The organism is Pseudomonas sp. (genome assembly GCF_051660785.1).
GTDB lineage: Bacteria > Pseudomonadota > Gammaproteobacteria > Pseudomonadales > Pseudomonadaceae > Aquipseudomonas.
Genome location: NZ_JBOFQE010000020.1, coordinates 1 through 115343 on the forward strand (window position 1 = coordinate 1; position 115343 = coordinate 115343).

Sequence of the window (115343 nt, forward strand, 5' to 3'; positions counted from 1 at the left end):
AGCGCATGCACCACCGACAGGCCGGCGACCATCGGCAAACCGACCATCAAAATCGACACACCGACCCGGCGCGCCACGGTAAACGCGATCGGCACCAGCAACACAAAACCGACCTCGAAGAACAGCGGCAGCCCGACCAGAAACGCGATGCACACCATCGCCCAGTGCGCGTTTTTCTCGCCGAAGCGGTCGATCAAGGTCCGCGCCACCTGCTCGGCACCGCCGGACTCGGCCATCATCTTGCCGAGCATCGTGCCCAGCGCCACCACCAGCGCGATGTGCCCCAGGGTTTTGCCCACGCCCGCCTCATACGCCCCGACCACGCCGGACGGCGGCATGCCCGCCAACAGCGCCAGGCCGATGGAAACGAGGGTGATGACAATGAACGGATTGAGTCGGTAACGGGCGATCAGAACGATCAGGGCAATGATGGCAATGGCGGCATACACCAGCAGCCAATAGCCGAAGGACAGGGTCATGCGGTACTCCTCGAAAGGGTCACGTCGAAAGTTTTGTGAAACTCTTAAAACATTTCGAGGCGTGATTTTCAAACGAGGCGAAACTAATTTTCGTAGAGGGATAAGGCTTGTCGCACAGAGGCATGAGTCGTCGGTGTTTTTGAAATTGGGTCAGGCGGATTTTCATCCCGCCTGACCCGAGACGTCAGGCTTTGGCGGCCATCGCGGTGACTTCCACGCGCATGCCTTCGACCGCCAACGCGGCCACGCCAACGGCGGCGCGAACCGGCCATGGCTTGGCGAAAAAGCGTTTGTAAACCTCGTTGAATGCGGCACGGTCGGCCATGTCGGTGAGGTAAATGGTCAGGTGCAGCACCCGGTCCATGGAACTGCCGGCGCGCTCCAGCGCCACCTTCAGCGCCTGCAACGTGCATTCGCTTTGCAGGGTGATGTCGCCCAGCTCCAGGCTGCCGTCGGCGCGGGTGGGAATCTGGGTGGAGACCAGAATGCCGCCGAAACCGGCAACGTCGGAGGAGATGGAATCCGCGTCGGGATCGGGGGTGAACGCGATGTCTTGGTTGGCCATGGGGATCTCTTTCTTGAAGGAGTGACGAGGCAGTCGATGCCTTTTGCGCCGACAGTTTACAGCCCAAGGCCTGAATTGCATGTGCGCCTGAACCCCGGGAAAAAATCTCGAACTCCACCCCTGCCGCTGCATCCAATGTGTAGGCCAACGGAGGTACGCACGATGAACAACGATGACAGTGTCAGTGACATCGAACGGGACCGCAAAGACAGGGAAGCTGAAGAGATCGATCCAGCAACGCTTCCCGAAGAGCAAGAAGCCGACGCGCTGCAACGGAAAATAGACGAGATAGAACGCAAAGTAGCGGACGGAAACTAACGTGAAGGCCATCCCCGCGTGTGTTCATCGGGGATGGCCGCACGCTCTGCACTTAGTTCGGGTCCAGTAATCCGCCGCTCCAGTTGCGCGAAATTCGGCTCCCGGTGAATTTCGCCACGACCATGCCCTGCGACACCAGACGGTCCCGGTAGCGGGTAACCATCCGACCTGCTTGCTCGGCCACCAGCACCACTTCGGAAGACGGATCACCGGGACGCCGAAGAATCCGCGCAAAGCGCTGCCCTTCCTCGACGAAATCGCCCAGTTCCTTTTCAAAGATCAACACTCCGGCTTGCGGTGCGAGGAGGGTTTCCATCTGGCCCATTTCTATCGCCTCGACGGGCCAGTCACCGGGTGACAGCGCTTCGTCGATGACCCCGTAACTGCACAGCCAGGCGTACAGTCCGGCGGCATCCTGCTCGGCCAACCGATCGCTGACATCGCCCTGCCCGCGCAACTCCAGGGTCGCAGCCATGCGCTGGTCGGTGACGCCATCGCGCAGCCACGGCGCAATGATGGTTTCTTCGAAGGAACCGTCGCCGCCGTCATCCCAGATGATCGCCACGTCCATCTTCATCGCCGCCGCGAGTTCGCGACCCCGGGGCCAGAAACGGCGGTGCACGTAGAGGTACGGCAAGGCCTCGTCATCGGTGTGAAGGTCGAGCATCACATCCGCCGTGGCCGCCAGTTGCACCAGTTTTTTTTGCCATTCCTGGACGTTGGTCGAAGGTCGCTCCATTGCGGCGGACTGGTCGAACGAGCGGTTGAAGTTATGCCCGGTGGCATCGTGAAAGCGACCAAGGATTCGCCCTTGGCGAAACTGCCCGATGCCCAGCGGATTGGCTTGCGGCACCACCGTCACACTGCCCTTGAGCCGGCCCTCGGCCTCGGCGACCTGAAGCCGTTGCATCAGCAGGTGCAGCACCAGCATCCCGGCAATTTCATCGGCATGCACCCCCGCCTGCAAATGCACCTTCGGTCCGCTTCCGTCACCCTCGAAACGCCACGCGCCAACCGGCACCGCGTCGCCGTTATTGTTGCGAACACCGAACGAAATATCCTGCGCCATCTGCTTGTCCTCCCCCGTCATCAACGTTAAAAACCGATGCATCGCTGCCGACACTGGAGATTGAACGCACGTTCAACTAAGCTCGCCAACTGGCACCGCACCCAAGGATTCCCTTGTGACAACCCCCTCACCAAAAAACCGCCGCGCCGAACCCGACGAGCGCCGGGAAATGCTGGTTGCCGCCGCCTTGCGTTGCCTGGTTCGTGACGGTCATGCCGGCATTTCCGTGCGCCGCATTGCCACCGAAGCGGGCGTGTCCGTCGGACTGCTCAATCACCATTTCGGCAGCATCGACGCCCTGATCGCCGACACCTACCAGAAGATCGCCAGCGAACTGACCACCGCCCTGCTCCAGGAAATCCAGCAGGCCGGCACACCCGCCGAAAAAATGGACGCGTTCCTCAGCGGCTCTTTTTCGCCTCGGGTGATGGACCCGCAACTGCTCGGCGCCTGGGTGGTGTTCTGGAGCCTGATCCGTCACTCCGAACATGTCAGTCAGTCCCATGAGAAAAGCTACCGCGCCTACCTCGACCTGCTGCGCCAATTGCTCGATGACATGGCCGCCAGTGAAGGTTTCGTGATCCACGACACACGCCTGGCCGCCATCGGGTTATCGGCGATGCTCGACGGACTCTGGATCGAGTGGTGCCTCAACCCCGAAACCTTCAGCCCCGCCAACGGCCTCCATATCTGTCGTTGCTGGATAAAGGGGCTGCGTCACGGAGCATTCAGCGCCGACGACGTCTTGTGATGGGTGACGCCCGAAGATCATCGCCAGGGTGCCGCTGACCGCGATCAGGCCGGCACCGATCATCAGCGACACGTCCATCAACGTGCCCCAGATCAGACTCGACAGCAGGAACGCCCAGATCAGTCCGGTGTATTCGAACGGCGCGAGCAAGGTGGCGGTGGCCCGCCGAAAACTGGCGAACAGCAGGAACTGGCCGATACCGCCCACCAGACCGGCCGCCAGCATGCCCAACCAGGCCGGCGTCGGCGCCGGGGTGTACGTCCAGGGCAACGCGACGGTCATGCACAGCACAAACACCACATTGGTGATCAGCATCTGTTCCAGCACTGACGTCTGGTCATCCACCTGGCGCAACTGGATGTAGGTGAACGCCCAGCACATCGCCGCCAGCAGCGTCAGCACAATCGGCCACGGATCGGCGATGTGGCTCGGGCGGCAAGCGATGATCACCCCGACAAACCCGAGGATCAGGGAAAACCACTGCCAGCCGCTGGCCCGCTCCTTGAGAATCATCGCCGCCAGCACCGTGACCATGATCGGCGCGGAAAAATACAGGGTGGTCATTTCCGCCAGCGACAGGTCCCGGGCGGCCGTGTAATACAGCAGCCAGGCGACAATCGACAGTAAACCGCGCACCACCAGCAAGCGTCGGCTCGGTGAACGCCAGGCCCGCTGGACCAGGCGCAAGCGCCCGGCCAACAGGCACGCGACGACCACCACCAGGCTGCGCCAGAACAGAATGGTCACCACCGAATAATCGGCCACCAGCCACTTGATGACCGCGTCCTGCAACGCCAGGAACGCGTACCCCAGCGTGCACAGGCCAATGCCCTGCAGCGAGCGATCGACGACCCCTGACGTGCTCATTACACCGACCTGCGCACGGGCGTCCCGCGCCGCTCGGCAAAGGCAAACAGCGCCTCGATCAGGAACGTCAGGCAGACATAAACCCCGGCCACCAGCAACAATGGCTCGTAAACCTGCAGGGTTTGCGCCCGCACCACGTTGGCGGCGCCCAGCAGATCGACGATCGCAATCGTCGAGGCCAGGGCCGTGGATTTGAGCAGCATCACGGTCTCCCCGGCCAGTGTCGGCAACAGCAACCGCAGCGCCCGAGGCAAGCGTACCCGCAGCAGCGATTGACGCGGTGTCATGCCGAACGCCGAGGCCGCTTCCATCTCACCTTTGGGCACCGCCAGCAGACCGCCGCGAATCACCTCGCCAACGTAAGCGCCTACCGACAACACCAGGGCAAACACGATGTACCAATAACCGTCGCGCAAATACGGCCAGAGAAAACTGCCGCGTATCAGCGGGAATTGCGCAAACAGGCTGCCGAGGCCGTAGTAGAAAATGTAGATCTGGATCAGCAACGGCGTACCGCGGGTTACGCTGGTGTAGAACAGACTGACCTTGGCGATCACCTTGTTTTTCGAGATCCGCGCCAGTGCCACCAGCACCGCCAACGCGAAACCGAACACGCTGGAAATCAACAGGATGGTGATGGTCGTTTGCAGTCCCCGGCCCAACAGCGCCGCGTATTCAACTATCCATGCTGGAATCATTTCATTCACTCAGCCAAAGGCATCCAGCGACGAATACGCCGCTCGAGCCGTCCAGACAGGTAGTTGGACACCAACGTCACCGCGTAATACATCGCCGCGGCCGTGAGGTAGAACAACAAGTAATGACGCGTCGAACCCGCCCCTTGCTTGGCGGTGTACAACAGCTCGTTGGTGCCGACCACGCTGATCAATGCGCTGTCCTTGATCAGGTTGATCCACAGGTTGGCCATCCCGGCCATCGCATACGGCGCCATGATCGGCAGTGTGACGCGGCGGAACAGGCCGAAACCGCTGAGGCCGAAGGCCTTCGCCGCTTCGATCTGGCCGAAGGGAATCGCCTGGATCGCCGCCCGGAAAATCTCCGAGGCATAGGCGCCCTGCACCAGGCCCAGCACCACGATGGCGGCCAACGGGCCGCTGACATTCATGACGCCGTAGCCCATCCAGGCCATCAGCGAATTGAGCAGCATGGAGCCGACGTAGTACAGCAACAGAATCAGCAGCAACTCCGGAATCGCCCGGAACAAAGTGGTGTAACCGCGCATCAGCGCCGCAATTGGTTTTGGCGCGCCGAGTTTCAGGCAGGCCACCACCAGACCGATGAACAGCCCGAGCACAAAGGCCCCGGCGGATATTTGCAGGGTCATCCAAAGACCCTTCAACAGCGCACTGCCCCATCCTGTTTCGCTGAAGTTGATCAATTCGAACATGGCTGGCATTTCAGTCTCCGGTTAACACACATTCCCTGTGGGAGCGAGCCTGCTCGCGATAGCTATCTACCATTCAACTAACAAGTCGACTGATCCGCCGCCATCGCGAGCAGGCTCGCTCCCACAGGTTCCGGGTCAGGTCAGAAGGCGGGTTTCACGCTGGTACCGAAGTAGCTTTGGGACAGGTCGTCGTAGTCTTTGCTGGCCAGCAAACTTGCGATCGCCTTGTCGAGTCTGGCCTTGAGTTCAGTGTCATCCTTGCGCAGACCGGCACCCACGCCTTTGCCGAAGATCGGGTCGTAAGGCACGGCGCCGAGGTACTCCAGGTTGCTGGCGTCCGGGGTTTTGACGAAAGACGCCATGGCCGTGCCGTCCGCCATCATCAGGTCGATGCGACCGGCAATCAGGTCGGCGTTGGCCGAGTCCTGGGTGTCGTAATACTTCACGTCAGCGATTTTTTCGTAGTACTGCTTGAGGTAGCTGGCGCTCACGGTCGAGTTCTGCACACCGATGATCTTGCCCTTGAGGTCATCCGGATACTTTTTCACCGACGTGCCTTTCGGCCCGACAATCGCGATCACGGAGTCGTAATACGCCTTGCTGAACGCGATCTGTTTTTCGCGTTCTTCGGTCACCGACATGGAGGAGAAAATCACGTCGATCTTCTTCGACAGCAACGATGGAATGATCCCGTCCCACGCCACTTCCTTGATCTCGCACTCGGCTTTCATTTCGCTGCAGAGCTTGTGGATCAGGTCGACTTCAAAGCCTTTCCATTCACCGTTGGCCTGCTTCTCGGTGTACGGCGGATACGGTTCGGCCGCGACCGCGAACCTGATCGGCTGCGCTTGCGCCGCGCTCATCCCGGCCAGCAGCACGCAGGCCACGCCCGTCATCCAGTTTGCCAAACGTCGATTTCCCATGATTTTGCCCCGTCTTTTTATGATGTTATTAGCGAGTCTGATGAGCGTTGACGAATTGTCGGCAACGCTCGCTGCGTGGGTGTACGAACACTTCGTCCGGCGTACCGGCTTCCTCGATCAGCCCTTGGTGCAGGTAGGCGACTTTGGAAGAGACATCGCGGGCGAACGCCATTTCATGAGTCACCAGGATCATGGTCCGGCCTTCTTCCGCGAGGGAGCGGATCACCCGCAGCACTTCTCCGACCAGTTCCGGGTCGAGTGCCGAGGTGGGTTCATCGAACAGCATGACCTTGGGCCGCATGGCCAGGGCCCGGGCGATGGCCACCCGTTGCTGCTGTCCTCCGGAGAGAAACGCCGGGTACTCGTTGCGCTTGGCCGCAAGCCCGACGCGTTCAAGCAAGGCTTCGGCCCGCTCAGTGGCCTCCGCACGGCTTTCACGCAGGACCTGGGTCGGCGCTTCGATGAGGTTTTCCAGCACCGTGCGATGGGGCCAGAGGTTGAAGTTCTGGAACACCATGCCCAGGCTCGACCGGATGCGCACCAGTTGCTTGGCATCCTTTACCAGTGGCGCGCCGGGACGGTCGAAGTTCAGGTGAATGCTTTCGCCGTCCACCAGAATGCGCCCCTGGTCCGGCACTTCGAGCATGTTGATGCAGCGCAACAAGGTACTTTTGCCCGAGCCGCTGGCACCGATCAGCGAGATAACGTCACCTTCGCGGGCGGTCAGGGAAACGCCTTTGAGCACCTCGATATTGCCGAAGCGTTTGTGCAAGCCATCGACCTCGATCATGGTCTTGGTCTTGACCGGTTCAGCAATCGCTTCGCAGGTGACACGGCAGATTACCGGCCGTGGCGCTTCGCCTTTGAGCACCAGGACAAAGTCGCGAATACGCTGGCAGGCCTGGGCCAGGCGCTCTTCATCGAGGGTGAACGAGAGCCGCACAAACCCTTGGGCCGGCTCACCGAATGCCGCCGCATCCAGCACCGATACGCGTGCCTCGCGCAGCAGCCGCCAGGCGAATTCCAGAGAGGTCAGGCCGGTGTCACGAACGTCCATCAACACGAACATCCCGGCATCGGGGTTGAGCACCGAAATCCCCGGGCAATCCGACAGGCTGCTCACCACCAGATCGCGACGCCGACGATAGATATCGCGCATGCCGTGGGTCACGTCCTCATGGGCTTGCACGGCTTTGAGCGCCGCTTCCATGACAAAGCCCGGCAATCCGTAAAGCATGCTCAACACCATGGTTTCGGCGTGCGCGACGAGGGCTTCATCGGCGACGATCCAGCCGGTTCGCCAGCCGGTCATGGCATGGGATTTCGACAGACTGCCGATTACCACACAGCGCTCGGCCATGCCCGGCAACGCCGCCAGGCTGAGGTGCTCGCGCTCGAAAGTCAGGCTCTCATAGACCTCGTCCACCACGACCCACAAGTCATGCTGGATGGCGAGATCGGCGATGGCTTGCAGCTCTTCGCGGTTGAGTACTACGCCGGTGGGGTTATTCGGATTGGAGAAAAACATCGCCCGGGTACGCGGGGTGATGGCCTTGGCCAGCACGGCGGCATCGAGGCGGAAACCTGAATCCGCGGAGCACGGCACACGAACCAGCGTGGCGCCGGACGCCTTGAGCGTCGCCTCGTAAGTCACGTACATCGGGTCCAGGGCGATCACTTCGTCGCCGGTCGTGAGCAGGCACATCGAAGTGATGAACAGCGCGTTCTGCGCCCCCGCCGAAATGATGACGTTTGGCGCTGTCACCTCGCGGGCCAAGAGCTGGCTGTACCGGGCGGCGATGGCTTCGCGCAAGGCATGGCGACCAGCGATTTCGGTGTAGTGGGTGTCACCTTCGCGCAGCGCATGAATCGCGGCATCGGTGATGAAATCGGGGGTGGGGAAATCCGGGTCGCCGACGCTGAGAATGATCACATCCTCACCACGACGCTGGGCTTCAAAGGCCGCATTGTGAATATCCCAGGCGGCGACGCCGTCGCCTGAAATCCGCTCAACAAAGGGTGAAAACCGCATGCCAGTGCCTCGTTCGAATAGAAGAAACGCAAGCCCGCGCAACCAGCCGGGGAGGTGGAACGAACATAGTCGAAGCTGAACACTCGTTCAACAGAAAAATGACCAAGGTTCGCGTTCAGCGTAAAGAGGTCGTTTTTACGACAGTCGTGCCGCTTTTCAGCAGGGAGATCGTCCTGTGCTCGAGCGTGCGACTGATCGCAACGGCTGTTGTTCTGAAGATAAAAACCGACGCAAAGATAGTTGAACCCGCGTCCGGTCATTGATCAAAAAAATCGAGCAAGTGCGCACTTGTAACGCAAGTAAGACAGTCCAAAAACACAACTATCAAAAACGCTGATGTATATTTTCCATCTTCGCGACACGCTAGCTTGCTTTTCGAACTTGAGCGCCTCAAGCCCAGGCTTTCCGGGTACACAACCACAACTAACAACACTAAAATCTGCAACCATCGTCGATTAAAAACCACTAATTAATTCCAATTAATGATTAAAAATCACGGACAAATTCCAGCCACCTAATATGCTCAACACACAGTAAGCAACTCCAGCAACCGTCACTCTAAGTTCGGCTGTTCTGAATTTGACGTCAGCCAGTTCGACATGACTGTAGGGAAATGGAAATGAAGATCAAGATTCTGTGCGTACACGGGATTGGCCACGAAGAGGCGGACGAAAGCTTCGAGCAATCCTGGCAACGGTCGATTACCAACGCGGTGTTACGTGTGGCACCGAATGCCGTCATCGAACTGGATTACTTTGAATTTGATGCGCGCTTTGCTGCCAGTGGGCTGGGTGCGCCGCAAATTGCCGAGGCCACCCTGCGTCTTCTGACCAGCTCGGTGATCCATTCGGTTGGCGATCTGTTCCGGCGCAATCGCGGCATCGGGCAGTTTCCCGACCGTCTGCGCTGGACGGCTGGCATGGTTGCCCAGTGGACCGCCGACGAAGCGCTACGGACCACGTTGCGCAAAGACCTCACCCGCCACATCAGCGACTCGCAACCCGACATCGTCTGCGCGCACAGCCTGGGAACGCTGGTCGCCTACGATACGTTTCGTAGAGACCCCTCACTCATGAACAAGCGAGTGTTGATCACCTTCGGCTCGCAGATTGCCAACCCCGCCGTGCGCGAGACGTTCGGCGGGCGCATCGAAGGCATCGAGAGTGCGAACAAGTGGTACCACCTTTATAACGAACACGATCACGTATTTACCGCCCCTCTGTTTCTACGCGACCCAAACTTCACCCAGGTCATGACGCCGTTCGATAAACCGGGCGATGCACTCAATCATGACGCGACGTTCTACCTCGGCCACCCCGAAACCGCGGCCAATGTCTGGGGACCGCTGTTGCAGGCCGGCCTGACGAAGGGCTTCGACAAGCGCCTCGCCGCCGTCGACAAGTCGCTGGGCATTGCGGTCCCCAAGGCGAGCACGGTGCGTCGCTCGCGAGACAAGGCCTTGCTGATCGGTATCAACAACTACCCCAATCTCGAGGATCGGCTCGAAGGCTGCGTCAACGACGTTTTCCTGATGAGTTCACTGTTGCAAGAGTCGAAGTTCTCACCCGACGACATCCGCGTCGTGCTCGATGAGCGCGCGACGGCGGCGGGCATTCGTGATCGTCTGCACTGGCTGCTCGACGACGCCCAGGACGGTGATCGCCGGGTGCTCTTCTATTCCGGGCACGGCGCGCAGATTCCCAACACCAATGCCGCGGGCGAAGCCGACCGCATCGATGAATGCCTGTGCCCCTGGGATTTCGACTGGACGCCGGAACATGCCATCGTCGACAACGACTTCCGCGATCTCTATATCCAGCTACCGTACAACACGCAGTTCATTACCATCTTCGATTGCTGCCATTCGGGCGGCATGACACGTGAAGGCGCACGTCGGGCCCGAGGGCTGACACCGCCGGATGACATCCGCCATCGTGCCCTGCGTTGGGAGCCTCAGTTGCAGATGTGGGTCGAGCGTGACTGGGTGAAACGAGCACGCAAAAGTGCGCAGAAGGCCGAAGCGGCGAACACCGTGAGCAATCGCGACGGAATCCGGCGGGTCGGCCAGGCCATCGCAGTGCGCGGTTATGACGACAAGCTCTACGACAGACGACGCACCGCTTATAAACACAAAGGCCCGTTCCTGCCGATCCTCATGTACGCCTGCGGCGAATCCCAGCTGTCGTTTGAATACCGTCACGGTGTGATTTCGTACGGAGCGTTCACCTACGCCCTCGCCCAGATCCTGCGCTCATCGAAACAGCGTCCGACGTTCAACGCCCTGGTTCGCGCGACGGGCAAGCTTCTGGCCGAGCTGGGTTATGACCAGAAGCCCGCGATCGTCGGGCCATCTAAACTGCTCGGCAAAGTCGTTCCCTGAGTGTTCAACCTCTGGAAATAGAGGAGTAGCAAAGGGCAGTTCTCATGCCCACCCTTCCAGCCGCAACGTGGCACGGACCAGGCGCTGCTCCTCGCTTTCGATTTCCCTGAGGTTCGCGCAGATGCTCTGGATGTGCGCGATGGCGGCCTTGCGCGCCTGCTCCGGCATGCGCCCGGTGACGGCGTTGTAGAGCCGGGCGTGATGACGGTCGATCTGACGTTTTTGTGGCGCGCGGTGGTAAAGGTTATTGACAGAGGCGAACACCGTGCTGAGCAGCAAGTCCGTCAGCGAACGCAAGGTCTGCACCAGCACCGGGTTGTGCGAAGCCTCGCAGATCGCCAGGTGAAACGCATGATCGAGCCGGGCGTGTTCGCTCGCTTCCATCGACCGCGTGTGGGCATCGAGCAACGCTTCATAGCTTCGGGTGATGAGGACAAAATCCGCTTCGGTCCCGCGCAGTGCAGCCAGGCGAGCGGACTCGCCCTCCAGCAGGCTGCGGACCTCGAACAAGTCGTAAAGCGTGCGCGGTTGTGAACTGAACAGGTGCATCAGCGGCGACGTGGCACCGTGGCCGGAAAGATCGGCGACAAAGGATCCCTTGCCCTGCTCCGTCTTGATAATTCCCCGGGCGCGCAACAGTTTCAGCCCCTCGCGCAGTGCTGTGCGCGACACACCGAGTTTTTCGGTCAGGCGCCGTTCCGAGGGCAACAACTGCCCGGTCTTGAGCACCCCGTCCACGATCAGGCGTTCGATGCGTTCACACACCACGTCTGCGACTTGCGGATTACGGGTCACCTGCGCACTGTCCATCGATCCTCCCACTGGTATGACCAGCCTCGCCGGCTGAGCCCCACATGTTTGAATAAAACCCTAACTGCCTGTTTGGAAAGTTATTTTTTCCATGAATACGGAAATAGTTGCCCAGGAACTGGTTCGACCACTCAAACAACCCATGGACAGTAGGACGCGCCGGGCCAATGATGCAAGTGAGCTGTCCGGAAACAGACCTCTAATAAAAACAACGGAGGGTCGAGAACCGCCTATGAACATCCTCTACGACGAACGCGTCGACGGCGTTCTGCCAGATGTCGACAGAGCGGCCCTGCTCCAGGCTTTGCGCGCTCGCTTGCCAGACCTGGAAGTCCTGCATCAGCAGGAAGAACTTAAACCGTACGAATGCGACGGACTGTCCGCTTACCGCACCACGCCGATGCTGGTGGTGCTGCCGCGCCATATCGACGAAGTCCAGGGCGTGCTCAAACTCTGCCATGAGTTTCACGTCCCGGTGGTCGCTCGCGGCGCCGGCACCGGGTTGTCCGGCGGTGCGTTGCCGCTGGAAAAAGGTGTGCTGCTGGTGATGGCGCGCTTCAACAATATCCTGCACATCGACCCCGCCGCGCGCACGGCGCGGGTTCAGCCGGGCGTGCGCAACCTGGCGATTTCCCAGGCCGCCGCGCCGTTCGGCTTGTACTACGCGCCGGACCCCTCCTCGCAGATTGCCTGTTCCATCGGCGGCAACGTCGCCGAAAACGCCGGTGGCGTGCACTGCCTGAAATACGGCCTGACGGTGCACAACCTGCTCAAGGTCGACATCCTCACCGTCGATGGCGAACACCTGACCCTGGGCTCCGAAGCGCTCGACTCGCCGGGCTTTGATCTGCTGGCGTTGTTCACCGGTTCCGAAGGCATGCTTGGCGTCATCACCGAAGTCACAGTCAAACTGCTGCCCAAACCGCAGACCGCCAAGGTGCTGCTGGCAGCGTTCGATTCCGTGGAAAAAGCCGGTCGCGCGGTGGGCGACATTATTGCCGCCGGCATCATTCCCGGCGGCCTGGAGATGATGGACAACCTGGCCATTCGCGCCGCCGAAGACTTTATCCACGCGGGGTATCCGGTCGACGCCGAAGCCATTTTGCTGTGCGAACTCGATGGCGTTGAAGCCGATGTTCACGATGACTGCGACCGCGTGCGCCAGGTGCTGGAACAGGCCGGCGCCACCGAAGTGCGCCAGGCTAAAGATGAGGCCGAACGCGTGCGCTTCTGGGCCGGACGCAAGAATGCGTTCCCGGCGGTGGGCCGCCTCTCGCCGGATTATTACTGCATGGACGGGACGATTCCGCGCCGCGAACTGCCCGGCGTGCTGCAGGCGATTGCCGCGCTGTCCGCCGAATACGACCTGCGCGTGGCCAACGTTTTCCACGCCGGCGACGGCAACATGCACCCGCTGATTCTGTTCGATGCCAACCAGCCTGGCGAACTCGATCGCGCCGAAGCCCTGGGCGGCAAGATCCTCGAATTGTGCGTGAAAGTCGGCGGCAGCATCACCGGTGAACACGGTGTCGGCCGCGAAAAAATCAATCAGATGTGTGCGCAATTCAACAGTGATGAGCTGACGCTGTTTCATGCAGTCAAAGCCGCGTTCGATCCGGGCGGCCTGCTCAATCCGGGCAAGAACATTCCGACGCTGCACCGCTGCGCCGAGTTCGGCGCGATGCACGTTCATATGGGTCAGTTGCCCTTCCCAGAGCTGGAGCGTTTCTGATGCGCAGCGAACACGATATCGACGACAGCGCCAGCCTGCTGGAACAGGTCAACCAGGCGCTGCAAAACGCAACGCCGCTGCGCATTCAAGGCTCCAACAGCAAAGCATTCCTGGGCCGCATCGCGGCGGGCGAGGTACTCGACACGCGCAGCCATCGCGGCATCGTCAGCTACGACCCGACCGAACTGGTGATCACCGCACGCTGCGGCACGCTGTTGGCAGAACTGGCCGAGGTGTTGGACGCGGCGCAGCAGATGTTGCCGTGCGAACCGCCCTCCTTCGGTGACGGTGCCACGGTGGGCGGCATGATCGCCTGCGGATTATCAGGACCACGGCGACCCTGGTCAGGATCGGTCAGAGACTTCGTCCTCGGAACACGGGTCATCACCGGCCACGGCAAGCATCTGCGCTTTGGCGGCGAAGTCATGAAAAACGTCGCCGGCTACGACCTGTCGCGCCTGATGGCGGGCAGTTATGGCTCGCTGGGGGTGATCACCGAAGTCTCGCTCAAGGTCCTGCCAAAACCGCGTCAAACCTTGAGCATCAGCCTGGAAATGGACAGCGACCGCGCTCTGCTGCGCCTCGCGGAATGGGGACAGCAACCGTTGCCGATCAGCGCCGCGTGCCACGATGGTCAGCGCCTGCACCTTCGGCTTGAGGGTGGCGAAGGGTCGGTGAAGGCTGCGCATGAGCGCTTGGGCGGCGAGTTGCTGGAGGCCTCGTATTGGGCGGATCTCAATGAACACCGATTGAGTTTTTTTGATGAAGACCAGCCGCTGTGGCGCCTGTCCGTCCCGCACAACACGCCTCGGCTTTCCCTGCCCGGCCTGCAAATGATTGACTGGGGCGGCGCCCAGCGCTGGCTCAAATCCGACGCTGAAGCGGCGTTCATTCGCAAGGTCGTCGATGAGGTCGGCGGGCATGTGACTTGCTACAGCCACGGCCTGATCGACAGCCCGTTCCAACCGCTACCCGCCGCACTGATGCGCTACCACCGCAATTTGAAGGACCAACTCGATCCACGGGGCATCTTCAACCCCGGTCGCCTGTACGCGGAGCTTTGACCCATGCAGACCACCTTGAGCGAACAGGCCCGCCAACTGCCCCGGGCCGAAGAAGCCGAAAGCATCCTGCGCACGTGCGTGCACTGCGGTTTCTGCAATGCCACCTGCCCGACCTATCAATTGCTCGGCGATGAACTGGACGGGCCGCGTGGGCGCATTTACCTGATCAAGCAAGTGCTGGAAGGCAACGAGGTCACCCAGAAAACCCAGCAGCACCTGGATCGCTGCCTGTCTTGCCGTAATTGCGAGACCACCTGCCCTTCGGGCGTCGACTATCACAACTTGCTGGATATCGGCCGCGCAGTGGTCGATGCGGCCGTGCCGCGCTCACTCGACCAGCGCTTGTTGCGCGAAGGCTTGCGCAGCGTGGTGCCCAACCCGGGGCTGTTCAAAGCGCTGGTCAGCAGCGGTCAGGTGTTCCGCGCGCTACTGCCCACTACGCTGCAAGCCAAGTTGCCGCGCTACCTATATCCGGCCAAACAACGCCCGACCGCCCGCCACGCCCGGCAGGTGCTGATGCTCGAAGGCTGCGTGCAGCCGAGTCTGTCGCCCAATACCAATGCGGCCACCGCGCGCGTCCTCGATCGACTGGGGATCAGCGTCACACCGGCTCGCGAGGCCGGGTGCTGCGGCGCGGTCGATTATCACCTGGACGCGCAGGCGGCCGGCCTTGATCGCGCTCGTCACAATATCGACGCGTGGTGGCCGAGCATTGAGCAAGGCGCCGAGGCCATCGTGCAAACCGCCAGCGGTTGTGGCGCTTTCATCAAAGACTACGGCCACCTGCTCAGCACCGACCCGGCGTATGCCGAGAAGGCCAGGAAGGTCAGTGCGCTGGCCAGGGATCTGGTGGAAGTGCTGCGCGACGAGCCACTGGAAACGCTCGGCATCCACAGCGATCAGCGCCTGGCGTTTCATTGTCCCTGCACCTTGCAGCACGCACAGAAACTTGGCGGTGCGGTTGAAGCGCTGCTGACGCGACTGGGATTCAACCTGACGTTCGTACCCGACGGTCATCTGTGCTGCGGCTCGGCGGGCACCTATTCGCTGACTCAACCCGAGCTGTCCCGACAACTGCGCGACAACAAACTCAATGCGCTGGAAAGCGGTCATCCCGAAGTCATTGTCACGGCCAATATCGGCTGTCAGTCCCACCTCGACGGTGCGGGCCGGACACCGGTCCGCCACTGGATCGAGCTGGTCGAAGCCGCGTTGCCCTCATCGAGCCCTGGAGTTTCCCCATGAAAAGCAAAGCCGTACTGAGCCAGACCGAAGTCAGCCGGATTCTCGACGCCGCCCGCAGCGAAGCGCAGAACAATCAATGGGCCGTGACCATCGTGGTTGTCGATGACGGCGGCCATCCCCTGGCCCTCGAACGCCTCGATGGTTGCGCGCCGATCGGCGCCTACATCGCCACCGAAAAGGCTCGCACTTCGGCCCTTGGCCGGCGTGAATCGAAAGGTTATGAAGAGATGGTCAACGGAGGGCGGTCCGCGTTTTTGTCGGCGCCGTTGTTGACGTCCCTTGAAGGTGGCGTACCGATTATTGTCGATGGGCAGGTGGTTGGCGCGGTGGGTGTGTCCGGCGTCAAGGCCGAACAGGATGCGCAAGTGGCCAAGGCCGGGGCGCAGTGCCTGAACTGATCTGTAACCGCAGAACTTAAGCCTGGTGAAATCCTGTGGCGAGGGGGCTTGCCCCCGTTCGGCTGCGAAGCAGTCGTAAAAACAGGCAACTCTTTGTAACTGACAGATCGGAGGGGGCTGCTTCGCAACCCAACGGGGGCAAGCCCCCCTCGCCACAGGTCTTGTGTTCACCGTGCCTTTTCTTGAATGACCGACATCAGGTTTTCACTTGCGCGCCAACTTGTACCGCACGCACTCCTCATAAAAACTTTGTCGGACTTGCGCCGGCTTGAACCGTGATTTGCTGTCGTAGGTCTGCTCGGTGATGCCCATCGCCAGCATGCGCATCCACGCCTTGCTGAATTTGTAAGCCTGTAACTTTTGCCGGGCGGCATACAGGGAAACCCCGGCCAGCTTGAGTTCCTGGGCCCTCGCCGCTGTCCCCGCCCCCCAGCTGCACATATACCGGTCATTGGACGCCAGCTCCTTGGCCTGGGCAGCGGCTGCAAGACTCGCCAGGGCGAACAAAATCATGGTTACAAATACACTGCGCAATTGCATTCCGCCTAACCACCTGAAAATGAAGTGATTTTGGCGACAACTTCGACGCTTCGGGGCCAGCAAAATGCCTCTTTTGCACGTTAGTGATTGATCCCTTCACACCCGTCATCGGCCTCAGCTACCCGAGACCAGCCTGAGTCCGATCACGCCGGCAAGAATCAGCACGATGCACGCGATGCGCAGCGCCGTCGTGGCGTCGCCCAGCACCGCCATGCCCAGAATCGCGGTGCCCGCCGCGCCGATGCCGGTCCAGACCGCGTAGGCCGTGCCCACAGGCAGTGATTTCAGTGAAAGCGAAAGCAGAAAGACACTCGACAAACCGGTCCCCGCTGCCATCAGTCCGGGGATCAGTCGCGTAAAACCTTCAGACCCTTTCATGTAGAACGCAAATGCGATTTCGAGAATGCCGGCGATACCCAGTAATGCCCATGCCATGATCTTGACTCCTTGGGTGAACCCGCCAGGCGCCGAGGCCTGGCGAGATCGGTTGAACGATGGGGTTCAAGCCTTGTTGGCAGCCGCCGGTTTCGAACGGAACGTCACGCCGAATCGGTTGAAGGCGTTCATCAAACCGATGGCATACGTCAGGTCCGCCAGCTCCTTGTCGCCGAACTCGGCAGCCGCGGCCTCGTAGTCGGCATCGGGTACACCGGTTTCAGCGACGCGAGTGACGGTTTCCGCCCAACTCAATGCAATGCGTTCGCGGTGACTGAACACATCACCCGCGTCGTGCCATACCGGTACGAGGACCAGTTTGTCGACGCTGACGCCGAGTTTGAGCAGGTCACGGGAATGCATGTCGATGCAGAAGGCGCAGCCGTTGATTTGCGATACCCGCAGGTAAACCAGATCAATCAGTTCGTGAGAAAGACCGCTGTTTTGCAGGCAGACGTACACGCCGCCGAATGCCTTGTAACCTTCAGGAGACGCTTTGGCGTAGTCGATGCGATTAGTCATGATGAGTCCTTGTGTTGGCTGGATGAGGACGCCATCGTGCTGCCGCTTGGTCTATTTGATAAGGTCCATGAATGGTGTTGTGTTCTGGGCCATGCTCTCAGCATTCAAAAACAGACATGGCCCAGACTGAAAGCCGTTTCATGGATCTTCGGCATAGGTCATGGACTTCCTAGAATGATTCCCTTCAACCAGCCTTTTTCCAAAACGGGTGAATCATGAAAATCCTCCACGTCATTTGCAGTCCTCGCGGCCAGCACTCCGAGAGCGCCAGACTTTCCAGCCATATCATTGGTCTTTTGTTGAAGAACGATCCAACGGCAACGGTCGTCAACCGGGTGGTGGCGGGTGATGCCATTGCGCAGGTGGATGCGCTCTATGCGCAGTCCCAGCAGTCACTGGCGGATGTCACCCAGGAAGGTTCCATCGCCCGCTCGGATGAGCTGATTGAAGAACTGGACAGTGCCGATGTCGTGGTCATTGCAACGCCCATGCACAACTTCACCGTACCGGCAGCCCTGAAAGTCTGGATCGATCATATCGCCCGCGTTCGTCGCACCTTCAATGTCGGCGCGCAAGGCAAAACCAGCCTGCTGCGTGATCGTCCGGTCTTTGTCGCGGTGTCTTCGGGCGGCCGCTTTTCCGGGGTCAACCCGCGCCAGCCGGACTTCCTGACGCCGTATCTGAAAGCCGTTCTGGGCATGATCGGACTGCATGCACTAACGTTCTTCTCTGTTGAGGGAACAGCCCTGGGTCCGGACGTCGTCGCCGAGGCCAGAAGCAAGGCCGATCAAGCACTGCACGCGCATTTTTCATTACTGTGATGACTTGTCATCATGCTGAATTTCCGGAATCAAAAACAAACAGGATGCCGGCGAGGCCATGGCCAATCAGATCAACAGCTTTTCACCGCTCGACCCCGCCTCCAGCGAGCCGATCTATCGGCAGATCTACTGGCGGTTCCGGGGTGCGATTGCTGATGGTTTGCTCGCACCCGGAGACCGCATTCCCGCGGCCCGGGCACTGGCCAAGGAACTTGGACTGGCGCGGGGCACCGTCGATACTGCGTATTCACTCCTGACCGCCGAGGGTTACATCCAGGCGCGCGGTCAGGCGGGCACGGTCGTGGCGCCGGGCATCAACGCCAGGGCGTCCTCTTCCTGCTCGCAACCAACCTCCCATTCAGCCGCCGGCCATTCCATCCGGCAAAAGACGCCAGTATTGCCGTTTCAAATGGCCCTGCCCGCGCTGGACGCTTTCCCCAGGAAAATCTGGTCGCAAATCGGCGCCCGCTGCGTTCGCGCCACGCAGATCCAGGACATGGCCAATCCGTCGGTCTATGGCCTGGAATCGTTGCGCATCGCAATCGCCACCTATCTGCAAGTCGCGAGGGGCATTACCTGCTCGCCCGCCCAGGTGTTCATCACCTCGGGGTATCGCAATTCACTGTCGCTGATCACCCACGCGCTCCTCAAGCCGGGGGACCGCGTGCTCGTTGAAGACCCGGGCTACCTGCCTACCCGGCAGTTGCTGCAGCATCTGCAAATCGGGGTGACGCCTGTTCCGGTCGACCAGGACGGCATGCAAGTCGCGCAAGGTCTGAACAAAGGTGCGCGTGCCGCCGTCGTTACCCCGGCCCATCAAAGCCCGCTGTGCGTGTCGCTGTCTTTGCCGCGACGTTTGGAGCTGCTGGAGTGGGCGAGCCAGCAGCAAGCCTGGATTGTCGAAGACGATTACGACGGCGAGTACCGCTACATCAGCCGCCCGCTGCCGGCGCTGAAAAGTCTGGATCGCGAGGGTCGGGTGCTGTATTGCGGCACGTTCAGCAAGGTATTGTTTCCTGGAATCCGCCTGTCCTACCTGGTTGTTCCAGAAGCTCAGGTCGAGCGATTCGAACACGTCAGCGAAACGTTCCTCGGCGGCTGTCCGGAACTTACCCAGGCCATCGTCGCCACGTTTGTCACCGAGGGCCATTTTGCCCGGCATATCCAGCGCATGCGCAAGCTCTACGGCGAACGCCGGGAAGCCACCGTGCGCGGGCTCAAGAAAGCCCTGGGCGAACGCATTCGCATTGATGCCCAGCCGGGCGGCATGCACTTGATCCTGCGATTGACGGAAGACCAATCCGATCGTCTGCTGGTCGAGCGTCTGCAACAGGCGGGCATTTATGCAGAAGCCCTGTCCGACTGGAGCATTAGCTATCCTGCAAGCTCAGCGCTGCTGCTCGGGTTCGCCAACATTCAGTCGCAGGACAGCGCCGAACACCTGGGCAGACGCATTCTGGAGCTGCTGTAAACGCGGCGGATGGCCCATTCCAATCGCCCGTTCTTGGCTCTTTTGCACCGGTCCGATAGCCCGCAGGATGTGGCGACATTTATCTCTGCGGGACGAGCAAAAATGCCCACACCTTCCCCACTTCGCAGCGTTGCGGTGTTCTCTGGCTCCAATTACGGCTTCAACCCCGAGTATCTTCAATCGGCTCAAGCCCTGGGCCGGGAAATCGCCAGACGCGGGCTGCAACTGGTCTACGGCGGCACCGACAAGGGTTTGATGGGGGTCATGGCCGACACCGTGCTCGCCGAGGGCGGTGAAGTCGTCGGCATCATTACGCGCCTGCTGTACGACCTCGGCCATCTTCATCCCGGACTGACCCGCCATGAAATAACCCCGGACATGCGCAGCCGCAAAGCGCGCATGAGCGACTCGGCGGATGCGTTCATTGCCCTGCCCGGCGGCCTGGGGACTTTTGAAGAACTGTTTGAAGTCGCGACGCTGACCCAGTTGGGTGAACATCACAAAGGCGTCGCCTGCCTGAACATCGGCGATTTTTTCAACCCGATGCGCAGCCTGCTCAATCACGCGGTGAGCGAAGGTTTCATGAAAAGCGAACACAGCGAGATGCTGATTTTCAACACCGACCCGTCGGCGCTGATCGATGCACTTGAGCAGTGGCAAGCGCCGACGGTGACGAAATGGATCGGGCCGACGGGGCTTGAATCAACGGTCGTGTCCAATCCCCAGTGACTCGGCCATGCGCACCAGGTCAGCAAACGACTTGGCATGCATTTTTTTCATGGCATGGGCGCGGTGGATTTTCACGGTGATCTCGCTGAGGTTCATTTGCCCGGCGATCTGCTTGTTCATCAGGCCTTTGGCGGCAAGGGCCATCACCTCTTTTTCCCGCGCCGTCAGCGATTGGTAGTTGCTGTGCAGGTCCGAGCGCTGTTGTTCGATTTCCCGGCGCCGGACATCGGCTTGAAGGGCGCTGGACACCGCATCCAACAGATCCTGTTCGCGGAACGGCTTTGCCAGAAAGTCTACGGCACCGGCTTTCATCGCCTTGACCGACATCTCGATGTCGCCATGGCCGGTGATGAAAATGATTGGAATATGGGCGTTCGATTCAACCAACTGGCGTTGAAAGTCCAGGCCGCAACTGCCTTGAAGTCGTACATCAAGGACCAGACAGCTGGCAGCCTCTGTCTTCGGTTGCCGAAGATAGTCCGCCGTGGAGGCGAATGTCTCGACCTGGATTCCGGCAGAACGCAAAAGATTGCCCAAGGCGTCGCGAATGGAAGCATCGTCATCCACCACGTACACCATGGAGCCTTTGCTGCGAGGTTCACTGGATGAAGGATTGCCGCTCATGCGTCGTCCTCAACGGGAATTGTCAGGCAAAAAGTGTAGCAGCAGCACACGCCGATTTCTGCGATGCGCCGACGTTTTTGTAGCAGGTCGCGTTGGGCATTAGGCAATAAAGTGTTGTTCCAGCGCCGATATAAAAGAGAACAAGGAACGTGGGCAACGCAAGTACGCATCGACCTGGGCGCTGTAACTTTTGCCACTGATGCACCAACTGCAGAAGTGCTCGCAGTTGTTGGAGAGAATTCTGTATTGATTTTCACCGACTCTGGAGCGCGCACGGTTGGCGATTTCATGGCTGGCATATTCGCACTGTTGCGGATACATCCAGACCGTCTTGCCGTTGGCGAAACGCTCAAGGTCAATCACTTCAATGGGGCCGGGCCTGAATGAACTGCTGAACCCGGAATAATGAGCGACGTTCCCGCCACCGAGGTAGATGCCGTGGTGCATGTAAAACCGGCGTGGGCTCATCAAGTGCGCGCCGACAGGCAAGGTGTCGGCTGCCTGTTCGAGATTGACCCATTGCAAGGGACAGTCGCAGTGACGAGTTGGCTTTGCAGTGCCTTTGCGGCTTTCTGCGAATGGATGGGTATTGAGTTGACTGAAGACGCTCGCTGCCATGAGCGTCAAGCAAACCAGTACGGTTGAGCGAAGCGATGAAACGCTATCGACTACCTTTGCTGAAAGACCCTTCATGACAACTTCCTCCGTAACCCTTGCATTTACTCTATCGCCAGGGTTACGGAGTTTCATTTGTACCTATGATTAGTTTGAGCGATCCATAAATATACCCCCCCTACACCTAAGTATTAATCCAGGTGCCGAGGCAGCGTAAATTGCACGGTGGCACCGCGAGGCTGGTTGGCGCCCGCCCACAATCGGCCGCCATGGGACTGGATGATCGAACGACAGATCGACAACCCCATCCCCAGGCCGCTGGGCTTGGTGGTGTAGAAAGAGGCGAACACCATGTCGGTGCTGTCCGAGGCGAACCCCGGCCCAGAATCGCTGACTTGCACAAGCACACAATCCGCATCGTCCAGCCCCGTGCTGATCTGCAACTGCCGCTCGCCTTCGCTCACCGCGCTCATCGCCTCCAGCGCATTCATGATCAGGTTGAGCAGCACCTGTTGCAGTTCGACACGGTCGCCTTCGATCAACGGCAATCCGTCTGTGAGTTGCGTCTCTATCGAGGCACCACTCTTGGTGATCTGGCCACGGCTGAACCCGATCATCTCGCGGATCGCCGCGTTGATGTCCACCGGCCCCTTTTGTGGCGGTGACTTGCGGATATGCTGACGGATCCGGCCCAGCACGTCCGCCGCTCGATTGGCGTCCGTAATGAGACAGCCAAGTACCTGGCGGACTTCATCGATCTCGGGCGGCTGGGCGTTCAGCCAGCGCAGCGCGGCATTGGCGTTGAGGATGGCTGCGGCAATCGGCTGGTTGACCTCGTGAGCGATCGAGGCCACCAGCTGGCCCATGGTCGCGACGCGGTTCACATGGGCCAGCTCCGTCTGCACTTCGCGATAGCGTCGTTCGCTTTCGCGGATTTTTTCTTCGGCCTGCTTGCGTTCGGTCAGGTCCACCACGAAAGCCACCCCTTCCCGGCTGCTGGCTTCGAACATGGCCAGCCCGACGATGATCGGCAGGCGGCTGCCATCCTTCTTGAAATATTCCTTCTCGTAGGGTCGCGCGTACCCGGTCTGCACTGCCTGCTGCAAAGAGCGCTCGCTGAGCGCAAGAAACTCCGGCGGCGTCAAATCCCTCCAGCGCAGGCGGCGCGTGGCAAGGTCTGCCCGCTCGTATCCGACCATGCGCAGAAAGGCATCGTTGGCCTCGAGAATGTCACCGTCGGCGTTCCAGAAGAGGATCCCGATGATATTGGCATCCACCAGGCGCCGGATCTTCGATTCGCGCTCCGCGACCTCGCGGTACAAACGGGCATTTTCCAGGGAGATGGCTGCCCGTGAGGCCACCAGTTTCAACACAGCAATCCGCGCCGGGCTGAACACCCGGGCCGCCAGATTGTTTTCCAGGTAGAGCGCGCCGACGAGCTTGGCCTGGTTCATCAACGGCAGGCAAAGAATCGAGCGGGCGCGATGCTGGCGAATGTAAGGGTCGGCGGCAAACAAACCCTCGGTCACGGCATCATCCAGAAAGACGCTCTCCCGGGTGCGCAGGACCTGGTTGAGAATCGACTCCGGCAGCAGCGCCGCGCTCACCGGTATATCGCGCAACTGCGTCGAGGGGCGGCCGGTGGTCACTTGGGCCGCTATCCGCTGCTCACCGCCGTCCGACAGAATCAACAGGCCGCGTTCGGCACCGGCCTGTTCGATGGCCGTGAGCATGACCGTGTCGATCAGCTTTTCCAGGACGATTTCACCCGACACCGCCTGGGACACCTTGAGTACGGTGGCCAGATCGAGGTGTTCGACCGAGGTGGCCATCGTCGTCGGCCCGAGCGAGTGCTCTTCGGTCCTCAACGACGGATACTTCAGCTCAAGCTGGCGCACCTTGCCATCGGCGCCCCAACGCTGGTAGCCGTAACGGGCGTCCTGCAAATAGACGCGGGCGATTTTCCCAAGACCGCGCGCCGCGTAGAAACGCGACGCGAGTTCATTGGCCAGCGCCTCGACATGAACAAAACCGCTTTCCTGCGCCGTGTGAATAGCCTGTTCGTAAAGCAATTCGGCGTCCACTACGCGCCCTTCGACGCGGGCGATTTCGGCGCCGACCAGCGCGGCCCGACTGGCGAAATTCTCCGGACACTGTAGTGCCCAGTTCTGTAGCCACCGGTGATCGGCCACCATCGCGATCAAGTGTTGCCCATGCTCGTGCAGCGGGACATTGGTGCAGCAGGCGGCTCGGGCCAGTGCGCTATAGAAGTGATATTCCGCTTCCTCGAAGAACGCTTGGCAAACCCAGAGTAATTGCTGCGCCTTTGCGCCGGCTTCCAGAGCCGCGTCAGGATCGTCGGCCATGTAGCGGGCCTGTAATTTGCGGACCCAGTACAAACACTCGGCCAATACCAGATCCGGGCTGCTGGACAAGTGGGCTTCCATGCCAGGCTCGTTCAACTCGCCGTCGTCCAGATGACCGAAGGTGGGCGTCGAACCTTGCAGCATCCGGATCAGCACCCGTTGCGTGACGATAAAATCAATCACCAGCCCGAAGCGTACTTTCCTGGCGTAAGCCAGGCCTCGTTCGGACTCGCCCAGTACCTCGGGCAACGGCTCGCCAGCGAAGAGCAGATCGGCGGTGAGGTTGTTGCCCGCATAGGCGCCATACGGCAGGTCGCCGATCCGGTTCGCCGCAACAAACGAACGGCGCAGCAGATCACGGCATTGCCCCACGGGTTTCATCCAGCGCACGGCAAAACACGAAAAGCAAAGGTAAGTACTGGCCTCGAATCGTTTCAGGCCACGTCGCTCAACGAGGTCGCAGCCGAGCTGACCGAATCGGAACCCCACCTGGTAGTCTCCAAACCGACGACCGGCGACCCTGAATAAATTGGCGTAGAGCACACAGGAGGCATCACAGTTGCCCTGCTCAAGGCTCAGATTGACCGCTTTGCAGATCAACAGGTCCGCCAGGTTCGCTTCGCTTTGCAGGGCCGGGGCGAACAGCTTGCTCAGTGCATTGACCGTCACGAGGGACGTCGCGTCCTCCATCAACGGCAAATCGATGAGCGCCTCGATCGCCCGATCCCCCAGTAACACCCCGATACGGTCGTACTCCTGGCGTACGTCATCATCGCTCGGATGGGCCGACCATTCGATTCCCACATGCCGCAGGTAGGCGAGACAGACGGCGACCGCGCCGTCGCTGCGATCCAGGAGCAGGTACACATCCATTTGCAGACACGCAACGCTGGCCCGCTCAATCACGGTCGTAGCGCGATTCGACAACGCCGTCAGACGCTCATCCGCAACGCTGAGCTGTCCGTTCAGTAACTCGCATTCGGCCCGATTCAACTCCAGCGCGAAGATCAGCCCATGCCGACGCACCCAACACTCGTCGTCCAACAACTGCGCCCCGGTGGCGAGGTAGTTGAGCGCCGAGGCGTAGGCCGTCGACGCCTTGGCGCGCTGGCCGGCCATCAGGTTGTACGCTGCCAACTGTTCCCGCTCGCCCTGCCCGGTCAGCAGCGCGGCGCCGCGATTGAGTTGGCCGACAATGTCAAAAATCGCTTCTTCCAGCTTTTGTGGAGGCGTCTGTGCGGCGAGCAGCCGGCCGATTCGCAGGTGCGCCTGGGCGCGTGAATCCTTGGGAATCAGTGAATAGGCGGCTTCATGAATGCGGTCATGAACAAATCGATAGGCGCCCTCCAGGCGCTCGACCAATTCCAGGCGAATCGCCTCCCACAACACCGCGCGGATCTGCGCCTTTGGCAGGTCCAGAACGGTCGACAGCGAGGTGATGGCGGCGACGTTTCCCAGGCAGGCCAGCTGCTGCAACGCGTGTTGCGTTTCAATCGGCAAGCGCGCCAGTTTGCCGACCATCAGGTCAACGATGTTGTCGGTATAACCCTTGGCATGGATGCGATCCGGGTCCCAGGACCACTGCCGTGCATCATGATCGAAGCTCAGCAACTGCTCGTCGGCGAGGGCTTGCAGGAACTGGATCACGAAGAACGGATTGCCTGCGGTTTTGTCCAGCACCAACTGCGCCAAGGGCTCGATGCGCGCCTGTTCGTCATGCAGCGCATCGGTGATCAACTGCTCAATGTGCGCCTTGGCGAGCGGCGCCAGGGTGATCTCGTCGACACGGCCCCCGGCGTTGCGAATGGCGTGGAGTTTTCCCGTCAGCGGGTGCGAGTCATCCACCTCGTTGCTGCGGTAGGCGCCTACCAGCATCAAGTGGCGCACATCCGAGCTGGTGAGCAGGTCTTCAAGCAGATCAAGGGTTGCCGCATCGAGCCATTGCAGATCGTCGAGAAACAATGCGAGCGGATGGTCTTCACGAGCAAACACGCCGATAAAACGCCGGAACACCAGAAGGAAACGGTGTTGCGCCTGTTGCGGATCGAGGGGCGGCACCGGTGGCGGCTCGCCAATGATCAGCTTCAGTTCTGGAATGAGGTCGGTCATGAGCCGGGCATTGGCGTCCAGCGCTTCCTGCAACGCGTCCCGCCAGTGCGCCAGTTCCGTGTCGGACTTGCCCAGCAAGGTGTGCACCAGGCTTTGAAAAGCCTGCACCAGTGTCGAATAGGGGATGTCGCGCCGGTATTGATCGAACTTGCCGGACGCGAAGAGGCCTCGCGGTGGCACCAGTACTTTGTGCAGTTCATTGACCACCGAAGACTTGCCAATCCCGGAATAGCCGGTGACCAGCACCAATTCCGGTGCGCTGCTGCGAATGATGCGGTCGAACGCGGAAACCAGGGTGCCGACCTCACGCTCGCGCCCGTAGAGTTTCTCGGGAATCAGCAGGCGATCGGAGGTGCCGTGCTCGCCGAGCGCGAAGGTATTGATCTGGCGCAACTGCTGCCAGTCTGCCAGGCAGCGCCGCAGATCATGCTCGACCGCTGCGGCCGTCTGGTAGCGATCCTCCGCAGTCTTGGCGAGCAATTTCATGACGATATCGGAGAGCGCTTCGGGAATGGTTTCGATCCGTTCGCTGGGTGACTGCGGTTTTTTGGCGATATGACAATGCACCCATTCGATCGGGTCCGAGGCCTTGAACGGCAGCGAGCCGGTCAACATCTCGTACAGCGTGACGCCGAAGGAATAGAGGTCGCTACGGGAATCGATCGAGCGATTCATCCGGCCGGTCTGCTCAGGTGCCATGTAGGCGAGCGTGCCGGCAATGGTCTCGGGCGCCTGTCGTTCGCGTGGCAGGCGTGAGGCCAGGCCGAATCCCGTAAGCCGGGCCTGGCCGTCGGCGCAGTCCACCAGAATATGGCTGGGCTTGATGTCTTTATGGACGAGCCCGCGCTGATGGAGCTTGCCCAGTACCACTGCAATGCTGATCGCCAGACGCAAAAATACGGCGGTTTCCATGGGCGCCACCAGCAGATGCACCAGCGGCGCTCCGCCGGGATCTTCGAGCACCAGTTGCATCTGCCCGCCTTCGCGCACCATCTCAAGCGGTTGCACCGCCCACGTGCCCTCAAGTTCGTCCTTGAGGCCGAACTCGTGAGCGAGACGGCCAAGGCAAGCCGGGAGAGGTTGTTCCGCAGCAGGCCGCGCAACCAGGACAGGGTTGTCGCTACCGCCATTCGCACGGATCTCCCGACAGAAGATACGCTCACCGTCGTCCCAGGATAACTGCATGGTTTTGTTCATCTGAGTGGCAACACTATTGGTTTTTTTATAGGCCGCACTTTGCCGTCAGGCTGTCGTCCAGCGTAACCACTCTACAGACTAGCTCCACATGCGAGCCCTTCCCAGTCACCTCATCAAGGTTTCGGCTCAGAGGTCAAACCGCGTCAGGCCACGGCCATGGCCATGAGTTGCTCCTGTTGCTGGCCCAGATGACGACAAAGGCAGGCACGCAACCAGCTTTCACGCGGGTCGTTGTGAATCGCACCGCGCCAGGCCATGGACAGGTCCGGCGTCGGCAACCGCAACGGCACCCTCTCGGCGCGCATGCCTTCCAGCCGCATCATGGCCTGTGCGACGTAGTCGGGCACGATCGCCACCATGTCGCTGCCGGCGAGCAAGGCAGGCAAGGCACTGAACTGCGGCACCGCCAGCACCACTTTGCGCTGCCGCCCGATCAGACACAGGGCATGGTCGGCATCGTCGATGACATTGCCCATCGAAGACACCACCACATGCGGGCGTTTGCAAAAGTCATCCAGCGTCAGGGGACCGGGGGTTGAATCGGCGCGAAGCAGCACCGGTTGCATCGGGCGCAGGCACTTGCGATGGGCACTGGCGGGCAACTCCTGCGCCAGGCTGATGCCGACGGAAATCTCACCGGACGCCAGCAGTTGCGGCAATTGCCGCTGGTCCACCCGACGCACCACCAAGGTGATGTTCGGCGCCTCATCACGCAGGTGCTTCATCATGCGTGGCAGCAGCGCGTACTCGACATCGTCAGAAAGTCCGACATGGAAGGTGCCTTCGCTGGTCTGCGGATCGAACCCCTGGGTACAGCTCAACGCAACGGCAATGCCATCCAGGGCCGGCGCCAGCCGCGTGTGAATCTCCTCTGCCCGCGCAGTCGGCTCCATCGTCCGGCCCGTGCGGATGAACAGCGGATCATTGAACATCGAACGCAATCGCCCCAGGGCGCAGCTGATGGTGGTCTGGCCCAGGAACAACCGCTCTCCGGCCCGGGTCACGTTGCGTTCACGCATCATGGTTTCGAAGACAACCAGCAGATTGATGTCGGCATGTCGCAGGTCATTTCTGTTCATCATGTTCGTGGCCCGGGTAAGTGGATATCGAACTTCAGCTCGCTGCGCTTCCCCTGTCGCCGGAGGCCAACGATGCCGCTCCAGCTTAGGCGGGCCACTCTCCAGACGTCACTTGTACGTGGGTACAGCCGACACATCCCTTGGTTGCATCACCTTGTACGTGGGTATGCCCTGAAAGAACGTGCCGTTGCCCTTCGACTTCAACACTTAGGTCTTAGCGGGCTATACGTTGGTATAACTATTCCCCCTTTCAAGTCCGCGTATCTTGTAATAACAACAGGCTCTGTCACGGAGCATTCCGCATGAATCAAGACGTTCAAGTGCGTCGCAAGACAATCATCGCAATTGTCGATGACGACAACTCCATCCGGACAGCGCTGAAAAGCTTATTGCGGTCCAGTGGTTATGAAGTTCGTACTTATTGCAGCGCATTGGAGTTTCTTGGCGCGAATGCCCCCGCTGAAACACATTGCCTGATTTCCGATATCCAGATGCCGGGAATGAGCGGTGTGCAGATGCACGAGCAACTGCTTGCCACGGGCTTCGACATCCCCACCATCTTCATCACCGGCCATCCCGAAGCTGCGCAACGCCTTGGCGCCGACACTCCGAACCTGGTGGCCTGGCTGCCTAAACCCTTTGACGCCGACAAACTGCTGGACTGCATCAAGACCGCCCTCCTCCCGCGGCACTGAGAGCCCGTTGAAACGTGGCTCGCCGCCTCCCGCTAATACCTTGGTATATCTTTTTCCCACTGAAGTATGACTTTGCTGAACCGATGTAGAAGTGCGCCCAAAAGAATCCGTCAATACCATGCACTCACAGCGGACGACTACCGTCCCGCCAACTTGAAGAACACCTTCAAGTCTATTGACCACTTCTTTTCAGGAACAAATCATGAAACAGCAAATTCTGGTTATCGGTGCGGGGTTCGGTGGTGTATGGAGTGCATTGAGTGCCGCCCGTCTGCTGGACATGCATGACCGTAACGACGTGGAGATCACCCTGCTGGCGCCTCAGGCGGAACTGCGCATACGTCCCCGTTTCTACGAAACCGACGTGCACAAGATGTTCGCACCGCTGGATGCGCTGTTTGATTCGGTGGGTGTACATTTTGTCAAAGGCATGGCCGAGCGCATCGACGAGCAGACACGGACTGTCGGCTACCGCGATGAAGCGGGTCGCGAGGGGGCGTTGAGTTACGACCGTCTGGTGCTGGCGGCCGGAAGCCAGTTGGCTCGCCCGAAAGCAGTGCCAGGTCTGGTCGAGCACGCTTTCGACGTGGACCAGATCGAAGCCGCCGTACGTTTGGAAAACCACATCAAATCTCTCAAGGACCAGCCATACAGCGTTGCTCGCAACACGGTGGTGGTCGCCGGTGGCGGTTTTACCGGGATCGAGACCGGCACCGAGATGCCGGCACGCCTGCGAGCGGTGCTTGGCGACGATCAGGACGTGCGCGTGATCATTGTCGACCGTGCGCCGCAGATCGGCGCGACGTTGGGTGACGGAATTCGTCCGTCGCTCATCGAGGCCTCCGAACACCTGGGTGTCGAATGGATCGTCAACGCCAGTGTTGCCGCGGTGGACGCCAACGGCGTGACCCTCGCCGATGGCCGCCACATCGAAGCCAAAACGGTGATCTGGACCGTCGGTTTCCGCGCCAGCCCGCTGACCGAACACCTGACCAGCGATCGCGATCCACAAGGGCGCCTGCACGTCGATGAAAACCTGAAAGTGTTGGGCCAGAAGCATGTCTATGCCGCCGGCGACGTCGCCTATGCCGCCACCGACGACCTCGGCAACTTCGCCGCGATGTCCTGCCAGCACGCGATCTCCCTAGGCCGCCACGCCGGGAATAATGTTGCCGCGGATCTGCTGGGTGTCGAGCCAACCCCTTACCGTCAGCCGAAGTACGTGACCTGCCTCGACCTGGGTGGCTGGGGCGCGGTGTTCACCGAAGGCTGGGATCGCCAGCTCAAACTGGTCAAGGACGAAGCCAAGGAGCTCAAGACGCAGATCAACACCGTGTGGATCTACCCGCCGGCAGCTGATCGTGCCACCGCCCTGGCAGCAGCTGACCCGATGATTCCGGTGGCCTGAGTCCTGGCCTGAATGTGGCGCCCGCGGCAGCATCGCGGGCGTTTTTGTTTGTCGTCTTCAGGAACCTGTCGCTCAGAGCGCCATGAATATATTCTTCCCCACTCATAACGCACAAGATGCCATTACATAGCCTGGCGGAAACGTTTCCCCCCTGAGCTTTCGTAATAACTCCTCCTTGCAGATCTCCAAGTCAACTTTTTCATAAAGCATTATGCGCCGGGCATATGCCCGCTCATACTCGGTACGGTCTTTTTTATAAATAGAACCCATGGTGAGTCCTGCCAACGTCGACAGAAGCAATAGAATCAGCGCAACAGGAATAACTGGACGCCACTCAACCAGCGACTCTTTACCTAGCAAATAAGCGAGCAACGAAGAAATAACGCCAAGCAAACCAGTCAGCAGCGCGCTCACGATAGACTGCTGGCTCACGCCTGCAATGATGCCTGTGATACTTCCCAAAAAACCAAAAGCAACGATAAATGCCCTTTGACCAGGAATAAACGTATGTTTGGTCAATCGAACCGTAAGCAATGCACCGAGACCCAGTGCTGTGGTGACAAGAACCACAGGCACAAACAATCCAGCAAGCGCATGCCAGAGATCGGAAAGCCTCATTACTGGGCGCCTCTAACATTCATTTGCTGCCTTTGAAAACCACCGTTTGCATCGCGATAGTTCTGAATATTTTGTTTGTACTTGCCTATGCCCTGTAGATAACCATCAAGGTTTTTACTGGGTTGCGCAGCTCTTTCAACCTCCAGAGATTCCCTGTCTTTCTCCGCCTGCTTTCTATAATCTTCTGCAGCTTTAGGATTCGAAGGAATCCATGTTGCCCCTGGAGGCGCTGCCGGTACTGGCACTCCTGTAGGCGAACTTGGTGCGGGTGAAGCCGGCAATTCATCGCTGTAAGCCGGGCCTGCCAACAAACCAGCCATAAAAATAAAAGCAAGATTGTATCGAAAATAGGTCATCACACACCTACCTCCAGTAATCATCAATAGTAGATTGCAAGTTCTATTCTGGAACAACTGACAAACATACGATCATGAAATAGACCCGTGGAGCATAACCAGCTTAAGCCTGAAAACTTCGCACCGAGTTAAAGCCATGCCAACTATTTTCACCATAGATGAGATAAAAAATTTCGTTATATTCTTTTATACCGATAGTTAGAACGAATTTTTAGATATTGCATCTCCATCAATAGACGCAAGTGTCACGCAGCCTTTACAACCCTCATAAATTGAACACCGCCAACCTTTTCATACACCTTGCGCAGCTATTCAAAAGACGGACTTCATGAAAATTGACTAAGTTAAACATTCTCCGAATTGAAATTGTCCAGGTGGGTTGATACTGTCAGCGACCCGACCCATCGCCAAATCCGGTTAGAGCACCGGTATCCTAGAGGTATGGCATGCGCTCTTTCGCCGCGATTTTCTGCTCGATACTCCTCCTGAACATCGTCATACCCGCTACGGCCAGTGCCGAGCCAAGACCCGAAAACATGGTCTATCTGCGAACGATTGACCCGACCATCGAGCAAGACATTCGCTACGCCAGCGCCCACAACTTCACCGGACACCCACTCGACGGTTACGCCGCTGCCGAGTGCATGCTGTCGCTGGACACCGCCAAGGCCCTCGCCCGGGTGCAAACGGCACTTCAAAAGCAAGGTTACGGCTTGAAGGTGTTCGACTGCTATCGGCCCAGCCGTGCCGTGGCCGACATGGGTCGCTTCGCGACTGAGCCGGGCGACCCGCGCAAGGACGAGTTCTATCCACGCGTGGACAAACAGGACTTCTGGCGGCTGGGGTATGTGGCGCGGGTGTCGAATCACTCCAGAGGTTCAACCGTGGACCTGACACTGATCGGTCCCAATGCTCTGCCCGCCGACACCTGGACACCCTCGGCCGCTCAAGCCGATTGCACCGCGCCTTATGCCCAGCGCTGGCACGACGGCGCACTCGACATGGGCACCGGGTTCGATTGCTTCGATGAACGCGCGCATACCGCCAACCCGACGATCAATGCGACCGCAAGGGAAAACCGTCAGCGACTCAGCAGCGCCATGGAAAAAGAGGGATTTGCCGGGTACTCGAAAGAGTGGTGGCACTTCACTTTCGGTGGCGAGGGAGCGCCGAAGAACGTGATGGATTTTCCCATTACACCGCTGAGTGCCGGTGAAGTGCTGGACACCAGTCACCAGCTGATTGTGGTCACTACAAAAAACTGGAATGACATTCAGGGTACGGCGCAGCGCTATGGACGGGTTGAGGGAAGCTTCCGAAAAGTCGGGGACAGGTTTGCCGTGGTGGTCGGCAAGAACGGGATGGCGTGGGGCAAGGGTTTGGGCAACGTCGAACCCGGTGAAGGACCGGTCAAACGCGAAGGAGACGGCAAAGCGCCCGCCGGTATCTTCAAACTTGGGACTGCGTTTGGTTACGACACGACGGGCGATACAAAACTGCCTTATCTCGCGCTGACATCGACTACTGAGTGCGTGGATGACAGCAAATCCGAACGGTACAACGAGTTGGTCGACGGCGCGGCCATGGCCAAGGACTGGAACAGCTCCGAGCTTATGCGCAAAGAGGACCTTTATCGCAAAGGCATCTTTATCGAGCACAACACGCCGGCGTCGCCGGGTTCAGGTTCGTGCATTTTTTTCCATATCTGGCGGGGGCCTGCCGCGCCTACGTTGGGGTGCACGGCGATGGATCAGGGGGATATTTCGCGGCTTTTTGAGTGGCTGGATCCGCGTGAGTCGCCGGTGTTGGTGCAGATGCCTGAGGCGCAATATGAGCAATTGCGTGAGCGCTGGAAGTTGCCGCAGCGTTGATGGGATGTGGAGTTAAATCATTTGGTTGTCTCGATCAACCGGGTATCAAGGCCAAAGCGTTCCTGTGACACAAGCTTGAACTTGTCCGCGGCCAAGTCGCAGCTCACCAGCAAATTCCACGAATGACGGGTAACCGCCGAAGGGATCAACACGAACGGATGCTCGGCCAACAACTCATCAGCAAACTGCTGCTGATTGGGCGAAGGCAGTGACGGGACTAGCCAGTTCGGGTTCGGCACATCTTCCGGCTGGACAACATTGATGATCTCGGGGGCCAGCACTTCGAAACACGTCAATACGTGGGGCACCAGATCCAGGGTATCGAAACCTACATGAGCCGCGACTTCCAGGATCGCAGTGGATGGGTCGGCCGACGCGTAAATCACTCGACGGCCGGGCGGGTTCCATCGACCACCGGATCGTTGCGCACCAATGCCACTGTCCCAAGTGTCTTTGTAGACCTCGCGGTCAAGGCGCCAAGCGTGCCACTTTCCATCCCAGGGCAAAGGATTCATTGATAGACCCCGTGTGCTATCCGGGTCAGGTAGTCCTCCACCACCTGGAAGCCAAGCGAGTTGTCGATCAGCTCCAGCGGGACGTTACCGTCCAGGTATCTGCAGGGTTTCTTCAGCCAGTCCTCAGCTAACTGTTGACTGCCGAACACGCTGGTAGCGAGCTCCAGCGTCTGCGCATATTGGAAGGCAACCGTGCTTTGTTGCTGGTTCAGCCGCACTGGCTTGGTCTCTTTCACCAAGCGCTGGACGGTCCTGACGGACTTTCCTGTGATGCGCTGGACTAGTCCCCGTTCCATGTACAGCGTTGACGTTGAAAGCATGTCTCTGACGTCGCTCAGATCAAATCCTTCCTGTGTGTACCGAATGATCAACATACGTGTGTCGCCATTGCGGCCATGTAGCAGCACCTCGGTGGGCTTTCTGGCCTTGTTTACGCTCGCTTCCAAAGCGTTTTTTTTCCTTAATTTTTCGGGTGGCTTGCCTGCTTGATTCGATGCGGACATACCGAATACCTCCGTACGACATTTGACGTAATAATAGCGCCAAATGTCGTAACTTGAGCAAGTTGAGTTTGTCGGCTTGGGAATGGTCTGATCCCACCTAACCCGCATCGCAGTTATGTGTTTGGATTCGAAGAGTGATTGCAGATCAGTCATCACTTGCTCGTGCGGAATATTCGGGTGTGCGTCATCGAGCGATACCTGCACTTTGGCACAGAACCAAAAGTCGTAGCTGGCTGGCTGGCTGCGCTTTGGTTTCGAACCCTGAAATGATGGGGAAAAGCTCGGTGCTCATGTGACTTCCGTGATCGATATCTGGCAACTGAGTCAATAGGTGGTTCGTAGCGGCGCTATCAAGTTGAGGTGCAGCCTCTATCAGGGCCCAGGTATATCACCCTCGTTGCCTTGTAGAAGCCACCTACCCTAAACGTCTCGCTTCCGACAGCCAACCCTAAAAAAACGTAAGACATTTCCCCGATTTTTTGAAAGCTTGCACGTGTTTAAAAGCGCTTGTTTAAAGATACTCAGTGTTACTTCCTGAAGGCGCCGTTAGGAGATTCACCATGTTCAAGCCCACACCCAATCCACCGGACACCGATCCGGCCTCCCCCTACGAAAACCTCGATTCAAAAAACTGCATGGAGCCGCCAAGCGCGCGCTTAATTTCCACCTCACTCCGGCGGCGCTCATGAACACTCCACGCAAACCCAGCACCCTTTTCATGATTGCCCCGGATGTCGATGACGAAACCTTGCTGGTGTAAGCGTGTGAGTCGATGGCGTCGGCCAGTGTGATGGCCAGCGACATTGCGGCGTTGATGGAGGGCAGCCACCGCAATACGTTGCTGGCGCTTCAGCAGGTCATCATGTTGGGTGAGTTGGCGGTGAATCGAGTGTTGGATAACCACGTTCCAGCTGGATTAGCACGAAGCCCCTGTAGCAGCTGCCCTGTGGCGAGGGGATTTATCCCCGTTCGGCTGCGAAGCAGTCGTAAAACCTGAACGCACGGTCTATCCGATGCACCGCGTTGTCTGAATTCACGACTGCTCCGCAGCCGAACGGGGATAAATCCCCTCGCCACAAAGCAGCTCCTACGTGAACGTTGGTGTTGATGGGAATGGGGGTCGGCGGGCTTTGGTCAGCCCGGCTTTAAGTCGAGGCAGTAGGTGTAGTAACCCGGGTCGCGCACGTAACCCAATGACTCATACAACCGCTGCGCCGTGAAATTATCCGTGGCGGTTTCTAGCACCATGCCTTTGGCGCCGGTCGACAGTGCAAAGTCTCGGGCAGCGTTCATCAGTAGCCTCCCCACGCCCTGCCCCCGGGCCTCGGGGGTGGTAAACAGATCGCTGAGCAGCCAGGTGCGGTGGGCGTCGATGGAGGAAAACGTCGGGTACAGCTGGACGAATCCCAGTGCAATACCGGACAGATCTGAGGCGAAGAAGATCACGGATTCATCCCGCGCAATGCGTTCGGCGATGAAATCCCGGGACTGCTGAAAATTAGAAGGCTGGCCGTAGAAGCCTCGATAAGCGTCGAAGAGGTAAGCGATTTTGGCGATGTGCGTTGCGTCGACGCGCAAGACTTGGACGGCCATGCCAGGGTCTCCGTGTGGGTTACTTCGGTTGCGCCACCGTGCGCAAATAAGGTTTCACCGCTTTGAAACCATCCGGGTATTTCTTCTTCGCGTCTTCGTCGGACACCGAAGTCGGGATGATCACGTCTTCACCCGGACGCCAGTTAACCGGGGTGGCAACGGTGTGCTTGGCGTTCAATTGCAGCGCATCGAGCAGGCGCAGCACTTCATCGAAGTTACGCCCGGCACTCATTGGGTAAATGAGCATTGCCTTGACCTTTTTGTCTGGCCCGATGATGAACACGGAACGCACCGTGGCGTTGTCCACGGCCGTGCGGGCGCCGCCGCTGGCATTCGGGTGGATCATGTCGTAGAGCTTGGCCACAACGAGGTTTTCGTCGCCGATCATGGGGTAGTTGACCGCATGCCCCTGGGTTTCCTCGATGTCCTTGGCCCAGCTCGCATGGTTGCTGACGGGGTCGACGCTGAGCCCGACAACCTTGGTGTTGCGTTTGTCGAACTCCGGCTTGAGCCCGGCCATGTAACCGAGTTCAGTGGTGCACACCGGAGTGAAGTCCTTGGGATGCGAGAACAGAATCGCCCACTTGTCGCCGATCCACTCATGGAAATGCAGCGTGCCTTCGGTGCTTTCGACGGTAAAGTCCGGTGCTTCGTCGCCAATGCGGATGGTCATGATCGTTCTCCTGACTGTGAGTTCTTAGGGAAGCCGTCGGAACGCGAGTCGCTGTTCCAACGGCGTTCGGGATCTGTGTTGAACCTGTCAACGCGGATCAGTATAGGAGACGCTTCAAGACATGCCGGTGACCGGCGCATTCACTTTGTAAGTCCTTGATTCAGGCCTTTGAAGGCTGCTCGGGTAACACCGCCGGTGCCGTTGTCCTCGCCAGCAGGTAGTAGAGAATGCCCGGCACCACCAGCCCCACGATCCAGGAAACATCAACACCGTCGAGCTGCGCGACCATCGGTCCGGAGTAGAAATGCGTGTCGACGAAAGGCAACTGGATCAATACACCGATGACATAGACGCTGATCCCGCGCACGTTCCAGCGACCGTAACGGCCTGCCGGATCGGACAACGCCGCAATGTCATAGCGCTCTTTGTTGATGAAGTAGTAATCCACCAGGTTGATCGCGCTCCACGGCGTGAAAAACGTCAGCAGAAACAGGATGAAGTACTTGAACGAGTTGAGGAACGAGTACTGCCCCAGCAACGCCAGCGTGGTGGACGCCGCGACAATCAACAGCACAAACACCATGCGCTGACGGGCGGTGATTTCGAGACGGCTGCGAAAACCACTGATGATCGTGGCCACGCACATGAAGCTGCCATAGGCGTTGAGTGTCGACACCGTGACCTTGCCGAACACCACGCTCAAATACAGCAGCGAGGCCATCACCCCGGTACTGCCCAGGCCGACGATGGTCGCCACTTCATGACCGCGAAAATTCACACCGGCCAATGCTGCGGCAAACACGCCCAGCACCATGGACGCCTGGGCGCCGAGCACGGTGCCCAGGCCGACAGCAGCAAAGGTCTTCCAGGACGAAGTTTTGCTCGGCAAATAACGGGAGTAGTCGGCCACGTAAGGCCCGAAGGCGATTTGCCAGGACGCGGACAGCGACACCGCCAGCAGGAATGTGCTCCAGCCGAAGTGGCGATTTTCCAGCAACAGGCCGATATCGTTGAGCGTCATCAGCCGGGCAAACAGATAGGCAAAGGCAATGATGCCCAGCACGCTGGCCACCCGTCCGACCAAGTGGATAACCCGATAGCCGAAGATCGTCAGGAACGCGATGCATGCGGCGAAAATCAGGATGCCGGCGCTGTCGCTGACGTGGATCAACTGGGCAATGGCCTGCCCCGACAGTACCGCGCCGGTGGCGCTGAAACCGAGGTACATCAGGCACACCAGCACAATCGGGATCGCCGCCCCATAGACGCCGAATTGCACACGACTGGAGATCATCTGCGGCAGCCCGAGCTTCGGCCCCTGGGCGGCGTGCAAAGCCACGACCGCGCCGCCGAGCACCTGGCCGATCAGCAAGCCGATGAGCGACCAGAACACGTCCCCGCCCAGCACCACGGCCAGTGCGCCGGTGACGATGGCGGTGATTTGCAGGTTGGCGCCGAGCCACAGGGTGAACTGGCTGTAGAGGCTGCCATGGCGCTCGGCCTCGGGGATGTAATCGATCGAACGGGTCTCGATCAGGGGACTTCGGTGTTGGGTCATTGCGGTGTTCTCTTGTTATTAGTGGACGCTACTGACGATTATCTGGGGCGCAGAACCTGTGGGAGCGAGCCTGCTCGCGATCAGGGAGTGTCAGTCGACATTAACGTTGTCTGACATACCGCCATCGCGAGCAGGCTCGCTCCCACAGGGGATGTGTTGGACTCTCGGGCATTGGCAGGCAGTTGCTCTTATTGTTGTTCCGTCATGGCGACTTGAGCCGGCCGCTGCTCAAGCCCTACGAACGGAGCCTTTGCCCATACAACCTTGCCTCCCACCATGGTCAGCAACACCTTATTACGCGCCAATTCATCCTCAGGCACCTGCATGAAGTTCTTGTCCAGCACGATCAGGTCGGCGAACTTGCCCACTTCGACCGAGCCAACCACCGCCTCCAGTTTCAACTGCTCGGCGGCGTTGATGGTGATGGTGCGCAGCACCTCCGTGCGCGACAGTGCCGGGTCGTCATTCAACCTGCCGGCATACTTGGGGCCGTAGCTGTGAGGGTTCTGCGGATCACCTGAGCGGGTGACGCCGATCTTCAGCGCGAGGAATTCGTCGAGCGGATCGACGGGCCAGTCGCTGCCATACGCCACGCGGCCGCCGGCACGGGCGATGCTGCCCGACGGCTCCATGCGGGCAAAACGCTGGGCACCCAGGTGCTCGTTGGTGCCGTCGATGGTGGACGGTGCCTGCTGGGCCCACTGGAAGGACATGTTCGCAGTCACGTCGAGTGCCTTGAAGCGCGGATAGTCGGCCGGGTCCACGGACTCGTTGTGCGTAATGGCCGGGCGGAAACCATTGCCGGGCAATTGCTGACGCACGTATTCGATGCCGTTCAACGAGTCGCGCACCGCGCGGTCTCCGGTGGCGTGCAGGTGCGGATCGAGGCCCGCCTGCACGGCTTGCAACAGCAACGGCTTGAGCACTTGCGGCGGGAAGTACAGCTCACCGACATTCTTGCCCGCTGTCCATTTTGGCGCCTTATCGGTTCCGGCATTGTGCAAGTACGGCGTCAACATCGCCCCGGTGTCCGCCGGCGCATTGATGATGCCGTCCATGAACAATTTGACGTGGCGCATGCTCACGCCCGGCGCGGGTTTGGCTTCGCCCTGATCGTAAGTCGTGGCCAATGCCTTGGCGTCGGCGATGGTTTTTGTCGGGTCCGCCGCAGCGGCGGCCGGGTCCAGTTTGATCGCCAGCAATGCCCGGGCCGTCAGCTCGCCCGACTGCTGCAGACTGGTCAAGGCTTTGCCAATCTCGGGGCTCGACATTGCATCAAAGAAACTGGTGATGCCTTGCTCACGCATCGCGTCCAGCGCCGCTCGGGTCTGATTGAGTTTTTCGGCATCGGTGGCGGGCGGCACCACAGCGGCCATGGCATCGGCCGCGCCGTCTTCGCAGATGCCGTTGGGGTTGCCGGCGCTGTCACGCACGTATTTGCCATCGCCCGGATTGGCAGTGTTTTTGTTAATGCCGGCCACGGCCAGGCCTCGGGAGTTGACCAGCACGGTATGGAAGTCGGTGGAACGAACCTGGATCGGGCGATTGGTCTTGAGCGCGTCCAGCGTCGATTTGTCCGGGTCGCCGTCGAGCCCATCCATGCCCATGCGATCCCAGCTGCCGACTTCGAGCCAGACATCGGGGCCCTTGTCCTTGTCGGCGTCCAGACAGGCTTGAATGGTTTCCTGGAAAACCTTGCGCGTCATGGTCTGGTACTTCAAGTCGCACAAGGTCATGGCGCGGCCACCGTCCCCGGGGTGCATGTGTGCGTCGATGAAGCCTGGCATCAGCATGCGCCCGGCCAGATCGATCAGCTGGGTCTGCTGGCCGATGTACGAGGAAACCCCTTCATCGCTACCGACATAGACGATCTTTCCGCCCGCCACGGCAATCGCCTGCTGCACGGAATTCTGGCCATCGACGGTGTAGACATAGCCGTTGCGCATCACCATGTCGGCGGGCGTCGTGCCTTGGGTCTGGCACCCCACGAGCGCCATGCTGGAAACTGCCGTGGTCGTCGCAACCGCGATAAACAGCCTGGAAAATTTCAACTGCCTCACCTCTGTTTTTATAGTTTTGGAAGTGGCCCGGACAGACTGCCGCGCAAGCCCCTGATATGCAGGGCATACCCTATAGAGCGGCGCGGCCTGCGGGACCTCCACAAATGAGGAGGGGCAACAAAAATAGCCCAGCAACAATTTCCTCCTGTAGGAGTGAGCCCTGTGGCGAGGGGATCATTCCTAGAGGGGGGGTGAGCATTTCGTTGGGGAGATTGGAGGAGTTAATCGCGGCGCGTGGCGTCCCGCAGGACAGAACCCAGCTCGACCTTGCTTTTCACGCCAAGCTGCAAGTAGCAGTTGCGCAGATAAGTGCGCACTGTCGCCGGGCTGAGGGTCAGGATTTTGGCGATCTCTTTGTAGGAATGACCGGCAGCAAACAGCATCGCCGCCGTCCGCTCCCTTGGCGCAAGGACTGCTGCGCGTGACTGAGCTTCGAGCGACAGAATCACATGCTCCGCGTTCGGGCTCAGGGTCAGCGCACAACGGCCCAGACGCATCACGCACGGGGCCTTTGGCAGTTGCGCGATCACCTCGGCCGGCAGCATCGAACCGCTCCACCCGGGCAACTCGCGCTGAATGGCGGCGCAAAGGCTCGCGCCCACGTACAGCAGACTGCCGTCCATGCGCGCCACCCCGAAGTCGGTCGCACCATTGCCGGTGTCGATGCGGATCATGTCTTGCACCTGGAACCGCCACAGCTGCAACAGGTGGTCGCAGAAGGCCGAAAACAACGCGGCCTCGCTGTCGCTGAAGGCCGGTGCATCAACGCCACGGTAAAGACACACGAAAAACATCAAGCCGCTTTCGGGCAACTCGAAAGTGATGCACATCGGGTGATAGAGATCGTGGCGCCGAGCGAACGCCTCCACCGCTTCATCGGGGTCAGTGAAGCCGCTTTCGCGCACGACCTCACCGGGCTGGCTCAAGGTGTCATGGGAGAATTTGTCGCGGTCCGCGCTTTTGTGCCATTCGGCGGCAAACGATTCGGGCAGGTTGATGCGCCCGTGCATCCAGCTCTTGGGAGGTGCGTTGCCGGCTGACGCGGACATCTCGCCCCACCACGCTGACGCAAAGGGCACCAGTGGGCGGAACGCTTGCAGGCCTTCGGCGATGAACTGCGAAGCGCCGCGCTCCCGAGCCAGCCGCCCCAAGTGGAGCACGCACCGATTGAACGCTTTCAGCGTTGCCATCGACGGCGTTGCGCCGACTTCATCACCCTCCTCCATCGTTCTGATCCTGTTCGCTGTACGACGTATTTTTTTCGACGATGCCATAGGTGCAGGTGCAGCGCCATTGGCTTTTTCGACACCTGCCATTCATGCGCAAACCGGCAACAGTGTTTGTCCGGCGGGCCGCTTTTTGGGGGAGCCCCAACCGCCTAGCATCGTCTCTACCCGGTGAGTCCGGGTCAACCAAGACAAAAAGGTGAATGACATGAAAGGTTTAAAAATTGCGCTGTTCCTGGCGCTCAGCGGTATAGGGGCACACGCCTTTGCAGACAACGGCCAGTCAACCGCCGAAGCCAGCAAAACACCGATCGAAAGCTACACCTACGGCACCAGCCTGGACATCAAGAAAATCATCACCATGACAGAAATTGCGGATGAGTGCGGACCGGTCCCGGCTCAAATGACCTATGAAGATTCCAAGGGTCAACGCCATGTCCTTCAGTACCAGGTGATGGGCACCGGATGTTCAAATGGTTGAAGCCTGCACGGTGGATGGAGGGTCGACACTCCATGCCTGCAGCGCTTGTAAATCATCTTTTTTTCGCTGAACCGACGATTTTTTCATCCGCGGCCAGCACGTCCGGAATGGAGTGTTTGAGAAACTCCACCCAGGTCTTTATTTTTGCATCGACGAACTTTCGTGACGGATAGATCGCATACAAATTCAGCGCCTCAAGATGATGCTCGGGCAATACCCGCACCAACGTGCCGGCCCGCAGGCCATCGACTGCGGACGCAATCGGCTGGATACCAATCCCCATGCCGTTGGTAATCGCAACGGTCATGCCATCGGCAGTGTTGATGTGGAAAGGTGATAGCGGAACGCTGATGGTCTCCACCCCATCCGGCCCTTCCAACTCCCAGTTTTCCACCGGCATCACCGTATTCACGATTTTCAGACAATCATGTTCGGCGAGTGCGGCCGGGGATTCGGGGTGCCCGCGTTTTTTCAAATACGCTGGCGAGGCGCAGAGGATGCTGTAGGTGATGCCGAGTCGCTGCGCGACGAAGCCTGAATCGGGCAAGTCCCGCGCCAACACAATCGACATGTCATAGCCCTCCTCCAGCAAGTCCGGCAGTCGATTGGTCAGGGTCAAATCAAACATGACCGTCGGGTGCAGCTCTCTGTATCTGGCAACGGCATCGATCACGTAGTGATTACCAATGGCAGCCATGGCATGAATCTTCAGCCGGCCCACAGGCTGGGTGTTCGCCGTGCCCGCTTCCTCATCCGCCTCGCGCATCTCTTCAAGAATCCGCTCACAGCGTTCCAGGTAACGCAGCCCGGCTTCGGTCAGCGCCAGACGGCGGGTCGTGCGGTTGATCAGGCGTGTGCGAAGCCTGGCTTCCAGGCTGGAAACCGCTTTGGAAACGTTGGTCGTGGTGGTGTCCAACACCTCAGCCGCCGCCGTAAAGCTGCCGCTCTGGGCCACAGCCACGAAACAACGCAGGGTCTGGAACACGTCCATCGTTTGCACCTCGGGGGATGGATAAAAGGGACAGCCTTACAAGGCCTAATGCCGATCAGTTAAGGCACAAAACCTGTGGGAGCGAGCCTGCTCGCGATAGCGGACTGGCAGGCAATACACCTGCTGAATGTTATACCGCTATCGCGAGCAGGCTCGCTCCCACAGGGATTGCGGCGTTCAACGACTTAACTGCTAGGCATCAAGTCTTGGAGGGCCGCCCTTCATCATGGGTTACTTCTTGCGCGGAATAAATCCTGGAACACCGGTTTCGACCACCGAGTTGAATCGAATCCGGGTGGTAATGTCGTTCTGTATTTCAACCATGGCCCGTTGCGGCAAGGTCGAAATATCGAAGTTTTCCCGGATATGACTCGGTGTCGCCGATGTGGTCAGGAAAGCCACTCCCCGTTGCACCGACCAGGCCAGCGCCACTTGCGCCGGGGTCTTCTGCACGCGTTGGGCAATCTGGGTGAGCACCGGTTCTTCAAGGACATTGGGCTCCATGCCGTGGCCCAGCGGCGCAAACGCCAGCACGATAATTCCATGCTGCTTACAGAATTCGAGCAGTTCCCATTCCGGCAGGTACGGGTGGGACTCGACTTGCACCACGGCCGGTTTGATCCGCGCCACTTCGACAATCTGTTGCAGCTTTTCCAGGGTGATGTCCGACAAGCCGATCGACTTGCAGCGGCCCTCATCCACCAGGTGTTCCAGCGCCCGCCAGGTCTCAATCAGCGTGATGCCGTCGTCGTAGATCACGTGGTCCTCTGCATCCCTCGGGTCCTGGTTGTCGCCGGGTTGAAAGGCAAACGGCGTGTGGATCAGGTAGCAGTCGATGTAGTCCACTTGGAGGCGTCGGCAACTGGCCTCGAATGCGGGTTCGACGCGCTCCGGACGGTGGTTGGTGTTCCACAGCTTGGTGGTGATGAACAAGTCTTCGCGGCGGACTTTTCCGGCGTCCAGCATTTCCTTGAAGGCCACGCCAACCTGTTCTTCATTGCGATAACGCTCGGCGCAATCGAAATGGCGAAAGCCTGCTTCCAGCGCGTCCTTGACCGCCTGGGTGGTGACACTGAGGTCGCGAAACAGCGTGCCAAATCCAACGGCAGGCAGTTCAGCTGAGCCGTGATTCAGCGCAAATTTCGTGTCACGAAGGTCATCGTTAAAGGGTTCGTAAGTCATGTCTTTTCTCCAATCTCCGGGGTTATTGATACGAAGGTTTCGCTGCTTCGCGGCTGGCAACGCGCTGCTCGAACGCACCGACGGAATTACCGCCGAGCGCCACGTAGAGCTGCACGGTGTCGAGGTATTGCGCGGTTTTCACTTTGATTTGGCCGAGCAACGCCTGCTCATAGGCACGCTCGGCTTCCAGCACTTGAAGAATGCTGTTCTCGCCTTGTGCATAGGCTTGCTGGTTCAAGCGCAAGCTGGTTTCGGCGGCGCGCAGCGCGTCTTCCTGCGCCAGGTTTTGCTCGGCGTCATGGTTGATCGCCTGCAGCGAGTCCGCGACCTGGCCGAACGACTGAATGACAGTTTGCTGGTAGCCAGCGAGCGTCGCCTTGTAGCCGTCGACCGCCGCCTGACGTTCCGCCTTGAGCGTTCCGCCATCAAACAGCGGCCCTGCAATCCCCGCCGCAAACCCCCAAAGCGCGGCGCCGCCATTACCTGAAGCGGCCTGAGCCAACGACGCGGACAACGTGACGCGTGGGTAGAGATTGGCAGTGGCGATGCCAACGGCCGCGCTGGCCATGTGCAGTTCAGCCTCGGCTTGCAGGACGTCCGGCCGGCCGTGGGCCATTTCCGAAGGCACGCTGACGGGCACATTGGCCGGCAATGTGAACTCGGCAAAATCGAAGTCCGGCGCAATCCAGTCAGCCGGGCCTTTGCCCGTCAGAATCGACAACGCGTGGCGTGCCGCATCGCGCTGTTGAGCGAGGGGCGGCAGCAACGTACGGTCCTGGGCGAGCCGGGTTTGCGCCAGGGAAACGTCGATCTGCGTGGTGGTGCCGTTGGCGTGTGCCATGCGCACGAGGTCGAGGTTTTTCGCGTCATTGGCCAGCAGCTTCTCGACGGCCGCGATCTGCGCGTTCGCGGAGGCCACCAACAATGCCTGGCTGGCGACATCGCCGGTCAGGGTCAGGTAAGCCGCTTCGTAGCGATGCTTCTGCAGCGCGGCAAACGCTTCTTGCTGTTCGACCGCGCGTTTGTTGCCGCCGAACACGTCAAGATCGAAGCCGACCCGCGGCCCGATTGCATAGAAATTGGAAGTGGAAGGCTCCTTCGCGTTGTGTACCCGCTGGCGGCCTGCCGTCGCACCAAAATCGACTTGCGGATACAGCACACCTTCCGCCGCAGCCACTGAAGACGCGGCTTGGCGAATGGTTGCGTCCGCCGCCACGAGTTCAAGATTGCCCTCAATGGCGCGACGCACCACGTTGTTGAGCTTCGGCGACTGGAAGGCTGTCCACCAGTCACCGCGGACTTTTTTACCGAGTTCGATGCGCTGTTCGCCAGGCGTGTTACCGCCCTGGCCGAGGCGCTGCTCGGCCTGTTGATCGTAATGCTGCGACAGGCTCGGCGCGGGCATTTGATAGTCGGGGCCGACGGTGCAAGCGGTCAGGAATACCAGCGCCGACACCGCCCCGAAGGTGGTTTTGAACAGCTGTTTGTTGAGGAAGCGCGCATTGGATTTCATTGGGCAAACTCCACGAAAACTAGTTGGTCGGAACGGGCTTGCGAAGAAAGACAACCAGTGGGCTCACCACCAGCATCGCCACCATCAAAATCTTGAATTGGTCGACCACCGCGATAAACGCCGCCTGGTGGGTGACCATGTGGTTGAGCTCCGCCAGGGCTTGCAGGGACATCGGCCCGACGCGGTATGGCGTCAGATTGCTGACCAGCGCCATGTGCATCGCTTGCGTGTTGTTGAAGAAATACAGCTGCACAATTGCCACGCCCAGGGTGCTGCCGTACACACGGGACAGATTGAACAGACCGGTGCCTTCGGGGCGTAACGTCGGGTCAAGCGTGCTGAATGCGACCTTGGTCAGCGACGGCATCAAGATGCCGATACCAATGCCCTGAATCGCGCCGGCCACTGCCACGGGCGACCAGTCCATCAATGGCGAATAACCGAGCATCAGCCAGTTGGCATAAATCACCACGGCAACGCCTGCTGCCACGAACAGTCGACGGTCGAAACGCTCGGGCACACGGTTCATCAGCAGGAATGCACCGACCAGCCCGATACCACGCGGGATGGTCAGGGAACCGGTGGTGTCCGGCGGGTAGCCGAGAATCTCGTCGAGCATCGGCGAGGTCAGGGCCATGGTCGACAGCAGCACAAAACCGACGGCGAAAAAGATGATCGTCGACAGCACAAAGTTGCGGTCGTTGAACAAGCGCTTGTTGAGGAAATGCGCCTTCGCGGTCAGCACGTGCACAGCGAACAGGTAAAACCCCAACGCGCAGCCGATTGCTTCGAGCCAGATCTCGGTCGACGCAAACCAGTCCAGGCGCTCACCGCGATCGAGCAACATTTGCAGGCTGATCAACCCCAGCGTGAAGCTGCCGAAGCCGAAGAAATCGAACGACGGCCGCTTCTCGGCTTTCTTCTCGTTCAGCAACAGCGCCATCACAAGGAAGATGAATGCTGACAGCGGAACGCTTATGTAGAAGATGGGGCGCCAGTCGAAATGCTCGCCGATCCACCCGCCAAGACTCGGGCCGCTGACGATGCCGAACAGCACGATGGCGGTCCAGGTTATGCCGAATTTTGCGCGCTTCTCGAGGGGCAATGTCTCCAGTGAAATCGCCATCGACAGCGGCGCCAGCACGCCGCTCGCCAAGCCCTGGATGATGCGTGCACCGATGAATTCCAGCGGCGTCGTTGCCTGGGTGGAGAGCAGCAAGCCAAGGACGAAAATGGCCAGCGCGGTTTGATAGACAAACTTCAGGCCAAAACGCCCGGCGAGCCATTGCGCAATCGGCATGGTGATGGCGCTGGCCGCCAGGTACGAGGTGAAAATCCACCCCGCCTGGTCGTCGGTCATCGACAGGCTGCCCTGAATCAATCTGAGTACGGCATTCGGAAGCGGCAGGTTCGCCGACTGCATATACGTCGCGAGCAGCGCGGCGAACCTTAACGTTCCCGCACCTTGAGGTCCGGCAAGGTTGGCGTTCATCAGAAGTTACCTGCGGTCAATAATGCCTTGAGCGGGTGCCACCAGGGCGTGTGATAGCCGGTATCAACCTTGACCGTGGCGCTGGTGCCCGAGAACAGCGGCAATGCAGGATCGGCTTCATCGAGTTCGAGCCGCACCGGTACGCGCTGCACGACTTTCACCCAGTTGCCGGTGGCATTTTCCGGCGGCAACAGGGCGAAGTCCGACCCGGCACCCGGGCTCATGCTGGTCACGTGGGCTTTGAAAACGTGATCAGGATAGGTATCGATACTAACCGTCGCGGCCTGGCCGGGACGCATGTGGGTGACGTCGGTTTCGCGGAAATTGGCCTCTACCCAGATCTCGCGATCGGACAGCAGGGCAAAGGCAGGCGCGCCGTTGTTGACGAAGTTGCCGACTTGCAGATCGTCGACCTTGGCCACGATGCCATCGTCTGGCGCATACACCGTTGCGTACGAAAGGTAGAGCTGCGCCTCGTCGAGCTGAGCCCTGGCTTCGCGAACCGTCGGATGGGTATCGGCGTCGATGTTCGGATTGCCGTTCAGGGCAACGACGGTGCTGGCGATCTGTTGTTCGACCGACGCAACCCGTTGCCGCGCCACTTTGAGGTCGGTGTCGGCGCGTTCGTAAATGGCGCGGGAGACGAACTCGGTCGCGACCAACGCCTTCTTGCGGGCGAATTCCCGTTGATCGAAATCAGCCGACTCTTTGGCCGATTGCAGTTCCGCCTGCTGCTGGCGGTAACTGGCCTTGAGTCCATCGATACGCAAACGCGCCACGCTCAACTGGGCTTCTGCGCGGTTAACGGCGATCTGCAACGGTTTCGGGTCGATGCGAAACAGCACCTGGCCCTTGTGAACCTGCTGATTGTCCTCGACGGCGATGTCGACCACTTGCCCGGAAACCCGCGCGTTGATCGATGCCTTGGCCACCCGGGCGTAGGCGTTGTCGGTCGAGACAATGGCGATGCCTGCCTGATAGCGAGCAAAGCAAACCGCGGCGAAAATCAGCGGCAAACCGACAATCAGGAACGGCCGCAGTGTCTGTTTGAACGGCTTTTTGATGGGCGTATCGCCAAGGTTCGGTGCTGGGTGCTCGAAGCTTTGCGAAGCCGGGATGCCGAACTGTTTAGTCATGATCGAATACACCTTTAACCGGGAAATCGGGCCGGCTAAAAATGCGGCGGCCCCGACGTCAAGAGTTGCTGTGAGGAATCAAGCCCGAGCACGGTCTGGAGGATCGCTCCGCCGCACCTGTTTCGTCGCAGCAACACTCAGTTCGAGCTCCGCTTCAACAAACCGTAAACCAAGGAATTTCTGGTTCCTTAATTTTGTGCGATGGTGTAAGAATATATCCACGCAAACCCTCCAGCAAGGTTTTTATACGACATGGCACAAAAAAAGATCACAGAGGCAAAAGGCCGCGGCCGCCCTCGCGCTTACGACCCGCAGACAGCGTTGCAGCAAGCGCTTGGTGTGTTTTGGAATACCGGTTATTCCGGCGCGTCGCTGGACAGCATCGCCACCGCAGCGGGCATGAATCGCCCCAGCCTCTATGCGGCATTCGGCGACAAACACGCGCTCTACATAAAAGCGCTTGAGCAATATTGGGAATTTGCAGCGGCGGCGATGCGTGAGGCGCTGACGGACAACACCCTGACCTTGCGCGATGCGCTGATGCGGTTCTACGAAGGGCAGTTGTCCATTTACTTCTCGGGCGACGGCCAACCGCGCGGCTGCTTTGCGATCGGCACGGCAACCACCGAAGCGGTCGAGGATTCGGAAATTCGCGACGTGCTGTCAGACCGGCTCAGCAGGCTCGATGCCGATCTGGAGACGCGTCTGCGAACAGCCATCGATTCCGGCGAGCTGAAAGGCGATGTCGACGCAGCCGCCCTCGCCGTCCTCGCGTCCTCCTTGCTGCACAGCCTTGCGATACGTGCGCGGGCAGGCAAATCCCGAGAAGAATTGACGGAGCTGACACGCAATGCGGTCGGTGTGATTTGCGGTGCGTGAAGGACTTGAAGACATTCTGGCTGAACATCTGTCGGTGATTTTTTGCGGCATCAACCCGGGCATGACGGCCGCCGCACAAGGGCACCACTTTGCCGGCAGAGGCAATCGTTTCTGGCGCACGCTGCATCTTGCGGGCTTCACGCCTGAACAGGTGCACCCGGAAAACGACCGGACGATCTTGAATTATCAGTGCGGATTAACCGCCGTGGTGGATCGGCCCACGGCGCGAGCAGATCAGCTATCGCTACAGGAATTTACCGCCGCTGCGGCGAACTTTGAACAGAAGATCGCCCGTTATGCGCCGCGCTATGTCGCGTTTCTTGGTAAGGCGGCATACAGCGCGTTATCCGGAAAGCGAGAAATCGCCTGGGGGCTTCAATCAAAAACCTTCGGCAATGTCCAGGTTTGGGTCCTGCCCAATCCGAGTGGGCGCAATCTCGCGTTCACTCTCGATCAACTGGTTAGCGCGTACCGGCAACTCTGGAGCGCAGTGAATCAGGTTTCGATCACCGAAACTTGCGTTTATCGGCCTTAGGCTAAGCTAAGAGCAGCTTATTGCACACGATGCTCGCGTCTGCAGGTTTTGGGTTGTTCTGGAGAGCGTCTGCAACAGCTATTTCAGACAGGCCCAACCATTTCACGCAGGACTACGTGATGACCGAGCCCCTCCTCAGTTTTGATCAACTCAAGCGTGCTGCCACCTCCGGCGAAATTGATACTGTTCTTGTTTGCATGGTCGACATGCAAGGCCGACTGGTCGGCAAGCGCTTCCAGGTCGAGTTTTTCATCGACAGCGGCCATGAAGAAACGCACTGCTGCAATTACCTGCTGGCCGACGACATCGACATGGAACCCGTGCCGGGGTACGCCGCTGCCAGTTGGAGCAAGGGCTATGGCGACTTTGTCCTCAAGCCCGACATGTCGACGTTGCGGCGAGTGCCCTGGCTCGAGTGCACGGCGCTGGTGCTGTGCGACGTGCTCGACCATCACCATCGACGCGACCTGCCGCACAGCCCGCGGGCGATCCTGAAAAAGCAGATCGAGCGACTGCGCGAACGCGGCTACACCGGCATGTTCGCCTCGGAACTTGAGTTCTATCTGTTCGACGAAAGCTACGAAGCCATCCACGAGCGCAACTACCACAAGCCAAAAACCGCCGGCCACTACATCGAAGATTACAACATCCTCCAGACCACCCGCGAGGAGCCGGTGCTGCGGGCGATTCGCAAGCATCTGCAGGCCTCCGGCATTCCCGTGGAAAACTCCAAGGGTGAATGGGGCCCGGGCCAGGAAGAAATCAACATCCGTTACGCCGACGCGCTGACCATGGCCGACCATCACGTCATCATCAAACACGCCTGCAAAGAGATCGCGCAGCTGCAGGGCAAGGCGATCACGTTCATGGCCAAATGGCGGTATGACGCCGCCGGGTCCAGCAGCCATATCCACAATTCGCTGTGGGACAAAAACGCCAAGAAGCCGCTGTTCTTCGACGCCAAGGCCGAGTTCGGCATGTCGAAACTGATGCGCGCCTGGGTGGCCGGGCAGCTGAAATACGCCAACGACATCACCTGCTTTCTCGCGCCCTATATCAATTCCTACAAGCGTTTTCAGGCCGGCACGTTTGCGCCGACCCGGGCGGTCTGGAGTCGCGACAATCGCACCGCAGGCTTTCGTCTGTGCGCAGAAAGCAGCAAATCCATCCGCATCGAATGCCGCATCGGCGGTGCTGACCTCAACCCTTATCTGGCCTTCGCGGCGTTGATCGCTGCGGGGCTGGCCGGTATCGACGAAAAGCTCAACCTCGTGCCGCCCTTTGAAGGCGATGCCTACGTCGACGAACACTTGCCGGAAGTGTCGAAGACCTTGCGCGAAGCCAGCGCCGCACTCCAGAACTCGACGATGCTGCGCGAAGCGTTCGGTGATGAAGTCATCGACCACTACGTGCACACCGCCGAGTGGGAGCAGAAAGAGTACGACCGGCGAATCACCGACTGGGAACTGCAGCGCGGTTTCGAGCGCTATTGAGACCGCCATCATGACTGCAACGATTCAACTCATTTCACCGGTCGATGGCCGGGTTTATGCCGAACGTCGCTGTGCCGATGCCTCGCAGATCGAGCAGGCGTTGGTGGCTGCCGCAACGGCCCAGACGCAATGGAAACGCCGACCACTGAGTGAGCGCGCCGCGTTTTGCAGCGCGGCGGTGGACGCGATGCTGGCCATGAAGGACGAAATCGTCCCGGAACTGGCCTGGCAGATGGGCCGCCCGGTGCGCTTTGGCGCGGGCGAACTGCGCGGTTTCGAAGAGCGCGCCCGGCACATGATCGCCATTGCACCTGAAGCGTTGGCAGCCGTTGAGCCCAGGCCTGTCGCTGGTTTTCGACGGCAGATCAAACGGGAACCGCTCGGTACGGTGCTGGTCGTCGCACCTTGGAATTATCCGTATCTGACGGCGGTGAATACGATCATTCCGGCACTGATGGCCGGCAACAGCGTCATCCTCAAACACGCGTCGCAGACACTGCTGGTGGGCGAACGGTTCGCCGAAGCATTTCGCCGCGCCAATCTGCCAGAAGGACTGTTCCTGAACCTGCTGCTCGATCACCGCCAGACCGGTGAGATCATCGCCTCCGGCCGTGTGCACCAGGTGAACTTCACCGGTTCAGTCGACGCCGGCAAGGCCATGGAAACTGCCGCTACGGGTCGCTTCCTCGGCGTGGGCCTGGAACTCGGCGGCAAAGACCCGGCTTACGTTCGCGCCGACGCCAACCTCGATCACGCGGTGGAAAACCTGGTGGACGGCAGCTTGTTCAATTCCGGGCAAAGTTGCTGCGCCATCGAACGGATCTATGTCGATGCAAAAGTCTACCCGGCGTTTGTCGAGCGATTCGTCGCACTGACGAATCAATACGTGCTCGGCAATCCACTGGATGAAGCCACCACGCTCGGCCCGCTGGTGAATCCCGGCGCGGCTGAATTCGTCCGTGGACAGATTGCCGATGCGCTGGCAAAAGGCGCCAAAGCATTGATCGATCCTAAGGCCTTTGCCTTCGATGCGCCGGGCAGCGCCTACCTCGCGCCGCAAGTGCTGGTCGACGTGACTCATGAAATGTCGGTGATGCGCGAGGAAAGCTTCGGCCCGGTGGTCGGCATCATGCCGGTGACCGGCGACGACGAAGCCATCGCCTTGATGAACGATAGCGAATTCGGGCTCAGCGCTTCCATCTGGACGCAAGACCTCGCCGCCGCCGAACGCCTGGGCAACGAGATCGACACCGGCACCGTGTTCATGAACCGCTGCGATTACCTGGACCCGGCACTGGCCTGGACCGGCGTGAAAAACAGCGGGCGCGGCGTGACGCTGTCGCGCCTGGGATATGAACATCTGACCCGAGCCAAATCCTTCCATTTGCGCCATGAGATCTGAGCCATGAGCCTGACCGGAAACTGGAACTACCCCACGAGCATTCGCTTCGGTGTCGGCCGCATCAGCGAGCTGGCCGAGGTCTGTCGCAGCCAGGGTATCCAGCGACCGTTGCTGGTCACCGACAGCGGCCTGGCGCGCGCGCCGATCACCACAGCCGCGGTCGACGCCTTGCGCGCGGCCGGCCTTGGCGTCGCGCTGTTTTGCGACCTCAAGCCCAACCCGGTTGAAGCCAACCTCGCGGGCGGGCTCGATGCCTGGCGCGCCGGCAAGCACGATGGCGTGGTCGCCTTCGGCGGTGGCAGCGGCCTGGACATGGGCAAACTCATCGCCTTCATGAGCGGCCAGACCCGGCCGGTCTGGGATTTCGAAGACATCGGCGACTACTGGACACGCGCCGACGAAAGCCAGATCGCCCCGGTTATCGCGGTGCCGACAACCGCAGGCACGGGTTCTGAAGTGGGCCGTGCAGCGGTGATCATCGACGAGCTCACCCACACCAAACGCATCATCTTCCACCCGAAAATGATGCCCCGCGTGGTCATCAGCGACCCGGCTCTGACCGTCGGCATGCCGGCAAAAGTCACCGCCGGCACCGGCATGGATGCATTGGCGCACTGCCTGGAAGCCTACTGCGCGCCAGGTTTTCACCCGCTGGCCGATGGCATCGCGGTAGAAGGCATCCGTCTGGTGGCCAGCGCTCTGGTGCGGGCCGTCCACACGCCCTCCGACCTCGATGCTCGCGCGCAAATGCTCGCCGCCGCCGCGATGGGCGCCACTGCATTTCAAAAAGGCCTGGGCGGCATGCACGCCCTTTCGCATCCGGTCGGCGCGCTGTACGACACCCATCACGGCATGACCAACGCCACCTTCATGCCCTACGTTTTGAAGTTCAATCGCCCGGCCATCGAAGAACGCATCACGCGTCTGGCGGCGTATTTGCGTCTGCCCTCGCCCGGCTTCGACAGCTTTCTGGCCTTCATTCTCAAGCTGCGCAAGGACATCGGCGTGCCGCACACGCTGGTCGAACTGGGCGTGGATGATCGGCAAGCGGATCTGATCGCGGACATGGCGATTGTCGATCCGTCTGCCGGCGGCAACCCGTTGCCATTGACCCGGGCCGGAGCGGCACAGATTTTCGACGCGGCGTATCACGGCCGTATTTAGAGCAGTTGTCTGTCCAGACATAAGGCATGGACAGGTTGTACCGGTTGGAAAAGGAGCAGTACGACAAGGGGTTGAAAGCCAGGCCATCCGGGACCCGGGTGGATGCGTATCAAAACCTGAAGGGGCACACAACATGAATCCAGCAAGTCAGCCCGGCACGAGCGCGCCGCAAGACGATGACGTCAAGGTGCTGCACAGCATGGGCTACGCCCAGCAGCTCTCGCGACGCATGGGCGTTTTCTCCAACTTTGCCATTTCCTTTTCGATCATCTGCATCCTCTCGGGTGGCATCAACTCACTCGCCCAGGGTACCTCCGGCGCGGGCGGCGCGGCCATCGGCATCGGCTGGCCCATCGGCTGCCTGATCTCCGGGGTCTTTGCCATGGCCATGGCGCAGATCTCCTCCGCCTACCCCACCGCTGGCGGCCTCTATCACTGGGGCTCGATTCTCGGCAACCGCTTCACCGGCTGGCTGACGGCCTGGTTCAACCTGCTGGGGCTGGTGACCGTGCTTGGCGCGATCAACGTCGGCACTTATTACTTCTTTTTCGGCGCCTTCGGACCGGCACTGGGCATGGAAGACACCACCACGACACGGGTGATTTTCCTCGCGATCCTGACCGGCCTGCAGGCCTTGTGTAACCACCTGGGCATCGGCCTGACCGCGAAGCTCACCGACTTCTCGGGCTACCTGATCTTCGCCACGGCACTGGCGCTGACCATCGTCTGCCTGATCTCGGCACCCAGCTATGAGTTCGCCCGGTTATGGACCTTCGGCAACTACTCCGGCGAAGCGGGCGGCAGCGTCTGGCCACAAGTCTCCAACGGCTGGATCTTCATGCTCGGCCTGCTCTTGCCGATCTACACCATCACCGGTTACGACGCCTCCGCGCACACCTCGGAAGAGACCCGCAACGCCGCCATGTCCGTGCCGCGCGGCATGGTCATGTCGGTGGTCTGGTCGCTGCTGTTCGGCTGGGTCATGCTCAGCTCCTTCGTGCTGATGCTGCCAAGCATGGACGAGGCCGCGAGCCACGGCTGGACCGTGTTCTTCTGGGCGATGGACACCCAAGTGAACCCGACGGTAAAAACCGCGCTGTACGTGGCCATTTTCATCTCGCAATTCCTCTGCGGCCTGGCGACCGTAACCTCGGTCTCACGGATGATCTTCGCCTTCTCCCGCGACGGCGGCCTGCCCTTCTCCAAAGCACTGGCCTCAGTCTCGCCAACCCTGCGCAGCCCGGTGGCGGCGATCTGGACCGGCGCCACCCTCGCGGTGTTGTTCGTGTGGGGATCGTCGGTGATCTCGATCGGCGAAACGCCGGTCTACACCATCGTGGTTTCCTGCACCGTGATCTTCCTGTTCTTCTCCTTCGTCATCCCCATCGTGCTCGGCCTGTTTGCCTACGGCACATCGAAGTGGCCGACCATGGGACCGTGGAACATGGGCCGCTTCTGGTACACCGTGTTCGCCCTCCTCTCGATCCTCTCGATGGTGATCATCTTCATCATTGGCATCCAGCCACCGAACGATTGGGCGCTGTACATCACCATCGGCTTCCTGGTGCTGACGGCCATCGTCTGGTTCGGCTTCGAAGCCCGCCGCTTCCAGGGCCCGCCGATGGGTGATTTGATCGTCAAGCGCCAGGCTGAAATTGCTGCGGCGGAAGAGGCACTAAACAAACGCGCCGGAGGTTGATCCAAGCAGTTAGCCGTAACGCGGTCTTTGTAGCAGCTGGTGAAGCCTGCGTTCGGCTGCGCAGCAGTCGTAAATCCTAAGCATGCGGTCTCCCTGAAACACCGCATCGCCTGATTTTACGACTGCTACGCAGCCGAACGCAGGCTTCGCCAGCTGCTACAGATCACGTTTAGCATTAACCCATCGGTATTAACGCTGAGCGCTGCGTTTTTATGAACATAGATAGATAGAACAATGAACAACCTGTGGCGAGGGAGCTTGCTCCCGCTGGCCTGCGCAGCAGGCCCATCTGTCAGGGCCACTCCGCTATCCAGTGGAAGCCCCCCCCGCCACATAACAGCAACTACTTAGCCGGCTCAACCTTATCCAACACCCGATTCGCCGCAACCTCCGCCACCATGATGCTGTTCGAAATCCCCAGCAAGGCATACCGCGACTCACCCTCCAAATGATCCACCAACTGATGAACCATCACATCCACCGACGCCAGCGTCTCAACCAAAAAAACCGCTAGGGTTTCGGCTGTGGCTTCCGGGTCCACGGAAAACAGCTTGCTGGAGGTACGCGGGGTGGCTTTGATATCGGCGTTTGATGGGAAGTGGAAATCGAGGGCGCGTTCGGCGGCTTCGTGGAGTTTTTTTGAATCGGGTTCGTAGGGGGAAACTGGATCGGTGTCGGGTGGATTCGGTGTGGCCTTAAACATATTTCTGTCTCCAACATATGGAGCCATCACCCAACGCTGCTAAACGTAAGGTGGCAGCTGTGCGCAGGTTAGCAGACCGGCAGAGACGAAATCCGGCGCGCCCGAGGGCGCCCTGCGCACAGCTACCATAAAGTGCAGGCATGAAAACGACCTGACTGTCTGGATGCAAATACGCTTCGTCACGACGGGCTGCTAAACCCGATCACTGAAGGGCAGTGACACGAATCAAGTTACCGAGCGGTCCCAAAGCGCACAAGCCGGCGGATTCTGGTGCAGTCGTAGGCAACGGCGCAAGGTTTTGTAGCTTTCAGGACGTAACCTTGAGGGTGTTTAAACATGCATCCTCAAGAGTTGTTTAATAAGCTGGCGCGCGCATCCTACAGGCGATGAAAGCTTCGAAAACATCCAGAAAGCTACTGCCGAATTTGTAAGGCTGACTGTCACAAGTGTGGGAGCAACATGGTGTCTTGAATCAGTCGGCTACCGGCCAATAGCGGACGCTGGCTGCCATTCCCCATTAAGTGCTCCCAGACAGGGACCTGACCCGGTCATTTCAACGGGTCGTTCCTGATCAACGTCTTCGGCTCCAAATACGCGCTCATCCCCCACTTGCCCATTTCGCGCCCAAGGCCTGAATGCTTGAATCCACCGAAGGGGGCACGCGGTTCGTGGGCCAGGGTGTTGATGAGCACGCGTCCCGAATCGATCTGACGGGCGATGTTCATACAACGTTCGGAGCTTTTTCCCAGCACCAAGGCGCTCAGCCCATAGTCCGTATCGTTGGCAATGCTGATCGCATCGGCATCATCCTCGTAGGGGATGATCGTCAGCACGGGGCCGAAGATTTCCTCACGCGCGATGCGCATCCGGTTGTTGGCATCAGTGAAGATCGTGGGCTTCACGAACCATCCGGCATGCAAGCCTTCCGGGCGACCTTCGCCACCCGCCAACAACCTCGCGCCTTCTTCCTGGCCGGTACGGATGTAGCGCTGCACCCGTTCCCATTGTTTCTGGCTCACCATCGGACCGATGTCGGTGTCGGCGTTGCGTGGATCGCCCGATTGAATCTGTGAGACACCCTCCTTCGCAATCCGCTCGAACTCTGCCAGCCGGCTGCGCGGCACGAGGATGCGAGTGCCCGCGATGCAAGCCTGGCCGCTGTTGAGAAATCCGGCTTGCAGCACCAACGGCATGACCGCTTGGAAATCAGCATCGTCAAGCACCACGGTGGGCGACTTGCCGCCCAGTTCGAGCGTCACGCGCTTCATGGTGTCGGCACCGGCTCTTACCAGATGCTGACCGACAGCGGACGAACCCGTGAACGAGATCTTGGCAACGTCGGGATGACGGGCGATCTCCTCGCCAACCACCTCGCCCCGTCCGTTGACGAGATTGAATACACCCGGTGGCAGACCCGCCTCGTGCAACGCCCTGACCACGACCTGCGTCTGCAACGCGCTCATCTCGCTGGGCTTGATGACGGCGGTGCAGCCTGTCGCCAGCGCGGTGGCCAGCTTGTTGCAGATGAAGCCCGCATTGCTGTTCCAGGGCGTGATCAGACCGGTCACGCCCACGGGCGTCAGAATGACCCTGGCCATGCCGACCTGCTCCTCGAAATCGAACGCCTCCAGTGCATCGATTGCTTGCGCAATCACATCGGCCGGATACGTCGCCATCCAGCGCCCGCGAACCGCAGGCGCGCCGTATTCCACGAGGATGGCTTCCAGCAGCTCCTCCTCCCTTGCCGCCATGGCCCGGTGCATGCGTTGCAGTGCCGCAATGCGCTCCTCCCGGCTAGTACGAGCCCACGCCGGGAACGCAACCTTGGCGGCTGCAATCGCACGCTGTGCGTCCAGTGCATCGCCCAGCCGAACCTGACCGATGACTTCCTCGGTGCTCGGGTTATGAAGGTCGAACCATTCCTGACCGTGTGGAATGACGAACTCGCCGTTGATGTAGATATGTTCAATGCGTTGCATGGCGACTCCTCGCTCAAAATGACTCGCCTGAATCGAGCCTCTGTGATGAAGTCTAAGAAAAGTTCATTATTCCGATAAGCCATCCTTTGGCTTATGAAGCATCCTTATATTCAGGACAATTCATGCACAGAACAGGAATGACCGAGCTGGAAGTGGTTCTGGCCGTTGCGCGCCGCAGCAGTTTTCGCGGCGCAGCACAGGAGTTGGGCATGTCCACTACCGCCGTGAGCAGCGCGGTGGCCGGCCTGGAAGCACGCCTGAAAGTGCGCCTATTCAATCGCTCCACGCGCAGCGTTGCCCTCACCGACATCGGGCAACGCTATGTGGCACGCATCGCACCTGCGTTGGCACAGATCAAAAGTGCCGGCGAAGAAGCCAGCGTCGGCCCCGATGAACCCAGCGGCACATTGCGCATCAATGCACCACATGGCGCGGCCTACCTGCTGCTGGAGCCGCTATTGAAGCAGTACGCTCAACGCTATCCCGAAGTGCGCATCGACATCGTCAGCGAATCAAGCATGGTCGACATCATCGCAGGTGGCTTCGACGCCGGGATTCGCCTGGCAGAGTCTGTGCCGCAAGACATGATTGCCGTGGCACTGTCAGGTGACATCCGGATGCTCGTGGTAGCAACGCCCGAGTACCTCGAACGCCACGGCGTGCCCGAGCATCCGCGAGATCTACTCACCCACCGGAGCATCGGCATGCGCATGGCCCATGGTGGCCTCTACCAGTGGGAATTGGAGCGCGATGGCCAAAAGCTGCAGATGGATCTGCCGGTATGCTTCGCCTCCAACGAGTTGCTGGCCATCAAACAGGCCGTGTTGTCGGGCCTTGGCATTGGTTTTATTTCCGAGTGGTTCATCCTGGAAGAATTGGCAAGCGGTGCCCTGGTGCCGGTGTTGAAGCCGTGGTGCCCGTCGTTTGGCGGGTTGAGGCTCTACTACTCGGGCCATCGCTTCGTGCCGGCGCGGTTGCGTGCACTGATTGAACTGGCGCAGGAGTTGCGGCCTGCTGTGGTTTGATCATGTTTCGCCTTTTTATCGTCAATGGAATACCCCATGAAAATCCGCCACCTGCATCGCTTGCTCCAGGGAACAGCGGAGTGTGATTCTGCTGTCGAGTCACTCATCCTCATACAGCTACCCATTAGCAAGGACCGCTTTCGGCCCAAAAGCGGTCGCTCATGAGTGAATGCTTTTTACCAATTGCTGCATGTCTCGAAGGGCGAATCTTTACACCACACTCAGTCATTACCAAACAGTTGCAAAGCAAGCGGCAATAGTTCTGATGGCCAATTTTTCCGTTCAGCAAAGCCCTCCAGGCAAAGAGTCAGATCACTATCCACCCAACAGATAAACACACCGCCTCTTCGTAACCGTGGATGACTGAACGGCTTGCAGATTTCCTGTATCTGCGGCGCCGGATCTGAGGGCTGAATGTACTTTATGATCGAAACGAATCCGGCGGTGGTGATAGTCCGCTCTTGAACCCGGTAGTGATCAGCATTGAGAGCCGGCACGGGTACGCCTGCATCGCTCGCACTGAATAGATGTTCCAATGCGAACAACTCAACCTCATCGAGCTGCATACATTCCTCTTTTTTTGACTTGATTGGTTCACCCAGCACCGCAAGTCCCCCCCTGAAGCCATGGATCCAGGGGGACTCTACTAACTAAACACCTTCAATTACCGCACACTTCAAACTTGAAATACTTTTCCTGCAGGCGCTTGCAGGTGCCGTTGGCGTGAACGGCGGCAATCGCCGAATTGAGCTGCTCCAGTAACGCCTTATCCCCTTTGCGCACCGCAATGCCGTTGCCGTCGCCAAAGTATTTCGGGTCATCGAAGTCAGGCCCGACTACGGCGAAACCTTTACCGGCGTCGGTATTGAGGAAGCCTTCGTAGATATTGACGACATCGGCCAGCCCGGCATCCAGTCGCCCCGCCAGCAGATCCAGGAACAACTGGCCCTGGGAGCCGTAACGCACAACATCGACCCCGGCTGGGGCCAGGACCTCGGAGGCAAAACGATCGTTGGTAGTGCCTTGTTGGACACCGACCTTTTTCCCCTTGAGATCGGCCAGAGGATTATTGATGACCGATCCCGATTTCATGACTAGGTTGGCTGGCATGCTTCGATAGTATTGCTGAGTGAAATCCACGGACTTCAATCGTTCCGAGGTAATCAACATAGAAGAAAGAATGGCATCTATCTTTCGGACTTTAAGTGAAGGGATCAGCCCGTCGAATTCCTGATCGACCCACACACATTTGACTTTCATCTGATCGCAGATTGCATTGCCGATATCAAAATCAAAGCCAGCCGTACCGCCATCGGCTGTCTTGTAAGAGAACGGTGGATAGCTCGGTTCTATCCCGATGCGTACCGTTCTAAACTCTTCGGAGACTGCCAGCGTTGACGTCAAGGCGAGCGCGAAGAGTCCGATCAACTTGATCATACTCATGATGGCTATTCCTGTTTTTTATTGGACTTAGAGAAGTAATCAGATGCAACTGCGTCAGCTTTAAATCGATGACTCACTTGCGATGACGGTAAGCGCCGCCATTACCCCATGAAGACCCCAGCACATTCAGGATCATTCGGCCGGCGGTGATGCAGGTGATGGCATTGCTGGCATCAAAGCTGGGCGCCACTTCCACGACATCCATCCCCACCACTTTGCAATCGCGCGAAACGGCCCGTAACAGCGGTGCAATCTGGTCGAAACGCAGGCCACCCGGTGACGGTGCCAATACGCCGGGCATGCCGGACGGGTCCAGCCCATCGGCGTCGACGGTGATATAGACCGCAGCGCCTTTGGGGATCGTGGCCAATACCGGCCCGATGCCGTCGGCGTGAACCTGTTCTGCGGTAAAGATCCGCGATCCGTAGGCCTCAGCCGCGACAAACTCTTCCCGACGGGCGCTACCGGTGCCGCGCATGCCAATCTGGGTCATCCCGGAAATCCACGGCTTCTCGCTGGCCCAACGTAGCGGGCTGCTGTACCCCCGACGCACGCCATTGACCTCGGCGCGCCAGTCCAAATGCGCATCGATGTGCAGGATGTGCACAGGGGTCTGCAATACCGCCAGGGCATCCAGCGCCGGAATGGTCACCCCATGATCGCCCCCCAGGATGAACACCTGCGCCCCGTCGCCCCACAGGCTGGCCAGCAATTCGGTGACCTGCGCGGCGTGTTCGTCGTAGTTGCCGTGGGTCCAAGGCATGTTGCCGTAGTCGACGCAGTGAGGCGGCAGCACGCTGGACAACTCGGCGCCCAGATCGAAATCCCAATGCGCCTGACCATCGCAGAACTGGCCGGATTGCCAGCGGATAGCGTCCGGTGCCCGGTCCTGATCGTTGGGGTGCGGATTGCCCGGATAAGGCTCGCTGTGCGGCAGCCCGAGCATTGCCACCTGGGTCGGCAGGGTCCTCAGATTGGTTGCGATGGGCCAGTGCAGAAAGGGCCGAACCGGGGCGTGAGTGGTTTGCGTGTTCATGGTCGAAGACTCCTGTAGTAGCCGTGGCGTGTTGTCCAGGCACGTTGAGTAGACGCAACGCCGCAGGTATCCTCAAGCTAAATAAATTAACCAATCATTAGAAAAACTAAACCAGAGGCACCATGCTCGACACCCGAGATCTGATGACATTCCTGGCGGTAATCGAGGAAGAAAGCTTCGAGGCAGCGGCCAAAGTGCTGCATGTCACGCCGGGGGCCGTGTCCCATCGGATCAAGCAATTGGAAGAGAGTGTCGGGACGCTGCTGGTCAAGCGAATGCTGCCGACCCAGGTTACGCCGGCGGGAGAAGTCGTGCTGCGCCTGGCGCAACAGGTCCGGATGCTGCAGATGGACACCCGTCAGGAATTGAGCGAGGCCAACAATACGGTCAATACCCGGCTGACGATTGCCTTGAACGATGACTCACTGTCCGCCTGGTTCCTGCCGGCGATACTGCCGGTGATCAAGGCCCATGACGTGTCGCTGGACTTGCGGATGGGCGATCATGAACACACCAATCAACTGCTGCGTGACGGAACCGCCATTGCCGCCATCACCACCGATCCCAAGCCTGTCAGGGGTTGCGAAATCAAGGCGATCGGGGCCATGCGCTACAAGGCGGTAGCCAGCCGAGGGTTTCAGCAAGAGTACTTTGCTGAAGGTTTTACCCGGCAGGCGCTGGAGCGTGCGCCGACCATTCTGTTTGATAGGCAAGACACCATGAGTGAGCGCTTCTGCCAGCAACTGTTCGGCCAATCAATGCAAATGCCGGTGCACTACATCCCCAGTTCCCGAGGACTTATCGAAGCGGCAATGATGGGGTTGGGCTGGTGCATGGGGCCGGAAAAACTGATCCGGGAGGCGTGTGAAAGTGGCCACCTGATAGAACTGGCCCCTGAGCATACGCTGGACATCCAGTTGTTCTGGCAGGCGTTCAAACTCAATACCCAACTGCTGAAAGAGCTCACCAAAAGCATCACCATTCCAATCGATGCCTGATGGCCGACTGATCAGGTACTGGAGCTGAGCCATTCGATGAACTCATCGACTTCGGGGCGGCCCCGGCTGCTGTCATTGCACACACAGTAGTAGTTATGCAGGGCCGGAACGCTCAAGGTGAAGGGCTGAACCAGGCGCCCGTCATCCAGATCTCTGGCCGATACCAGTTCATCGCTGAGGGCAACGCCAAAGCCGTCGATTGCGCCCTGTAGCACCATGCCGAAATCGTCGAAATGCACATCCGTGTAGTCGCATTCATGGCAACGGGCTTCGGTAAGCCAACGCCGCCACTGTGCGCCATCGTCTTCATGCAACAGGCGATGGTGGGCAAGGTCGGACAGTTGTCGAATGGCCCTGTCGCCACGCAACAGCTGAGGGCTGCACACCGGTGTCATGCGAATGCCGTGCAGCAGGCGCCACCAAAAACCGGCACCGGGCGGCGTTCCATAGGTCACGGCGACATCCGCTCGACGCCAGTCGACCAGACCGTAGCTGACCTCGCTGATGACATTGAGCTTGATGTGGCGATTCTCATCCATAAAGGTGAACAGCCGCGTCGCCAGCCATGTGAGGCCATAGGCCCCGGGAATGGACAGGGTCAGTTGCTTAATTTCATCGGGCCTGACGGTCGCGTTGCGCAGGACCGAAACCGCCCCGCCGATTTCCCTCATCGCGCTGGCCACGTGTTTCTGCAACACCCTGCCGCTGTCGGTCAGCACCAATTGCCTCCCCTGTTTGACCAGCAGCTCCACCCCCAGGCTGGTCTGAAGCGCCTTCAACTGCTGGCTCACAGCGCCAGAGGTGACATGCAGCTCCTCCGCCGCTGCACTGATATTGCCCAGCCGTGCAACGCACTCGAACACCTTGAAACTGTGGAGGGGTGGCAAGCTCATAGGTGACGGCCCAGGTTAGTCAATTGCGATGGATCGGCAGGTAATAACTGATCCCGTCGACCCCGTCAACGAAAGGCCCGCCGCCCCGTCTTCTGCAAACCTTTAGTTTTTCTAACCATAAATACTTTAATACTTATCGATTGTTTGCCGCCCTCGTACAGGTTTGACTAAGCGCCCCCCCACGAGGAAGTTTCACCCATGAAAATCAATAATAAAAAAATAGCCTTTGCCTTAACCCTGGCTGCGACCATTGTGTTCAACGCTCACGCCGAAGACGCCATCAAAGAAAAATCCAATTTCGTCGTGCACAAATTAAGCGACAATCTTTACGCCATTGGCGAACCCACTTACTACCAAGCCAATTACTCTTACCTGATTATCGGCAATGACAAAGCCTTGATGCTCGATGCCGGCGCAGAGCAAAAAGAAGACATCACCGAAGTCGTCAAGAGCATCACGCAAAAACCTCTGTCCGTCTTGCCCTCGCACCTGCATTTCGACCATATCGCCGGCCTGCACAACTTCGACAGCATCTATCTGCTGGATACCGAATTCACGCGCAAATTCAAGCAGGACGATGGGTTCTACCACGTACCGGAGTCCGTATATCTTGGGGATTTTGATAAGTTTGTGCTCGAGCCATTCAAGGTGTCCCGCCTGGTCAAGCCCAATGAAGTGATCGACCTGGGTGGCGTCAAACTGAAGCTGCTCAGCATGCCCGGCCACACTCAGGATGAAGTGGCGCTTTATGATGAAAAGAACAACGTGCTGTTGTCAGGCGACCATCTTTATCCGTCGTCGCTGTTTGTGGGCAACATGAAAGATTACGTGGCTTCGGTTTCGGCAACGTTGAATGTTATTAATAAAGACACTGCTATTTATGGCGCTCACGCGGGTTCAGATCCAAATCTGGTTCCGAAGATGACCTTCGAGGAGATAGTGCTGATTCGCGACAAGTTAAAAGCTGCAGAGGATAAAACTGCCAAGCCTGATCCGTTCCCAGGTTCGGATCTGGTCAAGAGCACTAATCTTTATAACGTTGATAAAGAGGTGAGTATTCTTTCCGATATCGAATTCAAGGACGGCAGAAAATATGGCTATTGATTATTAGCGCAGGCATCCGGAATTGAACTGTGGACTGTGAAGAAGCATCTCCTGTAGGAACTACCCAATGCAACGAGGCTGCGATCTTTAAAAGCAAGATCATAGATCGCAGCCTGAGGGGAACGCGGTGAAGGTGGGGTGAACGTTCCCGCGATGGCCCTCCTAAATCATCTCAACGCTGGATTCCGAGTGACTGCTATGGGTCGAAAGCAGCTATTCGAAACCAACCGCCTCCAACCCAGAGCGCTCCTCCCTGGCCAACCGTTCTGACAGTTTGCGCAGGCGCTGAAACTGCTCCAGCGTTTTTTTGCTGAGCTACAGCACTTCTCCGATCACGACCCTACAAACGACCTTCTTCATAGACAGACGACTGAAGAAACTCCGCTATCAGCGATGCAACTTGCCGCTGAATCACCCCACGCGAGCGGCCGCCGTCGCCATCCCGGCAAATGATGCCATCGCCTGGCACGTCTTCTTCGAGCATTGCCTCCGCGCCAGGTTTGCACACCGACACGAAGCTGAAGTGGCTTGCATCGCTGATTTCGACGTAACGGCTTGTCGCCGCAGGCAAGCGTTTGGCCAAGTTGGCAGACTCCAACTCAGCAGGAAGGTCGCGCGACGGCACCCCGGCAGCAATCACCAGCACTGGTACCGGCAGCGCGGCCAGGCTTTCATCGGTCATGCCCCGTGAAAGGCCCAAATCCAATGCAACCACAGCGGTGACGCGTTTATCGCGCCAATCGGCGGTCAACGCGGCCTTGGATTCTGAGGTGCTTGCGGGATTCATCTTTCCATAGACACCGCAGCTTGCTAACTGCGGGTGGGCTTTGCAGTCATCGGCGAAGCGGTCTGGATCGAAGCGAGCACCGGCGATTTCCAGGGCGGTCCAGCCGCCGAGTGAATGGCCTACCACGGCAATTCGGTCATTGGCGACCAAGCCGAATTTTTCAGGTTGAGCCGTGACGCTATCAATGGCTCGAGTCAAATCAACGGGCCGCTGCCATAACTGCGCCGCAGCTTGAGGGCTACGGTCATGAGTGGTGGTGCCAGGGTGGTTGATGGCGGCGACGATGTAACCCTTTTGAGCCAGGGCACTGGCAAGCCAGATCTGGTTGCTCCAGTTACCTCTGTACCCGTGGGAGAGCACCAACAATGGATGTTTGCCAGCAGCGGGCGGCGCGTCACGAACGGCAGAAGCCCCAACGAACACCACATCATCGCCAATCATTTGCGTGGCGGCGGTCGTTGCGCTGGGGTACCAGACGACCATCTCCAGTGAGCGGTCATTCTGCGAGTCAGGCAGTGTGGAAGACTGGAAGCCGACGGAGTTCTCGTCAGCGAGTGCGAGGGTAGTCAGGCAGCTTAACAATAGGGCGCAGAAAGCTATTTTCAATGTCGTTTCTTCCTTGATTAGACCAGTGCATGGCAACCTGAATCCGCCGTTAGGCGCATCCATCTTCGTAGGGAGTCGAAGCTAATGTGGCTGCATGTAAGCACGGACATTAAAGCCCACATTTGAAACGCCGCGCATAACTTTCATCGTTAGCGCTATTCGCGGTCTTCAATTAGAAGGCTGAACGGCCGCTTTTGGCTGTGGATTCAGCCGGTCGATGCAACAGGCAAAACAGGTTTGGGCTACCGCTTTACTCCCTGACCGCATCCATACAAGCGAAAGGGGGACGGATTTATTTCCGGGAAAATAAATCCGTCCCCAATTTTCGTTGGAGAGGCAGAGCTTGATTGCAGTCCCCAGCGCCGCTCATCAGCTGCTAGTAAGACCAAGTTGCTGCTGCATGACGGAAGCCGCGTTGTAGCAATTAAAGGACACAACCTTTCCACCCTCCAGGTGAAAAACGTCGCAGCACGGAACATCTATCGTCTTGCCCGTTGGAGGTACAGCCCCTGAGGCAAGGGTCAGCTCACCTGTATGCGTGCCCCGAATTGCGAGTTCGACGACTACGACGTCCTCCGCGACATGCATGTTAAAAAGCTCGCGATGAACATCAGGAAATGCACTTGCGAAGGCGTCGATAGCGTCGCCAATTGCCTTCCCCTGCAATTTCAATCCGGTTGGAATGTCGCACATATAGCCTTCGTCCGAGAAGAAGGAGACAAACTTCGCGATGTCTTTCCCGCTTCCCTCCCCGGCTGCGTACAGTTCTCTGATGATTTCTTTATTGTTCAGCATAATAAATTCTCCGCGTAGTTGATTACCGACTATTTGGCGCGTCGACAAGGTTTTATCGCTGTTCAAACGTATCGCTGAGCTTATGAATACCTTCGTGTGTTATCGATCTCGATGGATCAGGGCCTGGAGCCCGCGTCCTTCTCGGAGGCCCGAGCCAGTGCTTGTGTATCGATGAACTCCCGGATGTTCGTCAGCTTTCCATTTCGCACGGTAATGGCGAAGACCCAATCGTCCTCCCACGTCCTGTTCGTAGCTTTAATGCTCCCCTTTGCGAAGCCGACGACCAGAACCCGGTCTCCCTGCGCCACGTATTCGTGGAACTCCATGACTGATGTTTCCATCTTTTCGGAAGCCTTCTGGAGCAGATCTGCCAATCCCGCGTGCCCGCGATACGTGCCAGCCAGCGGCCAGTCCTCGCCCGGAATGATCCATTCAATATCTTCGGAAGTCAGCGCCAGTAGATCTCGCCTATCGCTGTGGCCCATGGCTGTAAAGAAGTCCTTAACGACCTGGACATTCTTTTGTGTGTTCATCGAAATCTCTCCGGTTCTTTCGCATCGGCTCGCGTCCGTTCTAATCAGATACCTTGTGGACCTGCCGGTGAGGGGCGTGGTGTCGGCGATTCAGCCGATATCGACGTTCAGGGCGATGTCCCAAGTGCCGGCGCCGTTTTTAGCCAGGCCGATCATCATCAGGCCGAGCGCCTCGAGCGTCTGGGCCATGTGCAGGCCGCCGACATCCAACGGACGCAGCCCGAGACTCTCGATGAACGTCGAGACGCGCGCCTTGGCCTGTGGATCGTCGGCGGCGATGAACGTGTCGAGGCGTCCACCTTTGGCAAGGACGTGGCCGAACAGGGTGTTGAACGCCTTCACGACATACGCGCCAGCGGGGGCGATCTTGGCGATCTCCTGCGCACCAGAACTGCCGGCGGGAGAGACGAGGCCCGTGAGGTCCGGAGAGGCTGTGTTGGTGATGTCGATGATCACTTTGCCGTCGAGCGCGTCCCCGTAATCGGCCACCACCGACGCCGCGCCGGTGTACGGCACGGCGAGGATGACGATGTCGCCGGCCGGCGCCGCGCCGTACGTCCCTGTGATCGCTCCGGCTGCGAGCTTGTCGGCCAGCGCCCGCGCCTTGGCGGGATCGCGGCTGATCACCTCAACGGTGTGTCCGGCTTTGGCGGTACGGCCGGCGATTGCCGCGGCCATGCCTCCTGAACCGATGATGCTGATAGTGCTCATGTGCAGTCTCCTCGTGAATTAGGGTTTTGCTTGTTGCCTCAATTGCTGTCTGCCGGGCCCGTTGCGGCCCGGCGCCCTCCTCAACTCAACTCAGTCGGCAGGGAAGTAATGGCCGTTGTCCAGGTCCTTGAGCAGGCCGGCCTGAGCAGGCGCCCAACCGAGGGTCTGGCGGGTGATGAGGCTGGACGCCGGGAGGTCCAGCGTGACCAGATTCGCGAGGAAGCCGAAGTATCCCGGCAGCATCAGTACGTCTGCCGGAATGCTCACGACCGGCAGACCCAGACGACTGCCGATGGCCTCGGCGATCTCACGGAACGAAATAGCCTCGTCGGCAACCGCGTGCCAGTTTTTGCCGGCAGGGCTTTTCTCCAGTGCCAGACGGAACACGGTGGCGAGGTCGCGGGCGTGCACCGCCGACCAGTTGTTCTTGCCGTCACCGGGATAGCCTACGACGCCCTTCTCCTTCGCAAGTCCAATCAGTATCGGGAGGAAGCCGGCATTGTCGGTCGTGCTGTGCATGATGGTAGGAATCCGCACGACCGAGGACCGCACGCCTTGCTTGGCGAGGCCGAGTACGGTCGTTTCCACGATGTTACGAACCCGCAAGGTGCCCTTGAACTTCTCGCCGCCAGAGAGGGTGGGATCCTCCTCGGTTGCTGGACGGCCGAGATGTTCCCAACTCGGCGAGCCGATGCTCCCAGACGTGACCAGCGGCTTTCCGGTCCCCTTCAGTGCGTCACCGTATGCAAGCATGATCGCCTGCTCCGCGGCAGCCACCGCGTCGAGGCCTCCGGTGGGAAGCAGGTCTTGCCTGTGCGCGACGTGAATGACCCCGTCGGAATCCGCTGCTGCCGCTTTTAGCCCGTCGAGATCATCGAGGTCGCCGCGACGCACTTTGGCGCCAAGCGCAGACACCGCCTCTGCGGACTTGTCCGACCGGGCAAGCGCAGTGACCTCGTGACCGGCTGCAATGAGGTCGGAAATGATATACGGACCGGAATGGCCGGTCCCTCCAGTGACGAAAACGCGCATGTTAATGCTCCATGTAAGTGATGTGATGCGGGAAGTGGCTACGGGAACGCTCAGCCGAGAGGGCTGACGCCGAATGAGAAATGGGGGTTTTCCCCGACCGGGGCTGCGCTGAACGTTCCGGTGGTCCCGCCGGCTCCAACCTGCTCGGCCAGCGCCTGCGCCTTGGCGGCGTCTCGACTCATCACCTCGACGGTGTATCCGGCCTTGGCGGCAAGGCCACCGATCGCTGCGGCTATGCCACCTGAGCCGATGATGCTGATAGTGCTCATGCGCAGTTTCCTCGCAGGGATGGGGTTGAACATTCCAAGGCCGCAGGTGCGATCCGGCAACCTCATTCAACGTACGATCCATGCTGGTCGCTTTACTTGCAAAACGCAAGTGATCCACGGGATTTACTTGCGACATGCAAGCGATGCTAAGATCCCGCCATGAAGACAACAGCTGAAGAAGACATCCGGTCCCACTGCGCAGTGAACTATGGCGTGGAGATCTTCGGCGACCGATGGTCGCTCTTGATCATTCGCGACATCGTTTTTGTGGGTAAGAAGACGTATGGCGGGTTCTTGAAATCGGAAGAGAGAATCGCGACTAATGTCCTTGCCTCCCGCCTGGCATTTCTCGAGGAGCAAGGAATTCTCTCGAAGGCGCCCAGCCCAGACGACAGGCGCAAGGACTTTTACACTTTGACCGAGAAGGGTCTGGACCTCATTCCAATTGTGATCAACATTGTGCTCTGGAGCGCGAAGCATGATTCGAAGTCGTACATGCGGCGCCACGAGGATTTACTTGCTCGATTCAGTCAAAACCCCATGCAAGTGAGCGAGGAAGTGAAGGCGCTGGTCCGCAATGGCGGGTGCGTCTTTCCTGAGAGCGGGGGATGAACAAGGCGGCGAACGCGCCTTGTCACGGCGCGCAATTGAGTGGGTATCGGTCCCGTGACTTAGGGCTTAGGGCTCGCGACCATCTGAGGCCAGCGCCAATGCTTGCGTGTCGACATACTCTCGGATGTTCGTCAGCTTGCCATTGCGAACAGTGATGGCGAACACAAAATAGTCCTCAAACGTCTTGTTCGTGGCTTTGACTTTCCCCGTAGCGAAGCCGACGACCAAAACCCTGTCTCCCTGCGCCACGAACTCTGGGGACTTCGGGGAGGAAATTTCCATCTCTGCGCAAGCCTTCTGAAGCAGGTCTGCCAATCCCGCGTGCCCGCGGTGCGTGCCGGCCAGCGGCCAACCCTCGCCCGGAATGATCCACTCGATATCTTCGGCAGACAACGCCAGCAGACCTGGCCTGTCGCCGCCGCTCATTGCTGCAAAAAATCCTTCACAATCTGGATATTCTTTTCAATGTTCATAAAGACTTCTCCATTGCTCTGACATCGGATCGCGTAGTGTCGGTAATTCAGCCGGGAACGAGGCCAAGTTGTTGCTGCATCGCGGAAGCCTCGTTGTAGCAATGGAAAGATATGATCTTCCCGCCTTCGAGGTGGAAAACATCGCATGACGGGACATCTATCGTCTTGCCCGTGGGGGCTAGCGTCCCTGAAGCAAGAGCCAGATCCCCCTTGTGCGTTCCCCGAATCGCGAGTTCGACAACGACGATGTCTCCCGCGACATGGATGTTAAATATCTCACGGTGGACGTCGGGAAACGCACTGACCAGAGCGGCGATAGACTCACCGATAGCCTTCCCGCGAAACTTCATGCCGGAGGCCATATCCCACATGTATCCTTCCTCAGAGAACATGGAGACAAACTTCTCGATATCCGTTCCTTGCCCTTCCGCGGCGGCGCAGAGCTCTCTGATTATTCTTTCATTGTTAAGCATCATCGTTCCTCTTCTTCATTGTTGAACACTTGTCTCATCGTGTAAGTGATGGACCTGCCGGTTTGCCGGCGTCGCCCTCGCTTCAATCAGACTGTGGCTGTCGTTTATTCACGAGGCAGGATCGCATCAACATCTGCGATCACAATCCATCAGTCGAACTTGACCAGGTCCTTGAAGATCAGCTGCCCCCAGCTATTTCCGCGCGCCTGCACAAGCAGTCCACCCTCCGAAAGCCCGCCCAGTTTGATCGGCGAGAAACCGAGATTTTCCGCAAGCGCACCCATCTCCGTTGCGGCGCCGTCATCGTCGCTCGCCAGGAATACGACTCTCTTGCCACCCTGTACGGCCGGATCCTGGTCAAGGACGCCAGCGACCAAATGGTTGAAGCCCTTGACCAGTCGTGCACCGGCGAAGGCCTGCGCGACAACCCTGGAAGATGGCTGCCCTCCCAGGTCCTCAGGGGGCACGCCGTAGGCATTGGTCACATCGATGATGGTCTTGCCATTCCAGGTCGGCAGCGCCTTCGCGACATCCCGGTGCGACTCGAAACGGACAGCCAAAAAGATGATGTCCGCCTTGGTGGCTTCCGCCAGGGTTTTGGGAATGATCTCGGGGCCGATCGCGGCCGCAGCGGATGCAAAGCTTTGCGGGTCGCGAGTGGTTGCAACGGATACTTCGATGCCGCTTCGGGCAAACGCCTTGGCAAGTGCCTGGCCGAGTTTGCCGAAGCCGATAATTGCGTAATTCATATATTCACCTTGGGTTTACCACGCCCGACCGGCTCCGAATATCGAATGGAGTGACCGGCCGGGCGTAGCACGTCAGATTTGAGCCAGGCCGCCGTCGACGGCGACTTCGCTGGCGGTCATGAAGCTGCTGTCGTGCGACGCGAGAAACGCGGCCGCCGCGCCGATCTCTTCAGGATCGGCCATGCGCTGGAGCGGATTCATCGAGGCGAAGACCTTCATGCCTTCCTCGCCTAGCGCCGCCTTCGCGAGATCAGTCGCCGTCGGTCCGGGCGACAGCACGTTTACCCGGATGCCGGTGCCCTTCAGGTCCTCCGCCCAGGACCGCGCGAGGTTGCGCACTGCCGCCTTGCTCGCGCTGTAGGCACTGAATGCCGGGGCGCCCGTGGTGCCGGCGCTCGATCCGGTCAGGATGATCGAACCGCCCTGCCCCATCAGCGGCAGCGCCTTCTGGACCGTGAAAATCAAACCCTTCACGTTGGTGTCGAAGGTTTCGTCAATGTGCTCGGCGGTGATCTTGCCGAGCGCAAGCTGGCTTCCCACCCCGGCGTTGGCGAAGACGATGTCGAGGGTTCCGCGCTCGGCCTTCACCGCCGCGTAGAGTCGGTCGAGGTCGGCCTCATCCGAGACCGAGCCCTTCACCGCGCGGGCATTGGCCCCCAGTTCGGCCACAGCGGCGTCGAGCGCTTCCTGCCGGCGGCCGAAGATGAAGACGAACGCGCCCTCCTCGATGAAGCGTTTTGCAGCGGCGAGGCCGATGCCGGTGGCGCCGCCGGTGATCACGGCGGTCTTTCCATTCAGTCTGGTCATGTTCTGCATCCTTCGTTGGAGTTGTACCCAAGCAGGAAATTGCTTGCTTGAGACGAGGATGCAGCGCTGATAACCTAAGGACAAGTATGCACCTTTAGGTAAGTATCAAAAAATGACGACGAATTCTGAAATCTGCGACACCGGCTGCGGGCTCAACGCCACGCTGCGCATCATCTCGGGCAAGTGGAAACCGCTGGTCTTGTTTTTCCTGCGCGGCGGCCCGAAGCGCTACGGCGAGCTCAAGCGTTTGATCCCGGGCGTCAGCGACAAGGTGCTGATCCAGCAGTTGAAGGATCTGGAAGCCGATCACGTGCTGGCGCGCAATGACTACAAAGAAGTGCCCCCGCGCGTGGACTACACGCTGACCCCGCTCGGCCGCAGCCTGGCTGAAGCGATCGTCCCGCTGTGCACCTGGGGAACCGAGAACGCGGCGCAAATGGCGAGCATCTTCGCCAAGCGCGATGCTTTGCCTTAGCAGGATGCGGAGTACCGCAGGAAGCGGTACGCCGGCTCCCGCACCTGAGTGGACACTCGTAAAAAAGGGGACAGATTTATTATCTTAAAAATAAATCTGCCCCCTTTCTGGGAAGGGCTCCGCTCTTTGCGAGGGTCATGGATACTCGCCGGTGTCATCCCAGGATTCTGGACAGGTCCACTTCGAAGTAATCGTAGGCCACCGGTTCAAGCTCGTCGACGATGTCGCTGTAGATAACCTGACGTTTGCCCAATGCAGTGGCGTAGCGTTGGAGCTGTGGAGGGCTCATCAAATACGCTTCTAGCAGGGCTTGCGCTTCGATGATGTCGCTGTAGAGGCGGTACGCGTCCGCAGATTCCACCCCGTTTGCTTTGGTGACAACAATGTTCTGCCGTAGAACGCCTCTTAGGAAAGTCGCCAGAATCATGATGTCGACAATGGGCGTGCCGGCGTAGGGGATGCCGCAGTGGTACTGCCCGTTGAGCAAAATGAGCGGTTGGATTTTGAAGTCTTCGGGCAGACGGAAATTACGTCTCGCGCACTCTTCACGGAACTGTTTTTTGTATTTCTGGATGTAGTCTGTCTTGCGTTGAAGTTGGGTCTGGGTCTCGATGACCTTCCCCCGATGTTTGGATACTTCATCCGGGTCAACCGGTTGCAGAAAGCTTTTTGCTTCGCCAATGACAACGGCATTACCGATGCGCAGCACAATGTCGATATCTTCGTAGACAGGCTCTCCCTCAACTTCCCCAGGTAGATAGAATTTCAACGCGTGGGGCATAAGAGCAATGTCCCGCTTTATCGGGGAGGAGTTGATGGTGTAATTCAACACGTCGCGCAGATAATTTTCGAATGGCAGCCCACGAGCATCAAACTTCGCACCGAGTTGGCGGATCCAGATGTCTACGTTGCGCTGGGTTGTGCCCAGTGAGGGGGTATAGAGCACCAGTAGCTCGCTGTCGTTCAAGGCGATAAGGGGCTGGGTCCACAGTTCATTTTCTTCATGCCGCTGTGCTGCTGAGGGTGAATAGGTGAAGAATTCCAGCAGTTTGTGGCTGATGTCGTCGGTGACGGACAGTGAGTCACTGATGGCTTTCATTAACGCACCTCGTGGGATTCTGGGCGTGGTGAGTTCGGCCAATACTTGCGTGGGGGTTTGCTGGCTGTTGGATACGTGAGTCCCCTTCTTCAGAAGTCTCACCAAGCTTTGCAGCACGGTCCAGCACTTGATCACGTCGATTATCGTGCTTCCTGCGAGCCGAGGGCTCTGGAACCGGGCAAGTTCTAAGTAGTATGGCTGCAAGGCTTCTTGCATGAGAACGTAGCTTTCGCAGGACCCCTCACCAATTGTTTCATCCGCTGCCAGCACGAATGTGTAGGTTCCGTCGACGGCAGTAACTGCAACGATGGGCCTGGGTATGCCGAGCTCGGCGTGGCTGTATGAGCGGCGTGCTTGCTCAAACGTCGAGTGATGATGAAGGTTACTGGCGTGATGCACGGCACTGCGACGGCTCAAGGTTATCCACTTCCAACTCGCGTCGGCGGGCCGTGCTGGCGACAACTTGACTCCTTCAGCGGACTCGGTGAGGACGTAGTTATTCCACAGGCATTCTTCCCATAAGTCTTCGATAATTTTGTAGAAAGTTCCGATGGCATAATCCGCTGCGATGTCGCTTTGTGATTCTGTTCTCGATGGCGCTTCTTTGGCGTGCGACGGCTTCTGGCTGAGGATCATTCGAAGCGGGAGTTGTAGCCCGTCGATATCCGATTGCGCGATCTGATCCAGCGAATGGTCTACGCCATCACGGTCATGCACTCTGGGCAGGATATGGCTTGCACTTTGGTGCGCGGGATTTTGCGACCTGGATTCGCGAACAATGTCGGCAATTGATAACTGGTAGCCGATGGCGTTCAAGTTGGCATGGCTGACGAACGCCAAGAGCTTGTCGTCCCGGCTGATTTTCTTGTCAGCCGCGAAGCTCAACTCGCCCCTGATGGTTGAGAAGGCCCGGGAAAACCAGACACCGGCTTCGTATAAATTTTTGGACTCTTGATCCATTCCGTCGAGTTCAAAAGCCGCTTTCCATTCAGCCAGATTGAAACTTCTCTGATTTGGGCGGGCGACTTGGTTATCCCTGACACGCTTTGCAAAGGTCATCGAAAACTCCTTGATCCCTGATCACGATGTAGAGCAATGGCCCTATCGCTATGCAAATAACATAAAAGGGGACGGATTTTATTTTTCAAATAAAAAAGGAGGGCATCCATTGCCCCCCTCCTCTACACACGCTCCTTGCATCAATCCCGATCAGAACCTCAACTAGCCAAAATGAAGTCCGAAGCAGTAACCGTCGTCGCGTCCGCCACCCCTATCAAGCGGATGGACTCAGCGCCTGCGGAGCTGATCAAGGTATCCGCACCGAGATCGGTGATGATGACGGTGGCGGCAAACGTCGCAGCTGTGACGCCGAACGCGGAAATATCGAGAAGGTCCTGGCCTCCCGCCGCGTTGGCATCGAAGTTGAAGATCTGATCGGCTCCGAAGCCCGCTGCGAACAGGAAGACATCGTTGCCATTGCCGGCGTCCATGAGGTCGTTGCCGGCCCCCCCCGTGACCGTATCGTTGCCAGCACCGCCATCGATCGAGTCACTGCCGATGCCACCCAACAAGGTGTCGTTACCGATACCACCGAGCAGCGTGTCGTTGCCATCGCCACCCTCGAGCAGATCATTGCCGGTACCGCCATCCAGGCGGTCGTCACCCAGCCCGCCGAGCAGCGTGTCGTTGCCGAGGTCACCATTGAGCGTGTCGTTACCGCCGTTGCCGGTGAGGATGTCGTCGCCGCTGCCACCATTGAGGGTGTCATTGCCTGCGCCACCGGTGATGACGTTGTTCAACACGTTGCCGTTGCCGACGAAGTTGCCGACCCCGGTGTAGGTCAGGTTTTCGACGTTGGCGCTGAGTGTGTAGCTGGCCTGCGACGCCTGCACGGTATCCGTACCGCCACCGGCCGCTTCTACCACCGCGTCCGCGGTTGCATCGACGATGTAGGTGTCGTTGCCGGCGCCGCCAATTAACTGGTCGGTGCCTGCACCGCCATTGAGGACGTCGTTGCCGGCCCCGCCGGTCAGGGTGTTGGCCAGGGCATTACCGGTACCGGTGAAGTTGCCGACGCCGGTGAAGGTCAGGTTCTCGACGTTGGCACCCAGCAGGTAGCTGGCCAGACTGGTTTGCACCAGATCGGTACCGCCGCCCAGCGCCTCAATGACGGTGTCGCCGACGTTGTCGACCACAAAGGTGTCGTTGCCGACACCGCCATCCATGACATCCACGCCGAGACCGCCATTGAGGATGTCGTTGCCGCTATCGCCATTGAGGGTGTCATTACCGGCACCGCCGGTGATGACGTTGTTCAACGCGTTGCCGTTGCCGACGAAGTTGCCGACGCCGGTAAAGGACAGGTTTTCAAGGTTGGCACCCAGCGTGTAGCTGGCCAGCGCCGTCTGCACGGTATCCGTCCCGCCACCCGCCGCTTCAACCACCACGTCCGCTGCCACATCGACGACGTAGGTATCGTTGCCGGTGCCCCCAACCATCTGGTCTGCACCCGCACCGCCGTTGAGCACGTCGTTACCGGCCCCGCCGGTGATTGTGTTGGCCAGCGCATTACCGGTACCGGTGAAGTTGCCGGCGCCGGTATAGGTCAGGTTCTCGACGTTGGCACCCAGTACGTAGCTGGCCAGGCTGGTTTGCACCAGATCGGTCCCGCCACCCAGCGCCTCGGTGACCGTGTCACCGACGTTGTCGACCACAAAGGTGTCGTTGCCGGTACCCCCGTTCATGGCATCCGCGCCGAGCCCACCGTTGAGAATGTCGTTGCCGTCCCCGCCACTGAGGGTGTCGTTACCGACCCCGCCGGTAATGGTGTTGGCCAGCGCATTACCGGTACCGGTGAAGTTGCCCGCGCCGGTATAGGTCAGGTTTTCGAGGTTGGCACCGAGCACGTAGGTGGCCAGGCTGGTTTGCACCAGATCGGTCCCACCATTCAGCGCCTCGGTGACAGTGTCACCGACGTTGTCGACCACAAAGGTGTCGTTGCCGGCACCGCCGTTCATGGCATCTGCGCCGAGCCCGCCGTTGAGGGTATCGTTGCCGTCCCCGCCACTGAGGACGTCGTTACCGGCCCCGCCAGTGAGGGTGTTGTCCAGCGCATTACCGGTACCGGTGAAGCTGGCGCCTCCGGTATAAGTCAGGTTTTCGACGTTGGCACCGAGTGCGTAGCTGGCCAGACTGGTTTGCACCAGATCGGTCCCGCCACCCAGCGCCTCGACGACGGTGTCACCGACGTTGTCCACCACAAAGGTGTCGTTGCCGGCACCACCGTTCATGGCGTCCGCGCCGAGCCCACCGTTGAGGGTGTCGTTGCCGTCCTCGCCATTGAGGATGTCGTTGCCGTCTCCGCCGTTGAGGATGTCGTTGCCAGTGCCGCCAAACAACTGGTCAATGCCGCCCAGACCATTAAGCGTGTCGTTCCCGCCCAGGCCACTCAGCACATCGGCACCCGCGCCACCGGTGAGCGTTTCCCCCAGAGCGGTACCCACTAGTACCACGCCAGGCGGCAGCGTAACGGCGGCGGTTGCCGCAGAGGTCACCGTCTCCAGCGTGCCGAATCCATCGGTATAGCGCACGATCACCCGCAGTTGCAGATTGTTTTGCGCCACACCCGGGGTGAACGTCGCAGCGGTCGCACCGGTGATGTTGCTGAAGGTTGTGCCGAGACCTTGCTGCCATTGGTAGCTGAAGGTGCCCAACCCATCCGCATCGGCAATCCCGGCCGTCAGCGCGGTCAGCAGCTGCCCTTCTTCAGGTGTCGTGTCGCTGATCAGCAACGCGCCTGTCGGTGCGTCGTTGACGTTGGCCACCGGGTCCGAAGGGTCGGACGCCACGCTTTCGGCCACACCGAAGTCATCCACGTAACTGACCACCACGCGCACCTGATCGCCGACCTGGTCCTGGCCAAGCGTGAACGTGCTGGCGGTGGCGCCGGCGATGTTGACGAAGCTGACCCCATTGGTCGCCTGCCACTGGTAGGTGAACTGCGGATTGCTGAGGCCATCAAGGTCGATGATGCTCGACGGGTCAGCGGTCAACAGTTGGTTCTGCACCAGGAGCCCGTTGATGGTCGGCCCTGCGGTCGGCGTGCTGTTCCCCGACGAATCGATGATCTCCAGGGTGCCCTTGGCATCCTGATACACCGCCCTGACGCGGATGTTCAGGCCCGCCACATCGTCCGCCACCCGGTAGGTGGTGCCAGTGGCTCGCGACGCTTCGCCGGCGGCAATCACGGTGATGTCTTCATAGATGCCCGTGCCGGGAATGTTTTCGACCTGCCAGTAGTAAGCCACCGCACCGGTTACCCCGCCGGTCGGATTGACCCCACTTACGTTGTCCGCATCGTGTACCGCTCGATTGCTGACGCGCAGCAACTGGCCGGCGACAGGCGTGTCGTCACGCAGACCGGTAGCATCGTCGAGAATCGCCAGATGACCCGATGGGCCTTCGTTCAAGGCGGTGCCCACTCCGGATTCTTGCGCCAGGTCAGAGAACTGCAGACGCTCGATGCCCGTCAGTCGATCGACGCCATCACGCCCCGCCACCAGGTCGGTCACGATGACGGTGTCGCCCTGGACTTCGACAAGGTATTCCGTCGAATTACCGGAGAACACCGCGGTGTCGTAGCGGTCATTGCCGGTCAGAATCTCCCGCTTGATGATCAACTGACCCGGGTTGTAAGTACCGTTCAGCATGAACGGCACCATCGGCTCCATGCTGTCGAACGAGGCGATTTCCGGGCCGGTGCCATCGATGTTCGCCCGTACGCTGATGCGTACGTTCAGCCACTTGTCACCATCAATGATGTCGTCACCACCACGACCTTCGATAAGGTCGCTGCCGCTGCCACCGAGGATGATGTTGCCGCCGTCGAAGAACGTCGCGCCGGCGGGCAACAGATCAGCCAGGCCGTCGATCAGATTGATGTTGGTCAGCACACTGCCGGTCGCGCCGGCGGTGGGTAGCGAGGTTGCATCTTCGTTATCACCGCGCAGGAAGTCACCGTGCTTTGAACCCGACAGCCCTTCCATGATGTCGAAACGCACGAGCGCCGAGGCACCCGATCCCGGCACCGGAGGTACATCGAAAAAGCGGTCGGTGAAATCGATGGACACGCCTTGGGCGAGGTCCTTGAAGGTTGCCCAGTCATAGCCGGAACCGCCGATATAGCGGTCACCGAGGCCGAGACTGCCGACCATGATGTCGTCGCCGCCCTCGCCGTTGAACTTGTCGTTTTCGCTGGCGCCGATGAACACATCGTGGCCGATGACAGGGTCGTTGCCGAACGGGTCGAAGTTGTCGCCAGGCGCACCGTCCGAGGTGCCCTTCTCGATCCAGTCGTCGCCTTCGTTACCCATGTCCTGTTCGTTGGCTTTGCTGCCCAGGATGAAGTCGTTGCCCTGGCCACCAATGGCCTCGGAAGCGTCCTCGCCGGTCACGATGAAGTCATTGCCAAAGCCGCCAATGATCAGGTTGACGCCGTTACCACCGTGCAGCACGTCGTTGCCGTCGCCACCCTGGATGTTATCGTCGCCGCCGCGGTCGCTGATGATGTCGTCGCCGGCGCCACCGCGCAGTTGGTCATTACCGTCACCGCCTTCGATGCGATCGTTGCCGCCGTCACCCCAGACCGTGTCATCGCCTTCACTGGCGATGAGGATGTCAGCGCCGTTGGTGCCGCCCAGCACGATGTGCTCGTCACCCGAGTACCGGATGTAGTTGGCGTCCGGTCCTGCAGTCAGCGGGTTGTCGCGGAACACCACCTGCTCGCCGTGCTCGCCCAGTGGATCGGCGTGGCCCAGGCCATCGTTGAACTGCTTGCTCTGGTCCCTTTCCAGATAGAACCCCGGGTCCGAGAACACCAGGCCTGGCAAGTGCGTGGCCGAGGTGTTGGCCATGATCAGCTTGGCGAACGAGTTGCTTTCCAGCTCGGCATTCATCGACAGGCCGGAAGTACGCTCCAGATAATAGAAGCGGTCGCCGTCCTGCAGTTTTTCCATCTGGTTCTCGAACACGAAGTTGAAGGTCGAGCCGAGCATGCCACCGAACGGCGTTTTCTCTTCGGCCAGACCACCGATCCAGAGGTCGATGGCATCGACACCCGTGATCGTCACCCCCTTCAGATCGTCGGCAGTCCCCAGCACCCCGTCCTTGCCGGCACGCGTCACGTTGGCCCAGGTGCCAGTGCCGTTGAGGAAGTCCATGCGGTCAGCCGGCGCACCCGTACCGCCAAAGACCAGGGCCATGGTAGCCGCGCGTTTGGCTTCCAGGGTGGTCGCGGCCGAGATCGTGCCATGGGTGCCATAGGCCGCGATGAAGTTGATCAACGACTCCGGATGTTTGAGGTGTTGAACCAGGTCGACCCAGCTGGTGTAAGGCTTGAGTTGGGTATCACCGGTCTGGCTGTAGATGTCGCGGCGGATCGCGTTGAGTGAGGGAATCCCCACGTCGCGGCCACGGGCAATGTTGATCGCCGGCAGGTCGAGCGGCAGGCCGAGCAGGTTGTTGCGCAGCGCCTCGGTCACGAACTCGTCGATTTCGTTACCGGCTTGGCGAGTCACCCCACGGATAATCGCACTGGTCGCATCCTCTGGCGTCACGCCACTGGCGGCGTACGCCAACGGGTTGAGAAACGCCGCGATCAAGCCCAGTTGCTGATCGGGATCAGCGCTGTTCGGATCGCCCACCACGTTGAAATTGCCATCGTAGCGATCGACGGTCTCGGTCAGCATCGAGTGGCCAAACCGGTAAACGGTGTGAGCGAACTCGGCGACGATCGAGGCGTCGAGGTCGACGTCATAGACCTGGGTCGGCGCAAAGAACAGGTCGACTCGGGGCTGAATGGTCCGTGCAAACTCCTCGAACACCAGGTGTTGATACTGCATCTCGGTGCCGAACTTGGCCGCCTGGAACAAGCGCTCGCCATTCCATACCAGCGCATCGATTTCAGCTTGGTTGGCGGGCAACGCGCTCACCGGAGCCAGCAGCCACTCGTTGATGAAGGCTACATCACCCGAATCGAGCACGGTGTCCATCGTCTGCGCCACCAGCCGGTTGTGCTCGGCGTGGAAGATCGCATGCACGGCGGTCAGGCCGATGTTCTCGTTGACCCGGCCGTCGCCGGCGATGTAGTGCGCATTCAGCAACTCGTTGTCGTAGGCCAGGTTGGCCCCGGTCTGCGGATTGACCGGCACTGCGTTGCCGATGTTGGAATCCGCGTCAGGCATGAGCACGCCACCGCTGAACACCGGCGCTGCATTGTGGGCAATGTCGGCGAGGAACTGGTGACCGGTGCGCACCGCATTGGTCAGATCGACGGGAGCAAGCGGGTTGCCTTCGACCAGAACGTCATCAGCCGTACCGCCAAGGCCGTCAGCCCCTTTCATCACGACCATCGGGAAGCCGTTTGGCCCTTTGATGAAGTTGCCATAGGCGTCGGTGGCCAACAACGGCGAGTTATCGACATCGGCATCGGTGAGGCGGATACCCAGAATGTCCTTGGCCTGCGCCTTGACCACCTTCCAGGTGGCCATGCCGCCGATTTCGGAGTCGTCAGAGGTTCCGTACTTGCCGTCCGCCCCCAGGTCACGGTTGGTGATCAGCCTGCCGGTCGCGATGGGGCCGTCATCAGTCAGTACATAACCGCGCAGAAACACCTGGTGCGAGGGATGCGAGCTGTAGGTCTGGTTCTGGTCCACGAACGGCGTGGTGGTGTTGGTATGTTCATGGATGTCGTCGGCCGTGCCGAGCACACCATCCGCCCCTGGCTGGTTGGTCGCGCGGGTCAACACCATGAAATTGGTGTGGCCGCCGGGTACATACAGCGGATCATCCGGTTGCAACGGAATGTACACGGTGCCCGAACCGCCCTTGGTGAGCAGGTCCAGACCATGGTCGAAGAACTGCCCGAAGAAGGTCATCCAGGCGTTGAACGGCGCGGACAATCCCGCATCCGCCGTGGTGTTTTCGAACAGGTACACATCGTGGTCATCGGCAGTACCGAACTGACCATCCATGCCAGGGCTGGCGACTATCCGCACACCTTCCTTGAGCACATCATCATTGTGCGGCGTGCCGTAATTGAGCACACCGTCCGCCCCCGCCTCGTAAGCCGTGGCATAGGCCGCCGGGTTGTTCGACGTCTGGTCGACGATCAGGTTACTGATGGTGCGCGGCTGCGAGTCAAACACAGGCCCGCTGGTTTGCTGATAGGACGTTCCCGGGATGGCCGGCGAGCCGGGGCCGAAGAATCCCGCAGGAGCACCTTCGGCCGGATTGAACACCGGATCGCTCACACGCGGAAAGAGGTTATCAGCCGCACCATACTGGGTGTTGTTGATGCCATTGAGGTTCAGCAGGTTGTTGTTCGATCCATCGACCGCACGCAAGCCCAAGGGTGCGCGGATATTCGGGATCAACGAGAGGATGTCCTGACCGGACGCGTCAGCCTCGGCAATCTTGATCTGATCAAGAATGAAGTTGAGGTCGGAGCGGACCATGTGAAGGCCCTCGCCGCCCGCCGTTGCATCGACTACAGGTGTCGGTGCCGTTGGCACGACCGGCGCGCCGGGAACCACCACGGACGTCGGTTGCGAGAACACCACTTCTGTCGTGCCATGACCATCCTGGTAGATCGCCTTGACCCGCAACGACAGACCGGCGAGATCCGGAGAGACCTTGAACGAGGTGCCGTCGGCACTCTGGAACGCCAGGTCACCGGCAGGCAGCAGGATGATGTCCTCGAACACGCCAGTGCCTGGATCGGCCTCGAACTGCCAGTAGTAGGACACCGAGGAATTGTTCAGAGTCCCCCCGACGTTGTTGGCATCGGTCACCCCGGCCACGCTGACGGTCAGCATGTCGCCCACCGTAATCGCCCCGCCGTTTCCATCGGCGATGGTCGGTCTGCCAACCGGTTGAGCATTGAGCCCCGGCACCAGCACTCGCTGGCCATCGGCGAATTGCAGACGTTCGATATGCAGCAGGGTATCGGTGCCGTCGCGAGCCACGTCGGTATCCGTCACCGTCCAGACATCGTCCGACAGATCCGCCGTGCCGCGGGTGTTCTGAGTCACCACATACTCGGACTGAAGACCGGAGAAAATCGCGGTGTCGAAAGCTGCCCCGCCCGTCGAGGTACCGGGCAGGATTTCCCGCACGGCCTTGAGTTGGCCCGGGTTATAGGTACCGTCCAGCATGAACGGAATCATGTCGACCATGCTGTCGAAGCTGGCGATCTCGGGCCCGGTATGGTTGACATCACCCGGGGCATAGACCGCAATTCTGACGTTGAGCCATTTGTCGCCGTCGATCAGGTCATCGCCCCCGCGGCCCTCGATCAGGTCACTGCCATTGCCACCCAGGATGATGTTACCCGTGGCAAAGCCTGTGGTCGGCAGTCCGGCATCGGACAGGAACTGCGCCAGTCCGCGGATCAACGCGACGTTGGTCAGTGCGCTGCCCGTGGTGCCACCGTGGTTTATGATCGTGTCGGCATCGACATTATCGCCTCTGAGCACATCGCCGAACTTCGAACCGGACAACCCTTCCACTTCTGCGAAGCGGTCAAGAATCGAGGCCGGCGATGCGCCGACCGGATTGAACGGCCCGTTGTTCTGGTTGGGCGCGTTGCCGTGTGGCTGTGCCAGCGCGGCCATGGTCAGGTCAACGGTCACGCCGATCCGGTCATTTTTGTGGGTCACCCAGTCGAAACCGGACATGCCGTCCATATTGTCCTGGGCATCGCTGCCGACAAAGATGTCATCGCCACCCTCGCCGATCATTTCGTCGAAGCCACCACCGCCGATAAAGATGTCGTTGCCGATCACATCATCGTTGAGCAAGGGCGAGGCGTTATCGCCAGGTGCACCGTCCTGGGTGCCCTTTTCGATCCAGTCGTCGCCTTCGTTGCCGGTGGCGGGCAGGTTGGTCTTGGCACCCAGGATGAAATCGTCGCCCTGGCCGCCAAAGGTGGTGCTGATATCTTCGGTGGTGACGATGAAGTCCTGCCCATCGCCGCCCAGGATCAGATTGCCGCCAGCCAGCATGCTACCGGCCACGATCACATCGTTGCCCGCATTGCCTTCCAGACGGTTGTCGCCGAACGAGTCGGTAATGATGTCATCGCCCGCGCCACCCAGCACCGCATCGTTCCCGGCGCCACCTTCGAGGCGATCGTTACCGCCGTCGCCGTAAAGGGTGTCATCGCCGTCACCGGAGATGAGGATGTCATTGCCGGCGGTGCCGCCCAGGACGACATGGTCTTCACCGGTGTACTGAAGATAATTGCTGTCTGCGCCAGGGGTGTCGGGGTTGTCGCGGATCACCAGCTTCACGATTTCCACGCCGTTGATCATGAGGCCGCCAGTAGGATCGGCCTTGCCGTTCAAGCCAAGGTTGGTGAACTGATCGGCCTGATTCACTTCGAGGGTGAACGTCGGCGTCAGGAACACAGTGTTCGACAGGTGGGTGACATCGGTGTTGAGCATCATCAACTTGGCAAAGGAGTTGTTCTCCAGCTCGGTGCCGAAGTTCAGGCCCGCGGTGCGCGACAGGTAGTAGAAGCGGTCGCCGTTCTGCAACGCTTCCATCTGGGTTTCGAACACGAAGTTGAACGTCGAGCCGAGCATGCCGCCGAACGGCATTTTCTGCTCGGCGAGGCCACCGACCCAGAAGTCGACATCGTCGAGACCCGTGATCGTCACACCCGTCACGTCGTCGGCCGTACCCGTCAGCCCATCCTTGCCGGCCAGCGTTACGTTGGCATAGACACCGGTGCTGTTGAGGAAGCTCAGGCGGTCAGCCGGTGAACCCGCACCACCGAATACCAGCGCCATGGCTGCAGCGCGTTTGTCGGCCAGTGTGGTCGCCGACGTAATCGTGTCATGCGTGCCATAGGCCGCGATGAAGTTGACTAACGACTCGGGGTGCTTGAGGTGGTCCGCAAAGTCGGCCCAACTGATGTACGGCTTGAGTTGGCTGTCGCCGGTTGATGCGTACATCTCACGGCGCGCTTCATTCAACGTGGGGATGCCCGTGTCGCGGCCACGCGCCATGTTCAGGGCCGGCAAATCGAGCGGCAGACCGAGCAGATTGTTGCGCAACGCTTCGGTGACGAACTCGTCGATCTCGTTGCCGAGCTGGCGGGTCACACCGCGAATGATTGCCCCTGCCGCTTCGTCCGGCGTCGCCCCGCTGCCGGCGAACGCCAGCGGATTGAGGAAGGCCGCGATCAAACCCATTTGCGAGTCCGGGTTGTTCGGGTCAGTGAGCAGCGGATTGAATTCGGGGTCGAAGCGATCGACGGTCTCGGTCAACATCGAGTGACCGAAGCGGTACACCACGTGGGCGAACTCGGCGAGGATGGCCGGGTTGATCGAGGTGTCATACCCGTTAGGGGCAAGGAACTCGTCGATCTGTGGCTGAATGGTCCGCGCGAACTCCTCGAACACCAGGTGTTGGTACTGCATCTCGGTGCCAAACTTGGCGGCCTGGAACAGGCGTTCGCCGTCCCACACCAACGCCGCGATGCCGGCGGGTGTAGTCGGAATCGCGGTCACGTCAACCGCCAGCCACTCATTGAGGAAGGCCAGATCGCCGGCGGCAAGGAGGGTGTCCTTGGTTTGCTGGACCAGGCGATTGTGTTCGGAGTGGAACACATGGTGCACGGAGGTCAGGCCGATGTTCTCGTTCACCCGGCCGTCACCGGCAATGTAGTGAGCGTCGAGCAGCTCATTGTCGTAGGTCAGGTTGTTGCCGCCCGCGCCAACCGGCTGCGCATTGCCGATATCGTCGTCAGCATCCGCCTTCAGAACCCCGCCAACGACTACCGGCGCGGCATTGTGGGCGATGTCGTCGAGGAAGCCATGCCCGGCGCTCACGGCGCTGGCCAGACTGATCGGCGCATCCCGGTTGCCTTCGACCAGTTGCGTGACGTCATCAGCCGTCCCGGCGATCCCGTCAGTACCGTTACTGACGCGCATCACCACCTGCGGCATGCCGCTCGGCCCCCGGATGAAGTTGCCATACGCATCGGTTGCCAGCAGCGGCACGCTGTGCACATCGGCGTCGGTCAGGTTGATGCCGAGAATGTCACGGGCCTGGGCCTTGACCACGGCCCAGGTCGCCATGCCGCCAGTGGTGCCATCGCCATCATCGGCCGTGCCGAACTTGCCGTCGGCGCCGAGATCGCGGTTGGTAATCAAGCGTCCCGTTGCAACAGGGTCACCTGCCGCGTTCAGGGCATATTCGCGCAGGAACACCTGATGCGAGGGGTGCGAGCTGTAAGTCTGGCTTTGGTCCACGAACGGCGAGGTGGTGTTGGGCTGGCCATCATCGGCAGTGCCGAGTATTCCGTCCGCGCCAGGGGTATGCACGGCACGTGGCAGCACCATGAAGTTGGTCGGGCTGCCCTCGACGTACAACGGATCGTCCGGCAGCAGCGGAATAAACACGAAGTCGGTGCTGCTCTTGGTGACCAGGTCGAGGCCGTGGTCGAAGAACTGGCCGAAGAAGGTCATCCACGAGTTGAAGCCGGCGGTCAGACCCACGTCCGGCGACTCGTTGGGGATGAAGAACACTTCCTTGTCGTCGGCCGTGCCGAACACGCCATCCAGACCGGGACTGATCACCGGGTCGGCGCCGCCGTTCGCGGCAACCGCGGCCGGGTTGTTGGCTGTCTGATCGTTGATCAGGTTACTGATGATCCGCGGCTGCGGGTCGACCACATTCCCTGACGCGGCATAGGCCGCTCGATACTGGGCATCCAGTACGCGCAGGAAGGAATTGTCCGCAGCGCCAAACTCGCTTTGCCCGGCGACCAGGTTGTTGTAGCTGCCATCGACGGTTCGCAGGCCGAATGGCACCTGACTGTTGGGCAGCAAATCAATGAGGCTGGCGCCGCTGGCATGGGCTTCGGCGATGAAGATTTGCTTGAGGATGAATTCCAGGTCCGACTTGTTGAAATTGGCCATTGCGGTGTCCTCGATCTAATGGGGAGAAAGGCATGGGACGAGGAAACCCTCCCGCGCCCAGTCAAGTGCTGGCTTGCGCAGTTCGTTGGTTCGATTTTTTGGCGAGAGCAGGCGTGGGTCAGGCAAAGCCGTCCCCTGCGCCCGGTTATGCGCGCCTGGAATTCGCGAAATGAAAGGTCGCTGAGCGATTAGGCAGAGCGATTCCGGGCCACGGGTGGGCCATGGAATCGGGAAGTCAAAGCGAACTTCCTGAACAGCTCCATCACAGTGCTACAGAACGAAATGATCGACATGCCGTGCTCCTTCAGGACCACCGTGCCTTGCACTTTCGAAGCGATGGCAAGCTTCAGACGGGCGCCCTTGAAGATGACTAAAGTTCCATAGCCTTGCGATGTCAATATTACGACGCAAAAAAAGTCGACCGGCATTTAGTATGACAACTTACTGTTCTTAAACGAGTTATAGAAATTCAGAAGAACAGCTAGAGCGAAATGTTATTTCAAACTGTATCGCTAGAGAAACAAACGCCACCTACGCTGCTGCATGTGAACATAAGAATTTATGGAACTTTTTTAAGAACGCTATCGCTTGTGTCCAAGAGAAGCATTCGCAACTACATCTATGGTTAGCGACGACATTTGCTGCTGCTTTTTTGCCGCGAGCACAACCGACTTTTTCGGTGAGGGTCTTTCAAATGCACAAACTCTCGAGCACCCGATCCGAACTGGCTGACGCGATTTTTAGCCTGCGCCGCAGTTTTTATTCGCTGGCAGGATTCAGTGGCGTCATCAACGTCATGATGTTGACGCCAGCCGTGTACATGCTGCAGGTCTACGACCGGGCCCTGGTCAGTCGCAACGTCACGACATTGACGATGTTGACCGTGCTGGTGATAGGACTGTTCTTGCTGATGTCCACGCTGGAACTGGTGCGCACCCGCGTATTGATCCGGGTCGGCAACTGCCTCGACATGGACCTCAACCGACGCGTCTTCACTGCTGCGTTCGAGCGCAACCTGAGTCGTGCCGGAGGCAATCCGGCCCAGGCCCTGCAAGATCTCGCGCAAGTTCGTCAGTTCCTCGCCGGCAATTCCCTGTTCGCTTTTTTCGATGCACCCTGGACGCCGCTGTACCTGCTGGTCGCCTACCTGATCCACCCGCTGCTCGGACTGATCACCCTGATCGGCTCGCTGATTCTGGTGTTCCTGGCTTATCTCACCGAAAAGGCCACGCAGAAGCCGCTGGCCGAAGCCAATCAGGCCGCCCTCTCCTCCGCCTGCTACGCCAACAACAACCTGCGCAACGCCGAGGTCATCGAGGCCATGGGCATGCTGCCGTCGATTGGCAAGCGCTGGTACCAAAGCCATTTGCGCATCCTCGAAATGCAGACTCTGGCCTCCGACCGTGCCGCCCTGATCAGCAGCACCGGGCGCTTCGTGCGTATCACGTTGCAGTCGCTGATCCTCGGCGCCGGCGCACTGCTGGCGATCGAAGGCAAAATCACTCCCGGGATGATGATTGCTTGCTCGATCCTCACCGGCCGCGCGCTGGCCCCGGTGGAACAAGTCATCGCGTCGTGGAAGCAACTGCTCGGTTGTCGGTCAGCCTGGGGCAGGCTCAACGAGATGCTTGAAGACTATCCTCGCCGGCCACCCAGCATGTCGCTGCAGCGGCCGCTGGGCATGTTGGCCGTGGAGAATGTGTATGCCGGCGCCCCCGGCACCGGCAACACGATTGTGCGCGGGGTGAGCTTCAACCTTTCCCCCGGCGAAAGCCTTGGCATTATCGGTCCATCCGCCTCGGGCAAATCCACCCTCGCCCGCCTGCTGGTCGGCGTCTGGCCGGCGCAGGCCGGCAAGGTGCGCCTGGACGGCGCGGACATCTTCACCTGGAACAAGGGCGAACTTGGCCCTTGGCTCGGTTACCTGCCGCAGGACGTTGAGCTGTTCGAGGGCACCATCGCCGACAATATTGCGCGCTTTGGCGAAGTGGACAGCGACGCAGTCATCCGCGCCGCAAGAACGACCGGAGTGCACGAGATGATCCTGCGTTTTGCGCAGGGTTATGAGACCCGTCTGGGCACCGATGGCAGCCCGCTTTCCGGCGGCCAGAAGCAACGCATCGCCCTGGCCCGCGCGCTGTATGGAGAGCCCAATTTGATTGTGCTGGATGAGCCGAACGCCAACCTCGACGACGTCGGTGAAAAGGCCCTGGTCGATGCGCTGGCCCAACTCAAGGGCCGTGGCGCCACCGTCATTCTGATTTCCCACCGCCCCAACGTGCTCTGCGCCGTCGATAAGGTACTGATGCTGCGCGACGGCGGCGTTCAGATGCTGGGCACACGTGACGAAGTATTCGCAGCGCTGCGCAAGACCCATGTGATGCCTGCAGGCGCGTCGACTCCGCTGGCCTCCGTCAAAGCACGGGAGTGACCGATCATGCAAATGAACCAACACATCGAGATGATTCACACCGATCCCGGAAACGTGGTGGACCTGGACGTCGGCAAACCCATGCGCCGGGGCATCTGGCTGGTGCTCGCCGGTTTCGGCGGCTTCCTCCTGTGGTCCTGGCTGGCGCCGCTGGATGCCGGCGTGGTCGCGACAGGCACGGTAAAAGTCACCAGCAACCGCAAAGCCGTGCAGCATCTGAGCGGCGGCACGGTGGAGGCCATTCTTGTACGCGAAGGCGATGCCGTGAAAAAAGGCCAGGAGCTGGTCCGCCTCGACTCGCTGCGTGCCGTTGCCGAACAGGGTGCGGTCAGCGCCCAGTACATCGTCAGCAAGACCGTGGAAAACCGTCTGGAAGCGGAACGCGACGGCCACGATGTGGTGAACTACGATCCCGAATTGCTCAAGCATTTCGGCAACGACCACCGCCTGGTCGCCGCCATGGATCTGCAACAACGACTGCTCGATACCCGGCGCGCCGGCCTTGCTGGCGAAATCAGCATCCTGCAGGAAAACCTCGCAGCGTCGGCGGTGCAGCTCAAGGGGCTGCAGCAGGTCTATGGCGCCCGCGCCTCGCAGATCAACTTCCTCAGCCAGGAACTGCAAGGCACCCGCATGCTGGCAGCCGAAGGCTATGTGCCGCGCAACCGGCTGCTTGAGCTGGAACGCAGCAATGCCGACCTCTCCGCAGGCCAGGCGGAAAACCTCAATAACATCGCTCGCATACGCAGCCAAGCCACCGAAATCAAGCTGCGCATCCTGCAGCGCCAGCATGATTACCAGAAGGAAGTCGAATCTCAGCTCACCGACACCGCCAAGGAAAACACCACCCTGGCCGACCGCTTGCGTGCGCTGGACTATGAAGTGACCCACACGGTGATTCGCTCGCCCATCGACGGCATGGTCCAATCCCTGAGCATTGCGACCATCGGCGGGATCATTCAGCCCGGTTTCAAGATCATGGAAATCGTGCCGGACAACGAACCGCTGCAGGTCGACGCGATGATTCCCGTGCAGGCCATCGACAAGATGGTCCCCGGCCTGGCGGTGGACATTGCCTTCCCGGCCTTCAACCATGCCCGGACGCCCAACATCCCCGGCCGTGTGAAGACCGTCTCCGCCGACCGCCTGCTCGACGAGGAAAGCAAGCAGCCGTACTACCTGGCACAGGTAGAAGTCACGCCCGAGGGCATGAGCTTGCTTGGCAGCAATCACATTCGTCCCGGCATGCCCGCCAGCGTCACCATCAAGACCGGCGAGCGCAACTTGATGAGCTATCTCCTCAAACCCATGCTCGAGCGTGTCGACAGCTCGTTCAAGGAGCAATGAAATGGACCGTCATTGCCTGATCTTCTGCCTGCTGGGGCTGTCCTTCCCGGCCAGTGCCATGGACCTCAAACAAGCCTGGGATCTGCTGCAGTACCAAGGCCCCGTCTACCGCGCCGCCGTGCATGAAAAAGAAGCCGGCCTGGAAAACCGCGCCATTGGCCAGGCCGGCCTGCTACCGCAGATCAGTGCCTCGGCCTACGACAACAAGGTCAATGGCACCCAGCGCCAGAGCGGCATCGAAAGGGATCTGGACTACGACTCCAAGGGCGCCAATGTGCGCTTGCGCCAGCCGCTGTTCAACAAACAGAAAATGGCCGAGTACCGCCAGGGCAAACAGCGTGCCGACTACAGCGTCGCGGTGTTCGATGCCAAGAGTCAGGACGCGGCGGTGCGCCTGGCCGAAAGCTATTTCGACGTGCTCCTGGCCAGCGAAACCATCGTCCTCGCCAAGTCCAAACTGAGCGCCTTCGATGAGCAACTCGCCTCGGCGAAACGGCGCATGGAGCTGGGGGCCGGCACTGTCACCGACATCGACGAGTCGGTCGCTCGCCGCGACCTCGCCGAAGCCGAGTTGATCGAAGCACAGGACAACCTGATCAATGCCCGCCGCAAGCTTGAGGAACACATCGGAGAAACACCCGAATCGCTGACAACCTTGCGTCCGGGCTTCGATACGCCACCGCTGCTACCGAGCAACCTGCAGGACTGGTTGGTCAAGGCTCAGACCGATAGTCCGCTGATCCATGCGCGCCGTCACAGCAGCAACCTCGCTGAAGAAGAAGTGAAGCGCGCCAAGGCGGGACACTGGCCGACACTGGATTTCGTTGCCGGCTACACAGCGGGCGACAGCCAATCAATCTCCGAGCTCAATCAACGCAACCGCTACGGCTCAATCGGGCTGGAAGTGAATTTCCCGCTGTACAACGGTGGTGGTACCAGCGCGCTGACACGTCAAGCCAGCGCCAATAGTTACAAGGCCCTGGACGAGCTCGACGCCACGCGACAAGAAGTCATTTCCGGCACCACCCGCGAGTATGCCGGCATCCATAGCGGCGCCAAGCGTATTCACGCGCTGGAGCGGGCCGTGGAGTCCAACGAACGCTCACTGACTTCGACACGCAAGGGTTTCAAGGAGGGTGGCACCAGCACCAATTCGGACGTCCTCAACGCCCAGGAGTTGCTCTTCGTTGCGCAACACGATCTGTTCGAGGCCAAGTTGCGTTATTTGATGTCGCGTCTGCGCCTGGCCTCTTCGGTGGGCAGCCTGGGCGACGATGATATCGACCAGATCAACAACTACCTTGGCCCGGAACTGCTGGTCACCAACTGATGTTCGCCAGTGGGCCGGTTGAGCCAATGAGAGCTGACCGGCACCCCACTTCCGGGTAACTCTGATTCATCAAGGCTCGCCGCCCAAAACCATCCCGCCGAACCACTCTCCACGCTTTGACGCCGATTTTTCACTGTCGAAAACGGGTAATTCCATCCCCATAAACGGGGCGCTACACCCACCATAGATGGGGAGTTTCAACCGTATTTAAGGAATCTCCCCCACCCAGTTTTTCGATCACTTGTGACACTACACGCCGTCAGTCAATGAAACTGAACTTTTTCTTCGCGCTGCTGTAGTGGCTCGTTTGTTGCTCCTCACCTTGTACCCGCATTAGCTGTCGTCCCGAACGTGGAGACGGCGGGGCATCACGCGAGGGGTGAAAAATGAAACGCGCTAAACCACCATGCAATTCCATCGTCTTGCTGCGCAGGTCAAGCCTGCCCTGTGCGATGCTCCTTACTCTCAACACTGCCAATGCCGTACCACTCGACGACGTCAACCAACCGCCTCCGACGGACCCCTCGGCGTATACCAACCCGCCTGCCGACCCTGCGGCAGCGCTGGAAGCCTTGAAAACAATGCCGCCGACCAACCAGGGCGCGATTGCCCTGCCCAACGGCGCGTACGGTGACCGCAACACCCCACGCGCCGACAACGCGCTGCCGCCGGCCCTGCAAACCTCGTTCAAAATCCCCACCAACGGCAAACCCAGCCCGTTGTTCGGGGCGCAGCCCTACACGCAGCAACTGCTGCTGATGGAGGAGTTCGGCACGGAGAAACTCGACCCGACCCTGCCCGCGCCGACACTGACCTTCCCTGTGCCCCTTGCCGGTCCGGCGCCACAGCAGGACCCGGACAGCATCGCTCGCAGCGGCCCGTCGAGTGCGGCGCTGGAAGCCTTCATGCGCCAGCCCGGGCTTTACCCGTTTCCGTCGCAATACTCCAACGTGCTGGATCGCAACCCCTGGAAATCGCAGATCGAAGCCTTTCTCAACCGCCATCCGGTCGGTTCGCCGGCCGAAGGTCGTCCACCAGGAAAAGGCTGGTCCCATCAACGCTGGAACGAGTTCTACCCGCAGGTCGCCTTCAAGACCGTGCAAGCCGGCGCCAAACTCAACGGCGGCATGCGCGACCGCCGACAAATGCACAACTACGCCGTCGGTGAGTTCGGGCCTGGCGGGCTCTACTACCAGACCTCGGACATCCCGACCACCACGGGCACCACCAAAGGCATCGACACCCGTTTTCACCCCAAAATGCCGATTCAGAACCACAAGGCGCTATGGACCTTCGACGGCACCTTTCCTACAAAACTGCTGATGGTGCGCTACGGCCAACCGGTGCTGATGCGTCACTACAACGCCCTGCCGATCGACCCTGCCGCCAACATGGGTTTCGGCCTGCACACCCTCAGCACCCACGAACACAACGGCCACAACCCGGCCGAAAGCGACGGCTATACCAATGCGTTCTTCTTTCCGGGGCAGTACTACGATTATCGCTGGCCCATGCAACTGGCCGGCTACGACACCATCAACACCAAGGCTGAAGATCCTCGCGCGGCGTTCCCGTGCGCCCCGGGCGAAACCCTGTTCGTCAACGACGCCACCCCGGGCCTGAAGACTTGCAACAACGGCACCATCAGGATCCGCGGCGACTGGCGCGAAACCATGAGTACTCACTGGTTCCACGACCACATGCTCGATTTCACCGCGCAGAACGTCTACAAGGGCAACGCGGTGATGATGAACTACTACAGCGCCCTCGATCGCGGCAATGAGGCGGTCGAGGACGGCGTCAACCTGCGCCTGCCCAGCGGCTCGGCGCTGCCCTGGGGCAACCGCGACTATGACGTCAACATCATGGTGGCCGACAAGGCCTGGGATAAGAACGGTCAGCTGTGGTTCAACCCGTTCAACACCGACGGCTTTCTCGGCGATCAGATCCTGGTCAACTGGCAGTACCAGCCGCGCCTGAACGTGCGTGCTCGCAGCTATCGTTTCCGCATCCTCAACGGCTCGGTGTCGCGCTACTTCAGGATCGCGCTGGTGCGTGAAATCGCCGGCACCGGCGGCGAATTCCCCGGACCGGCAGGTTCCGGCGTGTCTTATGCGCGCGTGCCGTTCCACCTGATCGGCAACGACGGCAACATCATGGAACACGCCGTGCCGTTCGACGGCAGCATGGACCTGGACGGCGACGGCGACCTGCAGGACCACAACGCTATCCTGCCGGCCCAAGGCATTGCCGAGCGTTACGACATCATCGTCAACTTCGCGAAAAACGGGATCAAGACTGGCGACAAGCTGTACTTCGTCAACCTGATGGTGCACCAGGGCGGCAGGGGACCGGAGATGGATCCGATCAGCCTGGCCGACGTATTGTCCGGGAAGTACAAAGCGGTGCTCAAGCTGGGGAGCAAAGGACTGGAATGGGACAATGGCGACCCGGTGGTGGGCAAATTCATGCAAATGGTGGTGCAGCCTTACAGCGGCACGGATGTGAGCATGAACCCTGCCGAGTACGAGCCGGCCAAACCGGGCAAGGCGGTCGGTAAAATCATGATTCCGCTGACCCTCAACCGTGACGATCCGACGGTGCAGGCCAAACTCAAACTGGCGCGGCATCGCGAGTTCATCTTCGGTCGCTCCGATGGCACGGACGAAGAACCCTGGACCATCAAGACCGACGGTGGTTTTGGCTACCAGATGGACTCACGGCGAATCAGCGCCGCCCCGCAACTGGCCAACGGTCCGACGGATGCCGGGTTCTCCGGCGACGGCACCCTCGAGGTGTGGAAAATCAGGAACGGTGGCAACGGCTGGACTCACCCGGTGCACGTGCATTTCGAAGAAGGCATCGTCCTCAACCGCGACGGCAAGGCGCCACCGGAATGGGAAAAAGGCGCGCGCAAGGACGTCTATCGCATAGGCGAGGGCATCGACAGTTCGGTGGATGTGGAAATAGCCGTGCGCTTCCGCGAGTTCTCCGGGACCTACATGGAGCACTGCCACAACACCCAGCATGAGGACACTTCGATGCTGCTGCGCTGGGACATCGAGAGGCCCGGCCAGTTTCAGTTGATGCCAACACCCCTGCCCGGCTGGGACGGCGTCACCTATGTGAACTCTGCGGCGCTGCCGACCTTCCGCACCGGCGAAGGCGAAGGCGAAAACAAAAAACCGGTCGCCAAACCCGACAGCGCCACCAACAGAGACGGCAAACCGCTGACCATCAATGTGCTGGCCAACGACTCCGACCCTGACGGTCATGTGCCACTTAAAGTGGTGGGTCTGACGCAACCGAGCGCCGGCAAGGGCACGGTCACAGTCAGCACCGACGGCGTGCGCGTGATCTACACGCCACCGTCCCCAATCGCTGCGTCGTTCGTCGCCAGCTTTACCTATCAAGCCAGCGATACCAAGGGCGCGCTATCGACACCGGCGACGGTGACCGTGGCGGTCTCGGCACCGCGGTAACACGCTGACATGACCGCAACGCCGCCGGCCTGCTCAGCAATTGCCTGAAGGGTTGCTCGCAGTGTTGCAGGTTGTGTTCCTGGACGGAAACTTCAATGGGTCGATAGCTGCCTTTCATGCGGCAGCTATCGATTCCAGCCATTAGCCACCGGCAGCATTTGGCCCAGAGTTGCTAACGGCCAGTACCGGTTTGGCGCAAAAACCAACTTGAAATGCCTCCCCAGTTCAGAGGACACATCCCCATAAACGGGCTTTATTTACCCAAGCCTATATCGAAAGAGGCCCAAAACTGATTAAACCGGCAGGACTAATAGGCTCTTAACGTTTGGCATAGAGTTTGCTGAAAGTTAATGAGCACAATAATCGAGAGAGCAAAGCCGCTTCAAACCAGTTCAGCGACACTCCGACGGCATATACATTCAATAGATAATTAAATGCCCACGTCTAAGTTCGCCGCTCATAGTACTTTGCTATTTCAGGGAGCTACTGTCATGCCCCATGAGTCGATAACACTTACGTCTGTACTCATTCTTCTCATTTTTACTATAGGGGTAGGCTGGAATATTATCGGTTTGTTATTCGAGTAAGAATAAACGGTAAATACCACAACCTTCGTACTGCGTTGGTGTCCTCTATGGCCGCTTGCAGCCCATCGCGGTGGCGCGGACTACCGCTTCATCCCTCGATAAATCCATACAACCCGTGCCGCCGATCCCGATGCAAATCATTACGCGCACTGATGCGCTTGTTCCGCGCCTCGGCAAGGTTGAGTGTTGCCAGCAAAATCTGCTCACCGCCCTGCTCCGCCGGCCCGGCCAATGGATAACCATCGGCATCAACGATCACCGAACCTTGCACCCAACCGACTCCGCGTTCATGCCCATGCCGATCACACGCGGCAATGAACATCCGGTTCACCGAAGCATTGGCCTGAACCCGCACCACCTCCGCCGGGCGCTCGGTCGGAGGCCTTGGCCCATCGGGCCAATTGACCGGCGCGCAGAGCAAATCGGCGCCAGCCAGTGCAGGCAGGCGCACCCATTCAGGAAATTCCAGGTCGTAGCAAATCAGCATGCCGATCCGTCCATGGACCGTTTCGACCACCGGCGGCGCGTCATTGCCGGGGCTGAATATTTCGCTTTCCGCGTCCCAAAGGTGCGCCTTGCGATACACGGCGCGCAGGCCTTGGGCATCGATCATCGCGGCGCTATTGGTAAGCTGATCGCCCTCCAGCCGTTCACAGAAACCGCCGACCACCACGAGGTTCAGCTCGTGGGCAAGTGCCGCCCACAGATTCAAGGTCGGTCCTTCGACCGTTTCGGACAATGACAATGCTTCGCTGCGGTCGTTGAATACATAGCCGCTCTGCACCAGTTCGGGCAGCACCACCACTTGCGCCCCCTGCAACGCCGCCGAGCGAATCGCACGTTCTGTCAGGGTCCGGTTGTATGCAAGGTCGCCTATTTTCGGTGCCACCTGGCAGCAGGCGACCACGGTATTTTTCACGCTGTTCAACGCCCCTCCTCCACAGGCTGATGAGCCATGGCAACAATGTCGCTTTCGGTGATCGATTCGATGATCCGGCGTTCGTACTCGAGGTCGATCGAGCGGCTGAGGAGGTAATACGTCAGGCCGGAAACCACCAGGCCGACCAGCCAGGCGATGTCCACGCCTTCGAGCATGCGCGCCAGTGGCCCGACGAAAACCTCTTTACCGGCGGCGGCATCGAAGATGTAGAAGAACGGCACCATCGCGGCAAAGCCGATCAGGTACGAGACGATCCCGCGGAATTGCCAGGCGCCATAAATGCCCTTTGGCGTGAAGAAGTGCGGGATGGCGTAGCGGCCTTTGCGCACGAAGAAGTAGTCGACCAGATTGACCGCGGTCCAGGGCACGAGGAAGTACAACAGCAGCACGAGGAAGGTGTTCAACAGCGCGATGCCATCGCCCTTGATCGACAGCACGCAGGTCAACAGGATGAGGCTGATCGCGGAGATGGACATCACTCGGGCGCGGGGTGTCGGCGTGATTTTTTTGATCGAGTCGACGCCGGTCAACAATGTCAGCATGGCGCTGTAGGTGTTGAGCGCGATGATCGGCAGGAAGCCCGCCACCGAGACGATGACCAGCACATTGCCCAGGCCCGGGATCATCGAAGAGCCGACCTGGTTCAGCGCCACCAGCGCATCCGCCGCTTTCAACTGCTGTGCGAGCCAGGCGCCGAGGCCGATCATCCAGCCGCCCGATAACGATGCGCCGATGAATATGGCGGCGATCAATTTTGGTCGGCTGGTGTTTTTCGGCAGGTATCGGGAATAGTCGGAGACGTAAGGCGCATAGGAAATGTTGTAGCTCGCGCCGATGGCAAACAGCGTGGCAAACGCGACCCAACTGAAGCCCAGATCGGTCGACGGTGCGACGCCCTCCTGGCCGGCGCCGAACATCAAGGCGATGGTGACCAGCGCATACAGCGGTAAGGTCGCCAGTAACGCCCACTTGAAGGCTTTGTGCATCAGGTCGTGGCCGTAAATCGACAGCAGCGCGCCGATCAACACCACGGCAACGGCGACAAGGGTCGGGTCGATGCCGAAGACGTGTTCGAGGCCGTTCATGATCAGCGAGATGTTCACCACGTTGAAGCCGACGAACACGAACATCGTCGCCATCAAGGCCAGGATCACGCCGCGATAGCCGAACTGGGCGCGGGACTGGATCATTTGCGGGAGGCCCATTTCGGGGCCTTGCGAGCCGTGGAAAGCCATGAAGATCGTGCCGAACATGATCCCGAGCGCACCGGCGACCATGGTCCACAGCGCCGACAAGCCGAGGCTCGGGCCGACAAAACCGATGGAGATGGTGAAGAAGTGGAAGTTGCCCAAAAACCAGAAAGGGCCCTGGCTGCTGAGCTTGGCGTGGCGTTCGTTTTCCGGAATGTAATCGATCGAGTGGCCTTCGATGGCCAACCCGCCACTCGCCTCGAGGGCGTGCGCAGAATGAGGAGACCCTGACATACGATTGTTCCTATGCAGTTGATTGTTGTTTTTATGGGCAAAGCGCCGGTTTCATTGCAATGTAGGGCCTGGGGCAGGGCTGTAAAATATCGCAGGCACACTGTTTACATAGATCTGCGTCTATGTGAGTGAACATTGAGGGACACCCATGCTGGGCACTGTATCGGAGCTGGATCTGCGCTTGATCCGGGTCTTTCTGACCGTCGTTGAAGCAGGCGGCATCTCGGCCGCGCAAACCGCGCTCAACACCACCCAGCCGACCATCAGTGCGCAACTGGCGACGCTGGAAGCGCGGGTGGGATTTCGCCTGTGCGAGCGCGGGCGCGGCGGATTTTCGGTGACGCCCAAGGGCGGCCAGTTTGTCGAGGCGGCCCGCCGATTACTGGCGGCAGCCGAAGGTTTTCGGGTTGAAGTCCAGCACATCAATCGCAAGGTGTCGGGCAACATCAACATCGGATTGCTCGGTCAGATCGACCCCGTTGCCAACAAGAAAATCGCCCTGGCCATCGCGCGATTAAGGGCTCGCCATGAAGGCCTGTATTTCCACTTCACGGAACTGTCGTCGTCGCTGCTGGAAGAGAAAATCATCAACAGCCACATCGATCTGGCGATCGGTTACTTCTGGCACCGCTTGCCTAACATCGATTACTTCCCCTTGTTTCAGGAAACCCAGATCGCCTACTGCGCGCCGGCTCATCCGCTGTTCGAGCACGTGGGCGAGCTGACCCGGGATGACGTCCGCGATTACGACTGGGTATGGCCCAGCCACCCCTTGCCGGAAATGCCCGCGCCGACCTCTATCGAACGCCTGACCGTGCTCACCGACAGCATGGACGGTGCGGCGCTGCTCATCCTTTCGGGCCAGCATCTGGGCTTTCTGCCGCAGCATTATGCGGCGAAGCATGAACAGCTGGGGCAGTTGCATCCGCTGAATCCCGAACTGCTGCGCTATGAGGTCGGCTTTCATGCGGCGGTTCGGCATTCGGCGCGGCAGCGGGATTTGGTGAGCGCGTTCCTGAGCGAGCTGATCGATATTTTCGGTTCTTAAATGCGTATTTCGCTGGTCGGGATGACGTCGATCCGTGCCACCGAACCGGTCAGGCGCGCCAAGTCCTTGTTGTGCTCGGCAATGATGTCATCGGCATGCATGTTGCCATTGTCGACGGTTGAATGGGCATCGGCAGCGAGCACCACGTCGTAACCCAACGAGTGTGCCTGGCGAACGGTAGCGTTAACGCAATAGTCGGTTTGTAGACCGCATATGATCAGGCGATCAACGTCACGTTTTTGCAGGAGTTGGCGCAGATCCGTCCGGTAGAAAGAGTCCGGTGTGGTTTTGCGTACGCGCAGGTCCTGAGGTGATGTCTCCAGTCCGTCCGCCAGTTGCCAGCCGCTGGAGTTGTGTTTGAGCAGATCACCCTCCTCGTGCTGGATGAAGATGACCGGAATATTGGCATCGCGGGCTCCGGCACTCAGGTCATTGATGTTCTCGATGACGCGTTTGATCTCAAAGCATTCGTACTCGCCAGTGCACAAGGCGTGCTGGACGTCGATGATCAGCAGTGCAGTAGTCATGGTTCCTTCCTTGAGAGGTCGGTGGATCACTCTATATGTAGCAGCTGTCGAGCAGCACCCTGTGGCGAGGGGATTTATCCCCGTTCGGCTGCGAAGCAGTCGTAAAACCTGAACGCACGATCTACCTGATGCACGGCGTTGTCTGAATTCACGACTGCTTCGCAGCCGAACGGGGATAAATCCCCTCGCCACAGGACAGCTGCTACAGGCCAATCGGGCCACCCTCTCGGATTGAGGGCGGCCATGGTTTACGACTCAGTAGCCGAGCGACAGCCCGGTATTCCTGCGCGGGTCATTGGCCCCGTAGAAACGGTTTTTGCCCACCGGTTTGCCTTCCAGCGAAGGCGCGCCCACGAGGATCGCCGCCACATGGTTGGCATCCTGCGGCCCGGCAAACTTGTGCCCCCAGCTTTCGAGAATCTTCACCGTGTCCGGACTGGTGGTGAAGGTCTCCAGGTTGGTTTCTTCCGGCAGCCATTGCTGGTGGAAACGTGGTGCATCGACCGCTTCCTGAATGTTCATGCCGTAGTCGATCACGTTAAGCATGGTCAGCAATGTCGCGGTGATGATGCGACTGCCGCCGGGGGTCCCGACGACCATGACCACTTTGCCGTCCTTGGTGACGATGGTCGGGCTCATGGACGACAGCGGTGCTTTGCCGGGCGCGATGGCGTTGGCTTCGCCTTGCACCAGGCCGTACATGTTGGGCACGCCGATTTTCGAGGTGAAGTCGTCCATCTCGTCGTTGAGGATGACCCCGGTTTTACTCGCCATCACACCGGCGCCGAACCAGTCGTTGAGGGTGTAAGTCACCGACACTGCGTTGCCCCATTTGTCGACGATGGAGTAATGCGTGGTGTTGCTGCCTTCATGGGGCGCGACGCCGGGTTTTAGTTCGCGGGATACGGCGGCTTTTTTCGGATCAATCGCGGCGCGGATTTTGGTTGCGTAGTTTTTATCCAGCAGGTGTTCGATCGGATTTTTCACGAAATCCGGGTCGCCGAGGTAGCTGTTGCGGTCCACATACGCGTGGCGCATTGCTTCGATCTGGTAATGCATGCCTTGGGCCGAGTGGTAACCCAGGTCTTTCATCGGGTAACCGTCGAGGATGTTCATGATCTCGCAGATCACCACGCCACCGGAGCTTGGCGGCGGTGCCGACACAACGTGATAACCCCGGTAGTCGCACTCGATCGGCGCCAGCTCACGGGTCTTGTATTTGTCGAGGTCGGCCTGGGTGATGATGCCCTTGTTGGCCTGGCTGGAGGTGACGATGGCGTCGGCTACCCAGCCTTTGTAGAAACCGTCCTCGCCCTTCTCGGAAATTTCCCGCAGGGTTTTCGCCAGATCCTTCTGCACCAGTTTTTGCCCGACCTGCATCGGTTCGCCGTTGCTCAGGAAGATCGCGCCGGAATCCTTGATGTCCTTCTTGAACACGTCGGTGGCGTATTCCAGCAATTCGACATCGCCCTGCTCCAGCACAAAACCGTCTTCAGCGAGCTTGATCGCCGGTGCGATCACTTCCTTGCGCGGTTTGGTCCCGTATTTCTTCAGCGCCAGTTCCATGCCGGACACCGTACCCGGTACGCCGACGGCCAGGTGGCCACGGGTGCTCAGGTCCGGCACGACGTTGCCCTCTTTATCGAGGTACATGTTGGCGGTGGCGGCCAGGGGAGCTTTTTCACGGAAATCGAGGAAGGTCTTGCGCCCGTCCGCCAGTTGAACGGTCATGAAACCGCCACCACCCAGGTTACCCGCGGCGGGATAGACCACTGCCAGCGCATAACCCACCGCAACGGCGGCATCGACGGCGTTGCCACCGTTCTTGAGCACATCGACGCCCACATGGGAGGCCAGATGCTGGGCCGTCACGACCATGCCGTTTTCGGCCGCAACCGGGGCCACGGAGGCCGCGTAAGCACTGAGGCAGCTGAGCGCCAAGGAGGTCGCAATCAGCGATTTGGCAAAAGGTTCGAACTTCATGAGTCGGTCTCTTTTTGTTTTTTGGCTCTGTTTAAAAACGGAGGAAACGTTTCAAAGCAGAGGCAAGTATGGCTGGGATTGCGTATTGCGCCTCCCCGTCGAGCCAGTATGCTGGGCCTCTGTTCAGCCCTTGCGCGGAGTCCGCCGGCATGACGTACACCTTCACCACCCTGGCGTCTCCGGTCGGCGAGCTGAAGCTGGTCGCGAAAGATTCGAGACTGGCGGCCATCCTCTGGGAAAACGACAAACCGAACCGGGTTCGGCTTGGCCCGATGAGCGAGGCACCGGATAACCCGATCCTCATGCGCGCCGTTCAGCAACTGCAGGAATACTTTGCCGGCACACGAAATCGCTTCGAGCTGGAGCTGGATTTCGCCGGGACGGATTTTCAGAAAAAGGTGTGGCAGGCGTTGCTGACCATCCCATTTGGCGAGACCCGCAGTTACAGCGAGATTGCCCGGCAGATTGGCAGTCCGAGCGCGGTCCGGGCGGTGGGTGCGGCGAATGGCAAGAACCCGATTTCGATTATTGCGCCGTGCCATCGGGTGATTGGGGCTTCGGGGAAGTTAACGGGGTTTGCGGGTGGGCTTGAGGCGAAGGAGCGGTTGTTGACGCTGGAGGGTTGCGAGTGGTCAGGGGTTAGCCGGACAGGCGAATTGTTCTGAGCTGACTACTCCGATCTCTGTGGCGAGGGAGCTTGCTCCCGCTCCAGTGCGTAGCGCTGGCAAAAATCTGCGATGAGGCCAGTATTTTGGGGCCGCTTCGCAGCCCAGCGCGAGCAAGCTCGCTCGCCACAAGGGTTCCAGTGGTTCCAGGGGTTCAGGGGTTCAGGGGTTCAGGGGTTCAGGGGTTCAGGGTTGAGGTCTCAAGCAGCGGCGAAGATATTTTTCATCGCCGCATACTGCAGCAACATGATGGTCTTCGCATCGCAGATCTCCCCGCGATAAAACGCCTCGAGCGCCTCGTCGAATGTCCACTCCAGCACTTCCAGTTCTTCGGTCTCTTCTTCCAGTCCACCGCCCTCGCTGACTTTCGATGCCGCGTCATATTCGGCGATGAAGAAGTGCAGTTTTTCGGTGACCGAGCCCGGGCTCATGTAGGCCTCGAAGACCTTTTGCACGTGGTGAACGCGATAGCCGGTTTCTTCTTCGGCTTCGGCGCGGATGCGTTCCTCAGGTGCCGCACCTTCGAGCAGCCCCGCCGCCACTTCGATCAGCAAACCATCGTGGCCGTTGACGAACACCGGCAACCGGAACTGACGCGTCAAGACGACGGTTCTTTTCTCGCGGTTGAACAGCAGAATCGCCACGCCATTGCCACGGTCGTACACCTCACGGGTCTGACGCTGCCAGTCGCCATTGTTACGCAGATAGTCGAAGGTGATTTTCTTCAGCAGGTACCAGTCGTGGGACAACACCTGGGACTCAATGATGTTGACCCGCTCGGCTGTATTCGCCATCACAACGCATCCTTTTTTCGTCAGAAGATCCCCATGGTAGGCGAAAACCAAAAAGCCCGGCATCTCTGCCGGGCTTCTTTTTACGGCTGGCCGGCGACTTCAGGCACCACGAGCCCTTCCTCGCGGGACGAGAGCCGCGTGCCGTTGATCAACGGCCCATAACGACGGCTGAACTCCCAGTTGTAAGGCACATGGCCTTTGTCGACGCCATTGTCCCAGGTCACCGACCACGTCATCAGGCCTTTGATCGAAAGCCCTTTGGCGTCGAGCCGCTTGAAGGCATTCACCACTGCAGCCGGGTCGATCACATAACCGGTGGCCGCTGCATCGACGTTGGCCGGCAGGCCGATCACGAACTTGTCCGCCGGGATCTTCGTAAACCCGCGCGTACCGCTCACCAGACTTTCGGTCAGGTAAAACAGGAAGTCCTCTTTCATCGCGTCGTTGTTCTGGGCAATCCACGCACCATTGCCGTTATTGGCTTCCGGCACCCAGATGCCGTCGCCGCCCTGGTTGTAATACTGCGGGGCGATGAAGTCGTAATAGCCTTCCAGGGCCTGGAGGTAGCCGACGTATTTACCGGCGGTGGTCAGGTATGGAAACTCCGGGGCCATGCTGATGATGAAGTGTTTGCCTTCACCGGCGTAATGGTTTTTGACCAGTTTCAGCGCGGCAGGCAGGACGGTCTTGTTGTCGGCGAAATCAATCGCGCTCTGTTCAAGATCAATGTCCAGGCCATCGAAGCCATAGTTTTCCACCAGACGGATGATTTCATTGGCCAGTGGTTGTTCATTGCCTTTGTGCAATTCGATGTGCGCGTCGGCGCCACCGAGGGAAATCAGCACCGCCCTGCCCTGGCTGTTCAGCACGCCGACCTGGCGACGGAATTCGGCGTCGGACAGGTTGTACGGCTTGAAGGTCGGGATGCCGTTCCCCTTCATGAAGGCCACGGCCACCACGTTGTAATCCTTGGGCATATCCTGCAGCGCGATGTTGCCGAACTGGCCACGCTGGTAACCGTCGCTCGGCCCGGCGGGCCAGTTGTGCCAGAAGCCCATCAGGATCTTTTTGCCGGCAATGCTCGGCATCAACGACGCCGCATCGGCGAGTGGCGATTTCAGTAGCGTAAAGTCGAAAGTTGACATGTTCTATTCCTTGAACGTGTGGGGTTTTAATGCCGCGACTTATTTGAAATCCACGTCGAAGGCCTGGTAGAAGGCGTTGCCAGTATTGGCCACGATCCACATCAGCACGATGACGTGATGGCCTTTCTTGTTGCCGGGCAATTTCACTTCGTGATTGACCTTCGCCTTCATCTCCGCGGAATGGCTGTAGTACGGAACCTGGGTGTAGAAGTCGTCAAAGAACGACGTCGGCTCCAGTTGCGCACGGCTGATGCGCTGTTTCGGGTTCCAGCCATCCTTGGTGATGAACCAGCTGTAGCCGCGGGTAACGTGGGGCGCGGTGTATTCCCAGGTGACCTTGAAGGTCTGGCCTGGATCGACATTCAGCAAAGGCCAGGTGAACGGACGGCCGAGTTTGAGGCTCATTTCTTCGTTGGTGAAGTTGATGCAGTCGCGGGCATCCGTCTTGCCACCGCTGAGGATGTTTCCATCAGCGGGCGGCGTGACACTGTCGCTGTCGGTTTGATACGGCGCTGCAAATGGCCCCGCCGTCAGCGATGGAAAGTTCTTGCCACCTTCCATTTCGTTGACTTGCCAGTTACCCAGCAACCCGAGCTCGACGGCGACCGCACCGCGGCTGGAGGGGGATGTGACACGACCGTGTCGAAGTTGAGGTTGAGTCTGTGGTTGGTTCATTTTTATCACTCCGTTGATTTAGAAACTCTCCTTCCTGAGGAGAGGCCTTCAACCTAACGGAGCTGTTTTTTTTGTCCACCGGCCCATTTATGACCCGGCTGAGCCCTGCCTTGGCAGATCAGCCGCAAACACTGTATATAAAACCAGTGACATGATCAAAATACTACGTTCTGTGTAGCAAAAGGATTACAACCCAAGGCAGCAATCAGGACCTTCGCACCGGCTAGGAAAGCTGAGCCCTGTATTCCTTCTCGTACTGGCCGGCCAGGGTCTCTTTCTGCTTGTCGTCGAGCAGCTTGCCGGCCATCTGGAAGAACTTCTGCTCTTCCTCTTTCAAGTGGTGATGCACCTTCTCGGACAGCTTCTTGGCGGTCGCCAGCCAGGCCGGGCTGGACATTTCCGTCTCATCCAGTGTCTCCATCATCTCGTCCATCTCATGGTGCTCGGAAATCGCATGCCGACTCAGATCGACGCCATTGTCGAACTCCATCAGCGGGATGTAGAAATGGCGCTCTTCAGCGGTTTCGTGGGCCTGGAGTTCGGACTTGAGCTGTTTGTAAGCCTCGACCCGTTCCGGCGTGTCACCGCTGGTCTGGATGAGCGCGTCGGCATAGCTGCGTTGGCGGTCGTGACTTTCACGCAAGGCTTCAAAAATATTCACGGGGGATCCTCAGTGGCCGCGTTCTGGAATGACGCTGTTTAGGCTAGACATCCGGGCGCGAGCGAGGGTTCCACCTGAAGGGCTGGAACAACGACCGCTTGGCGCGATAGGCTGGGCGCGTTGTCCCTTCTTGGCCATAAGGAAATAGCTGATGCCCCTGCGAATCGAATTATCGCAAAACCCCACGGATGAGGAGGAGCAGGCGATCCTGCGGCCGTTGCGTGCCCATAACGCCGCGATGGCCGGCGTCTCGAAGCAGGAGCCGTTTGCCTTGCTGGTCCGCGACGACAGTGACGAGATCCTTGGCGGGTTATACGGTCGGGTATTTTACCGATGGTTGTTCATCGAACTGCTGGCGGTGCCTGAACAGGCCCGGGGACAAGGCCTTGGCTCCAAGCTGATGCAAATGGCCGAAGACCTGGCGCGGGAGAAGGAATGCGTCGGGATATGGCTCGACACTTTCGACTTCCAGGCGCCGGAGTTCTACAAGAAGCTGGGCTACAGCGAGCTGGGGCAGATTGTCGACTACCCGCCGGGGCACAAGCGCTTCTTTTTCCAGAAGCGCCTGATCAACGACGTATAACCCGCTCGTAGAATCCACACCCTCCAACTGTGGGAGCTAGCCTGCTGGCGATAGCGGTTCATCATTCAACAGAGATGTCGACTGACCCAACACTATCGCCAGCAGGCTAGCTCCCACAGTTAACGGGTGTGGGTCAACGCCTCAATTCACAGGCAGGTCGCGAGTGCCGCCAGGCGGCGCTTGGCCACAAAATCGTCCTGCTGCGCGTAGTAGCTCAACATGGTGCCCGACGCATCGGTGGACACATCAACAAAGGACTCCGCCGAACGCGTGTAGACGGTAGACCCGCCCTTCTCACCCGGCTGCAAATACGCGCCGGCGTCGACACCGAACACCGCCTCGTCCTGCCAGGAAAACTGCACGCACTGGGCGACGACTTTTTCCGGTTTGTCCGAGTTCAGGGTTTTGTAAGGGGCTTTGGTGCGGGCATCGTTCATCACCGAGCCGGCGCATCCCGCCAGCAACGTTGCGGCCAGCGCCACCATCAGAATTCGCATTGTGTTCGCTCATGGAGAAAAAGCGGACTGTATCACCGTGGCACGGCGTATCGTTCTGCTTTACTTCATTTATACCGCGACACCGAGTGACGATTCGCGCACCCTGTCGCGCCATTAACGTCGCATCGCCCAATTTACCGGGCCCATTTTTCTGGAAAGGTCATGACCCCCAACGCCGAATTCTACAAACCGACCGCCGAATACGCTGACAAGCTGATCAGCCAGATCGGTCAGACACCGTCCTGGATCGCCAAGCGAATTGGCGTCACGGACAAACGGATTCGTTACATCCTCGACGGCGAACGCACCGTCAAAGGTGAAACCACGCCGATCCAGATGACCTACCCCGAGCAGTTTGCGCTCGAATGCCTGGCGGCTGCGGCCAAGGCCAAGAAGCAATCTTCGTAACCCCAGCCTCAAGGAGCGACCATGGCGGCAACCGAACAGCAACACGAGCAGGCGCTGAAAAAGTTTCTCGATGAGCGCCCTGAACTGCGCAATGAACTCGACAATCTCAACCCGCTCTTGGCTCAGGCCAAGGGCGAGACTGCCGCGCAATACCGCGACGAGCGCTTGCATGAAGCCTTCGAAGCCGAAGCCGAGCGCCTGGATTTGTTTGCGTGGGAACTGACGCTGCAACTGACCGCCGCGACGCCTGGAGAGTACGAGACGCAGCGCCTGGAAGTGCACAAGGAAGTGGCCGAGATGGCTGGAATGGACTGGCTGGAATACTGCGAGTTGTATGGATTGACCCCGTGACCGTGACGGTCGCTGCCTGAGGGCAACTTGCGCCGTTCTCGACTTCTTGTGGTCCGTGCGGGCCCCATCGCGGGCAAGCCCGCTCCCACAGGGATTTGTGTGCTTCCAAAGATTGTAGGTCCACCGCCGAACCTGTGGGAGCGGGCTAGCCCGCGATGGGGCCCGCACAGATAACATCGATTTAGCCGCACCCGCGATAAAGCATTATCATGGCCGCAGTTTCGCTGATCGAGTCCGTCATGAAGTTCGCCATCGCGCTGTTTTCCGCCGCCCATGCGCCCTCCTCGCGCCGTGCCTTGCTGTTTGCCCAAGCCGTTCTGGCCGGTGGGCATGAGATTGTCAGGCTGTTTTTCTATCAGGACGGCGTCTACAACGCCTCCGGCAGCTTAGTCACGCCCCAGGATGAGCTGGACCTGCCCAAGCAATGGCGCGCCTTTGTCACAGAACATCAGCTGGACGGCGTGGTGTGCATCGCCGCCGCCCTGCGCCGTGGCGTGTTGAACGCCGAGGAAGCCGGGCGCTATCAGCGTGACGCCGCTTCCGTGGGCGCGCCATGGGAATTGTCCGGCCTCGGCCAGTTGCATGACGCGGTGCAAGACGCTGACCGCCTGATCTGTTTCGGAGGCGCGTGAGATGGCTAAATCCTTGTTGATCATCAGCCGTCAGGCCCCGTGGTCCGGGCCGAGCGCACGGGAAGCGCTAGATATCGTTTTGGCCGGCGGCGCGTTCGACCTGCCGATCGGCTTGCTGTTTCTCGATGACGGGGTGTTCCAGCTCGCCGCGAAACAGGACGCCAAGGCGCTGCAACAGAAAGACCTGAGCGCCAACCTGCAAGCGTTGCCGATGTTCGGTGTTGAAGACCTGTTCGTCTGTGGCGACAGTGCTGCCGAACGGGGTCTGGACCTCAACGGTCGCTCGCTTGAAGAAGCCCAGGTGCTGGCCGCCCAGGAAATCACTGCACTTATTGACCGTTACGACCAGGTGATCACCCTCTGATGTCGACTTTGCATGTGTTGTCTCATTCCCCGTTCGGCGATGACCGCCTGACCAGTTGCCTGCGTGTGATCGGCGCCAACGACGCGCTGTTGCTGACCGGCGACGCGGTGTACGCGTTGCAGCCAGGCACGGTGCCGTTCAACGCGCTGAATGCTCGCCCGTTGAAACTGTTCGTTCTGGCCGAAGACGCCCAGGCTCGTGCGTTGGAGATTCCCGACGCAGCCGAGTCCATCGATTACCCGGCCTTCGTCGAACTGTCGATCCACTACGACAAGGTCAACAGTTGGCTATGAATTCCCTGACTGTCGGCGCACGCGCCATCGAGGTGGACAAGGACGGTTTCCTCGTCGAGCTGAGTGATTGGTCGAACGAGGTGGCCACCGCCCTCGCCGCCGCTGAAGACATCGAGCTGAGTCCCGAGCACTGGGAAGTCCTCGAATTGCTGCGTAGCTTCTATGCCGAATTCCAGCTGTCCCCGGCCACCCGCCCGCTGATCAAATACACCGCGCTGAAGCTCGGCCCGGAAAAAGGCAACAGCCTGCACCTGAATAAACTGTTCAAAGGCACCCCTGCCAAACTCGCCGCAAAACTGGCGGGCCTGCCCAAACCGACGAATTGCTTATGACTGACTTTCCAGCGCTGACCCTCGAAACGCCCGCCGAACACCCGTTCGCCCCGTTCGTGCGCATCCTCGGCAAAGGCAAGCGCGGCGCCCGCGACCTGACCCGGGTCGAAGCGCGTGAGGCCATGGGCATGGTGCTCGACGACAAAGTCGAGGACACCCAGCTCGGCGCATTCCTGATGCTGTTGCGGCACAAGGAAGAAAGCGCCGAGGAGATGGCCGGCTTCACCGAAGCCCTGCGTGAACGGCTGAACCCGCCAGCGCTGGCGGTGGACCTGGACTGGCCGACGTATGCCGGCAAGAAGCGTCATCTGCCGTGGTATCTGCTGGCGGCCAAATGCCTGGCGCAGAACGGTGTGCGCATCTTTATGCACGGCGCTGGCGCCCACACCGCCGGACGGCTGTACAGCGAGCAGTTGCTGGACGGGCTGAACATTCCGCTGTGTCGCGACTGGCAGCAGGTGGGTACGGCACTCGATAACGGTGGCCTGGCGTTCATGCCGCTGGTGGATTGGGCGCCGCAGCTGCAACGAATGATCGATTTGCGCAACACCTTGGGCCTGCGTTCGCCGATCCATTCCCTCACCCGCATCCTCAATCCATTGGGCGCTCGTTGCGGCCTGCAAAGCATTTTCCACCCTGGCTACCAAGCGGTGCATCGCGACGCCAGCGGCTTGCTCGGAGACACCGCGATTGTGGTCAAGGGCGATGGCGGCGAAATCGAGATCAACCCGGACGCCGACAGCCACCTGTACGGCACCACAGGCGGTGAAAGCTGGGACGAGGAATGGCCGCAGTTGTCGAGCCAGCGCCACGTCAAACCCGCGGCCCTCGATCCTGAGCATTTGAAAGCCGTCTGGCGCGGTGATGTGATCGACAGCTACCCGCAAATGGCGCTGATCTCGACCATGGCCCTCGCCTTGCGCGGCCTCGGTCAGACGCGAGATCAAGCGTTCGAAACCGCCCAGCAATATTGGGACGCTCGGGACAGATCGATTTAACCGATCATAACCCTCCAACCTTTGCGCTATTTTATCGAACCTATGCGAATAGACTCCTCTCCAACGCTTATCGGTTGAGGAGTCTTGAACATGGGTTTGTTAGTTGAAGGTCGCTGGCATGACCAGTGGTACGAAAGCAGCAAGGACGGCGCGTTCCAGCGTGAACAGGCGCAACGTCGCAACTGGCTGACCGCCGACGGCAAGCCCGGCCCGACGGGTGTCGGTGGCTTTGCAGCCGAGGCGGGTCGCTATCATCTCTACGTGTCCCTCGCCTGTCCGTGGGCGCATCGCACGTTGATCCTGCGCAAACTCAAAGGCCTCGAAAGCCTGATCGACGTCTCGGTGGTCAGTTGGCTGATGCTGGAAAACGGCTGGACCTTCGACCAGAACCTCGGCTCGACAGGTGACAAACTCGATCATTTCAATTTCATGCACCAGCGTTATACCGCCGATACCGCCGATTACACCGGTCGCGTTACCGTGCCGGTGCTCTGGGACAAACAGCAGAATCGCATCGTCAACAATGAATCGGCGGAGATCATCCGCATGTTTAATGGCGCCTTCGATGACCTGACCGGCAATGACCTGGACTTCTATCCGGCGCCGTTGCGCGGTGAGATCGATGCGTTGAATGAGCGGATTTATCCGGCGGTGAACAACGGTGTCTATCGCGCCGGGTTTGCCACGTCGCAGACGGCTTATGAAGAGGCGTTCGATGATGTGTTTGCCGAGCTGGATCGGCTGGAAGAGTTGTTAGGCGCCAATCGTTACCTGGCCGGTGAATACCTGACCGAGGCGGACATCCGGTTGTTCACGACGCTGATTCGTTTTGATGCGGTGTACAACGGCCACTTCAAGTGCAACCTGCGGCGCATCGCCGATTATCCGAATCTGTCGAACTGGCTGCGGGAGATTTATCAATGGCCGGGGATTGCCGAGACGGTGGATTTTCAGCACATCAAGAATCACTACTATGGCAGCCACAACACCATCAATCCGACGGGTATCGTGCCGAAAGGGCCGGCGCAGGATTTCACGGCAGCCCATGATCGGGAGCGGTTGAGTGGGAAAGGGGTTTGGCGCAAGGCTTGAGGTTTGTGTCGTTTTTGAGGGCCCCAATCGCCAGCAGGCTAGCTCCCACAGGGGATTTGTGAACGACACAAATCCAGTGTGGGAGCTAGCCTGGTGGCGATGGGACCGACGCGGTCTGATTAGACCTGCGCCTGAGCGCCCTCGAACCACGCCAGTTTCTCGCGCAATTGCACCACCTCCCCAACAATCACCAAGGTTGGCGCATGCACTTCATGCTCCGCCACCAGCTGTGGAAGATCGGCCAGGGTGCCGGTGAACACCCGCTGATTGACCGTCGTGCCCTGCTGAATCAGCGCCGCCGGGGTGTCCGCCCCGCGACCATGCTTGATCAACTGCTCGCAGATGATCGGCAGGCCCACCAACCCCATGTAAAACACCAGGGTTTGCGCTGGCGCGACCAGGTCGGCCCACGGTAAATCGGTGGAGCCGTCCTTCAAGTGCCCGGTGACAAATCGCACCGACTGCGCGTAATCACGATGAGTCAGCGGAATCCCGGCATACGCCGCGCAACCGCTGGCAGCCGTGATACCCGGCACCACCTGGAACGGAATGCCATGGGCCGCCAGTTCTTCGATCTCTTCACCGCCACGACCGAAGATGAACGGATCACCGCCCTTCAATCGCACGACGCGCTTACCCTGCTTGGCCAGATCGACCAATTGCTGGTTGATCTGATCCTGCGGCACGGCGTGATCGGCGCGACGCTTGCCGACATAAACCCGCTCGGCATCGCGACGGCACAAATCCAGAATCGCCGGGGCGACCAAGCGGTCATACAGCACCACATCGGCTTGCTGCATCAGGCGCAAGGCACGGAAGGTCAGCAAGTCTGGATCACCCGGACCTGCGCCCACCAGATACACTTCACCGGTGGCGACCGGCGCTTCGCCATTGATCTTTGCGAGCATCAAGCGTTCGGCTTCGGCGCCCTGCCCAGCCAGTTGCCGGTCGGCAATCGGACCCTGGAATACGTCTTCCCAGAAAGCCCGACGCTGCTGCACATCCGGAAACAGGCGTTTGACCTGGCTGCGAAAACGCGCCGCCAGACCGGCCAGTTGACCGTAGGTGGAAGGAATCCAGGTTTCCAGCTTGGCCCGGATCAGCCGCGCCAGCACCGGCGCGTCGCCGCCGCTGGACACCGCAATAATCAAAGGAGAGCGGTCGACGATTGCCGGGAAGATCACGCTGCACAAGGCTGGCGCATCCACCACGTTGACCGGCACGCAACGCCGATGGGCATCAGCGGAGACTTGCGCGTTCAGCGGTTCGTCGTCGGTAGCGGCAATAATCAGCCCGCAACCGTCCAGGTCCGCTTCCGCGTAGCCCCGTAACAGGCACTCGCCACCGCTGCCGGCAACCAGCTCGCGCAGTTGCGGTTCGATTTCAGGTGCGACCACCCGCAGCAGCGCACCGGCTTCGGCCAGCAGGCGGGATTTGCGCAAGGCAATCTCCCCCCCACCGACGACCAACACACGACTGCCGCGAAGGTTATGAAACAGCGGCAGATAGTCCATTTAGCCGATGACCTCAAGGCCACCCATGTACGGTTTCAGCACGTCAGGCACACGGATCGAACCGTCGGCCTGCTGGTAGTTTTCCAGCACCGCCACCAGGGTACGACCGACCGCCAGGCCGGAACCGTTCAGGGTGTGGACCAGCTCAGGCTTGCCGGTTTCCGGGTTGCGGAAACGCGCTTGCATACGACGGGCCTGGAAGTCGCCGCAGTTGGAGCACGACGAGATCTCGCGGTACTTGTCCTGGCTCGGAATCCACACTTCCAGGTCGTAGGTCTTGACCGCGCTGAAGCCCATATCACCGGTGCACAGCGCAATAGTGCGATAAGGCAGCTCGAGCAATTGCAGGACTTTTTCAGCGTTGGCGGTCAGGCCTTCCAGCGCGTCCATCGAGGTCGACGGCTCAACGATCTGGACCATTTCAACCTTGTCGAACTGGTGCTGACGGATCATGCCGCGGGTATCGCGACCCGACGCACCGGCTTCACTGCGGAAGCACGGGGTGTGGGCAACGAACTTGATCGGCAGCAGTTTCGAATCGACGATCTCGCCGGCGACGATGTTGGTCAGCGACACTTCGGCGGTCGGGATCAGGTACAGATCGGCTTCGCCTTCGCGAGTGATCTTGAACAGATCTTCTTCGAATTTCGGCAACTGGCTGGTGCCCATCAAAGCAGGCGCCTGAACCAGATAAGGCGTGTAAGCCTCTTCGTAACCGTGTTCGCTGGTGTGCAGGTTGATCATGAACTGCGCCAGGGCGCGGTGCATGCGAGCGATCGGGCCGCGCAACAGGGCAAAGCGGGCGCCGGACAGCTTGGCGGCGGTTTCGAAGTCCAGCCAGCCGAACTTCTCGCCCAGGGCCACGTGGTCCTGAATCGGGAAATCGAAAGCGGTCGGGGTGCCCCAGCGGCGCACTTCGACGTTGCCGTCTTCGTCATCACCGAGTGGCACGGATTCGTGCGGCAGGTTCGGGATGCCGAGCAGGATCGAATCCAGATCGGTCTGGATCCCGTCCAGCTCGACTTTACCGGCGTTCAATTCGCCCGCCATGCGCTCGACGTCGGCCATCAGCGGCGCGATGTCTTCGCCACGCTGCTTGGCTTGACCGATGGATTTGGAGCGCGCATTACGTTCAGCCTGCAGTGCTTCGGTGCGGGTCTGGACGGTCTTGCGCTGTTCTTCCAGCGCTTCGATGCGCGCAACATCCAGCGTGTAGCCACGGGATGCCAGGCGGTCCGCTACGTCCTGAAGGTTGCTACGTAACAGTTTGGAATCGAGCATGTCGGTCTCTCGTTATCAAAGTTTGGTCAAGGACAGGCCAGCCCAGGTTGCGAGCAGCCCGCCGAATACGCTGATGGCAGCATAGCCCAGGGCTAGCGGCACTTGCCCGCTTTCCAGCAGGCGCACCGTATCCAGTGAAAAGGATGAAAAGGTCGTCAGCCCCCCGAGGAAGCCGACCATCAACCCGGCGCGCACCTCGATCGGCACCTCCGGGCGTATCAAAAACAGACCGTATAGAACGCCGATCAGCAGACAGCCGACGATATTAACGGCCAGCGTCGCGGTATAGAAGTGCCGCGGCCAATTAGCGTTGACCCAATTACCGGTGGCAAAGCGCAACAGTGTTCCGGCGACACCGCCGACGGAGACCGCAATGACCAGAGGAATCACTATTTTCTCCGCTGCCGGGGGCTTAGACGATCAAGTTGTGCGAGGTGATTGAGCTTCTCGCCGATCTTCAGCTCCAGGCCTCGCGGCACCGGCTGATAGAACGGTTGCGGGTCGAGTTCTTCCGGGAAGTAGTCTTCGCCAGCGGCGTAAGCGTCCGGCTCATCGTGGGCGTAGCGGTATTCATCGCCGTAACCCAGTTGTTTCATCAGCTTGGTCGGCGCATTGCGCAAGTGCAGTGGCACTTCCAGCGAACCGTGTTCGGTGGCGCTGCGCATGGCGGCCTTGAAGCCCATGTACACCGCGTTGCTTTTTGGCGCGCAGGCCAGATA

99 protein-coding genes and 3 pseudogenes (1 of these 102 running past the window's edge) are annotated in these 115343 nt (G+C 59.6%); 41 read left to right on the forward strand and 61 right to left on the reverse strand.

Annotated features, from left to right (window positions below; genetic code table 11):
- Both ACRC4F_RS04835 and ACRC4F_RS04840 read right to left on the reverse strand, forming a co-directional pair.
- On the reverse strand, positions 1–479 hold a 479-nt coding region (locus ACRC4F_RS04835; RefSeq protein WP_438658321.1), incomplete at its 3' end, for a GntT/GntP/DsdX family permease.
- 184 nt (positions 480–663) lie between these two features.
- On the reverse strand, positions 664–1044 hold the full coding sequence (locus ACRC4F_RS04840; protein ID WP_192303617.1) for a RidA family protein: 381 nt from the start codon (positions 1042–1044) through the stop codon (positions 664–666).
- A 162-nt stretch (positions 1045–1206) separates the two neighbouring features.
- Between ACRC4F_RS04840 and ACRC4F_RS04845 the strand changes: the two genes are divergently transcribed.
- Positions 1207–1362, forward strand: a complete 156-nt coding sequence (locus tag ACRC4F_RS04845; RefSeq protein ID WP_438658322.1) for a hypothetical protein — start codon at positions 1207–1209, stop codon at positions 1360–1362.
- Positions 1363–1414: 52 nt separating this feature from the next.
- Here ACRC4F_RS04845 and ACRC4F_RS04850 read toward each other — a convergent pair whose 3' ends face one another.
- Positions 1415–2431 (reverse strand): succinylglutamate desuccinylase, encoded by a 1017-nt coding sequence (locus ACRC4F_RS04850; RefSeq protein ID WP_438658323.1) that lies wholly within the window; start codon positions 2429–2431, stop codon positions 1415–1417.
- Positions 2432–2600: 169 nt separating this feature from the next.
- Between ACRC4F_RS04850 and ACRC4F_RS04855 the strand changes: the two are divergent.
- Positions 2601–3086 (forward strand): annotated as a pseudogene (locus tag ACRC4F_RS04855) (TetR family transcriptional regulator C-terminal domain-containing protein); the annotation flags it as partial.
- On the opposite strand, the gene ACRC4F_RS04860 reads toward ACRC4F_RS04855, so the two are convergent.
- The 5 genes from ACRC4F_RS04860 to ACRC4F_RS04880 form a co-directional block, all read right to left on the reverse strand.
- On the reverse strand, positions 3042–4049 hold the full coding sequence (locus ACRC4F_RS04860) for a DMT family transporter (protein WP_438658324.1): 1008 nt from the start codon (positions 4047–4049) through the stop codon (positions 3042–3044). The pseudogene ACRC4F_RS04855 and the gene ACRC4F_RS04860 sit on opposite strands and share 45 nt — an antisense overlap.
- The gene (locus tag ACRC4F_RS04865) at positions 4049–4747 is read right to left on the reverse strand and encodes an ABC transporter permease (RefSeq protein WP_438658325.1); all 699 of its coding nucleotides are present in this window, start codon (positions 4745–4747) and stop codon (positions 4049–4051) included. Before ACRC4F_RS04865 ends, ACRC4F_RS04860 begins: the two co-directional genes overlap by 1 nt.
- A 5-nt stretch (positions 4748–4752) precedes the next feature.
- Positions 4753–5466 carry an ABC transporter permease gene (locus ACRC4F_RS04870; RefSeq protein ID WP_438658326.1) on the reverse strand — a complete coding sequence of 238 codons (714 nt, stop codon included), beginning with the start codon at positions 5464–5466 and terminating at the stop codon, positions 4753–4755.
- Between the two features lie 131 nt (positions 5467–5597).
- Positions 5598–6380, reverse strand: coding sequence for a transporter substrate-binding domain-containing protein (locus ACRC4F_RS04875; protein ID WP_438658327.1), 783 nt, complete (start codon positions 6378–6380; stop codon positions 5598–5600).
- Positions 6381–6408: 28 nt separating this feature from the next.
- Positions 6409–8412 (reverse strand): aminotransferase class I/II-fold pyridoxal phosphate-dependent enzyme, encoded by a 2004-nt coding sequence (locus ACRC4F_RS04880; RefSeq protein ID WP_438658328.1) that lies wholly within the window; start codon positions 8410–8412, stop codon positions 6409–6411.
- A gap of 619 nt (positions 8413–9031) precedes the next feature.
- Between ACRC4F_RS04880 and ACRC4F_RS04885 the strand changes: the two genes are divergently transcribed.
- Positions 9032–10792 (forward strand): caspase family protein, encoded by a 1761-nt coding sequence (locus ACRC4F_RS04885; protein ID WP_438658329.1) that lies wholly within the window; start codon positions 9032–9034, stop codon positions 10790–10792.
- Positions 10793–10834: 42 nt separating this feature from the next.
- On the opposite strand, the gene glcC is transcribed toward ACRC4F_RS04885, so the two are convergent.
- A complete protein-coding gene (gene glcC / locus ACRC4F_RS04890) occupies positions 10835–11602 on the reverse strand; it encodes a transcriptional regulator GlcC (RefSeq protein ID WP_438658330.1) in 768 nt (255 codons plus the stop codon).
- 232 nt (positions 11603–11834) lie between these two features.
- Between glcC and glcD the strand changes: the two genes are divergently transcribed.
- The 4 genes from glcD to ACRC4F_RS04910 are packed head-to-tail and all read left to right on the forward strand — an operon-like array spanning position 11835 to position 16041.
- Positions 11835–13334, forward strand: a complete 1500-nt coding sequence (gene glcD / locus ACRC4F_RS04895) for a glycolate oxidase subunit GlcD (RefSeq protein ID WP_438658331.1) — start codon at positions 11835–11837, stop codon at positions 13332–13334.
- On the forward strand, positions 13334–14398 hold the full coding sequence (gene glcE / locus ACRC4F_RS04900) for a glycolate oxidase subunit GlcE (RefSeq protein ID WP_438658332.1): 1065 nt from the start codon (positions 13334–13336) through the stop codon (positions 14396–14398). Before glcD ends, glcE begins: the two co-directional genes overlap by 1 nt.
- Positions 14399–14401: 3 nt before the next feature.
- Positions 14402–15643: a glycolate oxidase subunit GlcF gene (glcF, locus tag ACRC4F_RS04905; protein WP_438658333.1), complete on the forward strand. Its 1242-nt coding sequence runs from the start codon at positions 14402–14404 to the stop codon at positions 15641–15643.
- Positions 15640–16041 carry a heme-binding protein gene (locus tag ACRC4F_RS04910; RefSeq protein WP_438658334.1) on the forward strand — a complete coding sequence of 134 codons (402 nt, stop codon included), beginning with the start codon at positions 15640–15642 and terminating at the stop codon, positions 16039–16041. Before glcF ends, ACRC4F_RS04910 begins: the two co-directional genes overlap by 4 nt.
- Before the next feature lie 204 nt (positions 16042–16245).
- Here ACRC4F_RS04910 and ACRC4F_RS04915 read toward each other — a convergent pair whose 3' ends face one another.
- The 3 genes from ACRC4F_RS04915 to ACRC4F_RS04925 all read right to left on the reverse strand — a co-directional run bounded on the left by ACRC4F_RS04915 (position 16246) and on the right by ACRC4F_RS04925 (position 17538).
- A complete protein-coding gene (locus ACRC4F_RS04915) occupies positions 16246–16554 on the reverse strand; it encodes a hypothetical protein (protein ID WP_438658461.1) in 309 nt (102 codons plus the stop codon).
- A gap of 141 nt (positions 16555–16695) precedes the next feature.
- On the reverse strand, positions 16696–17016 hold the full coding sequence (locus ACRC4F_RS04920; protein ID WP_438658335.1) for a DMT family transporter: 321 nt from the start codon (positions 17014–17016) through the stop codon (positions 16696–16698).
- Between the two features lie 66 nt (positions 17017–17082).
- Complete coding sequence (locus ACRC4F_RS04925) at positions 17083–17538, reverse strand: carboxymuconolactone decarboxylase family protein (RefSeq protein ID WP_438658336.1); 456 nt, start codon at positions 17536–17538, stop codon at positions 17083–17085.
- Positions 17539–17753: 215 nt separating this feature from the next.
- Here ACRC4F_RS04925 and ACRC4F_RS04930 point away from each other — a divergent pair, with 215 nt between their 5' ends.
- From ACRC4F_RS04930 to ACRC4F_RS04940, 3 genes are all read left to right on the forward strand, one after another.
- Entirely contained in the window at positions 17754–18359 is a 606-nt protein-coding gene (locus ACRC4F_RS04930) for an FMN-dependent NADH-azoreductase (RefSeq protein ID WP_438658337.1), read from the forward strand.
- A gap of 58 nt (positions 18360–18417) precedes the next feature.
- Entirely contained in the window at positions 18418–19830 is a 1413-nt protein-coding gene (locus tag ACRC4F_RS04935; protein ID WP_438658338.1) for a PLP-dependent aminotransferase family protein, read from the forward strand.
- 102 nt (positions 19831–19932) lie between these two features.
- Positions 19933–20559, forward strand: a complete 627-nt coding sequence (locus ACRC4F_RS04940) for a TIGR00730 family Rossman fold protein (RefSeq protein WP_438658339.1) — start codon at positions 19933–19935, stop codon at positions 20557–20559.
- Here ACRC4F_RS04940 and ACRC4F_RS04945 read toward each other — a convergent pair.
- The 4 genes from ACRC4F_RS04945 to ACRC4F_RS04960 form a co-directional block, all read right to left on the reverse strand.
- Positions 20533–21183, reverse strand: coding sequence for a response regulator transcription factor (locus tag ACRC4F_RS04945; RefSeq protein WP_438658340.1), 651 nt, complete (start codon positions 21181–21183; stop codon positions 20533–20535). The two genes, ACRC4F_RS04940 and ACRC4F_RS04945, sit on opposite strands and share 27 nt — an antisense overlap.
- A 99-nt stretch (positions 21184–21282) precedes the next feature.
- The gene (locus ACRC4F_RS04950) at positions 21283–21876 is read right to left on the reverse strand and encodes a lecithin retinol acyltransferase family protein (RefSeq protein ID WP_438658341.1); all 594 of its coding nucleotides are present in this window, start codon (positions 21874–21876) and stop codon (positions 21283–21285) included.
- 113 nt (positions 21877–21989) lie between these two features.
- Positions 21990–27458: a trifunctional serine/threonine-protein kinase/ATP-binding protein/sensor histidine kinase gene (locus ACRC4F_RS04955; protein WP_438658342.1), complete on the reverse strand. Its 5469-nt coding sequence runs from the start codon at positions 27456–27458 to the stop codon at positions 21990–21992.
- Between the two features lie 155 nt (positions 27459–27613).
- On the reverse strand, positions 27614–28549 hold the full coding sequence (locus ACRC4F_RS04960; RefSeq protein WP_438658462.1) for a LysR family transcriptional regulator: 936 nt from the start codon (positions 28547–28549) through the stop codon (positions 27614–27616).
- 302 nt (positions 28550–28851) lie between these two features.
- Here ACRC4F_RS04960 and ACRC4F_RS04965 point away from each other — a divergent pair, with 302 nt between their 5' ends.
- On the forward strand, positions 28852–29244 hold the full coding sequence (locus ACRC4F_RS04965) for a response regulator transcription factor (protein WP_438658343.1): 393 nt from the start codon (positions 28852–28854) through the stop codon (positions 29242–29244).
- A 202-nt stretch (positions 29245–29446) separates the two neighbouring features.
- The gene (locus ACRC4F_RS04970) at positions 29447–30652 is read left to right on the forward strand and encodes an NAD(P)/FAD-dependent oxidoreductase (RefSeq protein WP_438658344.1); all 1206 of its coding nucleotides are present in this window, start codon (positions 29447–29449) and stop codon (positions 30650–30652) included.
- Positions 30653–30754: 102 nt separating this feature from the next.
- Here ACRC4F_RS04970 and ACRC4F_RS04975 read toward each other — a convergent pair whose 3' ends face one another.
- Both ACRC4F_RS04975 and ACRC4F_RS04980 read right to left on the reverse strand, forming a co-directional pair.
- Complete coding sequence (locus tag ACRC4F_RS04975) at positions 30755–31270, reverse strand: hypothetical protein (protein WP_438658345.1); 516 nt, start codon at positions 31268–31270, stop codon at positions 30755–30757.
- The gene (locus ACRC4F_RS04980; protein WP_438658346.1) at positions 31270–31626 is read right to left on the reverse strand and encodes a hypothetical protein; all 357 of its coding nucleotides are present in this window, start codon (positions 31624–31626) and stop codon (positions 31270–31272) included. Before ACRC4F_RS04980 ends, ACRC4F_RS04975 begins: the two co-directional genes overlap by 1 nt.
- A 446-nt stretch (positions 31627–32072) precedes the next feature.
- On the opposite strand from ACRC4F_RS04980, the gene ACRC4F_RS04985 reads away from it, so the two are divergent.
- On the forward strand, positions 32073–33497 hold the full coding sequence (locus ACRC4F_RS04985) for a M15 family metallopeptidase (RefSeq protein ID WP_438658347.1): 1425 nt from the start codon (positions 32073–32075) through the stop codon (positions 33495–33497).
- A gap of 17 nt (positions 33498–33514) precedes the next feature.
- Here the strand turns inward: ACRC4F_RS04985 and ACRC4F_RS04990 are convergent, their stop codons facing one another.
- Both ACRC4F_RS04990 and ACRC4F_RS04995 read right to left on the reverse strand, forming a co-directional pair.
- Entirely contained in the window at positions 33515–34012 is a 498-nt protein-coding gene (locus ACRC4F_RS04990) for an RES family NAD+ phosphorylase (RefSeq protein WP_438658348.1), read from the reverse strand.
- Positions 34009–34515: an antitoxin Xre/MbcA/ParS toxin-binding domain-containing protein gene (locus tag ACRC4F_RS04995; protein ID WP_438658463.1), complete on the reverse strand. Its 507-nt coding sequence runs from the start codon at positions 34513–34515 to the stop codon at positions 34009–34011. Before ACRC4F_RS04995 ends, ACRC4F_RS04990 begins: the two co-directional genes overlap by 4 nt.
- A 560-nt stretch (positions 34516–35075) precedes the next feature.
- Between ACRC4F_RS04995 and ACRC4F_RS05000 the strand changes: the two are divergent.
- A pseudogene (locus ACRC4F_RS05000) lies at positions 35076–35425 on the forward strand (DUF6124 family protein); the annotation flags it as partial.
- A 224-nt stretch (positions 35426–35649) separates the two neighbouring features.
- Here the strand turns inward: ACRC4F_RS05000 and ACRC4F_RS05005 are convergent.
- The 5 genes from ACRC4F_RS05005 to ACRC4F_RS05025 all read right to left on the reverse strand — a co-directional run bounded on the left by ACRC4F_RS05005 (position 35650) and on the right by ACRC4F_RS05025 (position 41625).
- A complete protein-coding gene (locus ACRC4F_RS05005) occupies positions 35650–36108 on the reverse strand; it encodes a GNAT family N-acetyltransferase (RefSeq protein ID WP_438658349.1) in 459 nt (152 codons plus the stop codon).
- A 19-nt stretch (positions 36109–36127) separates the two neighbouring features.
- Positions 36128–36781, reverse strand: coding sequence for a peroxiredoxin (locus tag ACRC4F_RS05010; RefSeq protein ID WP_438658350.1), 654 nt, complete (start codon positions 36779–36781; stop codon positions 36128–36130).
- A 160-nt stretch (positions 36782–36941) separates the two neighbouring features.
- Positions 36942–38339, reverse strand: coding sequence for a purine-cytosine permease family protein (locus ACRC4F_RS05015; RefSeq protein WP_438658351.1), 1398 nt, complete (start codon positions 38337–38339; stop codon positions 36942–36944).
- A 188-nt stretch (positions 38340–38527) separates the two neighbouring features.
- Positions 38528–40390: an amidohydrolase gene (locus ACRC4F_RS05020; protein ID WP_438658352.1), complete on the reverse strand. Its 1863-nt coding sequence runs from the start codon at positions 40388–40390 to the stop codon at positions 38528–38530.
- 230 nt (positions 40391–40620) lie between these two features.
- Positions 40621–41625 (reverse strand): helix-turn-helix transcriptional regulator, encoded by a 1005-nt coding sequence (locus ACRC4F_RS05025; RefSeq protein ID WP_438658353.1) that lies wholly within the window; start codon positions 41623–41625, stop codon positions 40621–40623.
- Positions 41626–41833: 208 nt separating this feature from the next.
- Here ACRC4F_RS05025 and ACRC4F_RS05030 point away from each other — a divergent pair, with 208 nt between their 5' ends.
- Positions 41834–42106: a DUF2790 domain-containing protein gene (locus ACRC4F_RS05030; RefSeq protein ID WP_438658354.1), complete on the forward strand. Its 273-nt coding sequence runs from the start codon at positions 41834–41836 to the stop codon at positions 42104–42106.
- 52 nt (positions 42107–42158) lie between these two features.
- On the opposite strand, the gene ACRC4F_RS05035 is transcribed toward ACRC4F_RS05030, so the two are convergent.
- The 5 genes from ACRC4F_RS05035 to ACRC4F_RS05055 all read right to left on the reverse strand — a co-directional run bounded on the left by ACRC4F_RS05035 (position 42159) and on the right by ACRC4F_RS05055 (position 48420).
- The gene (locus ACRC4F_RS05035; protein ID WP_438658355.1) at positions 42159–43097 is read right to left on the reverse strand and encodes a LysR family transcriptional regulator; all 939 of its coding nucleotides are present in this window, start codon (positions 43095–43097) and stop codon (positions 42159–42161) included.
- Between the two features lie 231 nt (positions 43098–43328).
- On the reverse strand, positions 43329–44279 hold the full coding sequence (locus ACRC4F_RS05040) for an aldo/keto reductase (protein ID WP_438658356.1): 951 nt from the start codon (positions 44277–44279) through the stop codon (positions 43329–43331).
- 22 nt (positions 44280–44301) lie between these two features.
- On the reverse strand, positions 44302–45792 hold the full coding sequence (locus ACRC4F_RS05045; RefSeq protein WP_438658357.1) for an efflux transporter outer membrane subunit: 1491 nt from the start codon (positions 45790–45792) through the stop codon (positions 44302–44304).
- Positions 45793–45811: 19 nt separating this feature from the next.
- Positions 45812–47284, reverse strand: coding sequence for a DHA2 family efflux MFS transporter permease subunit (locus tag ACRC4F_RS05050; RefSeq protein WP_438658358.1), 1473 nt, complete (start codon positions 47282–47284; stop codon positions 45812–45814).
- Positions 47284–48420, reverse strand: coding sequence for an HlyD family secretion protein (locus ACRC4F_RS05055; RefSeq protein WP_438658359.1), 1137 nt, complete (start codon positions 48418–48420; stop codon positions 47284–47286). The genes ACRC4F_RS05050 and ACRC4F_RS05055 overlap by 1 nt, the downstream gene beginning before the upstream one ends.
- Before the next feature lie 252 nt (positions 48421–48672).
- On the opposite strand from ACRC4F_RS05055, the gene ACRC4F_RS05060 reads away from it, so the two are divergent.
- The 6 genes from ACRC4F_RS05060 (at position 48673) to ACRC4F_RS05085 (ending at position 55592) form a co-directional block, all read left to right on the forward strand.
- On the forward strand, positions 48673–49299 hold the full coding sequence (locus tag ACRC4F_RS05060) for a TetR/AcrR family transcriptional regulator (RefSeq protein WP_438658360.1): 627 nt from the start codon (positions 48673–48675) through the stop codon (positions 49297–49299).
- Positions 49292–49834, forward strand: coding sequence for a G/U mismatch-specific DNA glycosylase (gene mug / locus ACRC4F_RS05065; protein ID WP_438658361.1), 543 nt, complete (start codon positions 49292–49294; stop codon positions 49832–49834). Before ACRC4F_RS05060 ends, mug begins: the two co-directional genes overlap by 8 nt.
- 119 nt (positions 49835–49953) lie before the next feature.
- Positions 49954–51327 carry a glutamine synthetase family protein gene (locus tag ACRC4F_RS05070; RefSeq protein ID WP_438658362.1) on the forward strand — a complete coding sequence of 458 codons (1374 nt, stop codon included), beginning with the start codon at positions 49954–49956 and terminating at the stop codon, positions 51325–51327.
- 10 nt (positions 51328–51337) lie between these two features.
- Positions 51338–52729 carry an aldehyde dehydrogenase family protein gene (locus ACRC4F_RS05075; protein ID WP_438658363.1) on the forward strand — a complete coding sequence of 464 codons (1392 nt, stop codon included), beginning with the start codon at positions 51338–51340 and terminating at the stop codon, positions 52727–52729.
- A gap of 3 nt (positions 52730–52732) precedes the next feature.
- The gene (locus ACRC4F_RS05080) at positions 52733–53893 is read left to right on the forward strand and encodes an iron-containing alcohol dehydrogenase (RefSeq protein ID WP_438658364.1); all 1161 of its coding nucleotides are present in this window, start codon (positions 52733–52735) and stop codon (positions 53891–53893) included.
- Positions 53894–54026: 133 nt separating this feature from the next.
- Positions 54027–55592 (forward strand): amino acid permease, encoded by a 1566-nt coding sequence (locus ACRC4F_RS05085; RefSeq protein ID WP_438658365.1) that lies wholly within the window; start codon positions 54027–54029, stop codon positions 55590–55592.
- 343 nt (positions 55593–55935) lie between these two features.
- On the opposite strand, the gene ACRC4F_RS05090 is transcribed toward ACRC4F_RS05085, so the two are convergent.
- Together ACRC4F_RS05090 and ACRC4F_RS05095 are read right to left on the reverse strand one after the other, a co-directional pair.
- A complete protein-coding gene (locus ACRC4F_RS05090; protein WP_438658366.1) occupies positions 55936–56295 on the reverse strand; it encodes a DUF6124 family protein in 360 nt (119 codons plus the stop codon).
- Positions 56296–56843: 548 nt separating this feature from the next.
- Positions 56844–58274: an aldehyde dehydrogenase family protein gene (locus ACRC4F_RS05095; RefSeq protein ID WP_438658367.1), complete on the reverse strand. Its 1431-nt coding sequence runs from the start codon at positions 58272–58274 to the stop codon at positions 56844–56846.
- Positions 58275–58396: 122 nt separating this feature from the next.
- On the opposite strand from ACRC4F_RS05095, the gene ACRC4F_RS05100 reads away from it, so the two are divergent.
- Positions 58397–59299 carry a LysR family transcriptional regulator gene (locus ACRC4F_RS05100; protein WP_438658368.1) on the forward strand — a complete coding sequence of 301 codons (903 nt, stop codon included), beginning with the start codon at positions 58397–58399 and terminating at the stop codon, positions 59297–59299.
- Between the two features lie 221 nt (positions 59300–59520).
- Here the strand turns inward: ACRC4F_RS05100 and ACRC4F_RS05105 are convergent, their stop codons facing one another.
- The 3 genes from ACRC4F_RS05105 to ACRC4F_RS05115 form a co-directional block, all read right to left on the reverse strand.
- Positions 59521–59865 carry a hypothetical protein gene (locus ACRC4F_RS05105; RefSeq protein ID WP_438658369.1) on the reverse strand — a complete coding sequence of 115 codons (345 nt, stop codon included), beginning with the start codon at positions 59863–59865 and terminating at the stop codon, positions 59521–59523.
- 94 nt (positions 59866–59959) lie between these two features.
- On the reverse strand, positions 59960–60742 hold the full coding sequence (locus ACRC4F_RS05110) for an ABC transporter substrate-binding protein (protein ID WP_438658370.1): 783 nt from the start codon (positions 60740–60742) through the stop codon (positions 59960–59962).
- 73 nt (positions 60743–60815) lie between these two features.
- Entirely contained in the window at positions 60816–61778 is a 963-nt protein-coding gene (locus tag ACRC4F_RS05115; protein WP_438658371.1) for an arginase family protein, read from the reverse strand.
- 122 nt (positions 61779–61900) lie between these two features.
- Between ACRC4F_RS05115 and ACRC4F_RS05120 the strand changes: the two genes are divergently transcribed.
- A complete protein-coding gene (locus tag ACRC4F_RS05120; protein ID WP_438658372.1) occupies positions 61901–62776 on the forward strand; it encodes a LysR family transcriptional regulator ArgP in 876 nt (291 codons plus the stop codon).
- Between the two features lie 11 nt (positions 62777–62787).
- On the opposite strand, the gene ACRC4F_RS05125 is transcribed toward ACRC4F_RS05120, so the two are convergent.
- Positions 62788–63669, reverse strand: coding sequence for a LysR substrate-binding domain-containing protein (locus ACRC4F_RS05125; RefSeq protein WP_438658373.1), 882 nt, complete (start codon positions 63667–63669; stop codon positions 62788–62790).
- A 198-nt stretch (positions 63670–63867) separates the two neighbouring features.
- Here ACRC4F_RS05125 and ACRC4F_RS05130 point away from each other — a divergent pair, with 198 nt between their 5' ends.
- Positions 63868–64773 (forward strand): MBL fold metallo-hydrolase, encoded by a 906-nt coding sequence (locus ACRC4F_RS05130; RefSeq protein WP_438658374.1) that lies wholly within the window; start codon positions 63868–63870, stop codon positions 64771–64773.
- Between the two features lie 340 nt (positions 64774–65113).
- Here the strand turns inward: ACRC4F_RS05130 and ACRC4F_RS05135 are convergent, their stop codons facing one another.
- From ACRC4F_RS05135 to ACRC4F_RS05160, 6 genes are all read right to left on the reverse strand, one after another.
- Positions 65114–66166: an alpha/beta hydrolase family protein gene (locus ACRC4F_RS05135; protein WP_438658464.1), complete on the reverse strand. Its 1053-nt coding sequence runs from the start codon at positions 66164–66166 to the stop codon at positions 65114–65116.
- A gap of 369 nt (positions 66167–66535) precedes the next feature.
- Positions 66536–66961, reverse strand: coding sequence for an ester cyclase (locus ACRC4F_RS05140; protein WP_438658375.1), 426 nt, complete (start codon positions 66959–66961; stop codon positions 66536–66538).
- Positions 66962–67077: 116 nt separating this feature from the next.
- Positions 67078–67494 (reverse strand): nuclear transport factor 2 family protein, encoded by a 417-nt coding sequence (locus ACRC4F_RS05145; protein WP_438658376.1) that lies wholly within the window; start codon positions 67492–67494, stop codon positions 67078–67080.
- Between the two features lie 90 nt (positions 67495–67584).
- Entirely contained in the window at positions 67585–68205 is a 621-nt protein-coding gene (locus tag ACRC4F_RS05150; protein WP_438658377.1) for an NADPH-dependent F420 reductase, read from the reverse strand.
- 90 nt (positions 68206–68295) lie between these two features.
- Positions 68296–69237 carry an SDR family oxidoreductase gene (locus ACRC4F_RS05155; protein ID WP_438658378.1) on the reverse strand — a complete coding sequence of 314 codons (942 nt, stop codon included), beginning with the start codon at positions 69235–69237 and terminating at the stop codon, positions 68296–68298.
- 50 nt (positions 69238–69287) lie between these two features.
- Positions 69288–69506 (reverse strand): NAD(P)-binding domain-containing protein, encoded by a 219-nt coding sequence (locus ACRC4F_RS05160; protein WP_438658379.1) that lies wholly within the window; start codon positions 69504–69506, stop codon positions 69288–69290.
- A gap of 159 nt (positions 69507–69665) precedes the next feature.
- Between ACRC4F_RS05160 and ACRC4F_RS05165 the strand changes: the two genes are divergently transcribed.
- Positions 69666–70118 (forward strand): winged helix-turn-helix transcriptional regulator, encoded by a 453-nt coding sequence (locus tag ACRC4F_RS05165; protein ID WP_438658380.1) that lies wholly within the window; start codon positions 69666–69668, stop codon positions 70116–70118.
- A gap of 66 nt (positions 70119–70184) precedes the next feature.
- On the opposite strand, the gene ACRC4F_RS05170 is transcribed toward ACRC4F_RS05165, so the two are convergent.
- From ACRC4F_RS05170 to ACRC4F_RS05185, 4 genes are all read right to left on the reverse strand, one after another.
- Positions 70185–70544: a nuclear transport factor 2 family protein gene (locus ACRC4F_RS05170; protein ID WP_438658381.1), complete on the reverse strand. Its 360-nt coding sequence runs from the start codon at positions 70542–70544 to the stop codon at positions 70185–70187.
- Between the two features lie 94 nt (positions 70545–70638).
- On the reverse strand, positions 70639–71064 hold the full coding sequence (locus ACRC4F_RS05175) for a nuclear transport factor 2 family protein (RefSeq protein ID WP_438658382.1): 426 nt from the start codon (positions 71062–71064) through the stop codon (positions 70639–70641).
- Positions 71065–71213: 149 nt separating this feature from the next.
- Positions 71214–71813 (reverse strand): NADPH-dependent F420 reductase, encoded by a 600-nt coding sequence (locus tag ACRC4F_RS05180; protein WP_438658383.1) that lies wholly within the window; start codon positions 71811–71813, stop codon positions 71214–71216.
- Between the two features lie 72 nt (positions 71814–71885).
- A complete protein-coding gene (locus tag ACRC4F_RS05185; protein WP_438658384.1) occupies positions 71886–72620 on the reverse strand; it encodes an SDR family NAD(P)-dependent oxidoreductase in 735 nt (244 codons plus the stop codon).
- Between the two features lie 112 nt (positions 72621–72732).
- On the opposite strand from ACRC4F_RS05185, the gene ACRC4F_RS05190 reads away from it, so the two are divergent.
- Entirely contained in the window at positions 72733–73095 is a 363-nt protein-coding gene (locus tag ACRC4F_RS05190; RefSeq protein ID WP_438658385.1) for a winged helix-turn-helix transcriptional regulator, read from the forward strand.
- 154 nt (positions 73096–73249) lie between these two features.
- Here ACRC4F_RS05190 and ACRC4F_RS05195 read toward each other — a convergent pair whose 3' ends face one another.
- Positions 73250–75253 (reverse strand): hypothetical protein, encoded by a 2004-nt coding sequence (locus ACRC4F_RS05195; protein ID WP_438658386.1) that lies wholly within the window; start codon positions 75251–75253, stop codon positions 73250–73252.
- Positions 75254–75411: 158 nt separating this feature from the next.
- Entirely contained in the window at positions 75412–87180 is an 11769-nt protein-coding gene (locus ACRC4F_RS05200; protein WP_438658387.1) for a peroxidase family protein, read from the reverse strand.
- 694 nt (positions 87181–87874) lie between these two features.
- Here ACRC4F_RS05200 and ACRC4F_RS05205 point away from each other — a divergent pair.
- The 4 genes from ACRC4F_RS05205 to ACRC4F_RS05220 all read left to right on the forward strand — a co-directional run bounded on the left by ACRC4F_RS05205 (position 87875) and on the right by ACRC4F_RS05220 (position 95770).
- A complete protein-coding gene (locus ACRC4F_RS05205; RefSeq protein WP_438658388.1) occupies positions 87875–89611 on the forward strand; it encodes a type I secretion system permease/ATPase in 1737 nt (578 codons plus the stop codon).
- A 6-nt stretch (positions 89612–89617) separates the two neighbouring features.
- A complete protein-coding gene (locus ACRC4F_RS05210) occupies positions 89618–90958 on the forward strand; it encodes an HlyD family type I secretion periplasmic adaptor subunit (RefSeq protein WP_438658389.1) in 1341 nt (446 codons plus the stop codon).
- A 1-nt stretch (position 90959) separates the two neighbouring features.
- Positions 90960–92288, forward strand: a complete 1329-nt coding sequence (locus tag ACRC4F_RS05215) for a TolC family outer membrane protein (RefSeq protein WP_438658390.1) — start codon at positions 90960–90962, stop codon at positions 92286–92288.
- Positions 92289–92740: 452 nt separating this feature from the next.
- The gene (locus ACRC4F_RS05220; RefSeq protein WP_438658465.1) at positions 92741–95770 is read left to right on the forward strand and encodes an Ig-like domain-containing protein; all 3030 of its coding nucleotides are present in this window, start codon (positions 92741–92743) and stop codon (positions 95768–95770) included.
- A 675-nt stretch (positions 95771–96445) separates the two neighbouring features.
- Here ACRC4F_RS05220 and ACRC4F_RS05225 read toward each other — a convergent pair.
- Positions 96446–97285, reverse strand: a complete 840-nt coding sequence (locus ACRC4F_RS05225) for a nitrilase family protein (protein WP_438658391.1) — start codon at positions 97283–97285, stop codon at positions 96446–96448.
- Positions 97282–98781, reverse strand: a complete 1500-nt coding sequence (locus ACRC4F_RS05230) for a purine-cytosine permease family protein (protein WP_438658392.1) — start codon at positions 98779–98781, stop codon at positions 97282–97284. Before ACRC4F_RS05230 ends, ACRC4F_RS05225 begins: the two co-directional genes overlap by 4 nt.
- Positions 98782–98929: 148 nt before the next feature.
- On the opposite strand from ACRC4F_RS05230, the gene ACRC4F_RS05235 reads away from it, so the two are divergent.
- Positions 98930–99829: a LysR family transcriptional regulator gene (locus ACRC4F_RS05235; RefSeq protein ID WP_438658393.1), complete on the forward strand. Its 900-nt coding sequence runs from the start codon at positions 98930–98932 to the stop codon at positions 99827–99829.
- On the opposite strand, the gene ACRC4F_RS05240 is transcribed toward ACRC4F_RS05235, so the two are convergent.
- The gene (locus tag ACRC4F_RS05240) at positions 99826–100356 is read right to left on the reverse strand and encodes a cysteine hydrolase family protein (RefSeq protein ID WP_438658394.1); all 531 of its coding nucleotides are present in this window, start codon (positions 100354–100356) and stop codon (positions 99826–99828) included. The two genes, ACRC4F_RS05235 and ACRC4F_RS05240, sit on opposite strands and share 4 nt — an antisense overlap.
- Positions 100357–100611: 255 nt before the next feature.
- The gene (ggt, locus tag ACRC4F_RS05245) at positions 100612–102339 is read right to left on the reverse strand and encodes a gamma-glutamyltransferase (protein ID WP_438658395.1); all 1728 of its coding nucleotides are present in this window, start codon (positions 102337–102339) and stop codon (positions 100612–100614) included.
- 149 nt (positions 102340–102488) lie between these two features.
- Between ggt and ACRC4F_RS05250 the strand changes: the two genes are divergently transcribed.
- Positions 102489–103004: a methylated-DNA--[protein]-cysteine S-methyltransferase gene (locus ACRC4F_RS05250; RefSeq protein ID WP_438658396.1), complete on the forward strand. Its 516-nt coding sequence runs from the start codon at positions 102489–102491 to the stop codon at positions 103002–103004.
- 200 nt (positions 103005–103204) lie between these two features.
- Here ACRC4F_RS05250 and ACRC4F_RS05255 read toward each other — a convergent pair whose 3' ends face one another.
- From ACRC4F_RS05255 to ACRC4F_RS05270, 4 genes and pseudogenes are all read right to left on the reverse strand, one after another.
- Positions 103205–103798 carry an NUDIX domain-containing protein gene (locus ACRC4F_RS05255; RefSeq protein WP_438658397.1) on the reverse strand — a complete coding sequence of 198 codons (594 nt, stop codon included), beginning with the start codon at positions 103796–103798 and terminating at the stop codon, positions 103205–103207.
- Between the two features lie 143 nt (positions 103799–103941).
- A pseudogene (locus tag ACRC4F_RS05260) lies at positions 103942–104943 on the reverse strand (chitinase); the annotation flags it as partial.
- 39 nt (positions 104944–104982) lie between these two features.
- Positions 104983–105618 carry a lytic polysaccharide monooxygenase auxiliary activity family 9 protein gene (locus ACRC4F_RS05265; RefSeq protein WP_438658398.1) on the reverse strand — a complete coding sequence of 212 codons (636 nt, stop codon included), beginning with the start codon at positions 105616–105618 and terminating at the stop codon, positions 104983–104985.
- A gap of 223 nt (positions 105619–105841) precedes the next feature.
- A complete protein-coding gene (locus ACRC4F_RS05270) occupies positions 105842–106279 on the reverse strand; it encodes a hemerythrin domain-containing protein (protein ID WP_438658399.1) in 438 nt (145 codons plus the stop codon).
- A 151-nt stretch (positions 106280–106430) separates the two neighbouring features.
- On the opposite strand from ACRC4F_RS05270, the gene ACRC4F_RS05275 reads away from it, so the two are divergent.
- On the forward strand, positions 106431–106862 hold the full coding sequence (locus ACRC4F_RS05275) for a GNAT family N-acetyltransferase (protein ID WP_438658400.1): 432 nt from the start codon (positions 106431–106433) through the stop codon (positions 106860–106862).
- Between the two features lie 146 nt (positions 106863–107008).
- Here ACRC4F_RS05275 and ACRC4F_RS05280 read toward each other — a convergent pair whose 3' ends face one another.
- Positions 107009–107359, reverse strand: a complete 351-nt coding sequence (locus ACRC4F_RS05280; RefSeq protein ID WP_438658401.1) for a hypothetical protein — start codon at positions 107357–107359, stop codon at positions 107009–107011.
- A 162-nt stretch (positions 107360–107521) separates the two neighbouring features.
- Here ACRC4F_RS05280 and ACRC4F_RS05285 point away from each other — a divergent pair, with 162 nt between their 5' ends.
- From ACRC4F_RS05285 to ACRC4F_RS05320, 8 genes are all read left to right on the forward strand, one after another.
- The gene (locus ACRC4F_RS05285) at positions 107522–107767 is read left to right on the forward strand and encodes a hypothetical protein (RefSeq protein ID WP_054053620.1); all 246 of its coding nucleotides are present in this window, start codon (positions 107522–107524) and stop codon (positions 107765–107767) included.
- A 21-nt stretch (positions 107768–107788) separates the two neighbouring features.
- Positions 107789–108118 (forward strand): DUF6388 family protein, encoded by a 330-nt coding sequence (locus ACRC4F_RS05290; protein WP_438658402.1) that lies wholly within the window; start codon positions 107789–107791, stop codon positions 108116–108118.
- 239 nt (positions 108119–108357) lie between these two features.
- A complete protein-coding gene (gene tusD, locus ACRC4F_RS05295; protein ID WP_438658403.1) occupies positions 108358–108750 on the forward strand; it encodes a sulfurtransferase complex subunit TusD in 393 nt (130 codons plus the stop codon).
- 1 nt (position 108751) lies between these two features.
- Positions 108752–109114: a sulfurtransferase complex subunit TusC gene (tusC, locus tag ACRC4F_RS05300; RefSeq protein WP_438658404.1), complete on the forward strand. Its 363-nt coding sequence runs from the start codon at positions 108752–108754 to the stop codon at positions 109112–109114.
- On the forward strand, positions 109114–109407 hold the full coding sequence (gene tusB, locus ACRC4F_RS05305) for a sulfurtransferase complex subunit TusB (protein ID WP_438658405.1): 294 nt from the start codon (positions 109114–109116) through the stop codon (positions 109405–109407). Before tusC ends, tusB begins: the two co-directional genes overlap by 1 nt.
- Entirely contained in the window at positions 109404–109739 is a 336-nt protein-coding gene (locus ACRC4F_RS05310) for a TusE/DsrC/DsvC family sulfur relay protein (protein ID WP_438658406.1), read from the forward strand. Before tusB ends, ACRC4F_RS05310 begins: the two co-directional genes overlap by 4 nt.
- The gene (locus ACRC4F_RS05315; RefSeq protein WP_438658407.1) at positions 109736–110737 is read left to right on the forward strand and encodes a glycosyl transferase family protein; all 1002 of its coding nucleotides are present in this window, start codon (positions 109736–109738) and stop codon (positions 110735–110737) included. Before ACRC4F_RS05310 ends, ACRC4F_RS05315 begins: the two co-directional genes overlap by 4 nt.
- 90 nt (positions 110738–110827) lie before the next feature.
- Positions 110828–111829, forward strand: a complete 1002-nt coding sequence (locus ACRC4F_RS05320) for a glutathione S-transferase family protein (protein ID WP_438658408.1) — start codon at positions 110828–110830, stop codon at positions 111827–111829.
- A gap of 119 nt (positions 111830–111948) precedes the next feature.
- Here ACRC4F_RS05320 and cysG read toward each other — a convergent pair whose 3' ends face one another.
- The 4 genes in view from cysG to ACRC4F_RS05340 are tightly spaced (at most 15 nt apart) and all read right to left on the reverse strand, a layout consistent with a single transcriptional unit that may run on beyond the window.
- The gene (gene cysG, locus ACRC4F_RS05325; protein WP_438658409.1) at positions 111949–113343 is read right to left on the reverse strand and encodes a siroheme synthase CysG; all 1395 of its coding nucleotides are present in this window, start codon (positions 113341–113343) and stop codon (positions 111949–111951) included.
- Positions 113344–114624, reverse strand: a complete 1281-nt coding sequence (gene serS / locus ACRC4F_RS05330) for a serine--tRNA ligase (RefSeq protein ID WP_438658410.1) — start codon at positions 114622–114624, stop codon at positions 113344–113346.
- A 15-nt stretch (positions 114625–114639) separates the two neighbouring features.
- Complete coding sequence (gene crcB, locus ACRC4F_RS05335) at positions 114640–115014, reverse strand: fluoride efflux transporter CrcB (RefSeq protein ID WP_438658411.1); 375 nt, start codon at positions 115012–115014, stop codon at positions 114640–114642.
- Positions 115014–115343: the 3' portion of a replication-associated recombination protein A gene (locus tag ACRC4F_RS05340; protein WP_438658412.1), read on the reverse strand. 993 nt of this gene lie beyond the right edge of the window; only the last 330 of its 1323 coding nucleotides appear in the window; the start codon falls outside the window, past its right edge; its stop codon occupies positions 115014–115016. Before ACRC4F_RS05340 ends, crcB begins: the two co-directional genes overlap by 1 nt.

What these genes read in the sequence shown, in the direction of transcription:
- glcC (WP_438658330.1), bottom strand. Translation starts at nt 11,602, where the DNA reads ATGGACAGTGCGCAGGTGACCCGTAATCCGCAAGTCGCAGACGTGGTG.
- ACRC4F_RS05275 (WP_438658400.1), top strand. Translation starts at nt 106,431, where the DNA reads ATGCCCCTGCGAATCGAATTATCGCAAAACCCCACGGATGAGGAGGAG.
- serS (WP_438658410.1), bottom strand. Translation starts at nt 114,624, where the DNA reads ATGCTCGATTCCAAACTGTTACGTAGCAACCTTCAGGACGTAGCGGAC.
- ACRC4F_RS04845 (WP_438658322.1), top strand. Translation starts at nt 1,207, where the DNA reads ATGAACAACGATGACAGTGTCAGTGACATCGAACGGGACCGCAAAGAC.
- ACRC4F_RS05175 (WP_438658382.1), bottom strand. Translation starts at nt 71,064, where the DNA reads ATGCTTAACAATGAAAGAATAATCAGAGAGCTCTGCGCCGCCGCGGAA.
- ACRC4F_RS04860 (WP_438658324.1), bottom strand. Translation starts at nt 4,049, where the DNA reads ATGAGCACGTCAGGGGTCGTCGATCGCTCGCTGCAGGGCATTGGCCTG.
- ACRC4F_RS05005 (WP_438658349.1), bottom strand. Translation starts at nt 36,108, where the DNA reads ATGGCCGTCCAAGTCTTGCGCGTCGACGCAACGCACATCGCCAAAATC.
- ACRC4F_RS05220 (WP_438658465.1), top strand. Translation starts at nt 92,741, where the DNA reads ATGCTCCTTACTCTCAACACTGCCAATGCCGTACCACTCGACGACGTC.
- ACRC4F_RS05280 (WP_438658401.1), bottom strand. Translation starts at nt 107,359, where the DNA reads ATGCGAATTCTGATGGTGGCGCTGGCCGCAACGTTGCTGGCGGGATGC.
- ACRC4F_RS04960 (WP_438658462.1), bottom strand. Translation starts at nt 28,549, where the DNA reads ATGAACAGAAATGACCTGCGACATGCCGACATCAATCTGCTGGTTGTC.
- ACRC4F_RS05235 (WP_438658393.1), top strand. Translation starts at nt 98,930, where the DNA reads ATGCTGGGCACTGTATCGGAGCTGGATCTGCGCTTGATCCGGGTCTTT.
- ACRC4F_RS04950 (WP_438658341.1), bottom strand. Translation starts at nt 21,876, where the DNA reads ATGAAGGGTCTTTCAGCAAAGGTAGTCGATAGCGTTTCATCGCTTCGC.
- ACRC4F_RS05160 (WP_438658379.1), bottom strand. Translation starts at nt 69,506, where the DNA reads ATGAGCACTATCAGCATCATCGGCTCAGGTGGCATAGCCGCAGCGATC.
- ACRC4F_RS05110 (WP_438658370.1), bottom strand. Translation starts at nt 60,742, where the DNA reads ATGAGTATGATCAAGTTGATCGGACTCTTCGCGCTCGCCTTGACGTCA.
- ACRC4F_RS05030 (WP_438658354.1), top strand. Translation starts at nt 41,834, where the DNA reads ATGAAAGGTTTAAAAATTGCGCTGTTCCTGGCGCTCAGCGGTATAGGG.
- ACRC4F_RS05130 (WP_438658374.1), top strand. Translation starts at nt 63,868, where the DNA reads ATGAAAATCAATAATAAAAAAATAGCCTTTGCCTTAACCCTGGCTGCG.
- ACRC4F_RS05140 (WP_438658375.1), bottom strand. Translation starts at nt 66,961, where the DNA reads ATGCTGAACAATAAAGAAATCATCAGAGAACTGTACGCAGCCGGGGAG.
- ACRC4F_RS04955 (WP_438658342.1), bottom strand. Translation starts at nt 27,458, where the DNA reads ATGCAGTTATCCTGGGACGACGGTGAGCGTATCTTCTGTCGGGAGATC.
- ACRC4F_RS05025 (WP_438658353.1), bottom strand. Translation starts at nt 41,625, where the DNA reads ATGGAGGAGGGTGATGAAGTCGGCGCAACGCCGTCGATGGCAACGCTG.
- ACRC4F_RS05070 (WP_438658362.1), top strand. Translation starts at nt 49,954, where the DNA reads ATGACCGAGCCCCTCCTCAGTTTTGATCAACTCAAGCGTGCTGCCACC.
- ggt (WP_438658395.1), bottom strand. Translation starts at nt 102,339, where the DNA reads ATGAAGTTCGAACCTTTTGCCAAATCGCTGATTGCGACCTCCTTGGCG.
- ACRC4F_RS05095 (WP_438658367.1), bottom strand. Translation starts at nt 58,274, where the DNA reads ATGCAACGCATTGAACATATCTACATCAACGGCGAGTTCGTCATTCCA.
- ACRC4F_RS05075 (WP_438658363.1), top strand. Translation starts at nt 51,338, where the DNA reads ATGACTGCAACGATTCAACTCATTTCACCGGTCGATGGCCGGGTTTAT.
- ACRC4F_RS05250 (WP_438658396.1), top strand. Translation starts at nt 102,489, where the DNA reads ATGACGTACACCTTCACCACCCTGGCGTCTCCGGTCGGCGAGCTGAAG.
- ACRC4F_RS05080 (WP_438658364.1), top strand. Translation starts at nt 52,733, where the DNA reads ATGAGCCTGACCGGAAACTGGAACTACCCCACGAGCATTCGCTTCGGT.
- ACRC4F_RS05060 (WP_438658360.1), top strand. Translation starts at nt 48,673, where the DNA reads ATGGCACAAAAAAAGATCACAGAGGCAAAAGGCCGCGGCCGCCCTCGC.
- ACRC4F_RS05105 (WP_438658369.1), bottom strand. Translation starts at nt 59,865, where the DNA reads ATGCAGCTCGATGAGGTTGAGTTGTTCGCATTGGAACATCTATTCAGT.
- ACRC4F_RS05205 (WP_438658388.1), top strand. Translation starts at nt 87,875, where the DNA reads ATGCACAAACTCTCGAGCACCCGATCCGAACTGGCTGACGCGATTTTT.
- ACRC4F_RS05265 (WP_438658398.1), bottom strand. Translation starts at nt 105,618, where the DNA reads ATGAACCAACCACAGACTCAACCTCAACTTCGACACGGTCGTGTCACA.
- ACRC4F_RS04935 (WP_438658338.1), top strand. Translation starts at nt 18,418, where the DNA reads ATGGCCAATCAGATCAACAGCTTTTCACCGCTCGACCCCGCCTCCAGC.
- ACRC4F_RS04885 (WP_438658329.1), top strand. Translation starts at nt 9,032, where the DNA reads ATGAAGATCAAGATTCTGTGCGTACACGGGATTGGCCACGAAGAGGCG.
- ACRC4F_RS05115 (WP_438658371.1), bottom strand. Translation starts at nt 61,778, where the DNA reads ATGAACACGCAAACCACTCACGCCCCGGTTCGGCCCTTTCTGCACTGG.
- ACRC4F_RS04880 (WP_438658328.1), bottom strand. Translation starts at nt 8,412, where the DNA reads ATGCGGTTTTCACCCTTTGTTGAGCGGATTTCAGGCGACGGCGTCGCC.
- ACRC4F_RS05310 (WP_438658406.1), top strand. Translation starts at nt 109,404, where the DNA reads ATGAATTCCCTGACTGTCGGCGCACGCGCCATCGAGGTGGACAAGGAC.
- ACRC4F_RS05185 (WP_438658384.1), bottom strand. Translation starts at nt 72,620, where the DNA reads ATGACCAGACTGAATGGAAAGACCGCCGTGATCACCGGCGGCGCCACC.
- ACRC4F_RS04915 (WP_438658461.1), bottom strand. Translation starts at nt 16,554, where the DNA reads ATGATTTTGTTCGCCCTGGCGAGTCTTGCAGCCGCTGCCCAGGCCAAG.
- ACRC4F_RS04910 (WP_438658334.1), top strand. Translation starts at nt 15,640, where the DNA reads ATGAAAAGCAAAGCCGTACTGAGCCAGACCGAAGTCAGCCGGATTCTC.
- glcD (WP_438658331.1), top strand. Translation starts at nt 11,835, where the DNA reads ATGAACATCCTCTACGACGAACGCGTCGACGGCGTTCTGCCAGATGTC.
- ACRC4F_RS05240 (WP_438658394.1), bottom strand. Translation starts at nt 100,356, where the DNA reads ATGACTACTGCACTGCTGATCATCGACGTCCAGCACGCCTTGTGCACT.
- ACRC4F_RS05010 (WP_438658350.1), bottom strand. Translation starts at nt 36,781, where the DNA reads ATGACCATCCGCATTGGCGACGAAGCACCGGACTTTACCGTCGAAAGC.
- ACRC4F_RS05195 (WP_438658386.1), bottom strand. Translation starts at nt 75,253, where the DNA reads ATGACCTTTGCAAAGCGTGTCAGGGATAACCAAGTCGCCCGCCCAAAT.
- ACRC4F_RS05155 (WP_438658378.1), bottom strand. Translation starts at nt 69,237, where the DNA reads ATGCGCGTTTTCGTCACTGGAGGGACCGGCCATTCCGGTCCGTATATC.
- tusB (WP_438658405.1), top strand. Translation starts at nt 109,114, where the DNA reads ATGTCGACTTTGCATGTGTTGTCTCATTCCCCGTTCGGCGATGACCGC.
- ACRC4F_RS05315 (WP_438658407.1), top strand. Translation starts at nt 109,736, where the DNA reads ATGACTGACTTTCCAGCGCTGACCCTCGAAACGCCCGCCGAACACCCG.
- ACRC4F_RS04940 (WP_438658339.1), top strand. Translation starts at nt 19,933, where the DNA reads ATGCCCACACCTTCCCCACTTCGCAGCGTTGCGGTGTTCTCTGGCTCC.
- ACRC4F_RS04840 (WP_192303617.1), bottom strand. Translation starts at nt 1,044, where the DNA reads ATGGCCAACCAAGACATCGCGTTCACCCCCGATCCCGACGCGGATTCC.
- ACRC4F_RS04985 (WP_438658347.1), top strand. Translation starts at nt 32,073, where the DNA reads ATGCGCTCTTTCGCCGCGATTTTCTGCTCGATACTCCTCCTGAACATC.
- ACRC4F_RS05190 (WP_438658385.1), top strand. Translation starts at nt 72,733, where the DNA reads ATGACGACGAATTCTGAAATCTGCGACACCGGCTGCGGGCTCAACGCC.
- ACRC4F_RS05045 (WP_438658357.1), bottom strand. Translation starts at nt 45,792, where the DNA reads ATGAAATCCAATGCGCGCTTCCTCAACAAACAGCTGTTCAAAACCACC.
- ACRC4F_RS05230 (WP_438658392.1), bottom strand. Translation starts at nt 98,781, where the DNA reads ATGTCAGGGTCTCCTCATTCTGCGCACGCCCTCGAGGCGAGTGGCGGG.
- ACRC4F_RS05150 (WP_438658377.1), bottom strand. Translation starts at nt 68,205, where the DNA reads ATGAGCACTATCAGCATCATCGGTTCAGGAGGCATGGCCGCGGCAATC.
- ACRC4F_RS05015 (WP_438658351.1), bottom strand. Translation starts at nt 38,339, where the DNA reads ATGACCCAACACCGAAGTCCCCTGATCGAGACCCGTTCGATCGATTAC.
- ACRC4F_RS05100 (WP_438658368.1), top strand. Translation starts at nt 58,397, where the DNA reads ATGCACAGAACAGGAATGACCGAGCTGGAAGTGGTTCTGGCCGTTGCG.
- ACRC4F_RS04875 (WP_438658327.1), bottom strand. Translation starts at nt 6,380, where the DNA reads ATGGGAAATCGACGTTTGGCAAACTGGATGACGGGCGTGGCCTGCGTG.
- ACRC4F_RS04925 (WP_438658336.1), bottom strand. Translation starts at nt 17,538, where the DNA reads ATGACTAATCGCATCGACTACGCCAAAGCGTCTCCTGAAGGTTACAAG.
- glcE (WP_438658332.1), top strand. Translation starts at nt 13,334, where the DNA reads ATGCGCAGCGAACACGATATCGACGACAGCGCCAGCCTGCTGGAACAG.
- ACRC4F_RS05120 (WP_438658372.1), top strand. Translation starts at nt 61,901, where the DNA reads ATGCTCGACACCCGAGATCTGATGACATTCCTGGCGGTAATCGAGGAA.
- ACRC4F_RS05165 (WP_438658380.1), top strand. Translation starts at nt 69,666, where the DNA reads ATGAAGACAACAGCTGAAGAAGACATCCGGTCCCACTGCGCAGTGAAC.
- ACRC4F_RS05145 (WP_438658376.1), bottom strand. Translation starts at nt 67,494, where the DNA reads ATGAACACACAAAAGAATGTCCAGGTCGTTAAGGACTTCTTTACAGCC.
- ACRC4F_RS04930 (WP_438658337.1), top strand. Translation starts at nt 17,754, where the DNA reads ATGAAAATCCTCCACGTCATTTGCAGTCCTCGCGGCCAGCACTCCGAG.
- ACRC4F_RS04945 (WP_438658340.1), bottom strand. Translation starts at nt 21,183, where the DNA reads ATGAGCGGCAATCCTTCATCCAGTGAACCTCGCAGCAAAGGCTCCATG.
- tusC (WP_438658404.1), top strand. Translation starts at nt 108,752, where the DNA reads ATGGCTAAATCCTTGTTGATCATCAGCCGTCAGGCCCCGTGGTCCGGG.
- ACRC4F_RS05180 (WP_438658383.1), bottom strand. Translation starts at nt 71,813, where the DNA reads ATGAATTACGCAATTATCGGCTTCGGCAAACTCGGCCAGGCACTTGCC.
- ACRC4F_RS04975 (WP_438658345.1), bottom strand. Translation starts at nt 31,270, where the DNA reads ATGAGGCTTTCCGATCTCTGGCATGCGCTTGCTGGATTGTTTGTGCCT.
- ACRC4F_RS04995 (WP_438658463.1), bottom strand. Translation starts at nt 34,515, where the DNA reads ATGTCCGCATCGAATCAAGCAGGCAAGCCACCCGAAAAATTAAGGAAA.
- ACRC4F_RS05285 (WP_054053620.1), top strand. Translation starts at nt 107,522, where the DNA reads ATGACCCCCAACGCCGAATTCTACAAACCGACCGCCGAATACGCTGAC.
- ACRC4F_RS05035 (WP_438658355.1), bottom strand. Translation starts at nt 43,097, where the DNA reads ATGGACGTGTTCCAGACCCTGCGTTGTTTCGTGGCTGTGGCCCAGAGC.
- ACRC4F_RS05170 (WP_438658381.1), bottom strand. Translation starts at nt 70,544, where the DNA reads ATGAGCGGCGGCGACAGGCCAGGTCTGCTGGCGTTGTCTGCCGAAGAT.
- ACRC4F_RS05290 (WP_438658402.1), top strand. Translation starts at nt 107,789, where the DNA reads ATGGCGGCAACCGAACAGCAACACGAGCAGGCGCTGAAAAAGTTTCTC.
- ACRC4F_RS05210 (WP_438658389.1), top strand. Translation starts at nt 89,618, where the DNA reads ATGCAAATGAACCAACACATCGAGATGATTCACACCGATCCCGGAAAC.
- cysG (WP_438658409.1), bottom strand. Translation starts at nt 113,343, where the DNA reads ATGGACTATCTGCCGCTGTTTCATAACCTTCGCGGCAGTCGTGTGTTG.
- ACRC4F_RS05215 (WP_438658390.1), top strand. Translation starts at nt 90,960, where the DNA reads ATGGACCGTCATTGCCTGATCTTCTGCCTGCTGGGGCTGTCCTTCCCG.
- ACRC4F_RS05125 (WP_438658373.1), bottom strand. Translation starts at nt 63,669, where the DNA reads ATGAGCTTGCCACCCCTCCACAGTTTCAAGGTGTTCGAGTGCGTTGCA.
- ACRC4F_RS05055 (WP_438658359.1), bottom strand. Translation starts at nt 48,420, where the DNA reads ATGACTAAACAGTTCGGCATCCCGGCTTCGCAAAGCTTCGAGCACCCA.
- ACRC4F_RS05050 (WP_438658358.1), bottom strand. Translation starts at nt 47,284, where the DNA reads ATGAACGCCAACCTTGCCGGACCTCAAGGTGCGGGAACGTTAAGGTTC.
- ACRC4F_RS05040 (WP_438658356.1), bottom strand. Translation starts at nt 44,279, where the DNA reads ATGACTTACGAACCCTTTAACGATGACCTTCGTGACACGAAATTTGCG.
- ACRC4F_RS05090 (WP_438658366.1), bottom strand. Translation starts at nt 56,295, where the DNA reads ATGTTTAAGGCCACACCGAATCCACCCGACACCGATCCAGTTTCCCCC.
- ACRC4F_RS04920 (WP_438658335.1), bottom strand. Translation starts at nt 17,016, where the DNA reads ATGGCATGGGCATTACTGGGTATCGCCGGCATTCTCGAAATCGCATTT.
- glcF (WP_438658333.1), top strand. Translation starts at nt 14,402, where the DNA reads ATGCAGACCACCTTGAGCGAACAGGCCCGCCAACTGCCCCGGGCCGAA.
- ACRC4F_RS04870 (WP_438658326.1), bottom strand. Translation starts at nt 5,466, where the DNA reads ATGCCAGCCATGTTCGAATTGATCAACTTCAGCGAAACAGGATGGGGC.
- ACRC4F_RS05085 (WP_438658365.1), top strand. Translation starts at nt 54,027, where the DNA reads ATGAATCCAGCAAGTCAGCCCGGCACGAGCGCGCCGCAAGACGATGAC.
- ACRC4F_RS04965 (WP_438658343.1), top strand. Translation starts at nt 28,852, where the DNA reads ATGAATCAAGACGTTCAAGTGCGTCGCAAGACAATCATCGCAATTGTC.
- ACRC4F_RS04865 (WP_438658325.1), bottom strand. Translation starts at nt 4,747, where the DNA reads ATGATTCCAGCATGGATAGTTGAATACGCGGCGCTGTTGGGCCGGGGA.
- ACRC4F_RS05255 (WP_438658397.1), bottom strand. Translation starts at nt 103,798, where the DNA reads ATGGCGAATACAGCCGAGCGGGTCAACATCATTGAGTCCCAGGTGTTG.
- tusD (WP_438658403.1), top strand. Translation starts at nt 108,358, where the DNA reads ATGAAGTTCGCCATCGCGCTGTTTTCCGCCGCCCATGCGCCCTCCTCG.
- ACRC4F_RS05320 (WP_438658408.1), top strand. Translation starts at nt 110,828, where the DNA reads ATGGGTTTGTTAGTTGAAGGTCGCTGGCATGACCAGTGGTACGAAAGC.
- ACRC4F_RS05200 (WP_438658387.1), bottom strand. Translation starts at nt 87,180, where the DNA reads ATGGCCAATTTCAACAAGTCGGACCTGGAATTCATCCTCAAGCAAATC.
- ACRC4F_RS04970 (WP_438658344.1), top strand. Translation starts at nt 29,447, where the DNA reads ATGAAACAGCAAATTCTGGTTATCGGTGCGGGGTTCGGTGGTGTATGG.
- ACRC4F_RS04990 (WP_438658348.1), bottom strand. Translation starts at nt 34,012, where the DNA reads ATGAATCCTTTGCCCTGGGATGGAAAGTGGCACGCTTGGCGCCTTGAC.
- ACRC4F_RS04850 (WP_438658323.1), bottom strand. Translation starts at nt 2,431, where the DNA reads ATGGCGCAGGATATTTCGTTCGGTGTTCGCAACAATAACGGCGACGCG.
- ACRC4F_RS04980 (WP_438658346.1), bottom strand. Translation starts at nt 31,626, where the DNA reads ATGACCTATTTTCGATACAATCTTGCTTTTATTTTTATGGCTGGTTTG.